This is a genomic window from Rhodococcus sp. RDE2 (genome assembly GCF_020885655.1).
Lineage (GTDB): Bacteria > Actinomycetota > Actinomycetes > Mycobacteriales > Mycobacteriaceae > Rhodococcus > Rhodococcus pyridinivorans.
This window is the reverse complement of the sequence record NZ_AP025186.1, coordinates 3838983-3954325: the sequence shown is the minus strand read 5'-3', so window position 1 is coordinate 3954325 and position 115343 is coordinate 3838983. Positions and strand designations below refer to the sequence as shown.

Genomic DNA, 115343 nt, shown 5'->3' with positions numbered 1-115343 from the left:
TGAAGTGGCGCAATCTCACCGGGGGCATCACCGCCCTGCACCGCGCGGTACGCACGTAGCCGCGCGCATCGGTGCAGCGCGGTACGCACGTAGCCGCGCGCATCGGTGCAGCGCGGTACGCAAGTAGCCGCGCGGCACATGTAGCGGCTCAGGCGAAGAGCGGCTGCCGATCCCAGCGCATCGAGAGATGACCGCTCGTCCGCCACACCCGGGCCACGAAGTCGGCGTCCTCGTCGGTGACGAGATTGCCCATCACCCGCACCGCGACCGACATCATCGTCCGCGACCGCATCGCGATCGGACCCGTCGCCGGCAGGAACTTCGGGATCGTGAGCAGGTTCGCGAGGCGACGCGCGGTGGAGAACGCCCGGCCGTAGTGGGAGCGCAGCGTCGCCGGCCACAGTTCGGTGAGGTCGTCGGAGTCGAGCAACCCGGTGACCAGCCGCCCGCCCTCGAGTCCGTAGTCGATGCCCTCGCCGTTGAGCGGATTGACGCACGCTGCGGCGTCGCCGATCAACGCCCAGTTCCTGCCCGCGACCCCCGACACGGCTCCGCCCATGGGCAGCAGCGCCGACGCCACCCGCGTCACCTCACCGAGCTCCCATTCGCTGCGGCGCTGCCGCGCGTACAGGTCGATGAGCGGTCGCAGCGATCCGTTCGCGGGTCGCGAGGCGGTCGCGAGGGTGCCCACCCCCAGGTTCACCTCGCCGGTGCCGAGCGGGAACACCCAGCCGTAACCCGGCTGGACGGCGCCCGCGTCGTCGCGCAGTTCGAGGTGCGAGGTGATCCACGGATCGTCGCTGCGCGGGGAGGTGGCGTAGGCCCGCGCGGCCACGCCGTAGGTGGTGTCGCGGTGCCAGCGACGTCCGAGCACCTTGCCGAGGGGAGAGCGCACCCCGTCGGCGACGATCAACATGCGGCACCGGACGGTCCGCGGTCCGTCGGCGGTGCGGAAGATCACGGCCGAGACCCGGTCGCCGTCGCGTTCGACGTCGACGGCCTTCGTCCCGTCCACGGCGCGGGCACCCGAGTCGAGCGCGACCTGCCGGATCCGGGCGTCGAGTTCGGTGCGCGGCACGGCACTGCCCACGACGGGGAACGACGAGTCGGGCCAGGGGAGTTCGAAGCGGCCACCGAAGCCCTCGAGACGCAGACCGCGGTTGACGGTGCGGGTGCGCAGCCAGTCGCCGAGACCGAGTTCGTCGAGTTCGGCGACGGCGCGCGGGGTCAGTCCGTCACCACAGGTCTTGTCGCGAGGGAAGGTCGCGGCATCGACGAGCAGCACCTCGCGACCGGCGCGGGCAGCCCACGCAGCGGCGGCGGAACCGGCTGGACCGGCACCGACGACGAGAACATCGGTACTGTCGGGAACGCAGGACTGGGATTGCCGCGGATCTCGCGCGGAGTGTTCGGCCACCACCGCTCCATCTTCTCAGGCCGCGATCGGCCGCCTCGACGAGGTGGATCGGGGAACGAACGGCTAGGTTCACTACGGTGAAGTCGAGGCGACAGAACAGGATGGGTACGTCATCGTGAGCACTGAGGGGGCGGCTCGGACCGCCGGTTCGGCCGATGCGGCGCCGAGCACCGTCGTGGCCGGTGTGGAACTCGGCGATCCGGTCCTCGCCGCGACAGTCGGGGACGGCCTCGCGAGCGTCGAGAAGCTCCTGGTCGAGGAATTGTCCGACGGTGAGGACTTCCTGACGGAGGCCGCACTGCACCTGGCGAAGGCGGGTGGCAAGCGGTTCCGGCCGCTGTTCACGATCCTCACCGCGCAGCTCGGGCCGAAGCCCACCGATCCCGCCGTGGTGACGGCGGCGACCGTCGTCGAGCTCGTGCACCTCGCGACGCTCTACCACGACGACGTGATGGACGAGGCGACGATGCGTCGCGGAGCTCCGAGCGCCAACGTGCGCTGGGGCAACAGCGTCGCGATCCTCGCCGGCGACTACCTGTTCGCGCACGCCTCGCGACTGGTGTCGACCCTCGGTCCGTCGGCCGTGCAGATCATCGCGGAGACGTTCGCCGAGCTGGTCACCGGTCAGATGCGCGAGACCATCGGTGTGCGCAGCAACGACGACCCGGTCGAGCACTACCTGCGGGTGATCTGGGAGAAGACCGGTTCGCTGATCGCCGCCAGCGGTCGCTTCGGCGGTACGTTCTCGGGCGCCGATCCGGAACACGTCGAGCGTCTCGAACGACTCGGCGACGCCGTCGGCACCGCCTTCCAGATCGTCGACGACATCATCGACATCGCGTCCGACACCACGGAGTCGGGCAAGACCCCCGGAACCGATCTCCGCGAGGGCGTGTACACCCTGCCGGTGCTCTACGCGCTGCAGGAGACCGGGCCGGAGGCCGATCGCCTGCGCGAACTGCTCGTCGGTCCCATCGAGGACGAAGCGCACGTCGCGGAGGCACTCGGGCTGCTCGTCCGCTCGCCGGGGATGGATGCGGCGAAGGCGACCCTCGCGACCTATGCCGCCCGCGCCCACGCCGAACTCGACGCCCTGCCTCAGGGCCCGGCGAACGAGGCGTTGCGTCGCCTCGTGGACTTCACCGTCGCCCGCGTGGGCTGACGGACCGTCGTGTGGTCCCGCCCCGTTTCGGGGCGGGAACCGCGCCGTGCGCTCGTTCGTTGGACGAACGAGTGGGGAATCGTGGTGCGGAAGGGGTGCGACGTGCACGGATACTCGAACCGTCTCAAGACGGCCGGTCTGCTGATCGGAATGTCCGCGCTGATCGTGTTCGTCGGAGCGTTGTTCCAGAACTCGACGATCCTGCTGATATCGATCGTGCTCGCCGTCGGCATGAACGGCTACGCGTACTTCAACAGCGACAAGCTCGCCCTACGGGCGATGCACGCCCAGCCTGTCACCGAGGTGCAGGCTCCGGCGATGTACCGGATCGTGCGCGAACTCGCGACCGCAGCGCACCAGCCCATGCCGCGGCTCTACATCAGCCCCACCAACGCCCCCAACGCGTTCGCCACGGGACGTAACCCGCGCAACGCCGCCGTGTGCTGCACGACGGGCATCCTGGAGATCCTGAACGAACGGGAACTGCGCGCGGTGCTCGGCCACGAACTCGCCCACGTCTACAACCGCGACATCCTCATCTCGTCGGTCGCCGGCGCGATGGCCGCCGTCATCTCGGGTCTGGCGAACTTCGCGTTCTTCGCGTCGGCATTCGGCAACCGGGAGGGTGGCGCGAATCCGCTGGCGCTGCTGCTGGTTTCCCTGCTCGGCCCCATCGCGGCATCGGTCGTCAAGCTCGCCGTGTCGAGGTCGCGCGAGTACCAGGCCGACCAGTCCGGTGCCGAGCTCACCGGCGACCCGCTGGCCCTGGCGTCGGCGCTGCGCAAGCTCGCTCTCGGCACGCAGGCCGCGCCGCTGCCGCCCGAACCGAAGCTCGCGGCCCAGTCGCACCTGATGATCGCCAACCCGTTCCGGGCGGGCGACAGGATGAGCCGGCTGTTCTCGACGCATCCGCCGATGGCCGACCGCATCGAACGACTCGAGCGCATGGCCGGGATCCGCTGACCGGACGGCACACGACACCCACAGACGACACCGCCCGCGACGGAAGTCGCGGGCGGTGTCGTAGGGGAGGGGTTCGTCAGCAGAGGTCGACGAACCAGCGGTGCTCGACGAACCAGCGGTAGTTGACGAACTAGCGGTAGTTGACGAACTGCAGGGCGATGTCGAGGTCGGCGTTCTTGAGCAGCGAGATGACGGCCTGCAGGTCGTCGCGCTTCTTGCTGGTCACGCGTAGCTCGTCGCCCTGGATCTGCGCCTTGACGCCCTTGGGGCCCTCGTCACGGATGAGCTTGGAGATCTTCTTGGCGTTCTCCTGGCTGATGCCCTGCACCAGGGTTCCGGTGATCTTGTAGACCTTGCCGGACTGCGTCGGCTCGCCGGCGTCGAAGGACTTCAGCGAGAGGTCTCGGCGGATCAGCTTCTCCTTGAAGACCTCCAGCGCGGCGAGTGCGCGGTCCTCGGTCTCGGCCGAGATCGTGATGGCCTCGTCACCCGACCACTCGATGTGCGCCCCGGTGTTCCGGAAATCGAAGCGGTTGGCGATCTCCTTCGCCGCCTGGTTCAGCGCGTTGTCCACTTCCTGGCGGTCGACCTTGCTCACCACATCGAACGACGAATCAGCCACGTCTCACTCCACTTCCGGGTCGGTCTGTAAGGGTTCTGTCCACCCGACGCTATCGGGTCGCGCGGGGCTGTGACCACTCGGTTTGCGTTTCGGGGGGGTATGCGTTGTATTCTTCCAAACGCATCGAGGACGCGGTCCCGATCGCACCCGGCAGGTTGCCCGAGCGGCCAATGGGAGCGGACTGTAAATCCGTCGGCTTACGCCTACGTAGGTTCGAATCCTACACCTGCCACCGGAACGGCCCCGGTTCTTCGGAACCGGGGCCGTTCTGCATTCCGGGGTCTCTGTAGTGCGGATTCTCTGTAGTGCAGGTCCTTGTAGCGCAGGCCCTGGAGTGTGGTCCGGGAGTGTGGGTCCTGCTCTCCCGGGACTCTCCCGAGGTTCTGGCCGGCTCGGCACGCGGTGCCGTTCCGTCCCGCGCCCGGTACCCACCGCCGGCCCACCGCGCGCGTACGTGTGGGCACGGGTGGGTGCGGGTGCGCAGAGCTCGGAGAGCAGCGGCGTTTATGGGCCTCTACCAGCGGATTTTGCACCAGGACCGAGTGTGTGTAATCTTTTGGAGGCCGCAGCGAGCAGAGATGCTCCGGAGGCCACGCCCCCTTAGCTCAGTCGGCAGAGCGTTTCCATGGTAAGGAAAAGGTCGACGGTTCGATTCCGTCAGGGGGCTCGCTGGATTGAGGTGCCGCCTTCGTAGCGACACTCGGCACCGAGGCGGTGTAGCTCAGTTGGTAGAGCAAACGACTCATAATCGTTGCGTCGCCGGTTCAAGTCCGGTCACCGCTACCAAAAGTTCATTGATCCACCCTGATCGATACTGATCGGATTGACGCGAAAGAAGGCATCCCGTGGCCTCCTCTACTGACGTTCGGCCGAAGATCACCTTGGCCTGCGAGGTGTGCAAGCACCGCAACTACATCACCAAGAAGAACCGTCGCAACGACCCCGACCGGCTCGAACTGAAGAAGTTCTGCCCGAACTGCGGTACGCACCAGTCGCACCGCGAGTCCAAGTAGCCGGTCGGAACGACGTCGACGCGTAAGGTCTCCGCAATACCGACCGTGCCAGTTGGCGTCGTCGGAATTGCGGAGGTTTTGCGTATGACGAACGTACTCGAGAACCAGGAATCGGTGGACGCGACCGAACAGGCCGGGATCCCGTTCGATGCCGCCGCGCACGCCAAGTCCATGGTCGGCCACCACTACCGGGTGGACGACTACTACGAGGTGGGTCGCGAGAAGATCCGCGAGTACGCCCGTGCCGTGCGCGATTCGCATCCGGCGCATCACGACGACGACGCAGCCCGCGGGCTGGGGTACGACGGAGTGATCGCGCCGCTGACCTTCGTCTCGATCGTCGGCATGATCGCGCAGCGCAAGCTGTTCGAAGAGGTCGTCACCGGATACGACCTGAGCCAGATCATGCAGACCGACCAGCGGATGGTCTACCACCGCCCGATCCAGGCCGGCGACAGGCTGTTCTGCGACGTCTACCTCGACGATTTCCGTCAGGCTGCCGGCAGCGACATCATCACCACCAAGAACGTGATCACCGATCAGTACGACAATCTCGTGCTCACGTCCTGGACGACGCTCGTCGCCCGTTCCGGTGGCGAGGTCGACGACAACATCGCGCACGCGGTCAAGGATGTGGTGATGCACAGTGACACTCCGTAGTTTCGCGGATGTCGCGGTAGGGGACGAGCTTCCGTCGAAGGTCGTCACACTCACGCGCGGAAATCTGGTCAACTATGCAGGTGTGTCGGGTGATCCCAACCCGATCCACTGGAGCGACAAGGTGGCCGAACTGGCCGGCTTGCGCGACGTCGTCGGGCACGGCATGCTCTCGATGGGCATCGCGGCCGGCTTCGTCACGGAGTGGCTGGGAGACCCCGGCGCGGTGACCGAATACAACGTTCGGTTCACCAGTCCGGTATATGTGGAGGCCGACAAGGCCGCCGAGATCGAGTTCACCGGCAAGATCAAGTCGGTGGACGCGGAGAGCAAGACAGCAGTGGTCGCTATCGTGGCGAAGTCCGACGGTCGCAAGATCTTCGGTCGGGCCACGGCAACGGTCCGTTTGGCCTGACGGCCGAGCGGATTGGGTTTGTCCCGGGGCAATGCAGTACACTTAGGCTTCTGGGATCGCATAGCAGCGCGCTGCTCTACGAAGGCCGTAACGGCCCGACGGGGTAGCGCGCGTGTCATGTGGTCGCAGATGGGTCGGTTCCGGACACTCGCTTCGTACGAGTGTGGATGTCCGACCAGAGGGGCGTAGCTCAATTGGCAGAGCAGCGGTCTCCAAAACCGCAGGTTGCAGGTTCAAGTCCTGTCGCCCCTGCCCCCGGACTGCCAGCGACCGAGAGGAACGATGTGAGCGAGGAGCGCGGTCAGCGCCACAGCGGCACCGCAGGGAACATCCCCGGCGACGCTGGAACGGCTACCGGCGCGACCCCCGACGGTTCCTCCGCGGCTGCTCGGCCGACCGGCAAGCGGGCCACCCGTCGTGGTGCAGCCGGTTCCTCGGCTTCCACGACGAGCGCGGTGTCCATGAAGAAGACGTCGCGTTCGGCCACGGCCGTGAGCGATCGTCCCGCCGCGAAGTCCGAGAACATCTTCAAGCGACTCGTGCGCTTCTTCCGTGAGGTCGTCGCCGAGCTCCGCAAGGTGATCTGGCCCAACCGCAAGCAGTTGACCACCTACACACTCGTGGTCCTTGCGTTCGTGACCGTCATGACGGCGTTCATCTTCGGATTGGATCTGGCGTTCGTACAGGGCGTCAGCTGGTTGTTCGGTTAGCGCCTGTCCGCGCGAGACGAAAAATGTGATCGACGAGAGGAAAGTGCCCGGTGAGCACCCCCGAGAACGACTCGTACGAGGCTTCGGCCGAGGAGCACGTTTCGGACGAGGCCTTGGTTGACGACGTGACGGCCGAGTCGGCGGATGCGGACACCGAGGTCTCCGAGTCCGACGCTGCTGTCGAGTCCGGCACCGATGTTGAGTCCGATGCCGATGTCTCCGACGCAGCGGAGGACGCCGCTGACGCGCCCGCCGAAGAGGACGAGGTCGATCCGGCCGAGGCCCTCGAGAAGCAGCTGCGGCGTGAGCCCGGCGACTGGTACGTCGTGCACTCCTACGCCGGTTACGAGAACAAGGTCAAGACCAACCTCGAGACCCGTGTCCAGAACCTCGACCTCGCCGATTACATCTTCCAGGTCGAGGTGCCGACCGAAGAGGTCACCGAGATCAAGAACGGTCAGCGCAAGCAGGTCAACCGCAAGGTCCTGCCCGGCTACATCCTCGTCCGGATGGAACTCAACGACGAGTCGTGGGGTGCCGTCCGGAACACGCCCGGCGTGACCGGCTTCGTCGGAGCCACGTCGCGTCCGTCGCCGCTGACGATCAAGGAGGTCGTGAAGTTCCTCCTCCCGCAGCAGGCGAAGAAGAAGCCGGCGGCCGGTGCCCCGGCCGCAGGCGAGCAGGCTCCCGCCGCCGCTGCGAAGCCCGCCATCGAGGTGGACTTCGAGGTCGGCGAGTCCGTCACCGTGATGGACGGCCCGTTCGCGACGCTGCCCGCCTCCATCAGCGAGGTCAACGCCGAGCAGCAGAAGCTCAAGGTCCTGGTGTCGATCTTCGGCCGTGAGACTCCCGTGGAGTTGTCGTTCAACCAGGTGTCGAAGATCTGACGGTCCCCGGGACCCGACGGCGCCGGCATCCGGCGCGCACAAGCTTGCAGTAGCAGTACGCAAGAACCACACCGAGCAAGAAACTAGGAATAGAGATGCCCCCCAAGAAGAAGAAGATCGCCGGGCTCATCAAGCTCCAGATCCAGGCCGGCCAGGCCAACCCGGCTCCGCCGGTCGGCCCCGCGTTGGGTCAGCACGGCGTCAACATCATGGAGTTCTGCAAGGCGTACAACGCGGCGACCGAGTCGCAGCGTGGCAACGTCGTGCCGGTCGAGATCACGGTCTACGAGGACCGCTCGTTCGACTTCAAGCTGAAGACCCCGCCGGCCGCGAAGCTCCTGCTCAAGGCTGCAGGCGTGCAGAAGGGCTCCGGCGAGCCGCACAAGACCAAGGTCGCCAAGGTGACCATGGATCAGGTGCGCGAGATCGCCAAGACCAAGCAGGAAGACCTGAACGCCAACGACATCGAGGCTGCCGCGAAGATCATCGCCGGCACCGCTCGGTCGATGGGCATCACGGTCGAGGGCTGAGCCCTCACTGTTCCGGGGACCCGTCCCCGCCTGCAGTAGCACTCGTGGGAGGGCCGGCCAGGCCCGCTACCACGCCCGAACCATTCACCTGCCGGTGAGAAGTTAGGAAAGAACATGGCAAAGCGCAGCAAGGCATACCTCGCCGCGGCCGAGAAGATCGACTCGGACAACCTGTACAGCCCCCTCGCAGCTGCGAAGCTCGCGAAGGAGACCACCTCGAAGAACTACGACGCCACCGTCGAGGTCGCCATGCGACTCGGTGTGGATCCCCGTAAGGCGGACCAGATGGTGCGCGGCACGGTCAACCTGCCGCACGGCACGGGTAAGACCGCTCGCGTCATCGTCTTCGCGGTGGGCGAGAAGGCTGCCGAGGCCGAGGCCGCAGGCGCCGACGTCGTGGGCGCCGAGGATCTGATCGAGCGCATCCAGGGCGGCTGGCTGGACTTCGATGCCGCGATCGCGACCCCCGACCAGATGGCGAAGGTCGGTCGTATCGCCCGCGTCCTCGGTCCCCGTGGTCTGATGCCGAACCCGAAGACGGGTACGGTCACCCCGGACGTCGCGAAGGCCGTCACCGACATCAAGGGTGGCAAGATCAGCTTCCGCGTCGACAAGAACGCCAACCTGCACTTCGTGATCGGCAAGGCCTCGTTCGACGAGACCAAGCTGGTCGAGAACTACGCTGCTGCTCTGGACGAGGTGCTCCGCGCCAAGCCGTCCAGCGCGAAGGGCCGCTACATCAAGAAGGTCACGATCGCTACGACCACCGGCCCGGGCATCCCGGTGGATCCGCAGCGCACCCGCAACCTCCTCGAGATCGCGGAGTAGTTCGCACTGCACGCAGTGGATGTGCATTCGAAGCGGCCGGCACAGCATCGCTGTGCCGGCCGTTTTGCATTTCGCGGATATCGTCCGCTACAGTGGTCGGGTAGTTCGGCGTGCGCCGATCTTCACCCCGATCATGTTCTACCCAAGACCGTTGGTCACCGAATCCGCGTGCGGATCGGTTGAAGGTCCGGAGTTGTCCGGCGGCCCACGCAGGAGGACGAGGTTAGGGGAGATGTGAGCCGTGATGTGCCTTCCGGGTGCATTCGAGTTCCTCCTCCTTTCACGCCCCGTGTGCCCTGCGCCGGGGCGTTCGTCGTTTTCCGGTCCCGGCGGTCGTCCGGTGGGGCGTCCCACTCGGGACACCGGGAAAACGACTGTTACTGAGAGGAGGCGAAGTATGGCAAAGCCCGAGAAGGTTTCCGCAGTTGCGGAGATCACCGAGCAGTTCAAGACCTCCACCGCTGCCGTGATCACGGAATACCGTGGTCTGTCGGTGGGAAGTCTGACCGAGCTGCGTCGCGCTCTCGGAGAGGGTGCCACCTACTCCGTCGCCAAGAACACCCTGGTCAAGCGTGCCGCCGCTGAGGCGGGCGTCGAGGGTCTCGACGACCTGTTCGTCGGTCCGACCGCCATCGCGTTCGTCAAGGGCGAAGCGGTGGACGCTGCGAAGGCTCTGAAGAACTTCGCGAAGGACAACAAGGCTCTCGTCATCAAGGGCGGCTACATGGACGGCGCTGCGCTGTCCGTGGAGCAGGTCAACCAGATCGCGGACCTCGAGTCCCGCGAGGTGCTGTTGGCCAAGCTCGCCGGCGCGATGAAGGGCAACTTGGCAAAGGCCGCAGGCCTGTTCAACGCCCCCGCTTCTCAGGTGGCCCGCCTCGCGGCCGCTCTGCAGGAGAAGAAGGCGGGCGAAGAAGCCGCCTGACGCTGATCCGCATCACTGCGAATCCGCATCACCGCGAAAGATACATCCACGCGTGCTCCGGCACGCACCATCCCATCCGGTCGCGGATCAGCGACATGGGACTTATCAGGAAGGACCGCCACCATGGCGAAGCTCACCACCGAAGAGCTGCTCGACGCGTTCAAGGAACTGACCCTGCTCGAGCTCTCGGAGTTCGTTAAGGCATTCGAGGAGACCTTCGAGGTCACCGCTGCTGCTCCGGTTGCCGTCGCTGCCGCCGGTGCTCCGGCCGCTGCTGCCGAGGCCGAGTCCGAGCAGGACGAGTTCGACGTCATCCTCGAGGGTGCCGGCGACAAGAAGATCCAGGTCATCAAGGTCGTTCGCGAGATCGTCTCCGGCCTGGGCCTGAAGGAAGCCAAGGACCTCGTCGAGGGTGCTCCGAAGCCGATCCTCGAGAAGGTCGCCAAGGACGCTGCCGACGCTGCCAAGGCCAAGCTCGAAGAGGCCGGCGCCAAGGTCACCGTCAAGTAAGACGGTTTCCGAACTTCCCCGTCGAGCGTTCGTCGCTCTCCGGGACGGTTCCGCACAGGGCCGTTTCCGCGAATTCACTTTCGCGGGAACGGCCCTTTCGCATTCTCGGACAAGAATGCCGAGCGATATGTCCGATATCGGCAGAATTCGATATTTACATCGTGTTCATGCAGGTCACGGCATAAGTCCAGATATGTATGCCCCCTTGTACGAGGTCCTTACTCATGAGTAGGATCGCTTGTCACAGGTACCACTATCCATGCGATAGAGTGACCCAACCCACACGGGGGCGACGGTATCGGACAGCGGAGGTAATCGTGGGAGTCGAGGTTTCCGTCGAGGGGCTGACCAAGTCCTTCGGCTCGCAACGTATCTGGCAGGACGTGACGTTGACGTTGCCGGCCGGTGAGGTCAGTGCGCTGCTCGGTCCGTCGGGTACCGGTAAGTCGGTGTTCCTCAAGTCGTTGATCGGTCTGTTGCGCCCGGAGGAGGGCTCGATCGTCATCGACGGCACCGATATCCTGCAGTGCTCGAGCAAGGAGCTCTACGAGATCCGCAAGCTGTTCGGGGTGTTGTTCCAGGACGGGGCGTTGTTCGGGTCGATGAACCTCTACGACAATGTCGCCTTCCCGCTGCGCGAGCACACCAAGAAGTCCGAGTCGGAGATCCGGCAGATCGTGATGAGCAAGCTCGAGCTCGTCGGTCTGCTCGGCGCCGAGGACAAGCTCCCGGGTGAGATCTCCGGGGGGATGCGCAAGCGCGCCGGCCTGGCGCGGGCGTTGGTGCTCGATCCGGAGATCATCCTGGTCGACGAGCCGGATTCGGGTCTCGATCCGGTGCGCACCACCTACATTTCGCAGACGTTGATCGACATCAACGCGGAGATCGATGCGACGATCCTGATCGTGTCGCACAACATCAATCTGGCGCGCACGGTGCCGGACAACATCGGCATGTTGTTCCGCCGGCAGTTGGTGATGTTCGGTCCGCGCGAGGTGTTGCTGACCTCGGACGAGCCGGTGGTCAAGCAGTTCCTCAACGGCACGATGATCGGTCCGATCGGGATGTCGGAGGAGAAGGACGAGGCGACGATGGCGCACGAGCAGGCGCTCGTCGAGGCGGGTCATCATGCCGGTGGTGTGGACGATGTCGAGGGGATCGTGCCGCAGATGCAGGCCACGCCGGGGATGCCCGAGCGGCAGGCGGTGGCGCGTCGGCAGGAGCGGGTGCGGTCGATCCTGCACACCCTGCCCCCGGCCGCCCAGAGCGCCATCCTCGAGTCGCTCGATCACAACGGCGCGCCCCACACCGCCCGGGGCTATGCCGACGACGACACCCAGATCATTCCCGCCTACACCGGAGAGGGATACGAGCAGCAGGCCCAGCAGTAGCAACAGCCGCAGCAGTAGCAACAGCCGCAGCAGTGGTACAGCGTCAGTAGTGGCACAGCCGCAGGCTGGAGAAGTAGGAGAGTAGATGGGGGCGGGGAGCTCGCTCGTGCGGCCGGTTCACGGCGCACTCACCCAGGCCGGCAACATCGTCGAACTGTTCGTCGACGTCGTGCGGAACACCTTCCGCCGACCGTTCCAATTCCGGGAATTCATCGAACAGGCGTGGTTCATCGCCAGTGTCACGATTCTTCCGACGGCGCTCGTCGCGATCCCGTTCGGCGCCGTCGTGTCGCTGCAGACCGGCTCGCTGATCAAGCAGCTCGGCGCCGAATCGTTCACCGGCGCCGCGAGCGTCCTGGCGGTCATCCAGCAGGGCAGTCCGATCGTGACGGCTCTGCTGATCGCCGGTGCCGCCGGCTCCGCGGTCACCGCCGACCTCGGTTCGCGGACGATCCGCGAGGAGATCGACGCGATGGAGGTGCTGGGCATCAATCCCATCCAGCGACTCGTCGTCCCGCGAGTACTGGCGATGGTGCTCGTCGCGCTCCTGCTCAACGGTCTCGTCTCCGTGATCGGCATCGCCGGCGGCTACTTCTTCAACGTGGTGCTGCAGGGCGGTACCCCCGGCGCCTACCTCGCCTCCTTCTCCGCCCTCGCGCAGCTACCCGACCTCTACGTCGCCGAACTCAAGGCTGCGATCTTCGGGTTGATCGCCGGCGTCGTCGCGTCCTACAAGGGACTGCACCCGGGTGCGGGCCCGAAGGGCGTGGGGGAGGCCGTGAACCAGACCGTCGTCATCACGTTCCTGCTGCTCTTCTTCGCGAACCTGATCCTGACGATGGTGTACCTGCAGATCGTTCCTGCGAAGGGATCCTGACCAGATGACAGTCTCCAGAGGCCGCGGAGATCTCGTTCTTCTCCGGGGTCGCCGAGCGGTGCGCGCACCGCTGAACGTGCTCGACCGCGCGGGGGACCAGATGTCCTTCTACGCGCGCGCCGTCGCGTGGACCCCGCGAACCCTCACCCACTACCGCAAGGAAGTCCTGCGGTTGCTCGCCGAGGTCACCTTCGGCAGCGGTGCACTCGCTGTGATCGGTGGCACCATCGGCGTCATCGCCATGATGTCCGGCTTCACCGGCGTCGTCGTGGGTCTGCAGGGTTACGCCGCGCTCGAGCAGCTCGGCTCGTCGGTGCTCACCGGCTTCCTCTCCGCCTACGTCAACACCCGTGAGTTGGCCCCGATCGTCGCGGCGCTCGCGTTGTCGGCGACCGTGGGCTGCGGCTTCACGGCACAGCTCGGCGCCATGAGGATCAGCGAGGAGATCGACGCCCTCGAGGTGATGGCCGTGCCGTCGCTGCCGTTCCTGGTGACCTCCCGGATGATCGCCGGCTTCGTCGCCGTGATCCCGCTGTACATCATCGGTCTCCTCGCGGCCTATCTCGCGACCCGCACGATCAGCACGCTGTTCAACGGCCAGTCGAGCGGCTCGTACGACCACTACTTCTATCTGTTCCTCCCACCGGAGGACGTGTTGTATTCGTTCGCGAAAGTGCTGGTCTTCGCGTTCGTGGTCATCCTCATCCACTGCTACTACGGTTTCCACGCCAGCGGCGGTCCCGCCGGCGTCGGTGTGGCCGTGGGCCGCGCGGTGCGTACCGCGATCGTGACGATCGCGATCCTCGACTTCTTCCTCAGCCTCGCGATCTGGGGCACGACGACCACGGTGAGGGTGGCCGGATGAGCGACACGACCACTTCGCCCGTGCGTCGGCGCACCCTGGGACTGATCTTCTTCGTGGTGCTGGCGCTGTTCCTGTACGTCACGATCGCGATGTACAACAAGACGTTCACGAAGGTCGTGAAGGTCGACCTCCGCACCGACAGCATCGGCAACGCGCTGCCGCTCAACGCCGACGTCAAGGCGCGCGGTGTGCTCGTCGGCGAGGTCCGCGGAACGAGCGCGGAAGGCGGCGACGTCACCGCGCATCTCGCTCTCGACCCCGACAAGGCCGAACTGATCCCGGTCAACGCCACGGCACAGCTGCTGCCGAAGACACTCTTCGGTGAGCGCTACGTCTCGCTGATCATCCCCGACGATCCGGGGCGTCCCGTCACGAACGGCGATGTGCTGGTGCAGGACACGAGCGAGCGCACCGTCGAACTCGGCGACGTGCTCGACGGGCTGCTCCCGCTCCTCGAGGCCGTCCCGCCGCAGGACCTCGCCAACACGCTCGGCGCACTGGCACAGGGACTGAGCGGACGCGGGGAGAAGCTGGGGCAGACGGTCGACGACCTCGAACAGATCTTCCGTGAGGTGAACGTCGAACTGCCCACGCTGCAGGAGGATCTGCGCGGTCTCGCCGACTTCTCGCAGACCTACTCCGAAGCCGCACCGGAACTCGTCGAGGCGCTGAACAACCTGCGCACGACGGGTGGCACGGTCGTCGAACAGCAGAACCAGATCCGCACGCTGCTCGCGAGCGCGACGGGAGCGTCGTCGCAGACGGCCGATTTCATCGAGCAGAACTCGAACTCGATCATCACGCTGTCCGCCGATTCGAAGGAGGCGCTGCAGCTGCTCGCCCGTTACTCGCCGTCCTTCCCGTGCACCTTCGAGGGATTCGCCGACGCGAAGCCGGCCGCCGTCGACCTGCTCGCGGCCGACGATCCGTTCCCGGGTGTGCGCGCGAACATCCAGTTCACGAACCCGAAGGGCCGCTACCTGCCGAACCAGGACGAACCGCGTCTGCTCGACGATCGCGGACCGGCCTGCTACAACGACGTGACCGCGCCCGGCCGCAACTTCCCGCAGTATCCGGGCGGTTCGGTCAACGACGGTTCGTACCAGGTGCCGTCGCGTAATCCCGGCCCCGAGACCATCGATTTCTTCCCTGCCCCGGCAGGATCCGGCGTCCCCGACGACGTCGGCGAGATCATCGGCACCTCGGGCAACGGCGCGACTCCCGTCTCGTACGCCGGCTCGCGTCTGGAACAGGACACGCTCGACGTGATCTACGGACAGGCCACCGGTGTCGACCCCGAGGAGGTCCCGTCCTGGACCACCCGGCTCGGCGCTCCGGCGATCCGCGGTACGGAGGTGAGCTTCCAGTGAGAGGTCTGGCAGCACCCCTGATCAAACTCATCGTGTTCGCCGTGGTCACCGTCATCGCCACCGGTGTCCTCGCCGCGACCATCGCCAGTGTCGGCGGTGGGGGAGGAACGAAGTTCCACGCGATCTTCTCCGACGTCACCTCGCTCAACAAGGGCGACGACATCCGCATCGCGGGTGTCCGCGTGGGACAGGTCGAGGAGATCTCGGTCTTCGACGAACGGCAGGCGCGGGTCACCTTCTCGCTCGAGGAGCGCGACTGGTTGCCTGCCGGTGCCACGGCGACCATCCGTTTCCGCAATCTCGTCGGCCAGCGGTACATCGCGCTCGGTCAGGGCGAGGGTGCGCAGGGCGAGAAGATCACGAGCGGCGACACGATCCCGATCGAGCGAACGAAGCCGGCGGTGAACCTCACGACGCTCTTCGACGGCTTCCGGCCGTTGTTCCAGACGCTGAGCGCCGACGACGTCAACAAGCTCTCGTTCCAGATCATCCAGGTCTTCCAGGGTGAGGCCGGAACGATCGACGATCTGGTGCGCAGCACCGCGTCGCTGACCAACACCATCGCCGACAAGGATCGCGTGATCGGTGCGGTGATCGACAACCTCAACACCGTCCTGGCCACGATCGACCAGCGCGACGAGCAGCTCGATTCGCTGCTCGTCAACACGCAGGCACTCGTCAGCGGATTGTCGGCCGACCGGGCGACCGTCGGTTCGGCGGTGGCGTCGATGGCGGGGCTGACCGACGCGGTCTCCGACGTCCTCGAGCCCACCCGTCCGTCGATCGCACAGTCGATCACGGCGCTCGAACAGGTCACCTCGAATCTCAACGCGAACCGCGACGAGGTCGACCGCGTCCTCGAGACGTTGCCGGTCAAGCTCGACAAGCTCGGGCGCGTGGCCAGCTACGGTTCGTGGTTCCAGTTCTACCTGTGCGGTATCGACATCGTCGCAGGTCCCGGTTCGGTCCCGTATCTGAATCTGCCGACGGGGCTGCCCACCGTGAACCAACCCATCTACACGAATGCGGCGAAGCGTTGCTCGCAGGAGGGGATGCAGGAGTTGCAGGGACGATGAGCAAACGTCGCAGTCCGGCCGCCGCCGGTGCCCTGGGCATCGTCGTGGTGCTGCTGGGGACACTGTCCGCCTTCTTCCTCGACGAACTGCCCATCATCGGGGCGGGCGCAACCTACGAGGCCGAATTCAGCGAGGCCGCAGGTCTCAAGCCCACCAACGAGGTGCGTATCGCCGGCGTGAAGGTCGGCAAGGTCACCGGAGTCGACCTCGAGGGCGACCGCGTGATCGTCTCGTTCAAGGTCCAGGACGCCTGGGTCGGGAACGACACGGCGGCCTCCATCCAGATCAAGACGATCCTCGGGCAGAAGTATCTGGCGCTCGAGCCGCGGGGTACGGAGGTGCTCGACCCGGACGACCGGATCCCGCTCGACCGGACGGTCGCGCCGTACGACGTGATCGAGGCGTTCTCGTCGGCGGCAACCACCCTCGGCGAGATCGATTCCGAACAGCTCGCGACCGGCTTCCAGACCCTGTCGGAGGCCTTCTCGGAGACACCCGACGACATCCGGGCCTCACTCGACGGCATCAGCCGCCTGTCCGAGACCGTCGCGAGTCGTGACCAGGAGCTGAAGAAACTCCTCGATGCGACCGGCAACGTCTCGAAGGTGCTCGCCGACCGCAACGCCGAGTTCAACCGGTTGCTCTCCGACGGCGCGCTGCTCGTCGCGGAACTGAACAACCGGCAGGAGGCGATCTCCCAGTTGCTCGACGGCACCAAGCGGTTGTCGGCCGAGCTCTCCGGGCTCGTCGAGGAGAACCGCGAGACCATCGGTCCCGCCCTGCAGCAGTTGCGCGGCGTCGTCGACATCCTCCAGGAGAACAACGACAACCTCGATCGGGCCATGGAGCTGTACGAGCCGTTCGTGCGCGTCTACACCAACGTTGTCGGCAACGGCCGGTGGTTCGACCAGGTCGTCGTGAACCTGACCCCGCCGGGCCTGCCGGAGATCCCCGGTTACCGCGAACCCGGTCGCCGCCTGGAAGGGGGTAACTGATGGCACACGCCGAGAACGGCGAGTCCCGCAGCAATCGCGGGCGCATCGCGCTGATCGCGGCCGTCGTGGCGGTCGCGGTGGCCCTGGCCGGAGCCGGCTGGTGGCTGTTCACCCGACTGGGCACCACCGAGATCACCGCCTACTTCGACAAGGCCGTCGGCATCTACGAGGGCTCCGACGTGCGGGTGCTCGGCGTCGAGGTGGGGAAGGTGACCTCCGTCGAACCGCAGGGCGATCTGGTGAAGGTCGGTCTGCGGGTGAACCGCGGCGTCGACATCCCGGCCGACGCTCGCGCCGTGCAGATCACCCCCTCGGTGGTCGCCGACCGTTACGTGCAGCTCACCCCCGCCTACACCGGCGGCGACACGATGAGCAGCGGTGCGGTGATCGACCGCGAGCGCACCGCCACCCCGGTGGAGGTCGACGAGCTCTACGCGAGCATCGACGAACTCTCCCGCGCGCTCGGTCCCGACGGCGCGAACCGTGAGGGCGCGCTGACCGATTTCGTGGAGGTCGGTGCGGAGAACCTCGCCGGCAACGGCGAGGCCCTCGGGCAGAGCATCGAGAACCTGTCGGCCGCCGCGCGCACGCTCGACCAGTCGCGCGACGACCTCTACGGCACGATCGAGAACCTGCAGGTGTTCGTCAGCGCCCTCGCGGCCAACGACGAGCAGGTGCGCCAGTTCAACGCCCAGCTCTCGGACCTGTCGGGATTCCTGGCGGGGGAGCGGCAGAACCTCGGCGAGGCCCTGAACACGCTGTCGGTCACGCTCGGCGACGTCGCGACGTTCGTGCGCGACAACCAGGCGGCCGTGAAGGACAACGTCGACGCACTCGTGCCGATCACGGAGACCCTGTCGAATCGTCGGCAGGAACTCGTGGATTCGCTGACGCTGCTCCCGCTCGCGGTGAGCAACCTCGTCAACTCCTACGACGCCGAAGCCGGTGTGCTCGCGTCGCGCCTCGTGCTGCCCGACCTGCAGGATCCTGCGGGAGCGGTGTGCAAGCTCATCGATCTGGGCAATCTCGTGCCCGGCGACGAGCGTTTCGAGCAGCTCGGCCGGCAGATGCAGCCGCTGATCGACCGGTGCCGCGACGTCGCCACACAGATCACCGAGGACCAGCGGTCCCCGGATCTGATCCTGCCGTTCGGTGTCCTGAGCGGCGAGAACATTCAGCGGCAGGTCACTCCGGGCACGGTGCCCGGCGTGGTCTCGCCCCGGCTCGACCTCCAGGGAGGAGATCGGTGAGCGGCGCGAAGAGGATGGGCCGCACAGGTGTCTTCGGAGCGGCCGCGTGCGTGGTCGCTGTGACGGTCACGGGGTGCGGCGGTCTGTCCGACGTCCCGTTGCCCGGCGGCGCCGACGTGGGGAGCGATCCGATCCGTCTGTCCGTCCAGTTCGACGACGTGCTCGACCTGGTTCCGCAGTCGAGCGTGAAGGTCGACGGTGTACCGGTCGGGCGCGTCGAATCGATCTCGGTCGCATCCGATTTCGGGTGGACCGCCGACGTCGGCATCGTGCTCGACTCGAGTGTCGACCTGCCGGCGAACGCGCTCGCGAGCGTCGAACAGTCGAGTCTGCTCGGTGAGAAGTTCGTGCAACTCACGCCTCCGGAGGACGAGCCCCCGACGGGCCGGCTCGCGGACGGCGACGTGATCCCGCTCGACCGCACCCGGCACGCCACCGAACTCGAACCGGTGCTCGGCGCGCTGTCGCTGCTGCTCAACGGTGGCGGTGTCGGTCAGCTCGCGCCGATCGTCAACGAATTGTCGACGGCCTTCGACGGCCGCGAGGGAACCACGCGCAGCCTGATCGAGCAGGCCGAGACCCTGATCACCGGTCTCGAACAGCAACGCGACGACATCACCCGGGCGCTCGACGGACTCGACGAGCTCACGGTGCGGGTCGCGGAGCAGAACGACAAGATCGCCGCCGTGCTCGACGAACTGCCGGTCGCGACCGAGGTGCTCGAACAGCAGCGGCCGCAGCTGACCCAGCTGCTCGGCCAGCTCGACCGGCTCGGCACCGCGGGTGTCGACGTCCTCGATCAGTCCAAGGAGGATCTGATCGCCGACCTTTTGGCGCTGCGCCCGACCCTCCAGGCACTCGCGGCATCGGGCGACGACCTCGTCGAGGCGCTCGCCTTCGTGCCCACGGTGCCGTTCCCGGACGGTGTCGAGAAGGTCGCGCTGGGCAACTCGGTGAACCTCTTCCTCGTCGTCGACCTGCAGATCGGCAACGCGCTGGCCGCGCTCGGTGTGGGCCAGGGCGACCCGGTCTACCGCGAGCCGAAGTTCGGCAATCCGAAGCCGCTCGTCGACCCGTCCAACCCGTACTACGACGGGAACGGGCCCGCCCCGGGCTGGCCCACCGTGTCGCTGCTGCCGGTGCTTCCCACTCCGCGTCTGCCCGGTGTGACGCTGCCCGAAGGGGTGTCGCTGCCCGACGGCATCGAGATCCCGGGGGTCACCGAGGCCGGCGCGGACACCGACACCGGTGCCGACGGTGACGAGGCCCCACAGCCGGGGCCGCTGCAAGGTTTGCTGAATCAGCTCGGACTCGGGGGTGGGCAGTGAGATCGCGCCTGGTGAAAGTGCAGCTCGCGCTGTTCGTGATCATCGCGCTGCTCGGCATCGTGTTCGTCGGTGCCCGGTACGTGCGGCTCGACAACCTCATGGGCTTCGGCCAGTACACCGTCGACGCGCGGTTCCCCACCGGCGGCGGCATCTTCCCGAACGCCGAGGTCACCTACCGCGGGGTGCCCGTGGGCCGTGTCGGGGCGCTCAGCCTCACGGACGACGGCATCAACGTCGAGCTGCGTCTCGACAACGGCGGACCGCAGATCCCGGCGTCGGCGCGACCGGTCGTGGCGAACCGGTCGGCGATCGGTGAGCAGTACGTCGATCTGCAGCCGCCGAACGACGAGGGCCCCTATCTCGAACAGGGCTCCGTCATCGAGGGAACCGAGGAGGATCTGCCCACGCCGGTCGAGGACCTGCTGCTGAGCACGAACGACCTCGTGTACTCGGTTCCGCTCGAGCCGCTGCGCACCGTCGTCACCGAGCTCGGCGCGGCCTTCGACGGCCGCGGCGACGACCTGCAGGTGCTCGTCGACGCGCTCGCCGGTCTCAGCGAGAAGGGCGCCGAGTACCTGCCGCAGACCGTCACGCTGATCCGCGACAGCCTCACGGTGCTCGACACGCAGTCCGACCAGTCGTCGGCGATCCAGCAGTTCAGCTCGGATCTGGACCTGGTGACCGCACAGCTCCGCGACAGCGATCCCGATCTGCGGCGCCTGATCGACACCGGCACCGACGCGAGCGACCAGCTCTCGCAGCTGATCGAGGGCTCCGGCCCGGGCCTGACCACCGACCTCGCGAACCTCGCGGCGGTGGCGGAAGTGGCCGCGCCGCAGTCGATCGCCCTGCAGCCGCTGCTGGCCTTCCTTCCCGCCGTCGCGGGCAGTGCGAGTACGGTCGCTCCGGGCGACGGTGCGGTGCGTCAGGGCATCGTGCTCGAGACCAACAATCCGCCTTCGTGCACCATCGGGTACGAGGGGACGCAGGAGATCCTCGCGCAGATGCGCGCGCAGGATCCGAACTTCGACGAGACCCAGCAGGACTTCCCGTTCAACACGAACGCCTCGTGCGAGGTGCCGCAGGGCAGTGTCACCGGCGTGCGCAGCGCGAACCGCATCGTCTTCGCCGATCCGAACACGATCCAGCCCTGGGATTTCAAGCCGAAGAAGGACCCCGACAAGCTCAACCTGAATCCGATCGCGACGCAGCTCGCGCCGTTGCTCGGAGTCACCCCGAAGTGAGCAGTTAGTAGGTTTGTGGAGTGAGTGCACCAATTTCCTCCGACGCTCCGCCCACCCCGCCCCCATCCGCCGACGGCAACTCGCCCGCGGACGGCCGGGGACCGGGCGGGGCACGCAGGGCGGCCCTTGCCGTCGTCTCGGTGCTCGCCGTCGTCGCCCTCGCGGCGGCGGTGTGGTTCGGCTACGGCTGGGGGCGTGCGCTCCTGGTGGACCGTTCGGCCGCCGAGGCGCGCGACGCCGCACTCTCGGGAGCCATGCAGGCGGCCGTCAACCTGAACAGTGTCGACGCGAACGACGTCGACCTGTCGATCGAGAACATGCGGTCGTCGATCACCGGCGACGCCCTGCGCAACGATCTCGCGGCGACCGAGGAGGACATCCGGGCTCGGGTCGCGGAGACCGGCACCAGCATGTCGGCCGAAGTGCTGTTCGGAACGCTCACCGAACTCAACACCGACGACGATCTGGGTAAGGCGCTCGTCGTGCTCGCCGTGCGCACCCAGACCCCCGAGTACTTCGTGACCAACAAGGTCCCGGTGCTCGTGTCGCTGCGCAAGGACGGCGACGTGTGGAAGGCCGAGACCATCGAGCCGCTCGCCTCCGTCGAGATGGAGTCGGGCCCGGTCCCCGGTGCTCCGGCTCCCGATCCCGGCGCGCAGCCCGCGCCCGGCGATTCCGGGGCGCCCGCGCCGGGAGATACCGGGGCGCCCGCGCCCGAGGGCGAGGCGGGCCCATGATGTTCGGCAAGTCGACGAAGGAGAACGTGTAGTGCCCCCGCAGCGACGGAAGACCGGCCCCAGCGGGCCCCCGCGCCGTCGGCCGAAGGTCGCCGGCACGTCCCGACCGCCCCGGATGACCCCTGCAGAGGACGAACGCCCGACCCCGGCGCAGGACGAACGCCCGTCCCGGACGGAGCGGACGATCACGCCGCCCGAACAGGGGAGTACCGGACCGGCGGAGACCCGTACAGGGGAAAACCCTGCCGAGCAGTCGCGACCTTCCGAGGTGACGCTCGACAAGCAGGAGAACGAGCACGAGAAGCCCGCGCCGACGGCCGCCGACACGGCCGGGTCCCCGGCAGCGAGCCCGGCGGAGACTGCGACCGAGCCCGGGGATCCACCGGAGCCTCCCGCCGGTGAGGCCGGCGGGTCGCGTGCCTCCGGTGGGTGGCGCCCGGTGATTCTCGTCGGTGCGGTGGCGGTGGTGCTCGCGGTGATCGCCGCGGTCGCGGCCTTCCGTCCCGGTGCCGACGTCTCGAACGTCGCGTGGGTCGACACCGCGGAGACCCGTGAGGTCACCGAGGCCGCGAAGGTCGCGATCGAGACCATGCACGGCTACGACTACCGCACCATCGACGAGGACTTCGGGCGGATCCGGGAGTTGCTGACCCCGGAGCGGCTCGAGGAGTTCGACTCGACCGCGGACGTCACCAAGAAGGCCGCGATCGACACCCGCACGGTCACCGAGGTGATGGTCGAGCACATCGGCGCGACGATGCTCGACGACACCCGCGCCGAGGTCGCCGCCTACATCAACGTCAGCGCCACCGGCGACGGGATCGCCCAGGGCAGCGCGGCCGCACCGCTGCTGGTGAGGATGGAGAAGTCGGACGGACGATGGCTGGTCTCGGAGATCCGCGACCGGTGACGACGGCTGCGGATCGCCCCCTCACCGGGGGTGTCCGCGGCCGCGACGCGCGGATCGTTCCGGACGCGCAGTCTTGACGCAGGCGACGCGAGCGGTCACTCTATCGGTACGCCTGTTCGACTGAAGGCTTCCTCGTGAGCCGCTCGAGGTCGTTTGCCAGGTTTCTTTGAGGCACCCCTGTGGACATTTCGCCTACTAAGGTGTAGGTTAGTTCTTTGCGCTGGCTGCCTCCTGTTCACCTTCTGATCGTCGAGTCGGAATCCGCCCTTTCGGGCGAGACCGTTTCGGTGTGTCGGTGGGGTTCTCGTTCGGGTTGCGACCAGCGAAAACGCCCCACATGAAGAAGCAGGTACAGCGGCGGTCGCACCGGTTGGAGCGGCCCGCGTGAGGTGCTGGAAGGACGCATCTTGGCAGTCTCTAGCCAGACCAAGGCAGTAGCCGGAATCCCCGGAGCCCCGACGAGGGTGTCGTTCGCGAAGATTCGCGAACCCCTCGAAGTTCCCGGGCTCCTCGATCTACAGACCGATTCCTTCGAATGGTTGATCGGCTCGGAGCGCTGGCGCGCGAAGGCTGCCGAGCGCGGCGACGGTCACGTCGTCGGTGGCCTGGAGGAGATCCTCGACGAGCTCTCGCCGATCGAGGACTTCTCGGGTTCGATGTCCCTGTCCTTCTCCGATCCTCGTTTCGACGAGGTCAAGGCCTCCGTCGAGGAGTGCAAGGACAAGGACATGACGTACGCGGCTCCGCTGTTCGTCACTGCCGAGTTCATCAACAACAACACCGGCGAGATCAAGAGCCAGACGGTCTTCATGGGTGACTTCCCGATGATGACCGACAAGGGCACCTTCATCATCAACGGCACCGAGCGTGTCGTGGTGTCCCAGCTCGTCCGTTCGCCGGGCGTGTACTTCGACAAGACCGTCGACAAGAGCACCGAGAAGGACCTGCACAGCGTCAAGGTCATCCCGGGCCGCGGTGCCTGGCTCGAGTTCGACGTCGACAAGCGCGACACCGTCGGTGTGCGTATCGACCGCAAGCGCCGTCAGCCGGTCACCGTGCTGCTCAAGGCGCTGGGCTGGTCCACCGAGCAGATCGTCGAGCGTTTCGGATTCTCCGAGATCATGATGTCGACGCTCGAGAAGGACAACACGGCGGGCACCGACGAGGCGCTCCTCGACATCTACCGCAAGCTCCGTCCGGGCGAGCCGCCGACCAAGGAGAGCGCGCAGACCCTGCTGGAGAACCTCTTCTTCAAGGACAAGCGCTACGACCTGGCGCGCGTGGGCCGTTACAAGATCAACAAGAAGCTCGGCCTGAACACGGGTCAGCCGATCGAGGCGTCCACCCTCACCGAGGAAGACATCGTCGCCACGATCGAGTACCTCGTGCGTCTGCACGCGGGCGAGAGCAAGATGACCGTCCCCGGCGGCGTCGAGGTTCCCGTCGAGGTCGACGACATCGACCACTTCGGCAACCGTCGTCTGCGCACGGTCGGTGAGCTCATCCAGAACCAGATCCGCGTGGGCCTGTCCCGCATGGAGCGCGTGGTCCGTGAGCGCATGACCACCCAGGACGTCGAGGCGATCACGCCGCAGACCCTGATCAACATCCGTCCGGTCGTGGCTGCGATCAAGGAGTTCTTCGGAACCTCCCAGCTGTCGCAGTTCATGGACCAGAACAACCCGCTGTCGGGCCTGACGCACAAGCGTCGTCTGTCGGCGCTGGGCCCCGGCGGTCTGTCGCGTGAGCGCGCCGGCCTCGAGGTCCGCGACGTCCACCCGTCGCACTACGGCCGCATGTGCCCGATCGAGACCCCGGAAGGCCCGAACATCGGCCTGATCGGCTCGCTGTCGGTGTACGCGCGGGTCAACCCGTTCGGCTTCATCGAGACGCCCTACCGCAAGGTCGTCGACGGTGTCGTCACCGACGAGGTCGAGTACCTCACGGCCGACGAGGAGGACCGCTACCTCATCGCGCAGGCCAACTCGCCGATCGGCTCCGACAACCGCTTCTCGGACGAGCGTGTCCTCGTCCGTAAGAAGGGCGCGGAGATCGAGTACGTCGCCGCCGACCAGGTCGAGTACATGGACGTCTCGCCGCGCCAGATGGTGTCGGTCGCGACCGCGATGATCCCGTTCCTCGAGCACGACGACGCCAACCGTGCCCTCATGGGCGCGAACATGCAGCGTCAGGCCGTGCCGCTGGTGCGCAGCGAGTCGCCGATCGTCGGTACCGGCATGGAGCTGCGTGCCGCCGTCGACGCCGGCGACGTCATCGTCACCGAGAAGAGCGGCGTGATCGAAGAGGTCTCCGCCGACTTCATCACCGTCATGGCCGACGACGGAACCCGCAAGACCTACCGTCTGCGCAAGTTCGACCGTTCGAACCAGGGCACCTGCTCGAACCAGCGTCCGATCGTGGACGAGGGACAGCGCGTCGAGTCCGGCCAGGTCCTCGCCGACGGCCCCTGCACCGAGAACGGTGAGATGGCGCTCGGCAAGAACCTGCTCGTGGCGATCATGCCGTGGGAGGGCCACAACTACGAGGACGCGATCATCCTGTCGCAGCGCCTCGTGGAGGAGGACGTGCTCACCTCGATCCACATCGAGGAGCACGAGATCGACGCCCGCGACACCAAGCTCGGTGCCGAGGAGATCACCCGCGACATCCCGAACGTCTCCGACGAGGTCCTCGCCGACCTCGACGAGCGTGGCATCGTCCGCATCGGTGCCGAGGTCCGCGACGGCGACATCCTCGTCGGCAAGGTCACGCCGAAGGGCGAGACCGAGCTGACCCCCGAGGAGCGCCTGCTCCGCGCGATCTTCGGTGAGAAGGCGCGCGAGGTCCGCGACACCTCCCTGAAGGTGCCCCACGGTGAGAACGGCAAGGTCATCGGTGTTCGCGTGTTCTCGCGCGAGGACGACGACGATCTGCCTCCGGGTGTCAACGAGCTCGTCCGCGTGTACGTGGCGCAGAAGCGCAAGATCCAGGACGGCGACAAGCTCGCCGGCCGCCACGGCAACAAGGGCGTCATCGGCAAGATCCTCCCGCAGGAGGACATGCCGTTCCTGCCCGACGGCACCCCGGTCGACATCATCCTGAACACCCACGGTGTTCCGCGTCGTATGAACATCGGCCAGGTCCTCGAGACGCACCTGGGCTGGATCGGCAAGGCCGGCTGGCAGATCCAGGTGGCCGACGACGGCAGCCGTCCCGAGTGGGCACAGAACCTCTCCGAGGAGATGCTCGCCGCCGAGCCCGACACCAACATCGCCACGCCGGTGTTCGACGGTGCCCGCGAGGAGGAGCTGACGGGTCTGCTGTCCTCGACGCTGCCGAACCGCGACGGCGAGGTCATGGTCGGCCCCGACGGCAAGGCGACGCTGTTCGACGGTCGCTCCGGCGAGCCGTTCCCGTACCCGGTGTCGGTCGGCTACATGTACATCATCAAGCTGCACCACCTGGTCGACGACAAGATCCACGCGCGTTCGACCGGTCCGTACTCGATGATCACGCAGCAGCCGCTCGGTGGTAAGGCGCAATTCGGTGGTCAGCGCTTCGGTGAGATGGAGTGCTGGGCGATGCAGGCCTACGGCGCCGCCTACACCCTCCAGGAGCTGCTCACGATCAAGTCCGACGACGTCGTCGGTCGCGTCAAGGTCTACGAGGCGATCGTCAAGGGCGAGAACATCCCCGAGCCGGGTATCCCCGAGTCGTTCAAGGTGCTCCTCAAGGAACTCCAGTCGCTGTGCCTGAACGTGGAGGTCCTCTCCAGCGACGGCGCGGCCATCGCGATGGCCGACGGCGACGACGAGGACCTCGAGCGGGCGGCCGCCAACCTGGGCATCAACCTTTCCCGCAACGAGTCGGCCACGGTCGACGACCTCGCGAACTAGGAGCCGAGCCGATGCGGTACGCACCCCGACACCACCGGGCGCGTACCGCATCGGGCCCCGGCAGCGATAGCGACAACTAGCAGCAATACAACCCGCACAGGGGAAAGGAAGTTACGTGCTCGACGTCAACTTCTTCGATGAACTCCGGATCGGCCTGGCCACCGCCGAGGACATCCGTAACTGGTCGTACGGCGAGGTCAAGAAGCCCGAGACCATCAACTACCGCACGCTCAAGCCCGAGAAGGACGGCTTGTTCTGCGAGAAGATCTTCGGTCCCACCCGGGACTGGGAGTGCTACTGCGGCAAGTACAAGCGTGTCCGCTTCAAGGGCATCATCTGCGAGCGCTGCGGCGTCGAGGTGACCCGCGCCAAGGTCCGCCGTGAGCGCATGGGCCACATCGAGCTCGCCGCTCCGGTGACGCACATCTGGTACTTCAAGGGTGTGCCGAGCCGCCTCGGCTACCTGCTCGACCTCGCGCCGAAGGATCTCGAGAAGATCATCTACTTCGCCGCGTACGTCATCACGTCCGTCGACGACGAGCTGCGCCACAACGAGCTCTCCACTCTCGAAGCCGAGATGGAGGTCGAGAAGAAGTCGGTCGCCGACCAGCGCGACGCCGACCTCGAGGCCCGCGCGCAGAAGCTCGAAGCCGACCTCGCCGAACTCGAGGCCGAGGGCGCCAAGTCCGACGTCCGCCGCAAGGTCAAGGACGGCGGCGAGCGCGAGATGCGTCAGCTCCGCGACCGTGCGCAGCGCGAGCTCGACCGCCTCGACGAGATCTGGACGACCTTCACGAAGCTGAAGCCGAAGGATCTGATCGTCGACGAGATGATCTACCGCGAGCTCCAGGACCGCTACGGCGAGTACTTCACCGGTGCCATGGGTGCCGAGGCGATCCAGAAGCTCATCGAGAACTTCGACATCGACGCCGAGGCCGAGTCGCTGCGCGAGACCATCCGCAGCGGCAAGGGCCAGAAGAAGCTCCGTGCTCTCAAGCGCCTGAAGGTCGTCGCGGCGTTCCAGCAGTCCGGCAACTCGCCCATGGGCATGGTGCTCGACGCCGTGCCGGTGATCCCGCCGGAACTGCGTCCGATGGTGCAGCTCGACGGTGGCCGCTTCGCGACCTCCGACCTCAACGACCTGTACCGCCGCGTCATCAACCGCAACAACCGCCTCAAGCGACTGATCGACCTCGGTGCCCCCGAGATCATCGTCAACAACGAGAAGCGGATGCTGCAGGAGTCGGTCGACGCCCTCTTCGACAACGGCCGTCGTGGCCGGCCGGTCACCGGTCCCGGTAACCGTCCGCTCAAGTCGCTGTCCGATCTGCTCAAGGGCAAGCAGGGCCGCTTCCGTCAGAACCTGCTCGGTAAGCGCGTCGACTACTCGGGCCGTTCGGTCATCGTCGTCGGTCCGCAGCTCAAGCTGCACCAGTGCGGTCTGCCGAAGCTCATGGCGCTCGAGCTGTTCAAGCCGTTCGTGATGAAGCGTCTCGTCGACCTCAACCACGCGCAGAACATCAAGTCCGCCAAGCGCATGGTCGAGCGTCAGCGCCCGCAGGTGTGGGACGTCCTCGAAGAGGTCATCAACGAGCACCCGGTTCTGCTGAACCGTGCTCCCACGCTGCACCGCCTCGGTATCCAGGCGTTCGAGCCGCAGCTCGTCGAGGGCAAGGCCATCCAGCTGCACCCCCTCGTGTGTGAGGCCTTCAACGCCGACTTCGACGGCGACCAGATGGCCGTGCACCTCCCGCTGTCCGCGGAGGCGCAGGCCGAGGCCCGCATCCTGATGCTGTCGTCGAACAACATCCTGTCGCCGGCATCGGGCCGCCCGCTCGCCATGCCGCGTCTGGACATGGTCACGGGTCTGTTCCACCTGACCCGTCTGGTCGAGGACGCCCCCGGCGCCTACAAGGCCGCGACCGCCGACGAGCCCGAGCAGGGCGTCTACTCGTCGCCGGCCGAGGCTCAGATGGCCGTCGACCGCGGTGTGCTGTCGGTCCAGGCTCCGATCAAGGTGCGCCTGACCCAGCTGCGTCCGCCGCGCGACGTCGAGAACGAGCTGTTCCCGGAGGGCTGGAAGTACGGTCAGGCGTGGATCACGCAGACCACCCTCGGTCGCGTGCTGTTCAACGAGCTGCTGCCGACGAACTACGCGTTCGTCAACGACATCATGCCGAAGAAGCGCCAGGCCGCGATCATCAACGACCTGGCCGAGCGGTACCCGATGATCGTCGTCGCGCAGACCGTCGACAAGCTCAAGGACGCCGGCTTCTACTGGGCCACGCGTTCGGGTGTCACCATCTCGATGGCGGACGTGCTCGTTCCGCCGGAGAAGAAGGACATCCTCGAGCGGTACGAGACGCAGGCCGACGCCATCCAGCGGCAGTACGACCGAGGCAAGCTCTCGGAGGACGAGCGTCGCGATTCGCTCGTCAAGCTGTGGCAGGAAGCGACCGAAGAGGTCGGTCAGGTCATGGAGGCGCACTACCCGGACGACAACCCGATCCCCACGATCGTCAAGTCCGGTGCTGCGGGCAACATGACCCAGATCCGCTCGCTGGCGGGCATGAAGGGTCTGGTGACGAACCCGAAGGGCGAGTTCATCCCGCGCCCGATCAAGTCCTCCTTCCGTGAGGGCCTGACCGTCGCCGAGTACTTCATCAACACGCACGGCGCGCGTAAGGGTCTGGCCGACACCGCTCTCCGTACCGCCGACTCGGGTTACCTGACCCGTCGTCTGGTCGACGTCTCGCAGGACGTCATCGTCCGCGAGGTCGACTGCGGCACGCCGCGCGGCATCGAGATGACCATCGCCGAGCTCGCACGCGACGCGACGGGTCAGCCGACCGGTGAGCTCGTGCGCGACGCTCACATCGAGACCAGCACCTACGCCCGTACGCTGGCGACGGACGCGGTCGACGCGAACGGCAACGTCGTCGTCGAGCGTGGTTCCGACCTCGGCGACCCGGCGATCGAGGCGCTGCTCGAGGCCGGCATCCAGAAGGTCAAGGTCCGCTCGGTCCTGACCTGCGACACCGGCACCGGCGTCTGCGCGACCTGCTACGGCCGTTCGATGGCGACGGGCAAGCTCGTCGACATCGGCGAGGCCGTCGGTATCGTCGCCGCCCAGTCGATCGGTGAGCCCGGTACGCAGCTGACGATGCGTACCTTCCACCAGGGTGGCGTCGGTGAGGACATCACCGGTGGTCTACCCCGCGTCCAGGAGCTGTTCGAGGCCCGCGTCCCCAAGGGCAAGGCCCCGATCGCCGATGTCTCCGGCCGCATCCGCCTTGAGGACGACGATCGCTTCTACAAGATCACGATCATCCCCGACGACGGTGGTGAGGAGGTCGTGTACGACAAGCTGTCCAAGCGTCAGCGTCTGCACGTCATCCGCAAGGCCGACGGCACCGAGGGCGTGCTCGCGGACGGCGACCACGTGGAGGTCGGTCAGCAGCTCCTCGAGGGCTCTGCCGATCCGCACGAGGTGCTGCGCGTGATGGGCCCGCGTCAGGTTCAGGTCCACCTGGTCCACGAGGTCCAGGAGGTCTACCGGAGCCAGGGCGTGTCGATCCACGACAAGCACATCGAGGTCATCGTGCGCCAGATGCTGCGTCGCGTGACGATCATCGACTCGGGCTCGACGGAGTTCCTGCCCGGTTCGCTCGTCGAGCGCAGCGAGTTCGAGGCTGCGAACCGTCGTGTGGTCCAGGAGGGTGGCGAGCCGGCTGCCGGCCGTCCGGTCCTCATGGGTATCACGAAGGCGTCGCTGGCCACCGATTCGTGGCTGTCGGCGGCGTCCTTCCAGGAGACCACTCGCGTGCTCACCGACGCGGCGATCAACTGCCGCTCGGACAAGCTGATCGGTCTCAAGGAGAACGTGATCATCGGCAAGCTGATCCCCGCCGGTACCGGTATCAACAAGTACCGGAACATCGAGGTCCAGCCGACCGAGGAGGCCCGCGCGGCCGCGTACGCCATCCCGGCGTACGACGACCAGTACTACTCGCCGGACGGCTTCGGCCAGAACACCGGCGCTGCAGTGCCGCTGGACGACTACGGTTACTCCAACGACTACCGGTAGTTCGCTGCCGTAGTAGACGACGAAGGTCCCGCCCTCTTCTCTTCGGGGGCGGGGCCTTCGTCATTTGTTCTCGACGGTGATCGCCGTCGTTGCTTCGCCGCGAGCGTCTCGCAGCGGTTCCGCGCGGGGTGTGGGTCAGCGCGGGATGTGGAAGTCCACGAGTTCGGCCGTGCCCCGCGACAGCTCGGACCACGATCCGCTCACCGTGAGGACTGCGATCGCGGAGGTGGGGAACTTCTCGGCCACCTGATGGGCGGCGTCGGTGCTGTGGTCCGTGATGAGTCCGAGGACGGTCGCGGAGAGGGTCGGCTCGTGCCCGATGACCAGCAGGGTCTGCACGTCGTCGGCGGTTCCCCGGATCTCGGCGACCAGGGATTCCGGATCGGCGTGGTACAGGCTGTCGCGGTACTCGACGGGAGCCTCCACGGCCGCCTCGGCGAGTGTCTTGCGTGTCCGGGTCGCGGTGGAGCACAGAACGGCGTCCACCTCGGGCAGGTTCGCCCGGATCCAGCGACCGGCGAGACCGGCCTCGCGGCGTCCGCGGGGGGAGAGGGGACGCTCGTGATCGTCCACGTCGTCCGGGTACGCGGACTTGCCGTGGCGCAGCAAGATCAGGGTACGGGTCATGGGGTCCACCGTAGAGCGTCCGGATTCCGGCCGATCCACGCGACCGCGCGAGTGTGATCCTCGACCGTGAACCAGACCGTCAGTCCGTCCTCCCGCAGGGTCGTCCGCAAGGTGAGGGTCTCGCCGGCGGCGACGGGGCGCAGGTGCTCGATCACCGCTCGGTACGGCGCGTCCGGGACGTCCGGCCGGAGGGGCAGAAGCTCTTCGACACCGTGCCAGTAGACGGCGTTGTTCACGTGCCCGAAGGGGTCGAGGTCGGTGGCGCGCAGGGGGAAGACGCGTTCGTCGTCGACCTCGTCGGGTGCGCGACCGGGCAGCCACGCCGTCCACTTCAGGCGTGTGTCGTGCGCGTAGCGGGCCATGTGCTCGAACAGGCCGTCGCTGATGCGGGTGGGAGCGCCGGTGGTGGGGCCGATGTCGATCCAGAACGCCGCGGTTTCGATCAGCGGACCGTCCGGGGCGTCGTCGGGGTCGTCGAGGCGGACCCGCACGTTCGCCCACCGTATCGACAGGGCGTCGCACCAGCGCCGCAACCGGAGCGTGCGGCCGTACTCGGCGGGGCGGTGCACGTCGACGATCGTGCGCCGGACGATCCAGAGCGGGTCGGTCTCGGACGCGCCGACGGCGGCGAGGTTGTCGGTGCCGATGTCCTGGAGATAGCGGGCGATGCCGTCGAGTCGCAGTCGCTTCCCGGTGTCGACGTCGCCGGTGCGGACGGTGCGCTCGGTGGAGAAGGGATCCGCCTCCTCGGGCAGTTCCGTCAGCGGTCGCGTCCGAGGCAGATCGGTGCTCGACGTCGACGTGGCCATGTGTCCCCCCCGGGTCGGATGTCCGATCGTGCGATTCTCGCAGCTTCGGTGGGTGGTCGCAGGTTCTCTTGCGAACCCGCGGTGACTGCCGCTACAGTCGAGTTAACTGTTACGGATCGTTACATGAAATTCGCGGACGCTCCGCCCGGCTGCCGAGGACCCTTCCCATGGCCTATGTGATCACCCAGACCTGCTGCAACGATGCGAGCTGCGTCGCGGTCTGCCCTGTGAACTGCATCCACCCCTCGCCGGACGAGCCCGAATTCGCCACCGCCGAGATGTTGCACATCGATCCGAAGACCTGCATCGACTGCGGCGCCTGCGCCGATGCGTGCCCGGTCGAGGCGATCCTGCCCGACGACAAGCTCGACCCCTCCCAGAAGCGGTTCGCCGAGATCAATGCGGCCTGGTACGCGGACCACCCGGCGCCGGAGGGGTGGCAGCCCCTCGTGCCCACCCCGGCGCCTCCGCGTGATCGCGGAACGCTGCGGGTCGCGATCGTCGGAGCCGGCCCCGCGGCCTGCTACGCCGCCCAGGAACTCCTCGAACGCTCCGACGTCGAGGTCGAGATGTTCGATCGGCTCCCGACTCCCTTCGGCCTCGTGCGCGCCGGTGTCGCCCCCGACCATCCGGGGACCAAGGCGGTCACGGAATCGTTCGAATGGTCGTTCCGGCGCGAGGAGTTCGCCCTGCACCTCGCCACCGAGGTCGGTCGCGACATCACCCACGCCGAACTGCTCGAGCACCACCACGCCGTGATCTACGCGACCGGTGCGTCGTCCGACCGCCGACTCGGGATCACGGGCGAGGACCTGCCCCGCAGCCACGCCGCCACCGAGTTCGTCGCCTGGTACAACGGCCACCCCGACTACGCCGACCGCACCTTCGACCTGTCCGGCGAACGCGCCGTCATCGTCGGCAACGGCAACGTCGCCCTCGACGTCGCGCGGATCCTCACCATGGACGTCGACGAACTGGCGCGCACCGACATCGCCGACCACGCCCTGAAGGCGCTGCGGGAGAGCAACATCCGCGAGGTCGTCCTGCTCGGCCGGCGCGGCCCCGCCCAGGCCGCCTACAGCAATCCGGAGTTCCTCGCCCTCGGCGACCTCACCGGGGTGGACGTCGTCGTCGACGACGCCGACCTCGAACTCGATCCGGTGAGCTCTCGGGCCGTGGAGGACGACGCGGCGACCGCGCTGCGGGTCCGTCTCGCCCGTGAGTACGCCGGACGGCCCGTCCGTCCCGGTCACCGTCGCATCGTCTTCCGGTATCTCGCTGCCCCGAGCGAACTGCTCGGCGACGACCACGTGACCGGCGTGCGGGTCGAACGCACCCAACTCGTCGACGACGGTGGCCGCCTCACCGCCCGACCCACCGGCCGGTTCGAGGACCTGCCCGCCACGCTCGTGCTCCGGTCGATCGGTTATCGCGGCGTTCCCGTGCCGGGTGTGCCCTTCGACGACGTCCGTGGCGTCGTTCCCAACACCGGCGGTCGCGTCGACACCGGCGTCTACGTGACCGGCTGGGCCAAGCGCGGGCCGAGCGGTGTCATCGGCACCAACAAGGGGTGCGCGAAGGAGACCGTCGCGGCGCTGCTGGCCGATTTCGACTCCGGTGCGCTCGCCGATCCCCGCGGCGACCGTCGCGCGCTGAACCGGTTGCTCGGACAGCGCAGGCCCGATCGGGTGGACCTGGACGGCTGGAAGACCATCGACGCCGCCGAGCGGCAGGCCGGACGGGCCCAGGGCCGGCCCCGCGTCAAGATCACCGATCGCGGGACCCTCGTCGAACTCGGTCGTCGCCGACGCCGTCTTCCGCTGCTCGCTTCGCTGCGTCGCTGACGCAGTCGCGGGTGACGCAGGTCGCGGCCCACCCGGGCGTTCGTCGATAGGCTCGGGAGAACCGAATCCCGACCCGAACGGACATGTGCATGAGCAGCGACAACCTCGACCGCACGGCGCTCACGCGCCGCACCCTCATCGGCGGCGCCGGTGTGGTGGCGGCCGGCGCGGCCCTCACGGCCTGCGGATCGTCCGGCGACACCGGCGAGGCACGATCGGCGGTGCCCGCACCGACCACGACCGCGCCTCCCGGACCCGACGCGGAGGTCGTAGCCACCGTCGCGGACGTGCCGGTCGGCGGGGGCGTCATGCTCGAATCGAAGAGGCTCGTCGTCACCCAGCCCGCGGAGGGCGACTTCCGCGCGTTCATCGCGATCTGTACCCATCAGGGCTGCAATCTCAGCGGGGTCGAGGGCGACCGCATCATCTGCCCGTGCCACGGCAGCCGGTACGACCTCGACGGCGCCCCGGTCGAAGGACCGGCGAAGCGGCCGCTGAAGACCCGTCCGGTGGCGGCGCGCGGGTCCGATCTCGTCGTGGGCTGATCGGTCCGGGGATAGAGTCCGCTCCGTGGAGACCAGCGGAGGCTGGCGCCCGAAGGCGCTGCGTGACGGTACGGACCCGGACCCTCGTTTCACGCTGGCCAACGAGCGCACCTTCCTCGCCTGGGTGCGGACCGCGCTCGGCGTCATCGCCGCGGCGGTCGCGCTGGAGACCTTCGCGGGCGGCATCGTGTCGGAGGGGCTCCGCACGGTGCTGGCGTGTGCGCTGCTCGGATTCGCCGCCGTGCTCACCGTGTTCGCGCTGATCCGCTGGCACCGCGTCGAGCACGCGATGCGCACCGGACGTGCACTCCCGGTGCCGTGGGTGGCCTACCTGCTCGCCGTCGCCCTCGGGGTCTCCGGGGTCGTGCTCGCCGTCGCGATCGCCTGGTGAGACGAGCGGCATCGTGAGCCCGGACGATCTGCGGCACGGCGACGCCGGTCTGCAGCCCGAACGGACCAGTCTGGCGTGGCTGCGCACCGCGTCGGTGCTCGGGGCGGTGGTGCTCGGATTCATGCGGTTCGTGCCCGGCCCGGGTGCGGTGGTCGCGACGATCGGCCTGGTCTGCCTCGTGCCCGTGCTCGCGGTGCTGCTCGCCTCCCGGATCGGTCACCGCGCGCGTGTGCGCGGATTGGTGGCGGGGCGCGCGCCCTATTTCTGGTGGCGGAACGTCGCGGTCACCGCCACGGTCGTGGTGCTCGCGATCTCGTCGGCCGTACTGATCGTCACGGCCCACTGATTGTCACGGACCACTGATCGTCACCGCTCGCTGATCCTCACTGCCCGCTGATCGACGACACACCGATCAGCGCTATCGCGGCGACCCAAACAGTCGCCGCTGCCGCGAGCGCGATCGGGCGCCATCCGACCCCGCGAAGCACCTCCCGGCGCACCCCCGCGCCCAGGGCGAACATCGCGACCGTCAGCAGTGCCCTCTGCACCGTGCCCGCAGCCTCCACCACGATCGGATCGAGCAGTCCGGTCGAGCGCAGCGCGACACACGCGAGGAAGCCCAGCAGGAAGACCGGCACGATCGGGGGAGTGCGCTCGTCGCGGCGGCCCTCACCGCGCCGCCGGGCGACGACCCCGACGATCGCCACGACCGGAGCCAGCAGTGCCACCCGCGCGAGCTTGACCGTCACGGCCGCGGCGAGCACCCCACCGGCGGTGGCCTCGAGAGCGGTGCCGGTCGCGACGACCTGGGCGACCTCGTGGATCGCCGCACCCGCCCACAGACCGGCGGTCCCGGGGGTCAGCCCGAGCATCCCGGCGGCGAGCGGAACGAGCGGGATCATCGCGGTGCCGAAGACGACCACCAATGCGACGGTGGTGACGAGTTCGCGTTTGCGCGAATCGATCACACCGTCGACCGCCGCCGCGGCCGCGGCTCCACAGATCGAGAAGCCGCACGCGATGAGCAGGCGCTGGGTCCAGCCCACCCCGAGCCACCGGCCGAAGGCGAGCGAGCCGCCGATGCCCGCGACGACGACGGTCGCCGCGACGATCGCTGTGCCCCACCCGAGGTCGACGAGATCGGAGACCGCGAGCTGCACGCCGAGCAGCGCGACGCCCACTCGGAGCAACCGCTTCGATGCCGTACCCAGACCCGGCTCCAGAACCTCGACCACCGGTGCGGGCAGACCGACGTTCGCCACGACCACACCCAGGACGATCGCGACGAGCAACGGGCTCGCCCCGGGGATCAGGTGCGCCGCTCCCAGTGCGACGACCGCGCCCGCCGCGGCCACCAGGAGACCCGGGACGACGGTGGGCCGGGACACGGGCGCGTGGACGGTGAGCATGCCTCGACTCTTCCGTTGCAGCGGTGTCCGCACCAGCCGTCGATCGGACATGAGCTCATATCGAATGGATATGTGCAGAGGGTCCGGCATATCGTTCGTGCATGACCAGCTGGCCGGATCTCGTCGCTCTGGAACTGCTCGTCGGGGTCGACGACCGGGGCGGGCTCGGCGCCGCGGCCCGCGCGGCCGGTCTCGCCCAGCCCAACGCGACCCGCATGCTGCGCCGGCTCGAACGGCAACTCGGCGCGGTCCTCGTGCGGCGTGGCCGGACGGGTTCGGTGCTCACCCCGGAGGGCACAGTGGTCGCGCACTGGGCTCGGGAGGTCCTGGCCGACGCGGAACGCCTCCTCGACGCCGCCGCCGCACTGCGCGTCGAGCAGCAACCCGAACTGGTGGTCGCGGCGTCGATGACGGTCGCCGAACACCTCATCCCGCGGTGGCTCGGCGCCTTCCGCACACTCCGCGACGACGTCCAGATCCAGTTGCAGGTCCACAACTCGATGCGGGTGTGCGACGTCGTCGCCGAGGGCGGATGCGACGTCGGGTTCGTCGAAGGACCGACGGTGCCGGAGGGACTGCACAGTGTCGCGGTGGCACGCGATCGCCTCGTCGTGGTCGTCCCGCCGCAGCATCCCTGGGCGCGGCGGCGTCGGCCGCTCACCGTGGCCGAACTCGCGGCGACACCACTGGTCGTCCGCGAGGAGGGCTCCGGCACCCGCCGCACCCTCGACCTCGCGTTGCAGGAGTACGACCGGGCCGCACCGCTGCTCGAACTCGGGAGCGGAGCAGCGGTCCGCACGAGCGTGCTCGGGGGTACGGGCCCGGCGGTGCTGAGCACCCTCGCGGTGGAGGAGTATCTGGACTCCGGTCGCCTGGTCGCGGTCGCGGTGGACGGACTCGACCTGCAGCGCGTGCTCCGTGCGGTCTGGAGGCCACCGCGGGTGTTGTCCGGCCCGGCGGGGGAGTTGGTCCGACTGATCACCCGTACCCGCTGACCGGGCCTGCATCCGGTACCGGGTCACGCGCGCGAGTGTTGCAACGCGCCGGCCCCCGCGATCACGACGAGTGCGATGCCTACGAGGGCGAGGGGTTCGACGACCTGCCCCAGCACCAGAGCACCGGCGAGCGCTGCGGCGGCGGGCTCGAGCGCGATGAGGATCGCGAACACCTTCTTCGGCAGGTCGCGCAGGGCACGGATCTCGAGGGTGTACGGGATCGCCGACGACAGCAGCGCCACGGCGAGTCCTGCGAGCGCGAGGTCGGGCCGGAGGAGCTCGGTGCCGGCCGTCGCCGCGCCGAACGGCAGGACGACGACGGCCGCGATCGTCGTCGCTCCGGCCAGTCCGGCGGATCCGGGCAGGGTCGTCGCCACACGTGAGCCGGCGATGATGTACCAGGCCCATCCCGATGCGGCGACCAGCGCGAAGGCGACCCCGAGCGGATCGAGACCGGTGGACAGTCCGGCACCGTCACCCACGCCGAGCAGGACCACTCCGGCCAACGCGAGCACCACCCACAGGCCGTCGCGGAGGCGTCGGGACAGGATCGCGGCCAGTCCGAGCGGGCCGAGGAACTCGATGGTGACGGTTGCGGCGAGGGGCAGCCGCGTCAGCGCCCCGTAGAAGGCCGTGTTCATCAGCGCGAGACTCGCGCCCAGTGTCACCACCGCCCGCCACTGTTCCGGTGTCCACGTCCGCGGCCGGGGCCGGGTGAACGCGCAGAGGATCACGGCCGCGAACAGCAGGCGCAGGGTCACCGTGCCGAGGGCGCCCGCCCGGCCGAACAGGGTCGCGGCGAAGGCCGCCCCGAACTGCATCGACAACACCGCGGTGAGGACCGCAACGACAGGCCCGACGGTGTGCGTGCGGGAGTCGTCGGCCATCCCGTCAGTCTGTCCGACAGGCCCGGACGACGTCTGCCGCAAAAAACAATCACGCGTGCTTGATTTTAGAGCTGTGACGTGTGACGCTTGCCGCATGTCCGATCTGCACACCGTGCTCGACGATCTCCGCGCGGAGGGCGACGATCTCGACGCTCTCGTTGCGAACCTGCCCGACGAGAGCTGGGCGCTGCCCACTCCGGCGGAGGGTTGGATCATCGCCCACCAGATCGGCCACCTGTTGTGGACCGACCGGGCGGCGCTCACCGCCGTCCGTGACCCGGACGCCTTCGTGAAGATGGTCGAAGCGGCGTTCGGCGACCCGCTGGGATTCGTCGACGTCGGTGCCGCGAAACAGGCGGGCCGGCCGCCCGCGGAGTTGCTCGCCGACTGGCGCGACACCCGCCGCGAACTCGCCGACGCGCTCGCCGAGGTCCCGCGCGGTACGAAGATCCTGTGGTTCGGACCGCCGATGTCGCCGGCCTCGATGGCGACCGCGCGGCTGATGGAGACCTGGGCGCACGGGGGAGACGTCGCCGACGCCCTCGGCGTCACCCGCACACCCACCGCGCGCCTGAAGAACATCGCGCACCTGGGGGTGCGGACGCGCGACTTCGCGTACGTCATCCGCGACCGGAAGCCACCGGCCGAACCGTTCCGCGTGGTGCTCACCGCCCCCGACGGTGACAGCTGGGAATGGGGTCCGGAGGACGCCGCGCAGTCGGTCACCGGCCCGGCTCTCGACTTCTGCCTGCTCGTCACCCAGCGCATCCACCGCGACGACACCGCCCTCGTCACCGACGGCCCGGACGCGGAGGAATGGCTCGGCCTCGCCCAGGCCTTCGCCGGTGCCCCCGGCGCCGGACGTGAAGCCGGCTCGTCCGCCTCCTGAAGACACCCGTACCCCAGCGAGACACCCCGGCCGAGACACCATCGGAGACATCGTGAGCATGTGGACCACCCCCGAGCGTCTCGCCCTCCGCGAGACCGTCACCGGTTTCGTGAAGCGCGAGATCCTGCCCCACCTCGACGACTGGGAGCGCGCCGGCGAACTGCCCCGCGAACTGCACGTCGAGGCCGCGAAGGTCGGCCTGCTCGGCGCGGGATTCCCCGAGGAGGTCGGCGGTTCCGGTGGCGACGGTGCCGACACGCTCACCGTGTGCGAAGCGTTCCACGAGGCAGGTGCCTCGGGCGGCGCGTTCGCATCACTGTTCACGTGCGGCATCGCCCTGCCGCACCTCATCGCGGCCGGCGATCCCGATCAGATCGACAAGTGGGTACGGCCCACTCTCGCAGGCGAACTCGTCGGATCCCTCGCGATCACCGAACCGGGCGGCGGATCGGACGTCGGCCATCTGACCACCACCGCGGTACGCGACGGCGACCACTACGTCGTCAACGGCGCGAAGACCTACATCACCTCGGGATGCCGCGCCGACTTCGTGGTCACCGCCGTCCGCACCGGAGGTCCCGGCGCCGGAGGAGTCTCGCTGCTCGTGATCGAGAAGGGCACACCGGGTTTCACTGTCTCCCGCAAGCTCGACAAGATGGGCTGGCGCGCGTCGGACACCGCCGAGTTGTCCTTCGCCGACGTCCGCGTGCCGGTCACCAATCTCGTCGGCGCGGAGAACACCGGATTCTGGCAGATCGCACAGGGTTTCGTCTCCGAGCGGATCGCCCTCGCCGCCCAGGCCTATTCGGGTGCGCAGCGGTGCCTGGACCTGACCGTCGCGTGGTGCCGCGATCGCGAGACCTTCGGCCGGCCACTGATCACCCGCCAGGCCGTGCAGCGCACGCTGTCCGAGATGGCGCGTCGCATCGACGTCGCGCGCGTCTACACCCGGCACGTCACCGAACGCGCCGTGGCGGGGGAGACCGACCTGATCGCCGAGGTGTGTTTCGCGAAGAACACCGCGGTCGAGGCCGGCGAGTGGGTCGCCAACCAGGCGGTCCAATTGTTCGGCGGACTCGGGTACATGGCCGAATCCGAGGTCGAACGGCAGTACCGCGACATGCGCATCCTCGGTATCGGCGGTGGCACCACCGAGATCCTCACCGAACTCGCCGCCAAGCGGCTGGGTTACGGCGCCTGACACACCTGATCCTTCACGCGACCGTCCACGGCCGCGCGTCCTCTCACCCGAACCCGGAAGGCATCCTCGTGAGCATCATCGAGACCGAAGAACAGAAGGAACTGCGCGCTGCGGTCGCGGCTCTGGCCGAGCGCTACAACTACGTCGACTACGTGCTTCCCAAGTCACGCGCGCACGAGCCGCTCACCGAATTGTGGGCGGAGGCGGCCAAGCTCGGCTTCCTCGGCGTGAACCTCCCGGAGCAATACGGCGGGGGCGGCGCCGGCATCTACGAACTCGCGCTGGTGCAGGAGGAGCTCTCCGCCAAGGGCGCAGGGTTGCTGCTCGTCGTGGTCTCGCCGGCCATCTGCGGCACGATCATCTCCAAGTACGGCACCGACGCGCAGAAGCAGGAATGGTTGCCCGGGCTCGCCGACGGCTCCCGCATCATGGCCTTCGGCATCACCGAGGCCGACGCCGGATCCAACTCGCACAACATCACCACCATCGCCCGCCGCGACGGTGACGACTGGATCCTCTCCGGCAGCAAGGTGTACATCTCCGGTGTCGACCAGGCCGACGCCGTGCTCGTCGTCTCCCGCACCGAGGACGCGAAGACCGGCAAGCTCCGTCCGGCCCTGTTCATCGTGCCGACCGACGCTCCGGGCTTCACGAAGACGCCCATGGAGATGGACATCCTCGAGCCGGACTACCAGTTCTCCCTGTTCTTCGACGACGTCCGGCTTCCCGCCGACGCACTGGTCGGTGAACCGGAGGCCGCGCTGATGCAGCTGTTCGCCGGACTGAACCCCGAACGGATCATGGGCGCGGCGATGGCAGTGGGGATGGGCCGGTACGCCCTCGACGCCGCGGTGCGCTACGCCAACGAGCGCACCGTCTGGAAGCAGCCCATCGGCGCGCATCAGGGCATTGCGCACCCGCTGGCGCAGCGCAAGATCGAGCTCGAACTCGCCAAGCTCATGATGCAGAAGGCCGCCGTCCTCTACGACAGCGGCGACGACTTCGGGGCCGCCGAGGCCGCGAACATGGCCAAGTACGCCGCGGGTGAGGCCGCGATCGCCTCGCTGGACCAGGCGATCCAGACCCACGGCGGAGCCGGCCTCACCCGGGAGTACGGCCTCGCGGCGATGCTCGGCGCCGCGCGCATCGCACGCGTGGCGCCGGTCAGCCGGGAGATGATCCTCAACTTCGTGGCCCAGCACTCGCTGGGCCTGCCGAAGTCGTACTAGGCCGACGCTTCGGTGTTCGACGCTTCGGTGTTCGATGCTTCCGGGTTCGAGGTGTCGGGATTCGACACCTCGGACCCGGAGGTACCGAGGTTCGGCGGGAAGGAATCCGGCGGGAAGATACCGGCCGCCTCCTCCGCCGGGAGCAGCGTCCCCAGCAGATAGGCGAGGGACCACCGCAACGAGTTCACGTCCTGCAGCGGCACGGTCTGCTGGTAGCCCACGAGCGTGTACAGGGCCAGCCTTGCGAACCGCTCGGCCTGTCCCCTCGAACCGAGATACTGGGCCACCGCTTCGGCCACCACCGCGTAACGCAGGTCGTCGACCTTGCTCTGCACCTCGTGGACCCCGGAGTCGCTGTGCGACCAACCACGGATGGCGGATTCGGCGGAGTGGGGGAGACTGCACGCGAATTCGACGAGCAACCGGAGCCGTCGGGTCATCGAACCCTCGAGGCGCGCCGCGGCGGCGAGCTGCAGCGTCTGGCTCTCGAGCCAGTGCTGGAGGAATTCGGTCTTGAACTGCGCCCAGCTCTCGAAATAGTTGTAGAACGAGCCGGTCGTCACCTCGAGGTGACTGCACAACCGTGCCTGCTTGAGCCCGGCATGGTCGTTGGTGGCCAGGATGGCCAGCGCGGCGTCGAAGTAGTCCTCGCGCCTGACGATGGTCGCCACGTGGTGCTCCCCTTTCGCCCCGACCTGTTATACGAGTGTACGGATGATGAGCTTTGCGTACGGTCTCGGGGTCGCACGAATACCCGTTCGGTGGAAGATCAGTCGTGACGGAACGGTCGTGACCGGGTGGTCGTGACAGAACAGCAGGAGCAGGAGGCCCGATGGCGCGAGAACCGAAGCAGGACCGCAGCCGCGCCACGCGGCGGCGACTGCTCGAGGCGACGATCGACTGCCTCGCCGAATCCGGTTGGGCCGCAACCACGGTGAGTGTGGTCGCCGAGCGGGCAGGAGTGTCGCGCGGGGCCACCCAGCATCACTTCCCGACCCGGGAGGATCTCATCACCGCATCGCTCGAGTTCATGTTCGACAGTCGCATCGAACGGGTCCGCACCGAGCCGTTCGACGTGCCCGAGGGCGTCGGCCGCACGGAGGCAGTGGTCGAGCGGATCGTCGACCAGTGCACCGGCAACATGTTCAAGGCCGCCCTGCAGGTGTGGACGGCCGCGGCGGCCGATCCTGCTCTGCGTGAGATGCTCCTGCCGCTCGAGGAGAAGTTCGGGCGTGTCTCGCACGCGGTCGCCGTCGAGCAGCTCGGCGCCGACGACACCGATCCGGTCGTGCACCGGACGGTGCAGGCGACCCTGGATCTCGCGCGCGGCCTCGGCCTGGCCGACGTGCTGACCGACGACTCGGCCCGCCGGCGGGAGATCGTCCGCCACTGGGCCGCGCAGCTCGACGAGGTGCTCCGGGAGTCCTCGAGTCGTCGCACACAGGCGGGCCCGGCTCGGTAGTCTTCCCGCCATGCCTCTCCCGCGCATCGGAAGGACGGCGGCTGCCGTGGCCACGGTCGGCCTCATGAGTCTCGGTGCGGCGGCGTGCGGGAACTCCGACGACGCCGGACAGGCAGCGACCTCGCCCACCGCGTCCGTCACCGACCCCGGCCCGCTGTTCGACGAGTGCGGCGCGATGTCCGACGACGAGGTGGCGGCGGCCTTCGGTCTCGGAAGTTTCACGACGGTGACGCGCAACTCGGTGGGCTGCGAGTGGGAGATCTACGTCGGCGGCCCCAGCGTGAGCTTCTCCTGGTACCGGGGAAGTCCCATCGGCCGCGAACGCGCCGGCTCCGATCTCATCGGCCGGCCCGCCGCCGACGTCGAGATCGGGGGACGGTCCGGTTTCATGGGGTCCTACCAGAACGAACTGGGGCAGACGACGCTGTGCGAGATCGGTGTGGAGTTCGGCGGCGACTTCGTCCACTGGTCGGTCTCGTACTCGAACCTCACGCCCGTCGCCGACGCCTGCGTGGTCGCTCGCGGCCTGGCCACCACAAGTGTGGAGAGGGTGCAGAAGTGAACGCCCGCCGCTGGGGTGCCGCGCTCGCGACCGTCCTCACGACGGGCGCTCTGCTCACCGGGTGCACCCGCACCATCGAGGGGCGTGCCGTTCCCGAGGGGATCGGTGGCGGCACGGGCGCCGAGTTCACCCGGCTGCTCACCGAGTGCGACGCGGTCGCCGACGAGAAGATCGCCGAAGCCGTGGGCGCGGACTACGTCTACCGCGGTTTCTTCGGTGCGATCTGCCGCTGGGACGGTGAGGGACCCGCGGGTGTCGTGAAGGTCACCTTCAACTGGTTCGAGACCGGTTCCCTCGACCACGAACGCGCCGCAGCCGAGGGGCTCGGTTACGAGATCGAGAACACGACCATCGAGGGCCGGCGGGCGCTGCAGATGCGCCGACCGGGCGATCCGCGCTCGTGCGGGGTCAGTTCCGGGGCCTCGACGACCGGCATCTTCGGCTGGTGGGTGCAGTACACCTCCGGGGGAGCGGACCCCTGTGAAGCTGCTGCTACGTTGGCCCGGCTCACACTGAACCTCAGCAGTTGACGGTGTGTGCGGATCCTCGGGAGGGTGCGCGCTCCTCACTTTGACCTCATGCGCGCCCGCCGGGTATCGTTGTGGGTCGTGTCCGGCATGCCCGGGCCGGTCTGTGTGCCTATGCGAGGTAGTGCCGTGCGCGCGGTCTGTGGATTTCTGCAGGAGCGAGCCCCCGGCTGCCTGTGTGGGGGTACGCGACACACCCGACCTCGTGTGCACACGAGGGGCGAGTGCGGGGCAGCAGCTTTCTTGCCCCAACCGATGGATCCCTAATTTCAGAACAGCCGAGGTTGCTCGAAGTGAGCAGCTTCAGACAACGAAGAAAGCCGGTTAATGCCAACCATCAATCAGCTGGTCCGCAAGGGCCGCCGCGACAAGGCCGCCAAGGTCAAGAGCGCGGCGCTCAAGGGCAGCCCCCAGCGTCGCGGCGTGTGCACTCGCGTGTACACCACCACCCCGAAGAAGCCGAACTCGGCTCTCCGGAAGGTCGCCCGTGTGCGTCTGACCTCCCAGGTCGAGGTCACCGCCTACATCCCGGGTGAGGGCCACAACCTCCAGGAGCACTCGATGGTGCTCGTGCGTGGCGGTCGTGTGAAGGACCTCCCGGGTGTGCGCTACAAGATCATCCGCGGCTCGCTCGACACCCAGGGTGTCAAGAACCGCAAGCAGGCTCGCAGCCGCTACGGAGCGAAGAAGGAGAAGGGCTGATGCCACGTAAAGGTCCCGCTCCCAAGCGCCCGCTGATCGCCGATCCGGTCTACGGTTCGCCGCTGGTCACCCAGCTGGTCAACAAGATCCTGCTGGACGGCAAGAAGTCCACCGCCGAGCGCATCGTCTACCAGGCGCTCGAGCAGGCTCGCGAGAAGACCGGCACCGATCCGGTCGTCACCCTCAAGCGCGCGCTCGACAACGTCAAGCCCGCCCTCGAGGTCCGCAGCCGTCGCGTCGGTGGTGCCACCTACCAGGTGCCGGTCGAGGTTCGCCCCGGTCGTTCCACCACCCTCGCCCTGCGCTGGCTGGTGACGTTCGCGCGTCAGCGTCGCGAGAAGACCATGGTCGAGCGGCTCGCCAACGAGCTCCTCGACGCGAGCAACGGCCTCGGCGCATCCGTGAAGCGCCGCGAGGACACGCACAAGATGGCTGAAGCCAACAAGGCGTTCGCGCACTACCGCTGGTGAGTCGTCGCCGACCGGGAGATGCCGTCATCACGGACCTCCCGGTCGGCTGCTCGCACAACTGTGTCGGTCCCGTAAAGGCCGGCTGACAACACAAGAACATGTGGTCCGCACCCAAGGACCGACACGAGCTACGAGCGGGGTTACCTGTGGCACAGGAAGTGCTGACCGACCTGAACAAGGTCCGCAACATCGGCATCATGGCGCACATCGATGCCGGCAAGACCACCACCACCGAGCGCATCCTCTTCTACACCGGTGTCAACTACAAGATCGGTGAGACGCACGACGGTGCCTCGACCACCGACTGGATGGAGCAGGAGAAGGAGCGTGGTATCACCATCACCTCCGCTGCTGTGACCTGTTTCTGGAACAAGAACCAGATCAACATCATCGACACCCCCGGCCACGTCGACTTCACGGTCGAGGTCGAGCGGTCGCTGCGCGTCCTCGACGGCGCAGTCGCCGTGTTCGACGGCAAGGAGGGCGTCGAGCCCCAGTCCGAGCAGGTCTGGCGCCAGGCTGCCAAGTACGACGTTCCGCGCATCTGCTTCGTCAACAAGATGGACAAGATGGGCGCGGACTTCTACTTCACCGTGCAGACGATCATCGATCGCCTGGGCGCGAAGCCGCTGGTCCTCCAGCTCCCCATCGGTGCCGAGGATGCCTTCGACGGCGTCGTCGACCTCGTCGAGATGAAGGCGCTCACCTGGCGTGGCACCACCGACATCGGCACCGAGGCCACGGTCGAGGAGATCCCGGCCGACCTCGCCGACAAGGCTGCCGAGTACCGCGAGAAGCTGCTCGAGACGGTCGCCGAGTCCGACGAAGAGCTCATGGAGAAGTACTTCGGCGGCGAGGAACTCACCGTCGCCGAGATCAAGGCGGCCATCCGCAAGATGACCGTCAACTCCGAGCTCTACCCGGTGCTGTGCGGCTCCGCCTTCAAGAACAAGGGCATCCAGCCCATGCTCGACGCGGTCATCGACTACCTGCCGAACCCGCTCGACATCGGCGACGTCATCGGCCATCAGGTCGGTAACGAAGAAGAGGAACTGCGTCGTAAGCCTTCGAAGGAGGAGCCCTTCTCGGCTCTCGCCTTCAAGATCGCTGCGCACCCCTTCTTCGGCAAGCTGACCTTCGTCCGCGTGTACTCCGGCCGGATCGACTCGGGCACCCAGGTGCTCAACTCGACCAAGGGCAAGAAGGAGCGCGTCGGCAAGCTGTTCCAGATGCACGCCAACAAGGAGAACCCGGTCGACGAGGCGGTCGCGGGCCACATCTACGCGATGATCGGCCTGAAGGACACCACGACCGGCGACACCCTGTGCGCGCAGGACGCCCCGATCGTCCTCGAGTCGATGACCTTCCCGGACCCGGTCATCCAGGTCTCCATCGAGCCGAAGTCGAAGGCCGACCAGGAGAAGCTGTCGACGGCCATCCAGAAGCTCGCCGAAGAGGACCCGACCTTCTCGGTCGAGCTCGACGACGAGACCGGCCAGACCGTCATCGGCGGTATGGGCGAGCTCCACCTCGACATCCTCGTCGACCGCATGAAGCGCGAGTTCAAGGTCGAGGCCAACGTCGGCAAGCCGCAGGTCGCGTACCGCGAGACGATCACCAAGCCGGTCGAGAAGCTCGAGTTCACGCACAAGAAGCAGACCGGTGGCTCGGGTCAGTTCGCAAAGGTCATCATCGGCCTCTCGCCGTTCGTCGGCGAGGACGGCGCGACCTACGAGTTCGAGAACAAGGTCACCGGCGGTCGCATCCCGCGCGAGTACATCCCGTCGGTCGACGCGGGTGCTCAGGACGCCATGCAGTACGGCGTGCTCGCCGGCTACCCGCTGGTGAACCTGAAGGTCACCCTCATCGACGGTGCGTACCACGACGTCGACTCGTCCGAAATGGCGTTCAAGATCGCCGGCTCGCAGGCACTGAAGGAAGCGGCCCGCAAGGCCGCCCCGGTGATCCTCGAGCCCCTCATGGCGGTCGAGGTCACCACGCCCGAGGACTACATGGGTGAAGTGATCGGCGACCTGAACTCCCGCCGTGGCCAGATCCAGGCCATGGAGGAACGCAGTGGTGCCCGTGTCGTGAAGGCGCTGGTTCCGCTCTCGGAGATGTTCGGTTACATCGGCGATCTGCGGTCGAAGACCCAGGGTCGTGCGAACTTCTCCATGGTGTTCGATTCCTACGCAGAGGTTCCCTCGAACGTCGCGAAGGAAATCATCGCCAAGGCGACCGGCGAGTAGCCTCCGGGTTATCCCTCGGTCACCTGCACGACCAAGTAATACAAACCGCACTGCTGCATACAGCAAGCAACAACAGTCCAGGAGGACATCCAGTGGCGAAGGCGAAGTTCGAGCGGACCAAGCCGCACGTGAACATCGGCACCATCGGTCACGTCGACCACGGCAAGACCACCACCACGGCTGCGATCACCAAGGTGCTTGCCGACAAGTTCCCCGACCTGAACGAGAGCTTCGCTTTCGATCAGATCGACAAGGCACCTGAGGAGAAGGCTCGTGGTATCACGATCAACATCTCCCACGTCGAGTACCAGACCGACAAGCGCCACTACGCGCACGTCGACGCCCCGGGTCACGCGGACTACATCAAGAACATGATCACCGGTGCCGCCCAGATGGACGGCGCGATCCTGGTCGTGGCCGCCACCGACGGCCCGATGCCCCAGACGCGTGAGCACGTGCTGCTCGCCCGTCAGGTCGGCGTTCCCTACATCCTCGTCGCCCTGAACAAGGCCGACATGGTCGACGACGAGGAAATCCTCGAGCTCGTCGAGATGGAGGTGCGCGAGCTCCTCGCTTCGCAGGAGTTCGACGAGAACGCTCCGGTCGTCCCGATCTCCGCTCTCAAGGCTCTCGAGGGTGACGAGAAGTGGGTCCAGTCGATCGTCGACCTCATGCAGGCCGTCGACGACTCCATCCCGGACCCGGTCCGTGAGACCGACAAGCCGTTCCTCATGCCCGTCGAGGACGTCTTCACCATCACGGGTCGTGGCACCGTCGTCACCGGCCGTATCGAGCGTGGCGTGATCAACGTCAACGAAGAGGTCGAGATCGTCGGCATCCGCCCCGAGTCGACCAAGACCACGGTCACCGGCATCGAGATGTTCCGCAAGCTGCTCGACCAGGGCCAGGCCGGCGACAACGTCGGTCTCCTCGTCCGCGGCATCAAGCGCGAGGACGTCGAGCGCGGCCAGGTCGTCGTCAAGCCGGGCACCACGACTCCCCACACGGAGTTCGAGGGCCAGGCCTACATCCTCAACAAGGAGGAGGGCGGCCGCCACACGCCGTTCTTCAACAACTACCGTCCGCAGTTCTACTTCCGTACCACGGACGTGACGGGCGTTGTTACCCTCCCCGAGGGCACCGAGATGGTCATGCCCGGTGACAACACCGAGATGTCCGTCAAGCTGATCCAGCCGGTCGCCATGGACGAGGGCCTCCGCTTCGCGATCCGCGAGGGTGGCCGCACCGTCGGCGCCGGTCGCGTCACGAAGATCATCAAGTAGGCACCGTCTACGGGATCATCAAGTGAGCTAGTCCTCACTGACGCTCGAACGGCGTCCACCCTCGGGTGGGCGCCGTTCGGCGTTTCGGGATCACGGCGATCAGCCGACGATCTCCTTCAGCTGGTTCGCCACGGGGGTCACCGGTTCCTCCCCGTCGGCGGTCGGGATGTCGCTGTTCACGGCAGCGACGACCACAGCCTGCCGTTCGGGCAGATATCCCACGTAGGTGTTGAAACCGGGGAGCTCGCCCGTGTGGCCGAGCCAGCCGTTCTCGATACCGAGCCCGAGACCGTAGGCGCGGGTGTCGGTCGCACCGGGGATGTCGAACAGGAACGAATCGAGACGGAGCTGCTGCATCTCGGGGGAGAGGATGCCCTCGCCCGTCCCGAGGGCCGTGCCCCACAACTCGAGATCGTCGACCGTGGAGATCACCGCGCCGGCCGACCATCCCCACGACGGGTTCCAGTCGGTCGCATCGGCCGTCTGCCCGTCCGGCTGTCCCTGTTCGGTGATCCCGTACAGGTGCGGTGACGCGATCGCCGCGTCGGTGGGCATGACGGTCTCGGCCATGCCCAGGGGCTCGAAGACGTTCGCCCGGAAGTACTCGTGCAGGCTCTGCCCGGAGACCTGCTCGACGACCAGCCCGAGCGCGATGAAGTTGGTGTTCGAGTACTCGAACCGCTCGCCGGGAGCGAAGTTCGGTGCGTCGCCGCGCACGAAGTCGAGGAGCTGGTCCGGGGTCCACGGGGCCTCCGGATCGGCGAAGAGCCGCTGCTGGAATTCCTCGTCGAAGGTGTAGCTGGGGATACCGCTCACCATCGAGGCCAGTTGCCCCAGAGTGGCGGTGTCCCCGTTCGGCAGACCCGGCACATAGCGGCCGATCGGATCCTCGAGCGACAGTTCGTCGTCCTCCGCCAGTTGCAGCAGAGCGGTGACCGTCATCGTCTTCGTGATGCTGCCGATACGGGTGTGATCGTCGGGGTCGGGCTCCTCCGATCGATCCGCACCGATCGTGCCGGACGCACCGGTCCATTCGTAGTCCGGGGTGACCACGCGCGCAACGACTCCGGGGAAACCGACCTCCTCGCGCATGCGGTCGAGCACGTCCTGGAACTCGTCGGCGGGCGCCTCGCCGGTGGCGGTCGAATCCGTAGCCGTGGCCTCGGATGTTGCGGCCGGCGGTGATTCTTCGGCGGTGTCGTTGCCGCAGGCGGCCACGACGGTGAGCATCACGGCGGACAACACGATCGGTAATCGGCGCACGGCATTCTCCCCCGGTCGAGACGACGGTGTGAGGACGACAGTGATCAGTATGTGCCGTTCGGCAGGACATCGGGTCTGTTTTCGGGTCGAAAAACGACCGCTCCGTATGTGAAGTACTCTTGTCAACCGCGCCGTGTGGTCGGCGCTCTCTCGATCAGGCGCTCTCGATCGCGGCGAGGAGCATCCGCGCCGTCATCGCAACCATCTGCGTCCGATCGGATCTCCGGGGACGTAGGAGGGCGATCCGCGAGCACAGGCTCGCCGTCGCTCCCATCACGATGAAGACGAGATCGTCGAGTGCTGCGTCGTCGAGATCGGGTCGCAGCCGCGCCGGGATGATGCGTCCCAGCGGCCGCAGCGGACCTTCGACCTCGGCCCACGCGAGCCCGAACTCGATCTCCTCCGAGGTGTACGACACCCGGAGTACCGCAGCGTGTTTCTCGAACGCGGCGGTGAGACTCTCCACGACCGTCACCATGGCCTCCGCCGGCTGCTGGTCCATCGCCCGTCCGATGGCGGTGGACAGTGAGGTGGTGATCGCGTGGACGGCGGTCATACGGAGTTCGTCGAGCACGGCGTCGACGTCGGGAAAGTACCGGTAGACCGTCCCGATGCTCACGTGGGCGTGCTCGGCGAGTGCCGTGGTACTGATCCGCGCGGTGGGGCTGCGCTCGAGCAACTCGTGGGCAGAGGTGAGGAGCAACTTGCGGGTGTCGTGACTCCGCTGCTGGACAGGTCGCTTCCGAGGTGCTTTGCCTGCGGTTCTGTCACCGCGCGGGGAGCTCATGAAAAGTGAATAGTAAGTGAGGATTCCTCGTGTTTCCATGGATGTATGGAGCGACGTATCCCACGTGATCTCGTCAACACCGACCTTGCGGTGCGCCGATACGCCGATCTCGGTGAGCGCTGGCTCGACGGCATGTGGCAGGCGGACCCCCTCGCCGACGCCGTGGTGAACGACGACTTCGGTCCGAACTCCGCGACCGACGCCGTGCGGGTCGCACTCGCCGACGGCGTCGACGCGGTCCCCGGGGCACCCGACTCCCTGCGCGACCTGTTCGCCTTCCTCGACGACGAACCCGCCTGGGTCGACCACGACCGCATCGACAACGCCGCCGATGCGCTCGTCCGGCACACCCCGATCCTCGGCATGGTGCTCGGTGCCGCGTCGCTCCTGCGCGGTGCCGGAAACTTCATCGCCGGAAAGCCTCTCGCGCTGACGGGGCGCTACGTGAGTCGGCCGGCCGTGCGGTCGGTGGAGGTCGGGGAGTGGCTGCGGCACGTCCTCACCCGCGGTGGGATGCGACGCGACGGAGGCGGATTCGCATTCACGGTGCGGGTGCGCCTGATCCACGCCCACGTGCGCAAGGGCATCCTCGCGAGCGGAGTGTGGGACGAGGACGCCTGGGGCGTGCCGATCCCGCAGTCGTACATGGCGCTGACGATGGCCGAGTTCGGCCACATCGCGGTCGAGGCGATGCAGATCCTCGGGGTGCGCTTCACCGATCGCGAACTCGACGACATCTACCACCTGTGGCGATATGTCGGGCACGTGATCGGGATGGGCGAGGAACTGGGCCTGCGTACCGAACGCGACCACATCGCGGTCGAGGACCTCTACCGGCTCACCTCGCCGGGCCCCAGCGACGAGGACCGGGAATTCGTCACCGCACTGACCGAGCAGTATCTCGTCCCGGAACTGGCGAACCTGTTGCCGGGCACCGCACCGATCCGGACGGCGGTCGCCCGCACGGTGATGCACTCGCTGCAGCGGGTGTTCATCGGCGACGCCGACGCCGACGCCCTGCACATCCCCGACAGTCCGCTCAAGCACGTCCTCGGACGCGTCGGGCCGCTGCTCGCGCTCGTCACCCGCGTCCAGGAACTCCGCTACCCGGACCGCGAACGCACCACGCAGCGGGCGTACAAGGTGCGCGACGTGGCGATGGACCGGATGCGCGTGGACTACCGCGTCGAGCACGACCTCGTGGACGCGGCCCGAAGCTGAGCCGGCCCGGGCGGGGTGGGCTCAGTGGACGTCGACGGCCGGGTCGAGATGTACCAGGACCTGCGTCGCGACGTGCGCCCCACCGAGAGCACGCGCGACCCGCTGGGCGGCATCCTCGGCGGCCTCCGTCAGTTCGGTGACGTCGATGGTCGGGTCGGCGTGCACCACCACCGAGAGCGTCGGCAGGTGGCGTTCGACCACGGCGCGTCCGCGCACGGCCCGCACGCCGGGTAGGGCGGCGAGTTCGGCTGCCACACCGTCGGCGACGGGACCGAGTTCGACACCGAGAGTGGCGTCGGTGACCTGGTCGTAGAGCTGCACGGTCGAGGTGCGCCGACGCGACAGGTTGACGGCGAGCAACGCGATGCCGAGCACGAGTCCGCCCGCGAAGACCGACCACAGGGCCGGCGTCCACCACGACTGGTCCGGAATGTCGGTCACGCGGGGGCGGTCGAGACGCGAGAGCTGTTCGCGGGCGGCGGGAACCTGCCACACCCAGGCGAGAGCGAATGCGCCGGCACCGGCGAGCGCGAGGCCCGTCAGGAAGGTGACGAGCCGATTCGCCAGCACGGTACGAAGTTTCACCGCGCCACCTCCACCACGAGTTCGACGGGGTCGGCGAGCGCCGCGAGGTTCGGGGCGACCGCGCCGCGCACGGAGGCGGTGATCTCGTCGATCGGTGTCTCGTCCTCGATCGAGATACGCACCACGGCACGGCGACGATCGACGACCGTGCGGGCCGTGCGCACGCCGGTGAGCGCGGATGCGTGGGCGCTGCACATGCGTGCGACGTCGGTGCGCCGCATCCACACCGTCGGCACCGGTCCCGCGACCTGCAGTGGGACATGCGTCCGGCGACGGGGTTTGAGCGAGACGACGATCAGGACGATTCCGAGGACGAGGCACACCGCGGCGATCGGCGCGAGCCAGGTGTGCCAGTGCAGGCGGCCGAACCACTCGAAGGAGTTGCGCAGCCACGGGGCGCCGCCGTATGTCCCGTTGACGATGAGCAATTCCCGGGCAGCGACGAACGACAGGGCGAGTGCCGCGATCGCGACGATCGCGGCGGCGGGTGCGGCCGCGGGCGGCGCCAGCGGCGGCAGGGGAGCGACGGTGGGGATGTCGGGATGCGGGGTGGTCCGCGCCGCGACGATGTCGGATTCCAGGTACTCGACGGGTGGCTGAGCCTCGTCGGTCTCGCCGTCCTCGACGAGCGCGGTCGCGACGATGAGCACGTTGAGTTCGCTGATCCGCATGCCCGTCAGGTCGTGCAGCTGGCGTTCGACCGCGTCGTGGACCCTGCGGGTGAGCATCGCCGCGTCGTACGGCCATTCGGCGGCGATGTAGAGATTCACCGCGACGGCGGTCGCTCCGGTGGTGACGTCGGCCCTGGGCAGGTCGCGGCCGGTGAGACGCAGGATGCCGCCTCCGCTGTGCCGCACCACACCGGGGACGCCGAGCGCGGCCGCCGCGGCGATGCGTTCGATCGCGCGGTCCTTGACGACGAGGCTGCCGCGTTCGCCCGGCGGCACGACTCCGGTCCCGGAACCGGTCTCCGCGGGTGCGGCATCGTCGGATGTCCCGACGTCGGGTGCGGTGGGGTCAGCCACGGCCCCGACTCCTCAGCAGGGCGCCGAGGTCGAGGTGGCCGTCGCGGTGGGCGCCGATCGCGGCACCGAGCGCGCCGAGCAGCACGGCGAACAGCAGACCGCTGAACCCGCCGATGATGCCGGCGAGGGCCAGGAGCAGCCCCGCGAGGAGTCCGACGACGGTGTTGCTGACGGGTGTGTGGTTCACGATGGGGCTCCTTCTCGTTCACCGGCGTGGACGTCTTCGATCGTCACCTGGACGGGCACGTCCACCAGCGGGGACACCCGGACGCGGACGGCGTCGGCGACGGCCGGGAGATCGGCGGGGATCCGCACGACGATGTGCACCGCGCACAGCCGATCGGTCAGCCGCACACCTTCGACGCGTCGCCCGGGCAGGTAGGTGGCGACCTCCCCGAATGCGCCGCGGTGCAGACCCACGACGCCGGGAACGGACAGCGCGGCGTCCGCGACCAGGTCGGCCGCGCTCGCGTGCGCTGCGGATCCGGGGTTCACTGCACGCGGGGTTTGGCGTCGTCGGTGAGGGCCGCGGCCTCTTCGTGGAGCATGACGTCGAAGACCGTGATGTTGACCTCGGTGACCTCGAGTCCTGTCATGCGTTCGACCGCGGCGATGACGTTGTGCCGGATGGCGACGGCGAGTTCGTGCAGCGCGACGCCGTATTCGGCGACGATGCCGATGTCGATCGCGGCCTGACGTTCGCCGACCTCGACGGCGACACCCTGTCCGTGGTTGATGCGCGCACCGGGGATGCGGTCGCGCAGTGCGCCCACGACGCGGGCGGTGCCGGCGCCCACCTCGATGACGCCGCTGATCTCGCGGGTCGCGAGCCCCGCGATCTTGGCCACCACCGCGTCCGCGATGATCGTGCGGCCCTGCGGGTCGGCGGGTCCGGAGGAGGTTCCGGCGCCGAACTGTATGCGGCTGATACCTGCGCCGCTGTCGCTGGTCATGAGGGGCTCCCAGGTAGGTGTACCGGTCGTGTTCCGTGCTCGATCCTGTGCTGGATCCCATTGTCCTCACGGTGCCTCGAACTCTATCGGCCGACGTAGGTCTGTCGCCCGTCGTCGGCGTTTGGTAAGAACGTGGGACGCAGGGTGGGATGCATCACTACCGTGCGGCACGCGCATGCGTGTCACAGACGAAGCGAAGGATGGGGCGAGGGTGTCGAACGAGCGGGAGACCGAGAGTACGCCGGAGCGTGTCGTCGTCGTGGGCGCCGGCCTGGCGGCGGTGCGTACCGCCGAGGAGCTGCGCCGGGCCGGATACGAGGGCGAACTCGTGCTCGTCGGAGACGAGACGCACCTGCCCTACGACCGCCCGCCCCTGTCCAAGGAGGTCCTGCGCGGCGACCGTGACGACACGACCCTCCGTCCGAGCGAGTTCTTCGACGAGAACCGCATCGAGCTGAAGCTCGGTGCCGCGGCCCGCTCGGTCGACACCGCGGCGCGCACCCTCACCCTCGCGGACGGCACCGAACTCGGCTACGACGAACTCGTCGTCGCTACGGGTCTGCGGCCCCGCCGCATCCCCGGTCTGCCCGATCTGGCAGGAGTCCACGTCCTGCGGTCGCTCGAGGACAGCCGCGCGCTGCGTGAGGCGATCGTCCCGGGTACCCGCGCGCTCGTGGTCGGCGCCGGATTCATCGGGTGCGAGGTCGCGGCGAGCCTGCGGTCGCGCGAGGTGGAGGTCGTGCTGGTCGAACCGCAGCCCACCCCGCTCGCGTCGGTGCTCGGTGCCGAGGTCGGTGCTCTCGTCACCCGCCTGCATACCGCCGAGGGTGTCGACGTGCGTGCCGGGGTCGGTCTGTCGGAGATCCGCGGCGACGAGCGTGTCACCTCGGCCCTCCTCGGCGACGGCAGCGAGATCGACGTCGATCTCGTGGTGCTCGGTATCGGTTCGATCCCGGCCACCGAGTGGCTCGAGGGCTCGGGCGTCGAGATCGAGAACGGAGTCGTCTGCGACGGCACGGGCCGCACCTCCACCCCGCACGTGTGGGCGGTCGGCGACGTCGCGTCCTGGCAGGTGCCGGCCGGTGGACGCAGGCGCATCGAGCACTGGACGAACGCCGGCGAACAGGCATCCGTCCTCGCGAAGACCATCATGGGCGTCGAGGCCGGCGCGGCCGCGCAGGTGCCCTACTTCTGGAGCGACCAGTACGACATCAAGATCCAGGGCCTCGGTGCGGTCACGGCCGACGACACGGTGCACGTCGTGCGCGACGACGGCCGCAAGTTCCTCGCGTACTACGAGCGCGACGGCAGGCTCGTCGGTGCCGTGGGTGGCGGCCTGCCCGCGCTGGTCATGAAGTCGCGCGCGAAGATCGCTGCGGGTGCCCCGATCGACGAGCTGCTCGCAGCGACGGTCTAGGGGAGTGGGGTTGCGCGCCGCACCGACCGCACTCGGGCCGGCGACGCGCGACCCGCTAGATTCGTAGGGTGATCGTTGCGCTCATCGACTCGGGTCTCGGGCTGTTGCCGACGTCCGCGTGGCTGCGACGGTTGCGTCCCGATCTCGACCTCATGTTGTCGACGGATCCCGACGGCGCCCCGTGGGGACCGAAGTCACCGGACTGGGTGATCGACCGGGTCGTCACCACCGCTCGCCGCGCCGTCGACCGCGGCGCCGAGGTGGTCGTGCTCCCGTGCAACACCGCATCGGTGACCGCCCTCGAACACGTCCGGGCCGATCTCGGTCCGTCGGTGCCCGTGGTGGGCACGGTCCCGGCGGTCAAGCCCGCGGCCGCGGCGTGCGATTCGGTGGCGATCTGGGCCACCGCCGCGACCACCGCGAGCAGGTACCAGGCGAATCTGATCGAGCAGTTCGCGAACGGGTCCGAGGTCGTCGGGGTGGCGTGTCACGGACTCGCCGACGCCATCGATGCGGGCGATCGTGTGGCTGTCGCCGCAGCGGTCGCCTCCGCGGCCGAGCGCACCCCTCGGGACGTCCAGGGTGTGGTTCTCGGCTGCACCCACTATCCGCTGGTCGCCGACACCATCACCGAACACCTGCCGGCCGGAGTGCGCCTGTTCGACAGCGCCGAGGCCGTCGCGCGGCAGACGCTGCGCCGGATCGATGCGCTCGGGCGACCCGCCTCGGGTTCGGGCCGTGTCGAGGTCTTCCGCAGCGGTGTGCCCGGAGAGTTGCCGCCGGCAGCGACGGTCTTCGCCGCCGGTCGCGCCCTGCTCGCGGCGCCCGGTGACATGCGCGACGAGGACGTCGAGGACGCCACCTCCCTCTGAGTGTCCGAGCAGCCGGGTGGGTGGCCGGAGGAATACTTCGTCGAGCGAAGTATGTTGGTGAAGGGGTGTTCACCAATTCGCGCGGGGGCGCATCGTTCGTTTCCGCGTGGGACACGCCGTTCGTTTCTCGCGTGGAACGCGCCGATCACCTTCTGGAGGTTCGATGACTGCTCCCGTACAGCCCCGCGGCCGTATCCGCTCGTTCGGTTTCGCCGTGGTCGGCCTGGGAGCGTTCACCCTCACCGCGTCGTCGTCGGCACCGTCACCGCTGTATCCCGTCTACCAGCAGATGTGGGGATTCTCCGCGGCGATGCTCACGGTGGTGTTCGCGGTCTACGTGCTCGCACTGCTCGCGGCGCTCGTGACGGTGGGGTCGCTGTCCGACCACGTCGGGCGCAGACCCGTGATCGTGACGGCCCTGCTGCTGCTCGCGGCGAGCATGGTGGTGTTCATCGCCTCCCCGGGCGTGGGGTGGCTGATTCTCGCGCGGATCCTGCAGGGTCTCGCGGTGGGCGCGGCGACGAGCGCGCTGGCCGCCGCCGTGATCGAGATGCAGCCGAAGAGACACATCGGCCCGCTGATCAACACCGCGGCGCCGTCGCTCGGCCTCGCGCTCGGCGCGGCGGGAGCGGGCGTGCTCGTGCAGTTCGCGCCGTTCCCGACGGTCCTGAGCTATGCGGTCGTCGGCGTTCTCGCCGTCGTGCTGGCGATTGCGCTGATCTTCGTGCCGGAGACGTCGCCGTCGGTGGGTTTCCCGTCGCGACGCGACGCCCTGCGGAGCCTGGTGCCGAGCGCGTCGGTGCCCCGTGAGGTCCGGGGCCGCTATCTGCTCATCCTGCCCAGCCTGATGTCGGCGTGGGCGCTCGGCGGGCTGTACATGTCGCTGGGACCGTCGATCGTCGACTCGGTGTTCGGTATCGACAACCGTCTCGCCGCGGGCCTGGCGATCGGCACCCTCTTCACGGCGGGCACCGTCGCGGCGACCACCACGGCCCGCCGCGACCCGCATCGCATCGTGGTCCTCGGGGCCGTGCTGCTCGCGACGGGACTGGCCGCGGTGATCACGGCGCTCCTCACGGGATGGGTCGCGGTGTACTACGCGGGTACCGCCGTCGCCGGTTTCGGCTGGGGCTCGACCTTCGTCGCGGCCATGGGCGTCGTCGGCTCGCTCGGCCGACCCCATGAGCGCGGCCGGATCTTCGCGACGACCTTCGTCGTCTGCTACTTCGCGTTCTCGGTGCCCGCGATGGCCGCCGGGGTGGCGGCCGGATCGTTCGGCCTGATGTCCACCGCCGTCGGCTACGGCGTGGTCGTGGCCGTGCTGGCGCTCGTGGCCGGGGTCGGCGTGCTCGTGCGCAAGCCGAAGCCCGACTCCGCCGGGATGCGGGAAGTGCCCGTCCCCGCACGTTCGTAGGGGCCGGGCACTTCCGCAGAGGGAGCGGGCAGCGGGGCGTGACCCCGCCGGTTCAGAACTCGATCTTGAGGTGGTCGGTCACCGGCCGGGCCTGGCAACCGAGGATGTAGCCAGCCTCGATGTCCTCGGGGTCGAGCACGTCGCAGTTCTCCATCTCGACCTTGCCCTCGAGCACGGTGCACGCGCACGACCCGCATTCGCCCTCCTGGCACGAATACGGCACATCGATGCCCTTCGCGAGCATGATGTCGACGAGGGTCTGCTTGCGCGGCCACGACAGCTTGTGGACCTCGCCGTCGAGCTCGACCTCGACGGTCGCGGCGTCGGCGGCGTCCTCGTCGCTGACCTCGACCGGCGCCTGGTCGGCGAACGGGTCGCCCGACAGCGAGTTGAAGACCTCGGCGTGCACGCGGGCGCGGGGCATGCCCACGGTGTTCAGCGCCTGGTGGACCGTGTCCATGAACGGTCCGGGACCGCACATGAACGCCTCGTACGACTCGTAGGGCGTTGCGATCGCCGCGAGCTGGTCGGCGGTGGGCAGACCCTGGACGGACTCGAGCCAGTGCACGACGGTCAGGCGCGTCGGGTACTTCTCCGCGAGGGCCCGCAGCTCCTCGGCGAAGATGACGGACTTCTCGTCGCGGTTGGCGTAGACCAGCACCACCTTGCCGCCGCCCTGGGTGAGCGCGGACTTGAGGATCGAGATCACCGGGGTGATGCCGCTGCCGGCGCCGAACAGCAGGAAGTCGTGGTCGAGCGACTTGGGGGTGAAGACACCCGCGGGCGGCAGCACCTCGATGGTCTGTCCGGCCGCGATGTTGTCGCACAGCCAGTTGGAACCGTAACCGTCGGCGGTGCGCTTGATGGTGACCTTGGGGGCGTCGTCGGTGAACGGGGAGCTCGCGAGCGAGTAGCAGCGGGCCACCGAGCCCGTCCGGTCGCTCGGGATGCGCAGGGTGAGGAACTGGCCGGGCCGGTAGGCGAATTTGTCGCGCAGCTCGTCCGGGACGGCGAACACGATCGACCGCGTGTCGGCGGTCTCCTCGACGACGGCGGACACGGTGAGGATCACCGAGCGTGAGCCGTGGGGCACCTCGACAGTCGTCATGGGTGGGTCTCGTCCTCTCCTGCAAAGATGGCCGCGCACGACCGAATCTAGAACGTGTTCTAATTAAGGTTACCAGCGCGCATGGGATGAGGAAAACGGTACCGGCACTGCTCGGGCGGGTGCGGCGCCCACCCGGTCAGCGGGAGGTGCCCTACCCGAACGGGCGGTGACCCCACGGCGACCGGACGGTTTCGGCCGCTGTGTCTTTCACGCCTCGCAGCTCTGGTCGAGGGTGAATCGCGGATGAGGTCCACATCACACTCCCGATCCGGTACACCCCCTCTGCGAGGAGATACACCATGGCAATCGAGCTCAATCAGATCTGGGACTTCCCGATCAAGGAATTCCATCCCTTCCCCCGCGCGCTGATGGGTGTCGGCGCCCACGACATCCTCGGCGTCGAGGCGAAGAACCTCGGCTTCAAGCGCGCCCTGCTGATGACCACCGGCCTGCGCGGATCGGGGATCATCGAGGAGCTCATCGGCAAGATCGAGTACCAGGGCGTCGAGGTCGTCCTCTACGACAAGGTCGAGTCCAACCCCAAGGACTACAACGTCATGGAGGCCGCGGCGCTCTACCAGAAGGAGAAGTGCGACTCGATCATCTCCGTCGGTGGCGGATCGAGCCATGACGCCGCGAAGGGCGCCCGCGTCGTGATCGCCCACGACGGCCGCAACATCAACGAGTTCGAGGGCTTCGCGAAGTCCACCAACAAGGAGAACCCGCCGCACATCGCCGTCTCCACGACCGCCGGCACCGGCTCCGAGACGTCCTGGGCCTACGTGATCACCGACACCTCCGACATGGACCACCCGCACAAGTGGGTCGGCTTCGACGAGGCCACGATCGTCACCCTCGCGATCGACGACCCGCTGCTCTACTACAGCTGCCCCCAGCACTTCACCGCCTACTGCGGCTTCGACGTCCTCGCCCACGGCTCCGAGCCGTACGTCTCCCGGCTGGACTTCGCCCCGTCGCTCGGCAACGCCCTGTACTCGATCGAGCTCGTCGCGAAGCACCTGCGTGAAGCGGTCTTCGAGCCGCGCAACCTCAAGGCCCGCGAAGGCATGATGAACGCCCAGTACATCGCCGCGCAGGCCTTCAACTCCGGCGGCCTCGGCATCGTGCACTCCATCTCGCATGCCGTCTCGGCCTTCTTCGACAGCCACCACGGCCTCAACAACGCCATCGCCCTGCCGCGCGTGTGGGAGTACAACCTGCCGTCCCGCTACGAGCACTACGCCCGCATCGCCACCGCGATGGGCGTGGACACCCGCAACATGACCACCGTCCAGGCCGCCGACGCGGCGGTCGAAGCGGCGATCCGTCTCGCGAAGGACGTCGGCATCCCCGACAACTTCGGTCAGGTGCGCACCGACTCGTACGAGAAGAACCAGATGAACACCAAGAAGTACGCGGGTCGCGGAGACACGATCCGCGGCGACGAGAAGACCGTCCGGGCGATCTCCGAGCACATCCAGGACGACTGGTGCACCCCGGGCAACCCCCGCGAGGTCACGGTCGACTCGATGATCCCGGTCGTCGACCACTGCATCAACCGGTCCTACTGAGAACCCGCGCTCCCGGGGCGTCCCCTGCGCCCCGGGAGCGCCCTGCTCCGCTGCGACCACGCCAGACAAGGAGACCCCGGATGACCCCGTTCGCCTCGGGCGCCGAGTTGAAGGATGCGCTGCGCCGGCACGACTACATCGCCGACGACGAGTTCGCGACCGTCGTGCACCTCGCCACCGCACTCGAGCGGCCACTGCTGCTCGAAGGCCCCGCCGGGGTCGGCAAGACCGAACTGGCCAAGGCGCTCGCCGCGGTCGGCGACCGGAAACTGGTGCGGCTGCAGTGCTACGAAGGGCTCGACGACAGCCGCGCCCTGTACGAGTGGGACTACGCCAAACAGCTGCTGCACGTGCAGATGCTGCGCGACCGCATCGGCGAACTGCTCGCCGGTCACGCCGACCTCGCGGACGCGTCGAAGTTCCTCGCGCAGCAGGACTTCGGCCTGTACTCGGAGACCTTCCTGTCGGTCCGTCCGCTGCTCGAGGCCGTGCTCTCGGAGGAGCCGGTGGTCCTGCTCGTCGACGAAGTGGACCGCACCGAGGAGTCCATGGAGGCACTGCTGCTCGAGGTGCTCGCCGAACGGCAGGTGACGATCCCCGAGGTCGGCACGTTCACGGCCCGGTCCACACCGTGGGTGATCCTGACCTCCAACGACACTCGCGAGTTGTCGCCCGCGCTCAAGCGTCGCTGCCTGCACTACCACGTCGGATACCCGACACCCGAACGTGAACGCGAGATCGTCACCGCCCGGGTGCCGGATGTGCGCCCGGGAACGGCCCACCAGATCGTCGATCTGTCCCGGACCCTGCGCGATCTGCCGCTGCGCAAGAGCCCCTCGATCTCGGAGGTCATCGACGCCGCGCGCGCAGCGACGGTGATGGGACACGACGCCGACGACCCGGATTCGCTGGGCGGCATGCGCGACGTGCTGTTGGCGACCCTGCTCAAGTACACCGGCGACGTCGACCTCGCGAAGACGCGGCTCGGCGGTGCGGCACCGGCAACCGCGACGTCCGAACCGAATATGTCCGAAGCGATTGCGGCCGAACCTGTTCCGTCGCACGAACGTGTGACGGTCGCATCACGCCCGGCGAACACCACGACCTCCGTCTTCCGGGGACGCGGTGGTGGCGGTCGCGATGCCGCGGGCAGCGGACTGCGGGGGTGACCCCGCGATGTACGCATCCCGAGTGGGACGGGTGTCCACACCCCGGGCGACACGGGTGACCGCGCTCGACGAGCGTCGCCCCCGTTACGTACTCGACGTGGTGGCGGCGGTGTTCGGCATGCTCCTGCGACGCCACGGTGTCGCGGCGTCACCGGCCGAGAGCATCGAGGTGCGCCGGGTGCTCGACCTGGTCCCCGTCCGCGAGCGGGATTCGCTGCGCTCGTGCCTGCGGGCGGTGTGCGCCAAGTACCCGCACGAGAGGGCCGGCTTCGAGCGCGCCTTCGACGAGTTGTTCGGTGCGGTCGACGCCGCCGTCGCCGCGAGCGGCGGCGGTCCCGCCCGCGCGCAGTTCGCGGAGTCCCTGCCGGCGGTGCTCGAGATCGGCGACGACCCGAGTGTCGCGCGCTACGCCGAGTACAACGAACGCGCGGCCGAGGTCGGCGACCACTTCGACACCCCGGAGGCCCGCAAGGGGTTCAACCCGCACAAGGACGACGACGATGTGTCGATGACATCGTCCGACGCCGATCTGTCGGTGGACACGGGTGCGGACTCGGGCCGTCGCGGCGTCACCTACACCGTCGACGTCGAGAATGCGGCGACCACGACGGTGGGTGATCTGTCCGGTGAACCCGGGGCCGCGGTCGTCGGATCGTTGTCGTGGGACGACCCGGCGTCGATCCTCGCGTGGCTCGACGCCTACGACCCGCACCGCACGTACGGGGAAGAGGTCCTCGACGAACCTCTCTCCGCCTCGCAGCTCGCGCGACTCGTGGACGCGGTCGAGGCATTCGTGGCATCGCTCGCCGCCGCGGTGCCGGGGACCGAAGGCGTCGAGGCACCCGAATCGCACGACACCGCCGGTATCGACCGTGCCGAGATCGAGCTCGCATGCCACGAGGTGCTGCGCCGCATGCGCGGACCGGTCCGGCCCCATCCGCGTGAGCGGACCCGCGGACGGCTCGACATGCGCAGGACCGCCCGAGCGGGGATGCGGACCGACGGCGTGCCCTTCCGGCTCGTCGTCCGCGCGCCCCGCCCCGACCGGGTGCGGCTGCTCGTCCTCGCCGACGTCTCGTTGTCGGTCCGTCCGATCACCGCATTCACGCTCCGGCTCGCTCAGGCGATGCACGGGCGGGCGCACCGGTGCCGGGTGGTCGCCTTCGTCGATCGTCCGGTGGACGTGACGACGCAGTTGCTCGCTGCCGGCGGTGACGGTGCTCTGGCCGCCGTACTCGCCCATCCCGCAGTCGATCTCGAAGCGAGCAGCGACTACGGCCGGATGTTCGACGAACTGCTCACCGAGCACTCCGGATCGATCGACGGCCGGACGTCGGTGCTGGTGGTGGGGGACGGGCGCTGCAACGGTCTTCCCCCGCGCACCGATCGGCTCGAGGAACTCCGTCGCCGCGTGCACCGCCTCGCGTGGATCACGCCCGAGCCCGAGCGGTACTGGACGCAGGCGACCTGCGCGATGCCCGCCTACGCCGAGGCGTGCGACGAGGTGGTCGTCGCCCGCGACGGCGCGCAACTGCTCGCGCGCGCCGCCGAACTCGGCCACGCCCTGCGGTGAGCGGCGCTCACCGTGTCGCGGACCCGGCCAGCAGCTCCTCGAGTCGTTCGAAGCCCTCGGTCAGGCCGGTCTCCATACCCGATTCCGCCATGCCGTCGCGGGCCTCCTGGCTCGGGTACACGGAATGGCCGACCAGCTTGCAGCGGCCGTTCCCGAGGTCGACGAAGGTGAGCGTCTCGAGGCTCACTACATCCGGGAATCCGAGATATTCGAAGGTCTGGACGATGAGCTCTTTCTCGCGCACGGTGTGGAAGACACCCGCGAAGCGGTAGCTGCCGCCGTCGTCGGAGTGTTCGTAGCGGTACGAACCACCGGTGCGGAGGTCGTACTCCTCGATCTTCATCTCCATGCCGCGCGGGCCGAGCCACTGCGCGACGAGATCGGGGTCCTTGTGGGCGCGGAAGACGTCCTCGAGGGGGAAATCGAACTCCCGTTCGTAGTCGATGAAGGGGACGCCCTCGGGGATCGAGAGGGTGACTGCGTTGCTGGTCATGATGGTCCTCCGGAGACCGGGGTGCGCTGTGCACACTGTGAGGATCGGGGTGGGCTACACACCCCGTGGACGATCGGGGGCCGCTTCCCGGGCCAGCACGGCGTCGAGATCGCGGAACTGCTGCTCCTTCACCAACCGGTAGCGGTCGATCCAGGAGGTCAGCATCTCCAGCCGTGCAGGGTTCAGATGGACGGGCCGGCGCTGGGCGTCGCGCGTGCGCGTGACGAGACCGGCGTGTTCGAGCACCCGAATGTGTTTCGAGATCGCCTGCGTGGTGATCTCGAAGGGTTCCGCGAGTTCGGTGACCGTGGCCGGGCCCCGGCTGAGCCGGGCGACGATGCAGCGGCGGACCGGATCGGCCAGTGCGGTGAACGCCAGGTCGAGTGCGGTGTCGTCCGTCTCGTCGTCGTACACGATCGCCTCCGCTTTGTGAACCTTCCGGTTTATCAACCATCCGGTTGAATAAAGGATGCTCCCCGGGGGCCGGCCGCGTCAAGGGGTCCGGCGCACGGACGCGAGCCGATCGCGGTCGAATTCCCTACGGCCACTCACGCGCCCGGTTACGGTCGGGGAATGGTCCTGCCCTCGAGAGTCCGGTCCGGTGTCCGCGCGGCCTTCGCCGCGACCGTCTCGATCACCCTCCTCGGCGCGTGTACGTCCGCGTCCGGCGATACGGAATCCGACGGTGCCGCCGATGTGCAGGAGACCGCGGCGGCCGCGACCTGCACCGCCGAACCGAACGGCACCCCGATCACCGACACGCAGCCGACGGAGACCGGGGATCGCGACATCTCCACGAACCCCGAGATCGCGACCGGTTACCGCGCCGGCATGACAGCGGTGACCACCTCCTCCTTCGCCGTGTCGACGGCCAATCCCGTCTCCACCGAAGCAGCGTGTGAGGTCCTGCGCGACGGCGGGACCGCAGCCGACGCACTCGTCGCCGCCCAGATGGTTCTCGGCCTCGTCGAGCCCCAGTCCTCGGGTATCGGTGGTGGAGCGTTCCTGGTCTACTACGACGCCGCGTCCGGTGAAGTGAAGGCATACGACGGCCGCGAGACGGCACCGATGTCCGCGACCGAGAACTACCTGCGCTGGATCAGCGACACCGATCGCACCGAACCCCGCCCCGACGCGCGTGCGAGCGGCCGGTCGATCGGCGTGCCCGGCGTCGTGCGGATGCTCGAAACCGTCCACGCGGAACACGGGAACGCCGCCTGGGGCGAGTTGTTCCGCCCCGCCATCGATCTCGCCGACCAGGGCATCGTGATCAGCGACCGCCTGGCGCAGTCGATCGCCGATTCCGCCGAACAGCTCGCCGTCGACGACGAGGCGCGCGCCTACTTCCTGCAGGCCGACGGCTCACCCAAGGCCGCGGGTGAGACCCTCACGAATCCCGCCATGGCCAAGACGCTCTCGGCGATCGCCACCGACGGCGCGAATGCCTTCTACACCGGTGACATCGCGGCCGGCATCGTCGAGTCCACCGGCACCGATTCCGGCGGGCGTACACCCGGAACGATGAGCCTCGAGGATCTCGCCGTCTACCAGGCGAAGGAACGGCAACCGCTGTGCACCCCCTACCGCGAGTACGAGATCTGCGGCATGCCCAATCCGTCCTCCGGTGGCATGGCGGTCGCGGCGACACTCGGCATCCTCGAGAACTTCGACCTCGCGTCGCTGCCGCCGGGTGATGTCGACGCCGACGGCGGCGTCCCCGACGCGGACGCGGTGCACCTGATCTCCGAGGCCGAACGACTCGCCTACGCCGATCGCGACAAGTACGTCGCCGACGCCGATTTCGTCCCCCTGCCGGGCGGCTCACTGGAGACCCTGGTGAACCCGGACTACCTGTCCGAACGCGCAGGGCTGATCGATCCCGGCAAGAGCATGGGCGAGGCGCAGCCCGGCGACTTCGGTCCGGTCCCGCTCGGTATGCCGCCGCAGAGCCCCGAGCACGGCACCAGCCACATCTCGGTCGCGGACAGCTACGGCAACGTCGCGTCCATGACGACCACGATCGAGTCGGCCTTCGGCTCGTTCCACATGACCGACGGCTTCCTGCTCAACAACCAGCTCACGGATTTCTCGGCCGAACCGGTCGACGAGGAGGGACTGCCCGTCGCCAACCGCGTCGAACCCGGCAAGCGGCCGCGCAGCTCGATGGCCCCGACGCTCGTCTTCGAACGCACACCCGACGGTGGTCGCGGCGACATCCGGATGGTGGTCGGGTCGCCGGGCGGTTCGGTGATCATCCAGTTCGTCGTCAAGACGCTCGTGAACACCCTCGACTGGGGCCTCGACCCGCAGCAGGCCGTCTCGGCCGTGTCGTTCGGCGCCGCGAACACCCCCGTCACCGGGGTCGGCGGCGAACATCCGGCGATCGACGGTGCCGACGACGGAGCGAACGATCCGCTCGTGCAGCAGCTCCGCGACATGGGCCACGAGGTGTCCGTCGCCCCGCAGTCCAGTGGACTGAGCGCGCTGCTGCGTCAGGGGCAGGGATGGGTCGGTGGCGCCGACCCCCGCCGCGAGGGCGCCGTGATGGGCGATACCGGCGGGCAGTGACGTATCGGCGCAGAACTGTCGACGTATCGGCGCAGGACTGTCGATGTATCGGTGCACGCCGTAGGGGGCGATCCGCCGCGCGCCGACCCGCTTCGGTGACCCACCCTGTCGGATAGGTGCCGACCTCGCCATCGGTCCGGTGCGTCCCGTGCCCGCTCCGCCCGACAACCCGTGCACCGTAAGCTGGATCACACAGGTGCGCGGATCGTGCGGATCGTCAGGAGTGAACAGTGGCCGTCGTCATGCCGGGACACCAGAACACGACCCATCCCCGTGCTTCCGCGACCCCTCGGGACAACCACCCCGCTTCGGGGCCGGCCCTGGTCAAGTTCCATGCTCCCGAGATCGTCTTCGGGGAGGGCTCGCTCGTCGAAGCGGCCCACGCCGCGGTCCGGCTCGGCGGTGTCCGCCCCATGCTCGTCACCGACCCGGGGCTGATCGAGGCCGGCTGGGTCGACGAACTCCTGCAGCACCTGCGTGACCAGGGGGTCGACGCCACCGTGTGGGCCGGTCTCACCCCCAACCCCAAGGACCACGAGGTCGCGGCCGGCCACGAGCTGTACCGGTCGCGGGGCTGCGACGTCCTCGTCGCGCTGGGCGGTGGCTCGGTGATCGACGCTGCGAAGGGTGTCGCGATCCTCGCCGCCAACGGCGGCAACATCCTCGACTACGAGGGCGTCGACCGAGCGCCGTTGCCCATCCCGCCGATGGTCATGGTGCCGTCGACGTCCGGGACGGGAGCCGACGTCTCCCAGTTCTGCGTGGTCACCGACACCGCGCGCGGCAGTAAGATCACCATCATCGGCCGGTCGCTCGTCCCCGACCTCACGGTGATCGATCCGCGACTGCTCACCACCATGCCCGCCGACCTCAACGCCGCCACCGGACTCGACGCCCTCACCCACGGCATCGAGGCGTTCGTCTCCCGCGCCCACAACCCCCTCACCGACCATCACGCACTGCGGGCGGTCGGCATGGTCACCGGCACGCTCGTACGCACGATCGACGACCCGACCTACATGCCCGCTCGCGCCACCATGGCCCAGGCGAGCCTCGAGGCCGGACTCGCGTTCACCAACGCGATTCTCGGCGCCGCCCACGCGATGAGCCATCAGGTCGGCGGGCTGCTGGATCTGCCGCACGGGGTCATCAACGGCGTGCTGTTGCCGCACGTCATCCGGTTCAACGGCGCCGATAACCCCGAGCCGTTCGTCCAGGTCGCCGCGACCCTCGGTCTGGAGGAGGCGCGCGGTGCCGCGCCCGAGGCCGTCGAGGCCGTCGCGGCGCGCATCGACGCTCTCGCCCGTCAGGTGGGTGTGCCGCGCGGACTGCGCCAACTCGGTGTGCGGGAGGAAGACCTGCCGCGACTCGCGGAGGGATCCCTGCGCGACGCGTGCATGTCGACGAATCCGCGCACCGCGACCCGCGAGCAGATGATCGAGTTGTTCCGGACGGCGATGTGAGTGCTCCCGACCTGTCGGCACTGACCGGACTCCGCTCCGGGAAGTCGACCTTCTATCCGCAATATCGCGGCGCCGCCGAGCGACTCGAACGCGTCGTCCACGCACTCGAGCTGATCTCCCGGGCGCTGGTGCGCACGGTCGAAGGGCCGGAGACGCTCATCTGCGCCGTTGCCGAGGCCGCCCGCGCACACCTGAGTGCGACGTGGGTGGCCTTCGCTCTCGCCGACGGTGTCCTGCCCGATGCCGGACCGCGCAGGCTCGTGCTCGGCCCCGACGCGACCCCCTTCCTCGTCGACAACGTCGAGGGACCGCCCCTGCCCGACGAGGTCGTGGCCCTGCTCGACGCCGTGCGCACCGGAGCCGTCGAGCGACGCGAGCTGGTCGAGAACCACCACGCGTTCGTGCCCATCGTCCTCGACGGGGGAGTCGCCGGTGCCATCGCCGCGTGGACACCGGAGCACCGCGCCCTCGACACCACCGACCGCGCCGTTCTGTCGATCCTCGCAAGCCAGACCGCGGTGGCGCTGCAGAACTCCGCTCTCTACCAGCGCGGGCAGCTCCTGCTCGAACGCGCCGAACAGGCCTACCGCGAAGCGAACCGCGCCGCCGCCGACCTGCAGGCACGCAACGAGGAACTCGAAGCGACCCTGAAGAAACTCGCCGTCACGCAGCGGCAGCTGGGCGTCGCCCACCGCAACCAGGCGCTCGACGAGGAACGCCACCGCATCGCACGCGAACTCCACGACAGTGTCACACAGGCCGTGCTCTCGGCGGGCATGCAGATCGAGGTGTGCCGCAGCGACATCCCCGACACCGAACGCAGCGAACGACTCGATCTCGCCAAGGAACTCACCCGCGGCGCCGTCGAGCAGTTGCGGTCGGCGATCTACGCGCTGAACCGGCCGTCCGATTCCGAACGGATGTCGTTGCCGGAGATGCTCGAACAGCTCAGCGTGGCTCACATGCCGGGCGAACTCGAGGTCAGGACGAGGATGGGCGGCACGCCGGTCGAGCTGAGCGGCGAGGCCGAGCACGCCCTGCTCAGGATCGCCGGCGAAGCGCTGTTCAACGCGGCGGTGCACGCCAACGCGAGTCGCGTGGTGCTGCGGCTCAGTTACGGACGCGACGCGGTCCTGCTGTCGGTGGCCGACGACGGCGACGGCGACCCCGCGCGTCTACGGGTGATGCTGCGGCTGGCCGCCAACGACCTCGACGGGAGCCACCGCGGTCTCGCGAACATGCAGGCCCGCGCCCGCGAACTCGGCGGCACGCTCGAGGTGCGTCGTTCGCGACTCGGCGGTGTGCGGATAGCGGCCCGGATTCCGTTGCAGGACAATGCTGTAGCTCAACAGGTGGGAGAACCGTCATGACCGTCACGCCGCCGCAGGCGACCCCGCGGGCGCGGCCCGGCACGGTGCGCATCGCACTCGTCGACGACCACGCGATCCTCCGCCAGGGACTCCGCTCGATCCTCGACCGCGAGCCGGATCTCGAAGTGGTGGGGGAGGCTTCGACGGACGCGGAGGCGCTCGCACTCGTCGACCGCATGCGCCCCGACATCGTGCTGCTCGACCTCAAGCTCTCGGCCGGATCGGACTTCGAGGGACTGGGATTGTGCGGACGGCTGTCCTCGGCGCATCCGGGTATCGGCCTGCTCGTCCTCACCACCTTCCTCGACGAACAGCTCGTCGTGCGGGCCGTGCACGCCGGCGCGCGCGGTTACGTCGTCAAGGACGTCGACACCACCGAGCTGGTGCGCGCCATCCGGGCGGTTTCCCGCGGCGAGAGCGCCTTCGACTCGCGCAGTGCCGCGGCGGTCGTGCGTTCGCTCAACGGGCAGGGTGCACCCGCCGAACAGTTGACCGGCCGCGAACTCGAGGTGCTGAAGCTTCTCGCCGCCGGCATGTCGAACGTGAAGATCGGTGAGCAGCTGTTCATCTCGGCCACCACCGTGAAGTTCCACGTCAGCAACATCATGCGCAAACTCGGGGTGAGCCGCCGAGCCGAGGCGGTCTACGCCGCGAGCAAGCAGGGGTTGATCTGACCCCCGCTCTCCCGACACTCAGCTGCGCTCGGTGAGCCTGCTGCTGTAGGCCGCACCCCAGTCGTCGAGCCACGCGACGGCCGGCTCGAGGGTCCGGCCGAGCTCGGTCAGCTCGTACTCCACCCGTGGCGGTACCTCGGCGAAGACCGTGCGCGACACGATTCCGTCGGCCTCCAGTTCGCGGAGCTGCCGGGTGAGCACTCGCGCGCTGACGGGACCGACACGCCGGCCCAGCTCGCCGAACCGACATGGCCCGTCGATCAGGTTCTTGACGATCGTGAGCTTCCACGCGCCCCCGAGGACCGCCACGGCGATCTCCACCGGGCACACCTGCATCGCCGTCTCCACGGCCTTCCGTGTCATCGGAACTCCTCGGTCATCAAGAATCGCTGGTCATCAGGAATCCCTGCTCATCGCCGATCGTTACATCTCGGTCCGTATGTGATCGCAAAGTGCGTACTTCCCATAGCGTTCCCGTCCCCAGACTATGGAGACATGGCCGAGAAGGACAGTGCAGAAAAGGACAGTGCAGAAAAGGACAGTGTCGAAAAGGACAGTGTCGAGAAGGGCAGCGTTCTGTGGGTGCACGCCCACCCGGACGACGCCTCCCTGGGGCACGCCCTCGTCCGCTCGGGGGCGGCACGACTACGCGAGTCGGGCACGCGCGTCGCGATCTCGGATCTCTACGCGATGAACTGGAATCCGGTGCTCGCCTACGCCGACTTCGGTACGGCGCCGGGGAGCACGTTGTCGGAGCGGCAGAAGAACGCCACGGCCACCGGGCTCCTCGCCGACGACATCCGTCGCGAACAGGCCGCGCTGCGCGCCGCCGACCACTTCGTGGTGTCTTTCCCACTGTGGTGGTACGGCATGCCGGCGATCCTGAAGGGATGGTTCGACCGCGTGTTCACCAACGGCTTCGCGTTCGGTGTCCGCGACGAGCGTGGCCGCGTCCGCAAGTACGGCGACGGGGGACTGGCCGGCAGAACGATGCTCGCCGTCGTCACGGCGGGCGATCGGGCCGCAGCGCTCGGACCGCGCGGAATCAGCGGGTCGATCGATCACGTGCTGTGGCCGCTCCTGCACGGTACGGGCTTCTACACCGGGATGCGGGTACTGCGACCGCATCTCGTCGCGAGTGCCGACCGGCTCGACGAGGAGACCTTCCTGCGCGAGGAGCGCCGTCTCCACGATCGTCTCGCCGGTTTGTCGTCGGAACCCGGAATCCCGTACAGGCCGTTGCGCGGAGGCGAGTACGACCGCGAGCACGTGCTCGTCGACCACGTCCGCCCGGGCGAGTACGGCCCCGACGTCCACACCGCCTCAGCGCCCGCTCGGAGCAGACGAGTGCAACGGTACGAGTACCGACAGTGCGCCGGTGTACAGGATCAGGCGCAGTAGCGGTCCGCCTCCGAGAAGTTGTCGGGTGATCTCCCGGACCCGTCGGCCCTCGTCCTCACCCGGCGGTGCGGCGAGCACGATCGCGGGACCGGACCCGGGCCGGGTCGCGGTGACGAGCAGGCACTCCTCCGACGCGGTGAGTACCGGAATGTCGTTCTCGCCGTCGGTCTTTCCGATCGTCACGGCGTCGTAGTCGGAGTCGTCCGCGTCGTCGTGGTAGACGAGCAGTCGCACGTCCGGCCGCTCGGGGAGCGGCCGGCAGTCCGTCACCACTCCGGACGAGGACATCTGCCGGTCCGCGGCGCGGCGGGGAAGGACGACGCGGCGGGTCGTCCGGCCGAAGTGGCTCTCGGCGATGTGGTTCATCGCGCCACCTCCTTCCGTCCACACCGGGTATTCGTCGCCGGACGGGAATCGGATGGGCGGGCAGGCGGATGGCCGGGTGGATCAGTCGACGACGAGCCACCCGCCGTGATGTTCGAACACCTCGAAGGGACGCCCCGTGCTGCGCCCCAGTTCCTCGAGCGTGGGCAGGTCGAAGGTGCGCACGTGCCCGTGGCAGGCCGTCGCCTCGTCCTCGAACGGCACCGCGACCACCACCCGCTCCCGGGCGATTCGGAGGGCCTCGGCGAGGATCGTGGCACCGAGGGCGTCGTCGACGTGCTCGAGCAGGTGGATCGCGGTGACGGTGTCGGCGCTGCCGTCGGGGACCGGGACGTTCGCCGCGTCGCACACGAGTGTGTCGACGTGCAGTCCGAGCCGCGGTGCGACCGCTTCGAGCAGGCGCATCGTGCCGGGCAGGATGTCGGTGGCGGTGACGGCGGTGCCGGCGGCCGCGAGTCGCAACGGCAGGAAACCGAAACACGACCCCAGGTCGAGCACGCTCCCACGGACGAGTTCGGCGGCCCGATCGTGGATGGGCGCGAAATCGGCTGTACCGTCGAGCAGTTCGCCGAGCGAGTTGCGGTAGTAGGTGACCCACGAGTCGAGGGCACCCGGCACCGTGGAACGGACGAGTCCCACCATCGTCAGTTCGAACTCGTCCTGGCCGAACTCGGCGTCCTGGATCGAGGAGGTCACCTCGGCGACGAGGCGCTCGCTGATCTGCTCGGCCGTGAGGGAATGCGTGACGTGGAGCCGGTCGTCCTCGCGCCGGACGTTCAGCGGTCCGGCGGGTACGCGTTCGACCGTCACGTGGTCGTGTGTCCACCGGCCCGGGCTGCAGGGAGCGAGCGAATCGAGCAGGGTCATTGTTTCGCAACCTTTTTCCGAGGTGTGGCAGGGGGAGGCGTGGAAGGGGAGTGCGGGTCACTGTAGTCGAGACCGGCGGTCAGTGTCCCCATCCCGATGGCCAGGTATTCGTGCAGGTCCGATCCGGGTTCGTCGAGCCACGCCTCGTAGGCGGAGATCGCGACACCGAGCAGCAGATAGCCGACCGTGCGGGGGATGTGGTCGTCGGGATCGGCCCCGATACGACGGGCGACGAACTCGGCGACGACACGTCTCCACCCTTGGTACATCACCGACGAATAGCCCTGCAGTGCGGGCGTGTGCAGGATGAGCTCCATCCGCGCGCGGTGTCGTTCGGTCTCGCTGTCGGGGAAGGTGTTGAAGTCGTGCAGGGCGGTGGTGAGCGCTGCCGAGAGCGGGACGTCCTCGGGGATCGTTTCGAGGCTCGCGCGCATGCCGGCGAGGTGTTCGTCGAAGTTTCCCCAGGCCACCTCGTTCTTCGACGGGAAGTAGCGGAAGAAGGTGCGTCGGGCAATGCCGGCCGCCTCGGCGATGTCGTCGATGCTCGTCTCGTCGAAGCCCGCCTCCATGAACAGCTCGATGCCGATTGCGGCGAGTTCCTCCTTCGATGTGGACGGGCGGCGACCTATCCGAGCGGACGGTTTCCCGCGGCTACGCGTCATTCTTCCTCCCGGAGGCGTGACATTCTGCACTCGATGCCATTACAGTGGTGAACCGGCTCACAGCGCAAGTCCGCTGTGACGACCGACTCCGATCCAGGAGAAGAAACCGAGGAGGAAACATGTCCGATCGTGACAACGCCGTGATCGAATCCGATCTGATCGAGGAGTCCCTCGTCGAAGAGGTCTCCATCGACGGCATGTGCGGCGTGTACTGACATGACCGCACCCGGAGCCACCGACGTGTCCCCCGTAGCAATGGACACCGAGATGTTCGATCCGGGTGCCGGCTGGCGGCTCCACCCGCAGGTAGCGCTTCGCCCCGAGCCGTTCGGGGCGTTGCTCTACCACTTCGGCACCCGCAAGTTGTCGTTCCTGAAGAACACTGTCATCGTCGACGTCGTCCGATCCCTCGGCGACCACGGTTCGGTGCGAGAAGCGTTGCGAGCGCACGGGATCGACGAGAACGCCGAGCGGCCCTACGTGCGTGCCCTGGGCACCCTGGCCGATTCGCACATGATCGTTCCTGCCTGACGTCTGTAAGGACCAGCCCATGACCTCGCTGCTCGAACCGCCCACCACCTCCGCCCCACCGAAGGTCGGTCGCCTCGTCGACCAGTTCGAGAAGGGCCTCGACGCCCCGATCTGCCTGACCTGGGAGCTCACCTACGCCTGCAACCTCTCGTGTGTGCACTGCCTGTCCTCGTCGGGCAAGCGCGACCCGCGCGAACTGTCGACCGAACAGTGCAAGGCGATCATCGACGAGCTGCAGCGCATGCAGGTCTTCTACGTCAACATCGGTGGCGGCGAACCCACCGTGCGATCGGACTTCTGGGAACTCGTCGATTACGCCACCGAACATCAGGTGGGCGTGAAGTTCTCGACCAACGGTGTGCGCATCGACAAGAAGGTCGCCGCCCGGCTGGCCGCTTCCGACTACGTCGACGTGCAGATCTCCCTCGACGGTGCCACCGCCGAGGTCAACGACGCCGTGCGTGGGCCGGGTTCGTTCGCGATGGCCGTGCGCGCGCTCGAGAACCTGTCCGAGGCGGGTTTTCGCGACGCGAAGATCTCCGTCGTCGTCACCCGCCAGAACGTCGACCAGCTCGACGAGTTCAAGGCTCTCGCAGACCGCTACGGCGCGACCCTGCGCATCACGCGACTGCGCCCGTCCGGCCGCGCCGTGGACGTGTGGGACGACCTGCATCCCACCCACGAGCAGCAGCGGCAGCTCTACGACTGGCTCGTCGCCCACGGCGAGGGCGTGCTCACCGGCGACTCGTTCTTCCACCTGTCCGCCTTCGGCGGCGAGGGTGGTGGCTCGCTGCCCGGACTGAATCTGTGTGGTGCGGGACGCGTGGTGTGTCTGATCGACCCGGTCGGCGACGTCTACGCGTGCCCCTTCGCGATCCACGAGAACTTCCACGCCGGAAACATCCTGACCGACGGTGGTTTCGCGTCGGTGTGGAAGAACTCCGAGCTGTTCCGCGAACTGCGCGAACCGCAGTCCGCCGGTGCGTGCGCGTCGTGCAACTTCTTCGACTCGTGCCGCGGCGGTTGCATGGCCGCGAAGTTCTTCACCGGCCTGCCGATGGACGGCCCCGATCCCGAATGCGTGCAGGGCTACGGACAGTCCGCGCTCGAGGCCGAGCGCACCGTGCCGCAGTCGAGCGTCGACCACTCGCGTACCGGCAAGCGCGCCGAACGGCGCACCCCGGCCGCACCGGTACCGCTGACCCTGCTCACCAAGCCCCCCGCCAAGTTCTGCGACGAGAATCCGCTCGCAGGGCTCTAGATCTTCGAGGAGACGACCGACGATGGCCAAGCCTTCCTGGTTGAAGAATCCGTGGGCCCAGGACCCGTGGTTCGAGACCGTCGCAATCGCACAGCAGCGCGCCCGCAAACGCCTGCCCAAGTCCGTCTACGGCGCGCTGGTCGCCGGGTCCGAGGCCGGCATCACGGTCGACGACAACACCACCGCCTTCCGCGAACTCGGATTCGCCCCGCACGTCGCGGGACTGTCCGACAAGCGGGAGATGGCCACGACCATCATGGGACAGGATGTGTCCCTGCCCGTGATGATCTCGCCGACCGGCGTGCAGGCCGTACACCCCGACGGTGAGGTCGCCGTGGCCCGCGCCGCCGCCGCCCGCGGCACCGCGATGGGTCTGTCGTCGTTCGCGAGCAAATCCATCGAAGAAGTCGCGGCGGTCAACGACAAGACCTTCTTCCAGATGTACTGGGTGGGCAGCCGCGACACACTGATCCAGCGCATGGAACGTGCCCGCGCCGCCGGTGCGAAGGGTCTGATCATGACCCTGGACTGGTCGTTCTCCAACGGTCGCGACTGGGGTAGTCCCGCTATCCCGGAGCGGATGAACCTCGAGGCGATGGTCAAGTTCGCCCCCGAGGGCATCACCCGCCCCAAGTGGCTTCTCGAATGGGCGAAGACCGGCGGTGTGCCGGACCTGACCACCCCCAATCTCACCCCGCCGGAGGGTCAGGCCCCGACCTTCTTCGGTGCGTACGGCGAGTGGATGACCACGCCCCTGCCCACCTGGGAGGACGTCGCGTGGCTGCGCGAGCAGTGGGGTGACGCACCGTTCATGCTCAAGGGCGTCATGCGCGTCGACGACGCCAAGCGCGCCGTCGACGCCGGGGTCACCGCCATCTCGGTGTCCAACCACGGCGGCAACAACCTCGACGGCACCCCGGCGCCGATCCGGGCACTGCCGGCGATCGCCGAGGCGGTGGGCAAGGACGTCGAGGTGCTGCTCGACGGCGGTATCCGCCGCGGCAGCGACGTCGTCAAGGCGATCGCGCTCGGCGCCAGGGCCGTGCTCATCGGTCGCGCGTACCTGTGGGGTCTGGCCGCGAACGGCCAGGCCGGTGTGGAGAACGTCCTCGACATCCTGTCCGGCGGAATCGGTTCCGCCCTCATGGGACTGGGCAAGAACTCGATCCACGAGCTCACCCCCGACGACGTCTTCGTGCCGGACGGTTTCCGCCGCGATCTCGGCATCTGACCGAACCGACGACATGGGCCCCGCGCTCACCGAACCGATCACCCTCGCCGGACGCACCGCTCCGTCGAGGGTGATCTTCGGTCCGCACGTCACGAATCTCGGTGACGGCCGGTCGTTCTCGGACCGTCACGTCGCGTACTACGCGCGACGTGCGCGGGGTGGGTGCGGGATCGTCGTCACGGAAACGGCCTCGGTACACCCCTCCGACCATCCCTACGAACGCGCGCCGCTGGCCGAGCGCTGCGGGGACGGTTACCGGCGGATCGTCGAGGCCTGCCGTCCGCACGGGACACTCGTGCTCGCAGGCCTCGGCCATCGCGGCCTCCAGGGTTCGAGCGCGTGGACCCGCGCACCGCTGTGGGCGCCCTCGCGCGTGCCGGACCCGGTGACACGCGAACTGCCCGCCGAGGCGACCGAGCGTGAGATCGCCGAGCTCGTCGAGTCCTTCGCCCGCGTCGCCGTCGTCGCCGTGGACTCCGATCTCGATGGAGTGGAACTCGACGCGGGACCGACCTCGCTGCTGCGGCAGTTCCTCTCCGGGCTGACCAATCACCGCGACGACACCTACGGCACCGACCGTGTGCGGCTGCTCCGCGAAGTGATCGCCGCCGTTCGCACGCGGATCGGTGCGGATCGCATCCTCGCCCTGAGACTCTCGTGCGACGAGAACGCGCCGTGGGCGGGCATCACTCCCGACATCGCCGCCGGATACGTCCGCGCGATCGCACCGTCGATCGATCTGCTCACGGTGGTGCGCGGTGGATTGTTCTCACCCGAGTCGTATCGGCCCGCCGCGCATGTCCCTGCCGGGTTCAACGACGACCTGTGCCGCCGCATCCGTGACGAGATCGCCGGATCGATCCCGATCGCTCTGCAGGGCAGCATCGTCGACGTCGGACACGCGCAGCGGGCGCTCTCCGACGGCGCGTGCGACCTGGTCGAGATGACCCGCGCGCAGATCGCCGACCCCGACCTCGTCGCCGCCGCCCGTGGTGGTCGTCGGCCGCGTCCCTGCGTGCGCTGCAACCACGCGTGCCTCGTCGACGACTTCCACAATCCGGTTGTGGGGTGCATCGCGAACCCGGAGGCCGGCGACGAGACACGGGACCCACCCGGACCGGTGACCTCCGCACGCGACGTACTCGTGGTGGGTGCCGGACCCGCCGGCCTGGAGGCAGCCCGCGTGGCAGCGACGCGCGGTCACCGTGTCGTCCTGGTCGAGGCGGACGAGCGGATCGGTGGGACGATCGCCGCCGTCTCGCGCGGTGGCAGGCCCGACTTCGCTGCGCTCGTCGGCTGGCTCGAACAGCAGTGCCTCGAGTCCGGCGTCGACATCCGTACCGGCACGGAAGCCGGTGCTGCCGACATCGAGAGCGCACTCGCCGCCGGCACCGCGGTCGTGCAGGCCACCGGCGGGCTGCCACGTCCGCCCTCCTTTCCGGTGACCGCGCCCGAGCGGTACGCGACCGCCGCGGAGGTGCTGTCGGGGAAACGGCCTCTTACGTCCCCGGTGGTCGTGTGGGATCCGATGGGTGGTCCGGTGGCGAGGGCCGTCGTCGACCGTCTCGTGGAGCGCGGTGTGGAGGTCCACTACGCGACGGGTGATCAGGTGGCCGGATCACGACTCGCGCCGACGGGGGACCTCGTCGCCTTCGACGTCCGCATGCAGCGGGCGGGCGTGGCGAGACATCTCGGGTGCCGGATCGGTTCGGTCGATGCCGACGGAGTCGTCCTCCTCGACCGGGTGTCCGGGGAATCCACGTCGGTCGCGGACGCGGTTCTGGTCGATTGCGCACCCCTGCTCCCGGCAGAAGTGTCCGAGCGGCCGGGATCGTGGTCGATCGGCGACCGCGCGGCCCCGAGAACCGTGCGCGAGGCCGTCCGAGAGGGATACGGGGTGGCCGCGGCACTGTAACATGGGGCACACTGAAACGTGTTCTAATCTGGGTCGACGGGAAGGGCCGACATGGGAGATTTCGACGGCAAGGTCGTCTTCATCACCGGGATCGCACGCGGGCAGGGCCGCAACCACGCCATCCGGTTCGCGCGCGAGGGCGCGTCCGTCATCGGCGTCGACATCGCGGCCCCGGTCTCGGAGTACGTGACCTACGAGCAGGCCACCGAGGACGACTTCCACGAGACTGTCCGCCTCGTGGAGGAGGCCGGCGGGAAGATCCTCGCCCGCGTCGCCGACGTGCGCGACAGCACGGCGCTGAAGGCCGTCGTCGACGAGGGCGTCGCCCAGTTCGGACGGCTCGACGTGGTGGTCGCCAATGCAGGCATCTGCAGCTGGAACCGCTTCTGGGAGATGCCCGACGACCAGTTCGAAGAGCTGATCGACATCAACCTCACCGGTGTCTTCAAGACCCTCAAGGCAGCCGCCCCCGCGATGATCGAGGCCGGCAACGGCGGCTCGATCATCGTCGTCAGCTCGGTGGCGGGCCTCAAGGCGATGCCGGGGCAGATCAACTACGCGGCAGCGAAATTCGGCCTCGTCGGCATCACGCAAGCGGCGGCGAAGGAACTCGGCCCGTACCGGATCCGGGTCAACTCCATCCACCCCTACAGTGTGAACACCCCGATGGGCACCGACGTCAGTGTCCTGAAGCTGTTCGAGCAGAACCCGTCCTGGGAGCCGTCCTTCGCGCCGATCCTCACCCACAAGCCGATCGCGGATCTCGACGACATCTCCGAAACCGTGTTGTTCCTCGCGAGCGATCGGGCCTCCACCATCACCGGCAGCCAGATGGCTCTCGACCAGGGCAACTCGAAGGTCTGACCGTGACGCGCACGGGGACCGGAACCGTTCCGCACGCGTCGTTGCGGATCGGTCCGGTCACCCTGCGCAATCGCATCGTCTTCCCGGCGCACCTGACCAACTTCTCGGTCGACGGCACCGTCACCGACCGGCACATCGCGTACTACGAAGCCAGGGCACGCGGCGGCGCGTCGATGATCGTCACCGAGGAGCACACCGTGCACCCCTCGGACCGGCCCTACGAGAAACTGATCCGCGGCTGGGACCCGGACGTCGTCACCGGTTACCGCCGCCTCACCGACGCCGTCCACCGGCACGGCACGCGGATCCTCGCGCAGCTCAACCACAACGGCGCGCAGGGCACCTCGATGTACACGGGGCAACCGTTGTGGGCGCCGAGCCCCGAACCCGACCCGCTCTTCCGTGAGGTCCCGCGCGCGGTGACGGAATCCGACCTCGCCGAACTCGTCGCGGGCTACGCCGACGTCGCCCGCCGCTGCGCCGAGGGCGGCTTCGACGGTGTCGAGATCCAGTGCTCCCAGGCATCGGTCCTGCGTGCCTTCCTCGCACCCGCGACGAACCGTCGCACCGACCGTTACGGCGGGGATCTCACGGGGCGGGCCCACCTGCTGCTCGAGGTCGTGTCCGCGGTGCGGGGGGCCGTCGGGCGCGACCGTGTCGTGGGCGTGCGACTGACGGGTCACGACGGCACCGAGGGCGGTGTCGGTATCGACGACGCCGTGCAGGTCGCGCGGATGCTCGAGGCGAGCGGCGACGCCGACTACCTCAACACGTCCGTGGGCGTCGCGACCGAGACGTTGCATCTGGTCGAAGCGCCGATGTCCACCCCGCACGGTTATTCACTGTTCGTCCCCGACGCGATCCGGGCAGCGGTGTCGCTGCCGGTCGTCGGGGTCGGGCGCTTCACCCGACCCGAACAGGTCGGTGCCGCGCTCGCCGACGGAGTGTGCGATCTGGTCGGCGCCGTGCGTGCGCAGATCGCCGACCCGGAGTTCGCGAACAAGGCCCTCTCCGGACGCGACGACGAGATTCGGCCGTGCATCGGCTGCAATCAGGAATGCATCGGACGGGTCGGGCTCAACCGTCCCATCGCGTGCGCGGTCAATCCCCATGCCGGGTACGAATCCGACGCTCCCGCCGCGACCGCCGTACCGCATCGGGTCGTCGTCGTCGGCGGCGGACCCGCGGGTCTGCAGGCTGCGGTGACGGCTGCCGGACAGGGGCATTCGGTCACGCTACTCGAACGGAACCGGTGTACCGGCGGTCAGATCCGTGAGGCGGCCGCAGCCCCGCACCGTGCCGAACTGCTCGGTGCGGTGACCCACCTCGACGCCGAGTGCCGCCGCAGGGGAGTGGACATCCGCACCGGTGTGACCGCCGATGCCGCGACACTGCACGCGCTCGCGCCCGACGTCGTGGTCGTCGCGACGGGCGCGCGCCCGCACCGGCCCGCCTGGGCGGGATCGTCCGCACGGGTGAGCGATGTGCGCGATGTGCTCACCGGTCGCACCGCACCCTCCGGCCGGGTCCTCGTCGTCGACGATCTCGGTTTCCACCAGGCGACGTCGGTCGCCGAACTGCTGGCGGACCGGGGATGTGCGGTGACGGTGGGCACGCCGGGGATGCTCGTCGGCCAGGACCTCGGCCTGACGCTCGAGCTCGACGGTTGGTTGCGCCGCGCCCACGACAAGCGGATCGAGCGACTCGCCGGCGTCGCCGTCGGCGGTGTCGTGGACCTGCAGGACGGCGCCGAGGTCGCCCTGGTCCACCACGCGACCGGTGAGCAGACGACGCTCACGGTGGACGCGGTCGTCGTCGCCACCCATCAGGAGCCCGTCGACGAGTTGTGGCGGGAACTCACAGGAGCCGGCACGAGGGTGATCCGCGTGGGCGATGCGGTGACCCCACGCCGCCTGCACGCCGCGATCGCCGAGGGGGAGCGGGCCGCCAGGGACCTGGCTCCTACGTCTCCAGCCCGCGACGCATGACGATCCGCGGCCAGCGGTCGAGGCCGTGCTTCCGTTCCTCCGCGCGGATCCGGGTGAGCGCGGGGGAGAGGGCATCGTCCGCGACCGTGCGGAAGCCGAGACGCGCGTAGTACGGGCCGTTCCACGGCACGTCGCGGTAGGTGGTCAGCGTCAGCGATCCGAACCCGGCGTCCCGAGCCCACCCCGCGACATGGTCGATCAGCTTGCGGCCGATCCCGCGACGCGCGTGAGCGGGATGCACCGACACCTGCTCGATGTGGACACCGTCGTCGACGACGTCGGCCACGAGATACGCGACCGCTCGTCCCTGCTCGTCGAACCACGCCCAGCAGCGGCCCGCGTCCCGGTGGGCGCGCAACTCCTCGACGGACGGAGGATCGTCGTCGGCGACGAACGCCATCCCGATCTCGGTGAAGGGCTTGCCCGCCGCGCGTTCGATCTCCTGCAGCACCGGCAGGTCGTCGTCGGTCGCCGGACGGATCGGGGGCAGTTCCTTGCAGTAGTACATCGCCGTCGGTGATTCTGCGTAGAGCCCGAAGCGCTCGGTCATCGGCACGTACCCGGCCTTCGCGTACAGCGCGATCGCCTCGGGTTGCTCGCTGCCCGTCTCGAGGATCATGCGGCGGCGACCGGCATCGGTCGCCGTCCGCTCCAGCGCACCCAGCACCCGTGCTGCCACACCACGTCGCCGCATGCTCGCCCGCACGTACATCCGCTTGATCTCGGCATCGTCGTCGCGCACCCCTCGATGCGAATGCTCCGGTGCACGCCAGCCGCCGATCCCGGCCGGAACCCCGTCGGCCACCGCCAGGAGGAACACCCCGCGTGGCGGCTCGAATTCGTGCGGCGCCAGTTCGGTGTCGTCGGGCCCGCCGTACCTCCGCACGTATTCGAGCTGGACCTCGCCGATGAGGTCCTGCACGTCCGGATCGTCCAGCGGACGAGGTTCGATCAGCACCGGGAAAGAGTACCGATCGGATCTCGGCGTCCGGGCGGACCTACCGGGACCTCCGGGTTTCGTGCACGCCCGCGAAACCCTTAGCATCGGAGCGGTGATGCGGGAGCTCGCCGACGCCTGTTGGACGGACATCGAACCCGACCGGGTGACGGTGGCCGTCCCGATCGGTGCGCTCGAACAACACGGCCCGCACCTTCCCCTCGACACCGACACCCGGATCGCGACTGCTGTCGCCGCGGCGCTGCCCGAGGTGGTCGTCGCCCCGCCGCTGCCCTACGGAGCGAGTGGCGAACACGAAGGTTTCGCCGGCACCGTCTCGATCGGAGCCGAGGTGACGAAGGCGGTGATCGTGGAATACGGCAGGTCGGTGTGCCGATGGGCGAAGCGGGTCGTCTTCGTCAACGGGCACGGCGGCAACGCCTATCCGCTGATCGAGGCGGTGAGCCTCCTGCGATACGAAGGCCGCGACGCTGCCTGGCTTCCGTGCGCGGTGCCGGGATCCGACGCCCACGCCGGTGTCACGGAGACGAGTCTGCTGCTGCACCTGGCACCCGGGACGGTCGACATGACACGGGCCGCGGTCGGAGCGACGGAACCGATCGGAGCACTGATGCCACGACTGCGCGAAGCCGGTATCGTCTCGGTGTCCGCGAACGGAGTGCTGGGAGACCCCACCGAGGCCACCGCAGAACTCGGCGCGCGCCTGTTCGCGAGTCTGGTCGAGCGGGCGAGTGCACAGGTCGCCCGGTGGCAGCCGGGAACGGAAGGAAGGCTTCGGTGAGTCGGGCTATCACTCCACAGGCGACGTCCCCGGAGGCGGCGCAGCCCCGGGCGACCCGGCTCCCCGACGGTTTCGGTGTGCGCATCGACGCACGGGTGCGCAGCTTCGCCGGAGGACGTGTCCTCGTCGGAGGATCGCCCACGCGCATGCTCACACTCGCGCCCGCCGCCGTAGCGATGATCGACGAGGACTTCGTCGAGGTCGTCGACGCGCAGAGCGCCGCGGTCGCGCGCCGTCTGCTGGACTCGGGCATCGGGAACCCCCGGCCGACGAAGCTGCCGCCGAGTTCCGCCGTCACCGTCGTCGTCCCCGTCAAGGACAATCCTTCCGGCCTCGCCCGTCTGCTCGCCGCCGTCGAAGGGCACGAGGTCGTGGTCGTCGACGACGGTTCCGAGAAGCCGGTCGAGGCGCCGGAACGCGGTCGCGTCCGGGTGATCCGGCACGAGACCTCCCGTGGGCCCGCAGCGGCCCGGAACACCGGATTGCAGCAGGTGACAACGGAATTCGTCGCCTTCCTCGATTCCGATGTGGTACCACAACTCGGCTGGCTCGAACGATCGCTGGGGCACTTCACCGATCCCGCGGTCGCACTCGTCGCGCCGCGCATCGTGGCCCTCGAACCCGACAGCAGCGCGCTCGCGAAGTACGAGCACGCACGCTCGTCGCTCGACCTCGGCAGCCGGGAATCCGCCGTGGTCGCGGGTGGTCCTGTCTCGTACGTGCCGAGCGCGGCGCTGCTCGTCCGTCGCGACGCGCTCGCCGCCTGCGGTGGTTTCGACGAGGCGCTGCACGTGGCCGAGGACGTCGATCTGTGCCGGCGACTGCAGACCTCGGGGTGGCGGTTGCGGTACGAGCCCATCTCGCGGGTCGCGCACGACCATCGCACCCGCTTCCGGACGTGGTTGACGCGCAAGGCATTCTACGGAACCGGTGCGGCCCCGCTCGCCGAGCGGCATCCGGGTTCCGTCCCACCGATGGTGATGTCGATCTGGACGCTCCTCGCGTGCGTCGCGATCGCGAGCTTCACCCGCGTGGGGGTGATGGCAGCGGTGCTGACCCAGGTGGTCACCTTCGTGCGGTTGCGGCGGATGTTCTCCGAACTCGACCGGCCCGACCGCATCGCCGCGCTGCTCACGGCCCAGGGATTCGCCGGTGGTCTGTGGCAGGTGGCGTCGGCGGTGTGCCGGCACTACTGGCCGGTCACGGTCGTCGCAGCGGTGTTCTCCCGCAAGGTTCGTCGGGCCGTGCTGGCTTGCGCTGTGGCCGAAGGTATCTGGGACTGGAAGACGCACCGCGAGAGCGGCGGGCTCGATCCCGTCCGGTACCTGCTCTACAAGCGCCTCGACGACCTCGCCTACGGCGCGGGGTTGTGGAAGGGCGCGCTCGACGCCCGCGCGGCGGCCGCGCTCGTACCCGACATCCGGAAGTGACATGATCCCGGCGCACGCCGATGTGGTGATCGTCGGCGGTGGAAGCTGCGGCTGCGTTCTCGCCGCCGGGCTCAGCGACGATCCGGACCGCACCGTGCTGCTGCTCGAGGAGGGCGCGGCGTTCGGATCGGCGTCCGCTGTTCCACGCGAGATCCGCGACGCTGCCGTCCTCCCGGTGGGTCCGGAGAGCCCGTGGGCGGCGGACTTCCCCGCACGGTTGACCCCGGACGTCGAGGCGACCGTGACGCGGGGCCGGGTGCTCGGCGGTTCCGGCGCGGTCAACGGCGCCTACTTCGTGCGTGCGCGGCCGGACGACTTCGCGTCGTGGCCCGCCTCGTGGTCGTACGAGGAGGTGCTGCCGTACTTCCGGGCCGTCGAGACCGACGCGGATATCCCCGGCGACCTGCACGGAAGTTCCGGCCCGATACCGGTCACCCGGGTGCCGCGCGAACGGATGCATCCGCTCTCGCGTGCCTTCGTCGACGCCGCCGAAGGTGCGGGATTCACACCGGTCGCCGACCTCAACGCTCCAGGACCCGACGGGGTGGGTGCGGTTCCGTCGAACGTGCGTGACGGCACGAGGGTGGGTCCGTTCCTCGCGTACCTCGCGCCCGTCCTGGACCGGCCGAATCCGACGGTCGCCGGCGGGGTGTCCGCGACCCGCATCGTGATGGCGGGCGGTCGCGCGGTGGGCGTCGAGATCGCCGGACCCGACGGACCACGCACGATCTCGGCCGGACACGTGATCGTCGCCGCGGGCGCGGTGAGGTCCCCCCAGCTGCTGATGCTCTCCGGCATCGGACCGGCCGACGAACTGCGCCGGCTCGGCATCGATCCGCTGCACGACCTTCCCGGGGTGGGCTGCGACTTCTCCGACCACCCGGAGTTCACCGTCCCCTACCGGTTCCGCCCGGGTCTCCCGTCGCACACGTTGCTGCTCGAGACGGTCCTGCACACCGAGAACCTCGAACTGCGCCCGTACACCGCGGCATTCGGTGCGGCGATCCCCGGCAGTGGTGTCGCCGATCCGGTGCTCGGCGTCGTCCTGACGCGCCCACGCAGTCGCGGACGCATCGTGCTCGACGAACGCGACCCGCGACGTCCACCTCTGCTCGACTATCGATACCTGACCGACGCGGCCGACCGGCGAGCTCTGGAAGAGGGTGTCCGGCTCGCCGCCGACCTCCTCGCCGCGACCACCGGCGTCGTCGAGGCCGGCAGCGTGGACGCGCGTGGTGGCAGGCTCGGAACGTCGCTGCACCTGTCCGGAACGTGCCGGATGGGCGACGACGAGCACGCCGTGGTCGACGAGTGGTGCCGCGTGCGCGGGATCGATGGGTTGAGCGTCGTCGACACCTCGGTGTTTCCGCAGGTCCCGAGCCGTGGACCGCACGCCACCGCGGTGATGCTCGCCCACCGGGTCGCCGCGACCGCGAGGGATGCCCTGCCGCACACGGTGTGATCCCGACTACAGTGTCGGGGGAGGAGGCGCCGGTACATGACGGATCGTGGAATCGCGACGACCAACCCGTGGGTGGCACTCGACCCGGGAGCGGACGTGGCCGCGCACGCACGTGCGGTGCTGCGCGCGCACGGCACATTCGTCTCCGCGCGCGGCAAGGATCGGCTCGACGGGGTGCGCTCGGTGGTCCGCGACTCGTGGAGCCGGAGCCTGCAACGCGGCATCGATCCCGACGTCGTCGAACAACCCGCACTGCTCTCCGGGCACGAACTCGAGGAGTACCGCGCCGGCCACCCCATGTCGCTGATCCGCCCGGTGGTGCGCAAGCTCCTCGTCGAGGACGCCGCCGACAGCGGACTGTTGGTCGCCGTCACCGACGGTCAGGGACGGCTGCTGTGGGTCGAGGGCGACCACGCCGCGCGCGACCGCGCCCTGTCGATGAGCTTCGTCGAAGGTGCCGACTGGAGCGAGGACCGCGTCGGCACGAACGCTCCGGGAACGGCTCTCGCCGTGGATCATTCGGTGCAGATCTTCGGCGCCGAGCATTTCAACCGCACGGTGCACGAATGGAGTTGTTCGGCCGCTCCCGTGCACGACCCCACCAGCGGCCGGGTCCTCGGTGCCATCGACATCACCGGTGGTCACCGCGTCGCCGCGCCCGAGGTCCTGCAACTCGTTCGCGCGACGGTCGCGGCGGCGGAGGCCGAACTGCGGTTGCATGCCCTGAGCGGCCGCCCGCTGTTCCCCTCGGCGACGCCGCGCATCGAGACGATCGGCGCCGGGCGGCCCGCCCTGCACCGCGGAGGCGAACGCGTCGGCCTGTCCCGTCGGCACGCCGAGATCCTGCTGATCCTCGCCGATCACCCCGAGGGCCTGAGCTCCGACCGGCTCGCGGTGCTGCTCGACGAGAACGAACTCGACTCGGTGACGATCCGCGCCGAGATGTCGCGCCTGCGCAAGGTGCTCGGGGCCGAACACCTCGGCTCGCGGCCCTACCGGCTGCTCACCACGCTCGACACCGATGTCGCGGACGTGCGTCGCGCACTCGACCGCGGCGACGTGGCCTCGGCGGTCCGCCTCTGTACCGGGGAGATCCTGCCCGGATCGATGGCGCCGGGCATCGAGGAGATCCGCGACGAACTCCGCTCGGGCGTGCGGGCGGCGCTGTTGCGCTGCGGCGAGGAGCATCTGCTCGCGCAATGGACCTCGTCCGTCCACGGCCGCGAGGACATCACCGCCTGGGCGGCCTACCGGGCATCGATCGATCCTCGGTCGCCCCGCTTCGCGCAGGTCGATGCCACATTGACCCGATTGGACAGGCAGCTCGCAACGTAGTTGCAACCCTCGCGTTCGTAGTGTTCCGGATCACATACCGACCGCTCGACGCTGCAGGAGATGCACATGACCGTGTACGCCCGTCCCGGTTCGCCCGACGCCCTCATGTCCTTCCGGTCCCGGTACGACAACTGGATCGGCGGCCAGTGGGTGCCTCCGGTGAAGGGGGAGTACTTCGAGAACGTCACCCCCGTCACCGGCCAGGTGTTCACCGAGGTCGCTCGCGGCACCGAGGAGGACATCGAACTCGCGCTCGACGCAGCCCACGCCGCCGCACCGGCCTGGGGGAAGACCTCGCCCGCCGAACGCGCGGTGATCCTCAACAAGATCGCCGACCGCATCGAGGAGAACCTCGAGTCGATCGCCCTCGCCGAGTCGTGGGACAACGGCAAGCCCATCCGCGAGACCCTCAACGCCGACATCCCGCTCGCGATCGACCACTTCCGCTACTTCGCGGGAGCCATTCGCGCGCAGGAGGGTTCGATCTCCGAGATCAACTCCGAGACGGTCGCCTACCACTTCCACGAGCCGCTCGGCGTCGTCGGCCAGATCATCCCGTGGAACTTCCCGATCCTCATGGCCGTGTGGAAGCTCGCGCCGGCCCTGGCCGCCGGCAACGCGGTGGTCCTCAAGCCCGCCGAGCAGACCCCGGCGTCCATCCTGCACCTGATCTCGATCATCGGCGACCTGCTGCCGCCCGGCGTGGTCAACATCGTCAACGGTTTCGGTGTGGAGGCGGGTAAGCCCCTCGCGTCGAGCCCGCGCATCCGCAAGATCGCGTTCACCGGTGAGACCACCACCGGCCGGCTGATCATGCAGTACGCCTCGCAGAACCTGATCCCGGTCACCCTCGAACTCGGTGGCAAGAGCCCGAACATCTTCTTCTCCGACGTGCTGTCGGCGAACGACGACTACCAGGACAAGGCGCTCGAAGGCTTCACGATGTTCGCCCTCAACCAGGGTGAGGTGTGCACGTGCCCGTCGCGTGCGCTGATCCAGCAGGACATCTTCGACGACTTCCTCTCGCTCGCCGCGGTCCGCACCAAGGCCGTCCGCCAGGGCGATCCGCTCGACACCGACACGATGATCGGCGCTCAGGCCTCGAACGACCAGCTCGAGAAGATCCTGTCGTACATCGAGATCGGCAAGAGCGAGGGTGCCAAGGTCATCACCGGTGGTGAGCGCGCCGATCTCGGCGGCGACCTCTCGGGCGGCTACTACGTGCAGCCGACGATCTTCCAGGGCGACAACAAGATGCGCATCTTCCAGGAGGAGATCTTCGGCCCGGTCGTGTCCGTGACGTCCTTCTCCGATTTCGACGACGCGATCTCGATCGCCAACGACACCCTCTACGGTCTCGGTGCCGGTGTGTGGTCCCGTGACGGTGGTGTCGCCTACCGTGCCGGTCGCGCCATTCAGGCCGGCCGGGTGTGGACGAACACCTACCACCAGTACCCCGCGCACGCGGCCTTCGGTGGTTACAAGCAGTCCGGCATCGGCCGCGAGAACCACCACATGATGCTCGACCACTACCAGCAGACGAAGAATCTCCTGGTGTCCTACGCCCCCAAGGCACAGGGCTTCTTCTGATCCGAACTTCGGCGCCTGTCACGTCCGCACGACGTGGCAGGCGCCGTTGCCATACGCTCGGAACATCGTGCACCCCAACGGAAAGGCAGGACTGTGACCGTCCCGCGAATCGTGGCGACCGTCGATGCCGTCGCCCTGCTGCGCCGCCTCGCGCAGCGCAACGGACCGCTCATGATGCACCAGTCCGGCGGATGCTGTGACGGCTCCGCGCCGATGTGTTATCCCGAGGGCGATTTCGTCGTCGGCGACCGCGACGTGCTCCTCGGAGTCCTCGACCTGCGTCTCGGGGCAGGGGAGACCCGCTCCGATCCGCCGGTCGGCGCCGACGCCGTGCCGGTGTGGATCTCCGGTTCGCAGTTCGAGGCGTGGAAGCACACCTGTCTCGTCCTCGACGTGGTGCCCGGACGCGGCTCCGGGTTCAGTCTCGAAAGTCCGGAGGGAGTGCGTTTCCTCAGCAGGGGGCGCGCATTCACTCCCGACGAACTGGCCCTCCTGGAAGCCGACCGGCCGCTCACCGGGCGGGACCGGGAGGCCGGCGTGGAGCCCGCCGTGTCCGATGTGCCCACCGTGGTCGCCGAGGCCGCCGATGCGTGCCCGGTGCCCGGCCTGTCCCCGTGATCCCCTCTGCATGATCCCATCGGGAGGAGGGTGACTCACCTGCCGGTTGCCGGTGTGCGTCAGAATCGGAACGGAATCCGTCCGGATTCCGGACGACGACGTGGGCGCCCGGCGGGTGCGACGAGGAGTGGGCATGGCCTTCGCAGGCAACGTGGACGAACTGGCACTGCTGCAGACGGTGCGTCTGAAGAAGCAGGTCACGGCCGAGGTGATCGCCGCGCACCTCGGGGTGTCGGTGTCGGCCGGTCAGGCCGCGGTGGCCGCGCTCCTCGAGCAGGGCAAGGCGTCGGAGAACGACGGCGGCATCAGCCTCACCGACAAGGGCACCTCCGAGCTGAACGATCAGCTCGATGCCGAACGGGTCTCCATCGACGAGGATTCGATCTCGGAACTCTACGACCAGTTCCTCCCGCTCGACGAGGAGCTGAACACGCTCCTCGAGAACGCGGACGCCGACGGATTCGTCGACGGCCTCATCGGCCTCGACCGCCGGGCACAGAGTCTGTTCGACGACGTGTCGGCGTTCGTGCCGCGCCTGTCGCGCTACCAGGACCTGTTCGCCGAGGCCCTGGAGAAGATCAAGGGCGGCTCGCTGGCGTGGGCCACGGCCGCCAACATCGACTCCTACGCCTCCGTGTGGGGCGAGATGCGCCAGGAGATCGCGGGCGCCGCCGGCCGCTGACAATTTCGTTCGTTCGGCACACTATGTGATGCCGGTCACCCGCACCCCCCTTTCGGGGGTGGCGAGTGGGTGACCGGCATCACTACGTTTCGTTCATCCGCCGAGGCGATCACGCCCGCGGTTCGAACGGACAACGGAGGACTCACGTGACCAGTGTGTCGACCCCGGGGGCTGCCGAACCCCCCGTCGCCGGACCGGTGGGACGTTCGCGTCCCGATCCATCCACACCCCGCCACGCGGGACCCTCGAAGGAAGGGCCCGGTATCCGGCGCGTCGCCGTCGCCAGCTGTATGGGCACGACGATCGAGTTCTACGACTTCTTCATCTACGGCACCGCCGCAGCGCTCGTCTTCCCGACGGTCTTCTTCCCCGCACTCGGATCGACCGCGGGTACCGTCGCCTCCTTCGCGACCTTCGCCGTCGCCTTCATCGCCCGCCCCGTGGGCGCAATGCTGTTCGGGCACTTCGGCGACCGCATCGGACGCAAGAAGACGCTGATCTCCACGCTGCTGCTGATGGGTATCTCCACCCTGCTCATCGGCCTTCTACCCGGCGCCGAGACCATCGGTGTCGCCGCCCCGATCATCCTCGTGCTGTTGCGATTCGCCCAGGGCTTCGCAGTGGGCGGTGAGTGGGCCGGCGCGACCCTGCTCACCGCCGAATACGCGCCACCGGGCCAACGCGGTCTGTACGCGATGTTCCCGCAGCTCGGTCCCGCCATCGCCTTCGCCCTGTCGAGCGGCACCTTCCTGTTCACCGGTCTCGCCCTCGGCGACACCAACGACGCCTTCCTGAACTACGGTTGGCGGATCCCGTTCCTGCTCAGCATCGTTCTCGTCGGCATCGGCCTCTACATGCGCCTCGCCATCGAAGAGACTCCTGTCTTTCGTGCGGAGCAGGAAGCCCGCCGTAGTGCCCCGGCCGCCGAGGTCGAGGCCCCGCGCCGGCTGCCCTTCCTCGACGCGTTGCGCTACCAGGCCAAGGAGATCTTCCTCGCCGGCGGTGCGCTGGCCATCATGTTCGCCTTCTTCTACATGGGCACGGCCTACCTGACCAGCTACGCGACGTCCAAGCTGGGATTCGGCCGGCCGTTCGTCCTGATGGTGGGCATCGCCTCGTCGCTCGTCTTCGGTCTCGCGATCGTGCTGTCCGCGCTGTATTCCGACCGCTTCGGGCGCAAGAAGGTCATCATGGTCTCGTGCGCGTTCTCCGTGGTCTGGGCACTGGTGTTGTTCCCGCTCCTCGACACCGGCTCACCGATCGCGTTCGTGCTCGGGATGATGATCACCCTCGCGATCTTCGGTATCGCCTACGGACCGTGCGGAGCACTGCTGCCCGAGATGTTCGCGACCCGCTACCGCTACACCGGTGCCGGTCTGGGCTACAACTTCGCCGGTGTCCTCGGCGGCGCCATCCCGCCGATGATCGCCGCACCGCTCGCTGCCTCCTACGGCGGTATCGCGATCGGGATCATGCTGGCCGCGATCGGCCTCGTGAGCCTGGTCTGCACCGCGGCACTCATGGAGACCCGCGACCGGGCTCTCTGATCCGCCGCAGGCGGATCCGTTTCGCACCGATCCGCCGCAGGCGGATCCGTCTCGCACCGATCCACCCCCGGTGGCGGTCGTCCGGCAGCAGCCCGACGACCGCCACCACAGCCGTATCCCCGTCTCGTGAAGGAGAATGCGATGTCCGGCCTCGACGTCGACCGTCTGCCCAGCTATGCCCAGGGTGCCTGGGACGTCCCGCTGCTCGGCGACACCATCGGCGACAACCTCGACCGCACCGCCGCCCGCTTCGGCGACCGTGAGGCGCTCGTCGATTCCGCCGCCGGAAAACGCTGGAGTTACAGCGAATTCGTCGCGGACGTCGACGCGTTCGCGCTCGGTATGCTGCGGGCGGGCATCACCAAGGGCGACCGCGTCGGCATTTGGGCACCCAACTGCTGGCAGTGGGTGCTCGTACAGTACGCGACCGCGAAGATCGGAGCGATCCTCGTCAACATCAACCCGGCCTACCGCTCGCACGAGCTGCAGTACGTCCTCGAACAGGCCGGTGTGCGGATGCTGGTGTCCGCCCCGACGTTCAAGACCTCCGACTACGCGCAGATGATCGAGACCGTACGGCCCAACTGCCCCGACCTCGAGGACGTCGTCCTGCTCGACTCGCCGCGGTGGGACGAACTCGTCGACTCCGGCCGCGCCGCGCTCACCGAGGACCGGGCACCGCTCGACGCGGCCCAGGCCTCGTTGTCGCCCGACGATCCGATCAACATCCAGTACACCTCGGGCACCACCGGTTTCCCCAAGGGCGCCACCCTCAGTCACCACAACGTGCTCAACAACGGCTTCTTCGTCGGCGAGCTGTGCCACTACACCGAACGCGACCGGGTCTGCATCCCCGTCCCGCTGTACCACTGCTTCGGGATGACGATGGGCAATCTCGCGTGCACGAGTCACGGCGCGACCATCGTGCTGCCGGCGCCGGGCTTCGATCCCGCCGCGACGCTGAGCGCCGTCGCCGAGGAGAAGTGCACGTCGCTGTACGGCGTGCCGACGATGTTCATCGCCGAACTGGCCGACCCGGGATTCGACAACTACGACCTGTCGAGCCTGCGCACCGGCATCATGGCGGGATCACCGTGCCCGGTGGAGGTGATGAAGCAGGTCATCGACCGGATGGGCATGAGCGAGGTCTCCATCTGCTACGGCATGACCGAGACCTCCCCGGTCTCGACGCAGACCCGCAGCGACGACAGCATCGAGCGGCGCGTGAGCACCGTCGGTCGTGTCGGCCCGCATCTCGAGGTCAAGATCGTCGACCCCGTCACCGGACTGACGGTGCCGCGCGGCGAACCCGGCGAACTGTGCACCCGCGGTTACTCGGTGATGCTCGGCTACTGGGATCAGCCCGACAAGACCGCCGAGGCGATCGACGCGGCCCGATGGATGCACACCGGCGACATCGGCGTCATGGACGAGGACGGGTACGTCTCGGTGACGGGCCGGATCAAGGACATGGTCATCCGGGGTGGGGAGAACATCTACCCCCGCGAGATCGAGGAATTCCTCTACACCCACCCGGACATCCTCGACGCCCAGGTCGTCGGCGTGCCCGACACGAAGTACGGCGAGGAACTGATGGCGTGGATCCGGATGCGCGAAGGCGCGGAGCCGCTCGACGCCGAGTCGCTCCGGGCGTTCTGCACCGGGAAACTCGCCCACTACAAGATCCCGCGTTACGTGCACGTGGTCGACGAGTTCCCGATGACGGTGACCGGAAAGGTCCGCAAGGTGGAGATGCGCGAGCAGGCGATCGCGCTGCTCGCGGCGGCCGGAGCAGACGGGGGCCGGTGAGATCCCGGCCTGCCGGAGAAGGAAATTCACCCGGAAGGGACGTCGATTCGGCCTCCGCGTGCGCTGTTCATGATCGACACTGAGGAGGTACATGGTCGTCGAGGTTGCGCCGCCCGCAGGTGCGGCGCCGAACAGAGAGGCTCACCATGGGACAAATCATCGGCACCATCATCTTCGGCGCAGTCATCGGCATCCTCGCCCGGTTGGTGATCCCGGGTAAGCAGGCGATGGGCATGATCATCACGATCATCATCGGCATCATCGGCGCGCTGATCGGCTACTGGATCTGGGGGATGATCTCGTCCGAAGGCAACGAGGACACCTCCGGCATCGACTGGATCCGCTGGATCATCTCCATTGCCGTCGCGGTGGTTCTCACTCTCATCTACACCTCTGCGACGCGCGAGAGGAGATAGCCGAGAGCCCGTCGCGCGGGGCTCCGCCCGGACGACCGGGAGGTGGTGCACGGCGATCGGCCGTGCACCACCTCCTGTCGGGCCCGAGCGGGGCCTTCGGGCGTGTTCGGATACGGTCCCGGACCGGAGGTGAACTGTGGTGGAACCGCAATGGACGCCGACAGACGTCGATATCGAGCAGGCGAACGTCACCGGGTTCACCCGGTTCGTCGAGGAGAGACACGGACTCGACCTGCCCGACTACCGGGCGTTGTGGCAGTGGTCCGTCGACGAACCCGGTGATTTCTGGCAGGCCGTGTGGGACGCCTTCGACGTCGTCTCCCACACCGATCCCGGCCCGGCTCTGGCCGACGCCGCCATGCCCGGCGCCGTGTGGTTCCCGGGCGCGAGACTGAACTTCGCCGAGTACGTCTTCCGGGAGCGTCCCCCGGACGAGGCCGCCGTCGTCCATCTCGACGAGGAGGGACACCGGCGCGAGATCGGCTGGGCCGAACTCGAACGCCGCACGGCCGCGCTCGCCGCGACCCTCCGAGCGCACGGGGTGGGGGAAGGCGACCGTGTCGTCGGTTACCTACCGAACATCCCCGAAGCGATCGTCGCCCTGCTCGCCACGGCGAGCATCGGGGCCGTCTGGGCGGGTTGCGGACAGGACTACGCCGTGCCCGCGGCGATCGACCGTCTGGGCCGAATCGAACCGCGGGCACTCGTCACGGCGACCGGGTACCGCTACGCAGGACGGCGGCACGACCGCGTCGACGAGGTGAACCGCCTCCGCGCCGCGATGCCCGGCCTCGCCCTGACCGTCGTCGTGTCGGACGGCGGAACGTCCTTCGACACGGCCGGCGAGCCGCCATCGGACACGGCCGGACGGAACGGGACCGTCCTGGACTGGCAGGACGCCGTCTCCGGCGACGCCGACCTCGACCCCCTGCCCGTCGCTTTCGACCACCCGCTGTGGGTGGTCTTCTCCTCGGGCACCACCGGCCCGCCGAAGGGCCTCGTGCACGGCCACGGCGGTGTGCTGCTCGAGCACCTCAAGGCGTTGTCGCTGCACCTCGACCTCCGTCCCGGCGACCGCTTCCTCTGGTACACCAGCCCCAGCTGGATGATGTGGAACTTCCTGCTCTCGGGGCTGCTCGTGGGGTGCACCGTCGTCACCTACGACGGCGCCCCGTCCCATCCCGAGGTCGATCGCCTGTGGCGGATCGCGGCCGACGAGAACGTCACGGTACTCGGGACGAGCCCCGGATACGTGCTGGCCTGCATCAAGGCCGGTGTCGTTCCGCAGGACGACCACGATCTGTCGGCCCTCCGAGGCGTCGGAGTCACCGGGTCGACGCTGCCCGCCTCCTCGTCGTCGTGGCTGGCGCACAACGCGGGGGAGCACGTGCAGGTGATGTCCATCTCCGGCGGGACCGATGTCGTCACGGCCTTCGTCGGGGCCGTCCCCACCGTGCCGGTGTGGCCGGGGGAGATCTCGGTGCCCTGCCTCGGTGTGGCGGTCGACGCCTTCGACGAGGCGGGCCGACCGGTGCGCGGAGAGGTCGGCGAACTCGTCGTGACCGCTCCCATGCCGTCCATACCGGTGCGGTTCTGGAACGACCCGGACGGTAGTCGTTACCGCGACTCCTATTTCTCCGTCTATCCGGGCGTGTGGCGGCACGGCGACTGGATCACGATCACCGAGCGCGGCACATTCGAGATACACGGCCGGTCCGACTCCACGCTCAACCGTCACGGCGTGCGGATGGGCAGTGCCGACATCTACCAGGCCGTGGAGACCCTCCCCGAGATCGTCGAGTCGCTCGTGCTCGGCATCGAACGACCCGACGGCACGTACCGCATGCCGCTGTTCGTCGTCCTCGCCGAGGGCGCCACGCTCACCGACGACCTGAAGGAACGGATCCGTGCGGCCGTGCGCGAGCACGCCTCGCCCCGGCACGTGCCCGACGAGATCGTCGCCGCGCCCGGGGTGCCGCACACCCGCACCGGTAAGAAGCTCGAGGTTCCCCTCAAACGGATCCTGCAGGGAGCCGATCCCGCCAGGGCGGTGGACCGCACCGCGATCGACGACCCGGACCTGCTCGATTGGTACCGCAGCCAGGCGTGATCCCGGGCACTCGCTGAGTGTCGCCTTACTGGACAGCCCACGCCCGGAATGGTCGGATTGCGCCCATGGACATCGCCATCAAGATCTTCCTCATCCTGCACTTCATCGGCCTCGCGGGCATCATCGGTTCGTGGCTCGCGGTCATCAAGGAACCGCGCGTCGTCGCCGGCATGCTGCACGGCGCCATCCTGCAGGTCGTGACGGGTCTGGCCCTGGTCGGTCTCCGGGAGGCGCAGGACGTCGTCGAGGTGAACCACATGAAGATCGGCATCAAGCTGCTGGTCGCCCTCGCCGTGCTCGTCGTGGCGTTCATCGGCCTGAAGAAGGAGAAGCAGAATCCCGGCTCGACCGCGACTCTCGCCCATGTCGCCGGTGGTCTGGGCATTCTCAACGTCATCATCGCCGTGACTTGGTGATCTTTGGACGGTTCACTGCGGTTTTCCTGAGCGCTCCGTGGCGCTGTAGATTGGAACGCGTGTGCTACTTACCGGTAGACGAGTCGCGCCGTCGAGATATCGCCTCGACGGCCCGGTTTTTGTGGCGCGTATAGAACCGTCGGCGTACGACCGATCCATGTAACGCGCTGTTACCCCATCGGGGATACATACGAGTACGGGATCTTTCGGAAGTGTCGATCGGATGAGATCCGGTCGTAGGGGGCTGTTGAAATGGTCGCAGCAATCCCGTATGGAAGAACGAGGAACAGGGAGGCGTGGGATTGAACTCGCTGGGTGTCGGTGGCTCTATGGACGACAACTCGGTGCGAGGCGGTGTTCCGGAAGGGGCCTTCCCGCTGTCCCCTGCCCAATTGGGCATGTGGTTCGCGCAGCACGTCGACCCGACGGTGCCTGCCAACATCGCTCAGTATGTCGAACTCGAAGGCGACCTCGACCTCGACCTGCTGCACGCCGCGAGCGTCCGCGCCGCCCGCGAGATGGGATCGGGTTTCCTCCGATTCATCGAGGTCGACGCCCAGCCCTACCAGCTCGTCGATCCCACCCTCGACGATTCCGTCGGCTACGAGGACCTGCGGGGTGAGCCCGATCCCCGTCGGGCCGCCCTCGACTGGATGCGCCACGACCGCAGCCGTCCCGTCGACGTCCTCCGCGACCGGCTGATCTCCGCGACGGTCCTGCGCATCGGTGACCGTCGTTACTTCTGGTACAACCGCGTCCACCATCTCGCGCTCGACGGTTTCGCCGCCGCGACCTTCATGACCCGCATCGCCGAGCTCTACACGGCGTCGGTCGACGGCGTCGAACCGTCCCCGAGTCTCGCGTCCGATCTGCGCAAGGTCCACGACGTCGAGATGGAGTACCGCGGATCGAAGCGGTTCGCCGACGACCGCGAGTACTGGGCGCAGCAGATCGAGGGCATCGAGGAGCCCACGAGCCTCGCCGGCCGCACCGCGGCGCCCGCGCCGGTCAGCCGCATCGACAGCGCGGCGTTGTCGGACGAGACCGAACGTCGCGTCGAGCAGTTGTCCGAGCGGGAGAACACGAGTCTGGCGACCGCCGTCATCGCGGCGTTCGCGGCCTACGTCGCCCAGATGACCGGGCAGACCGACGTCGTCCTGAGCCTGCCCGTCGCGGCTCGCACGACCGCCCTGTTGCGCCGCTCCGGCAGCATGGTCTCGAACGTCGTCCCGCTCCGGCTGAGCGTGACCGACGAGACCACCGTGCACGACCTCATCGCGGCGTCGGGTGCTGCCGTCTCGGGCGCGCTGCGCCACCAGCGCTACCGGCACGAGGACATCGTCCGCGACCGCGCCGCGACCTCCGCGGGTGGAGCACAGTCCACCTTCTTCGGACCGTGGGTCAACATCATGCTGTTCGACAACGAGGTCCGACTCGGCGACATGGTGGGACGGATCAACATCCTGTCGACCGGTCTGATCGAGGATCTCGGCGTCAACGTCTACACCAGCGGCGACAACACCCACATCGACTTCGAGTCGAACCCGAATCTCTACGGACCCGACCGGGCCGCCTCCGACCACGCGCGGTTCGTCGAGTTCTTCGACCGTTTCGTCGGTTCGGACTCCGGCCGGCCCGTCTGGGACATCCCGCTCGCGGGCGGCACCGAACTCGACCGGGTCGTCCGCGACTGGAACCGCACCGACCACCCCGTGCAGCGCCGCGACCTGCTCGCGGAGTTCCACGACCGGGTCGCGACCTCTCCCGACGCGACCGCGCTGGTCTTCGAGGGCGAATCGCTGACCTACGCCGAGTTCGCCGCGCGGGTGAACAGTCTCGCCCGGGCACTGGTCGACCTCGGTGTCGGCCCCGAGTCCCTCGTCGGACTGTCCATCCGCCGTTCGCTCGAGCTCGTCGTCGGCATGTACGCGATCGTCGAGGCGGGGGGCGCCTGGGTGCCGATCGACCCCGACCACCCGGCCGATCGCACCGCCTACATCCTCGAGACCGCCCACCCGGCGGCGGTGCTCACCACGGCGCGCGACGATGTGACGCTGCCCGAGGGCATCCCCACGATCGACGTCGACACATTCGACCACTCGCGGTTCGACACGACGCCGCTCACCGACGCCGAACGACGCGGGCCGATCCTGCCGGACACGACCGCCTACGTCATCTTCACCTCCGGTTCGACGGGCCGGCCGAAGGGCGTGGCCGTGAGCCACGTGGCGATCGACAACCAGATCCAGTGGATGAACGACCAGTACGGTCTGACGTCCTCCGACGTGTACCTGCAGAAGACCGCGACGACCTTCGACGTGTCGCTGTGGGGTTTCTTCATGCCCCTGCGCGTCGGCGCGACCCTCGTGATCGCGACGCCCGACGGGCACCGCGACCCGGTATACGTTGCGAACAGGATCGCCGAGCACGGCGTCACGATCACCGACTTCGTGCCGTCGATGCTCACCGTCTTCGTCGCGAACGCGCCTGCCGGAACGTGTGATTCGCTGCGGCACGTCTTCGTCATCGGTGAGGCCCTGCCGTCGGAGACCGCCGCGGACTTCGCGCGGATGTGCTCGGCCGGGCTCCACAATCTGTACGGACCCACCGAGGCCGCGGTCTCCATCACCTACCACCGGGCCGCTCCCGGCGACGTGCACAGCGTCCCGATCGGCGTTCCGCAGTGGAACAGTCGCGCATACGTCCTCGACCGGCGGTTGCGTCCCGTGCCGGTGGGCCGCCCCGGCGAGCTCTACCTCGCCGGTGTCCAGCTCGCGCGCGGGTACCTCGACCGTCCCGACCTGACCTCCGACCGTTTCCTCGCCGACCCCTTCGGGGCGCCCGGTGAGCGGATGTACCGCACCGGCGACCTGGTGCGGTGGGAGACCGCCGCCGACGGCACGGGTCTGCTCGAATACATCGGCCGCACCGACTTCCAGGTCAAGTTCCGTGGCCAGCGCATCGAGCTCGGTGAGATCGAAGCAGTACTGCTCGCGCACCCCGCCGTCTCGCAGGCCGTCGTGCTCGTGGTGGCGACCCCCACCGGCGACCAGCTCGTCGGGTACGTCGTCGCGGCTCCCGGCCGCACGATCGACACCTCCGACCTGGCCGACCACGCCGGCCGGTCGTTGCCGTCGTACATGGTTCCGGCGTCGCTCATGGTGCTCGACGCACTGCCGCTCAACACGAGCGGCAAGCTCGACCGGAAGGCGTTGCCGGAACCGGTCTTCAGCAGCACCCGCATCTTCCGTGAGCCGCGCACCCCCGCCGAGCGTGCCGTCGCCGAAGCGTTCGGCGAGGTCCTCGGTGTCGAACGTGTCGGTCTCGACGACGACTTCTTCGAACTCGGCGGCAACTCCCTCGTCGCCACCCAGGTGGTCTCCCGCATCGGAGCCGCGCTCGACACCCAGGTGCCGGTGCGGGTGTTGTTCGAGGCATCCACTGTCGTGGGTCTTGCGACGCGGCTTGCGAAGCAGGTCGGATCGGGTGGTCGCGCTCCGTTGGTGGCGCGGGAGCGTCCGGAGCGAGTGCCGTTGTCGACTGCGCAGCAGCGGATCTGGTTCCTCAACCGATTCGATGTCGATACTGCGGCTTACAATTTGCCGTTCATGGTGCGTCTGACGGGTGTGGTGGATCCGCGGGCGGTGTCCGATGCGTTTGCTGATGTGGTGGCGCGGCACGAGGCGTTGCGGACGGTCTATCCGGAGATCGATGGTGAGCCGCAGCAGGTGATCCTGCCTGTGGAGCAGGCTGTTGTGCCGTTCGAGTCGATCGATGTCGATGAGCAGCATCTGCAGTCGGTCGCGGTCGATCTTGCGCGTCGCGGTTTCGATGTCACGGTTGATGTTCCGTTCCGGGTTGCGTTGTATCGTCTTGCTTCTGACAGCTATGTGTTGGCGATGGTGCTGCATCATATTGCGGCGGATGGTTTTTCGTTCGGTCCGCTCGCTCGTGATGTGGTGACGGCGTATGCCGCGCGGGTGGCGGGTGACGCTCCGCGGTGGGAGCCGCTGCAGGTGCAGTATGCGGATTTCGCGTTGTGGCAGCGGGAGGTGCTCGGTTCGGAGGATGATCCGGAGTCGCTGATCTCGTCGCAGGTCGGTTTCTGGAAGAACGCTCTGGCGGGTGTGCCGGAGCAGTTGGATCTGCCGGCGGATCGGCCGCGTCCGGCGGTGGCGTCGTATCGGGGTGCTGCGCATCGGTTCTCGATCGGTGCGGATCTGCGGTCGGCGATCGTCGATCTGGCGCGGCGGACGTCGACGACCGAGTTCATGGTGGTGCATGCGGCACTGTCGGTGGTGTTGGCGCGGTTGGCGAACACCGACGATGTGGCGATCGGTACTCCGGTGGCCGGTCGTGGTGAGGCCGCACTCGATGATCTGGTGGGGATGTTCGTCAACACGTTGGTGTTGCGGACGCGGGTCGATGTGGGGGAGTCGTTCGCCGAGTTGCTGGCACGGGTGCGTGCGGGTGATCTCGAGGCGTTCGGGCATGCGGATGTGCCGTTCGAGCGGTTGGTGGAGGTGCTCGATCCGGAGCGGTCGCAGGCGCGGCATCCGTTGTTCCAGGTGATGCTCTCGTTCCAGAATCTCGCGCAGCAGGTGTTCGAGTTGCCGGGGTTGAGGCTTTCCGGTGTCGATGCGGGCGCGGTGACGGCGAAGTTCGATCTACAGGTCACGGTTTCCGGCGACAGCACGGACGGTTATCTGGTCGAGTTGACTTATGCGACGGATCTGTTCGATGCCGCGACGATGGAGGTCTTCGCCGATCGGTTCACCCGTGTCCTCGGTGCAGCTGTGGCCGATCCGGTCCTGCCGGTGGGGGATGTGGATCTGCTCGACGAGGTCGAGCGCACCGAGGTGCTCGAGGTGTGGAATGCCACCGAGCACGAACTCGGTGGGGTTCGGACTCTGGTGGATGTGTTTGCCGGGCAGGTGGAGCGCACGTCGGATGCGGTCGCGGTGGTGTTCGAGGACGAGTCGCTGACCTACGCCGAGTTCTCCGATCGTGTGAATCGTCTTGCGCGGCATCTGATTGGGTTGGGTGTCGGCCCTGACGTGCGGGTGGGTCTGGCGATGCGCCGCTCGACGGAGTTGTTGGTGGGGATGTACGCGGTCGTCACGGCCGGTGGTGCGTATGTGCCGATCGATCCGGATCAGCCGGCCGAGCGTAATGGTTACATTCTCGATACGGCGGCGCCGGTGGTGGTGCTCACCTGTGAACGCGACGGTTTCGTGGTGCCGGGGGAGAGGTCTGTCCCGAGCCTGGCGATCGATACGCTGGATGTGTCGGGTGTCTCGGCCGAGCCGGTCACCGATGCCGATCGGGTTGCGGCGTTGTGTCCGGGCAATACGGCGTATGTGATCTTCACGTCGGGGTCGACGGGGCGGCCGAAGGGTGTGGCGGTGCCGCACGAGGCGGCGGTCAATCAGATCCGGTGGATCACGGCCGAGTACGGGTTGGGTCCGGCGGATGTGGTGTTGCAGAAGACGCCGGTCACCTTCGATGTGTCGGTGTGGGAGCTGTTCGGCACTCTCGCGGTGGGTGCGCGCATGGTACTGGCGACTCATGACGGTCACCGTGATCCGGTGTATCTGGGTCGGGTGATCCGGGAGCAGTCGGTGACGGCGACGTCGTTCGTGCCGTCGATGCTGGCGGTGTTCGCGACCTCGGTGACGCGGGAGGACTGTGTTTCGCTGCGCACGGTCTTGGTGGCGGGTGAGGCCTTCCCGTTCTCGACGGCCGAGCAGTTCTGGCGGATCTGTGATGCGCAGTTGCACAATCTTTATGGTCCGACGGAGACAACGGTGCACGCCACCGCACGTGCGGTCGTCGGTGTCGAGGGTGGCTCGGTGCCGATGGGTGGGCCGGTGTGGAATACGCGGGTTTATGTGCTCGATGGGCGGTTGCGGCCGGTTCCGGTGGGTGTTGCGGGTGAGTTGTATCTGGCGGGTGTGCAGTTGGCTCGTGGGTATGTGGCGCGGCCGGATCTGACGGCGGATCGGTTCGTGGCGTCGCCGTTCGGCGGTGGGGAGCGGTTGTATCGCACGGGGGATCTGGTGCGGTGGACCGCTGCCGGTGAGCTCGAGTACATCGGGCGTACCGATTTCCAGGTGAAGTTGCGGGGTCTGCGGATCGAGCTCGGCGAGATCGAGACTGCGCTGCTCGAACACGCGGCCGTTTCGCAGGCGGTGGCGGCGGTGCGTCGGGAGCAGTTGGTGGCGTATGTGGTGCCGGACGGTGGTGTGGTCTTCGATCAGGAGGCGGCGCGGTCGGCGCTGGCTGCGGTGCTGCCCGGTTATATGGTGCCGTCGACGTTCGTGGTGCTCGATCGGATGCCGGTGAATGCGTCGGGGAAGACCGATCGTAAGGCGTTGCCGGAGCCGGTGTTCGAGGTGCGGCAGTTCCGGGCGCCGTCGACTCCGGTGGAGGAGATCGTCGCGGGGGTGTTCGCCGAGGTGCTCGGGGTCGAGCGGGTCGGTGCCGATGATGATTTCTTTGCTCTCGGTGGTAATTCGTTGATTGCCACGCAGGTGGCGGCGCGGTTGGGTGCGGCGTTGGATACGTCGGTGCCGGTGCGTGTGTTGTTCGAGGCATCCACTGTCGTGGGTCTTGCGACGCGGCTTGCGAAGCAGGTCGGATCGGGTGGTCGCGCTCCGTTGGTGGCGCGGGAGCGTCCGGAGCGAGTGCCGTTGTCGACTGCGCAGCAGCGGATCTGGTTCCTCAACCGATTCGATGTCGATACTGCGGCTTACAATTTGCCGTTCATGGTGCGTCTGACGGGTGTGGTGGATCCGCGGGCGGTGTCCGATGCGTTTGCTGATGTGGTGGCGCGGCACGAGGCGTTGCGGACGGTCTATCCGGAGATCGATGGTGAGCCGCAGCAGGTGATCCTGCCTGTGGAGCAGGCTGTTGTGCCGTTCGAGTCGATCGATGTCGATGAGCAGCATCTGCAGTCGGTCGCGGTCGATCTTGCGCGTCGCGGTTTCGATGTCACGGTTGATGTTCCGTTCCGGGTTGCGTTGTATCGTCTTGCTTCTGACAGCTATGTGTTGGCGATGGTGCTGCATCATATTGCGGCGGATGGTTTTTCGTTCGGTCCGCTCGCTCGTGATGTGGTGACGGCGTATGCCGCGCGGGTGGCGGGTGACGCTCCGCGGTGGGAGCCGCTGCAGGTGCAGTATGCGGATTTCGCGTTGTGGCAGCGGGAGGTGCTCGGTTCGGAGGATGATCCGGAGTCGCTGATCTCGTCGCAGGTCGGTTTCTGGAAGAACGCTCTGGCGGGTGTGCCGGAGCAGTTGGATCTGCCGGCGGATCGGCCGCGTCCGGCGGTGGCAAGTTTGCACGGCGCCAAATATCGGTTCGAGATCGACGCCGACACCCATCATTGTCTGGTCGAGCTTGCTCATCGGCATCACGCCTCGTTGTTCATGGTGGTCCATGCCGCTTACGCCGTGTTCTTATCCCGTTTGAGCGGGTCTGGTGATATCACCATCGGGACGGCTGTCGCAGGCCGGGGGCAGAAAGAACTCGACGACCTCATCGGTATGTTCGTCAACACCCTGGTGCTGCGGACGCGGGTCGAGGGCGGCGAGTCGTTCGCCGAGTTGCTGGCACGGGTGCGTGCGGGTGATCTCGAGGCGTTCGGGCATGCGGATGTGCCGTTCGAGCGGTTGGTGGAGGTGCTAAACCCGGAGCGGTCGCAGGCGCGGCACCCGTTGTTCCAGACCGCTCTGTCCGTTGTCCCAGAGGCAGCGCGAGAAGTATCGCTTGGGAAGGCGCACGCGGTCGGCGTGGAACTCGACGTGCCGATTTCAAAGTTCGATCTCCAATTGACCTTGACCGAGCGAGTCGATGGTGCAGGCGTACCGGAGGGCCTCGATGCTGTTTTCGAGTACGCCACAGACCTGTTCGATCCCCGCACGATCACCGGCTTCTCCGAGCGTTTTGCTCGAATTCTTGCCGGTATCGTTCGCGATGAATCGACAATCGTCGGCGATCTCGAAATCCTCTCGCCGAGCGAGGCCGATGGTCTGCTCGTTGTGAAGGGAAGGGAGCCTGCCGAGCCCCGCACGCTGGTGGACTTGCTGACCGTCGGTGCTATCGACCATCCCGATCACGTTGCCATTCGGGATGAGGGCATGGTCCTCACCTACCGGGAACTCGATGCCCGGTCAAGCCAAATTGCTCGTTGCTTGATCGAGCGTGGTGCAGGTCCGGGTGCGATCGTTGCGCTCGCATTCCAGCGATCTTGGCAGATGGTACTTGGAGTATGGTCTGTCGCAAAGACCGGTGCGGCGTATACGCCGGTCGACCCGGAATATCCAGTTGAACGTATCCAACATATGTTGGAAGACTCTTCGGCGGTATTCGGTCTCACGAGCGAGAAGTACGGTGTGGGTTTGCCGTCGGTGACCGATTGGATTCGGCTCGATGATCCGGATTTCGCTACTGTTTGTGCCTCGTACGCCGACGATCCGGTCACGGATGCCGAGCGCGTGGCGCCGGTACGACTCGACGATGTCGCTTATGTCATCTATACCTCCGGTTCTACAGGGCGCCCTAAAGGCGTTGCTGTCACCCATCGTGGTCTTGCCGGATTGGTGCATGAGAGCGTCGAACTGTACGAGATCACTGCGGCCTCCCGTGTTCTGCATATCTGCTCGCCGAGCTTCGATCCTTCGGTTTTGGACTGGACAATGGCCGGTTCGACCGGTGCAGAACTCGTAGTGGTCCCTCCGGCCATCTATGGAGGCGCGGAACTGCGCGATCTCATTGAACGCACGGCGGTCACACATGCAGTGATCACTCCTGCTGTACTTGCTTCAGTCGAGCCCACAGGGCTCAGTTCTCTGCGTATCCTCAACGTCGGCGGAGACGTGTCAACGGCAGACTTGGTAGCCCGTTGGGCCCCTGAGCGCCGCTTCTTCAATGCTTACGGCCCGACTGAGACAACGATCGTTTCTACGCGTGGGTTGGTCGAACCAACCAGTCCGATCACCATCGGCGGACCGGTGGCAGGTGTTCATGCCCTGGTTCTCGACAGCCGTCTTCATCCTGTTCCCGTCGGGGTTGTAGGAGAGCTTTACCTTGCCGGGCATGCGCTCGCGCGTGGATACCATCGGCGCCCCGCACTCACAGCGGATCGATTCGTCGCAAACCCCTATGGGGTAGAGGGATCTCGCATGTACCGAACCGGGGATCTCGTACGGTGGGACATGCAAGGTCGACTTCTGTTCGCAGGTCGTACAGATTTCCAGGTGAAGGTCCGCGGCTTCCGCATCGAACTCGGAGAGATCGATAGTGCTCTTCTGACTCATCCTCTGGTTGATTTCGCGACTACAGTCGGTTATGAGATGACCTCAGGCCAGACGGCCCTCGTGTCGTATGTACACGGGGCCTCGCTCCCGCACCCAGATCAACTGACTGATTATGTCGCGCAGTCGTTGCCGCGCCATATGGTGCCGTCTGCGGTGGTGGTGCTCGAGCAGGTGCCGTTGACGCCGAATGGGAAGTTGGATCGTAAGGCGTTGCCGGAGCCGGTGTTCGAGGTGCGGCAGTTCCGGGCGCCGTCGACTCCGGTGGAGGAGATCGTCGCGGGGGTGTTCGCCGAGGTGCTCGGTGTCGAGCGGGTCGGTGCCGATGATGATTTCTTTGCTCTCGGTGGTAATTCGTTGATTGCCACGCAGGTGGCGGCGCGGTTGGGTGCGGCGTTGGATACGTCGGTGCCGGTGCGTGTGTTGTTCGAGGCGTCGACGGTGGAGGCGTTGGCGGCTCGTGTCGAGGCGCATACTTTTGATGGTGGTCGTGCTCCGTTGGTGGCGCGGGAGCGTCCGGAGCGGGTGCCGTTGTCGTTGGCGCAGCAACGGATGTGGTTTTTGAACCGGTTCGATACCGGGTCGGCGGTGAACAATATTCCGGTGGCGATCCGGTTGTCCGGGGAGCTGGATGTGGCGGCGTTGCAGGCGGCGGTGGCCGATGTGCTCGGCCGGCACGAGTCGTTGCGGACGGTGTATCCCGAGGTCGACGGTGTCGGTTTCCAGCAGGTGTTGTCGGTGGCGGAGGTGGTGCCGGATCTGTCGCCGGTGGCGGTGGCGGAGTCCGATCTGCTCGCCCGGGCGACCGAGGTCGTCGGTGCCGGTTTCGATGTGACCGTTGAGGTGCCGTTGCGGGTGCGGTTGTTCGCGGTGTCGGAGTCCGAGCATGTGTTGGTGTTGGTGGTGCATCATATTGCGGCGGATGGTTTTTCGATGGGTCCGCTCACGCGTGATGTGGTGACGGCGTATGCCGCGCGGGTGGCGGGTGACGCTCCGCGGTGGGAGCCGCTGCAGGTGCAGTATGCGGATTTCGCGTTGTGGCAGCGGGAGGTGCTCGGTTCGGAGGATGATCCGGAGTCGCTGATCTCGTCGCAGGTCGGTTTCTGGAAGAACGCTCTGGCGGGTGTGCCGGAGCAGTTGGATCTGCCGGCGGATCGGCCGCGTCCGGCGGTGGCGTCGTATCGGGGTGCTGCGCATCGGTTCTCGATCGGTGCGGATCTGCGGTCGGCGATCGTCGATCTGGCGCGGCGGACGTCGACGACCGAGTTCATGGTGGTGCATGCGGCACTGTCGGTGGTGTTGGCGCGGTTGGCGAACACCGACGATGTGGCGATCGGTACTCCGGTGGCCGGTCGTGGTGAGGCCGCACTCGATGATCTGGTGGGGATGTTCGTCAACACGTTGGTGTTGCGGACGCGGGTCGATGTGGGGGAGTCGTTCGCCGAGTTGCTGGCACGGGTGCGTGCGGGTGATCTCGAGGCGTTCGGGCATGCGGATGTGCCGTTCGAGCGGTTGGTGGAGGTGCTCGATCCGGAGCGGTCGCAGGCGCGGCATCCGTTGTTCCAGGTGATGCTCTCGTTCCAGAATCTCGCGCAGCAGGTGTTCGAGTTGCCGGGGTTGAGGCTTTCCGGTGTCGATGCGGGCGCGGTGACGGCGAAGTTCGATCTACAGGTCACGGTTTCCGGCGACAGCACGGACGGTTATCTGGTCGAGTTGACTTATGCGACGGATCTGTTCGATGCCGCGACGATGGAGGTCTTCGCCGATCGGTTCACCCGTGTCCTCGGTGCAGCTGTGGCCGATCCGGTCCTGCCGGTGGGGGATGTGGATCTGCTCGACGAGGTCGAGCGCACCGAGGTGCTCGAGGTGTGGAATGCCACCGAGCACGAACTCGGTGGGGTTCGGACTCTGGTGGATGTGTTTGCCGGGCAGGTGGAGCGCACGTCGGATGCGGTCGCGGTGGTGTTCGAGGACGAGTCGCTGACCTACGCCGAGTTCTCCGATCGTGTGAATCGTCTTGCGCGGCATCTGATTGGGTTGGGTGTCGGCCCTGACGTGCGGGTGGGTCTGGCGATGCGCCGCTCGACGGAGTTGTTGGTGGGGATGTACGCGGTCGTCACGGCCGGTGGTGCGTATGTGCCGATCGATCCGGATCAGCCGGCCGAGCGTAATGGTTACATTCTCGATACGGCGGCGCCGGTGGTGGTGCTCACCTGTGAACGCGACGGTTTCGTGGTGCCGGGGGAGAGGTCTGTCCCGAGCCTGGCGATCGATACGCTGGATGTGTCGGGTGTCTCGGCCGAGCCGGTCACCGATGCCGATCGGGTTGCGGCGTTGTGTCCGGGCAATACGGCGTATGTGATCTTCACGTCGGGGTCGACGGGGCGGCCGAAGGGTGTGGCGGTGCCGCACGAGGCGGCGGTCAATCAGATCCGGTGGATCACGGCCGAGTACGGGTTGGGTCCGGCGGATGTGGTGTTGCAGAAGACGCCGGTCACCTTCGATGTGTCGGTGTGGGAGCTGTTCGGCACTCTCGCGGTGGGTGCGCGCATGGTACTGGCGACTCATGACGGTCACCGTGATCCGGTGTATCTGGGTCGGGTGATCCGGGAGCAGTCGGTGACGGCGACGTCGTTCGTGCCGTCGATGCTGGCGGTGTTCGCGACCTCGGTGACGCGGGAGGACTGTGTTTCGCTGCGCACGGTCTTGGTGGCGGGTGAGGCCTTCCCGTTCTCGACGGCCGAGCAGTTCTGGCGGATCTGTGATGCGCAGTTGCACAATCTTTATGGTCCGACGGAGACAACGGTGCACGCCACCGCACGTGCGGTCGTCGGTGTCGAGGGTGGCTCGGTGCCGATGGGTGGGCCGGTGTGGAATACGCGGGTTTATGTGCTCGATGGGCGGTTGCGGCCGGTTCCGGTGGGTGTTGCGGGTGAGTTGTATCTGGCGGGTGTGCAGTTGGCTCGTGGGTATGTGGCGCGGCCGGATCTGACGGCGGATCGGTTCGTGGCGTCGCCGTTCGGCGGTGGGGAGCGGTTGTATCGCACGGGGGATCTGGTGCGGTGGACCGCTGCCGGTGAGCTCGAGTACATCGGGCGTACCGATTTCCAGGTGAAGTTGCGGGGTCTGCGGATCGAGCTCGGCGAGATCGAGACTGCGCTGCTCGAACACGCGGCCGTTTCGCAGGCGGTGGCGGCGGTGCGTCGGGAGCAGTTGGTGGCGTATGTGGTGCCGGACGGTGGTGTGGTCTTCGATCAGGAGGCGGCGCGGTCGGCGCTGGCTGCGGTGCTGCCCGGTTATATGGTGCCGTCGACGTTCGTGGTGCTCGATCGGATGCCGGTGAATGCGTCGGGGAAGACCGATCGTAAGGCGTTGCCGGAGCCGGTGTTCGAGGTGCGGCAGTTCCGGGCGCCGTCGACTCCGGTGGAGGAGATCGTCGCGGGGGTGTTCGCCGAGGTGCTCGGGGTCGAGCGGGTCGGTGCCGATGATGATTTCTTTGCTCTCGGTGGTAATTCGTTGATTGCCACGCAGGTGGCGGCGCGGTTGGGTGCGGCGTTGGATACGTCGGTGCCGGTGCGTGTGTTGTTCGAGGCATCCACTGTCGTGGGTCTTGCGACGCGGCTTGCGAAGCAGGTCGGATCGGGTGGTCGCGCTCCGTTGGTGGCGCGGGAGCGTCCGGAGCGAGTGCCGTTGTCGACTGCGCAGCAGCGGATCTGGTTCCTCAACCGATTCGATGTCGATACTGCGGCTTACAATTTGCCGTTCATGGTGCGTCTGACGGGTGTGGTGGATCCGCGGGCGGTGTCCGATGCGTTTGCTGATGTGGTGGCGCGGCACGAGGCGTTGCGGACGGTCTATCCGGAGATCGATGGTGAGCCGCAGCAGGTGATCCTGCCTGTGGAGCAGGCTGTTGTGCCGTTCGAGTCGATCGATGTCGATGAGCAGCATCTGCAGTCGGTCGCGGTCGATCTTGCGCGTCGCGGTTTCGATGTCACGGTTGATGTTCCGTTCCGGGTTGCGTTGTATCGTCTTGCTTCTGACAGCTATGTGTTGGCGATGGTGCTGCATCATATTGCGGCGGATGGTTTTTCGTTCGGTCCGCTCGCTCGTGATGTGGTGACGGCGTATGCCGCGCGGGTGGCGGGTGACGCTCCGCGGTGGGAGCCGCTGCAGGTGCAGTATGCGGATTTCGCGTTGTGGCAGCGGGAGGTGCTCGGTTCGGAGGATGATCCGGAGTCGCTGATCTCGTCGCAGGTCGGTTTCTGGAAGAACGCTCTGGCGGGTGTGCCGGAGCAGTTGGATCTGCCGGCGGATCGGCCGCGTCCGGCGGTGGCGTCGTATCGGGGTGCTGCGCATCGGTTCTCGATCGGTGCGGATCTGCGGTCGGCGATCGTCGATCTGGCGCGGCGGACGTCGACGACCGAGTTCATGGTGGTGCATGCGGCACTGTCGGTGGTGTTGGCGCGGTTGGCGAACACCGACGATGTGGCGATCGGTACTCCGGTGGCCGGTCGTGGTGAGGCCGCACTCGATGATCTGGTGGGGATGTTCGTCAACACGTTGGTGTTGCGGACGCGGGTCGATGTGGGGGAGTCGTTCGCCGAGTTGCTGGCACGGGTGCGTGCGGGTGATCTCGAGGCGTTCGGGCATGCGGATGTGCCGTTCGAGCGGTTGGTGGAGGTGCTCGATCCGGAGCGGTCGCAGGCGCGGCATCCGTTGTTCCAGGTGATGCTCTCGTTCCAGAATCTCGCGCAGCAGGTGTTCGAGTTGCCGGGGTTGAGGCTTTCCGGTGTCGATGCGGGCGCGGTGACGGCGAAGTTCGATCTACAGGTCACGGTTTCCGGCGACAGCACGGACGGTTATCTGGTCGAGTTGACTTATGCGACGGATCTGTTCGATGCCGCGACGATGGAGGTCTTCGCCGATCGGTTCACCCGTGTCCTCGGTGCAGCTGTGGCCGATCCGGTCCTGCCGGTGGGGGATGTGGATCTGCTCGACGAGGTCGAGCGCACCGAGGTGCTCGAGGTGTGGAATGCCACCGAGCACGAACTCGGTGGGGTTCGGACTCTGGTGGATGTGTTTGCCGGGCAGGTGGAGCGCACGTCGGATGCGGTCGCGGTGGTGTTCGAGGACGAGTCGCTGACCTACGCCGAGTTCTCCGATCGTGTGAATCGTCTTGCGCGGCATCTGATTGGGTTGGGTGTCGGCCCTGACGTGCGGGTGGGTCTGGCGATGCGCCGCTCGACGGAGTTGTTGGTGGGGATGTACGCGGTCGTCACGGCCGGTGGTGCGTATGTGCCGATCGATCCGGATCAGCCGGCCGAGCGTAATGGTTACATTCTCGATACGGCGGCGCCGGTGGTGGTGCTCACCTGTGAACGCGACGGTTTCGTGGTGCCGGGGGAGAGGTCTGTCCCGAGCCTGGCGATCGATACGCTGGATGTGTCGGGTGTCTCGGCCGAGCCGGTCACCGATGCCGATCGGGTTGCGGCGTTGTGTCCGGGCAATACGGCGTATGTGATCTTCACGTCGGGGTCGACGGGGCGGCCGAAGGGTGTGGCGGTGCCGCATTCGGCGATCGTGAACCGGTTGGTGTGGATGCAGCACGAGTATCCGTTGGGCGTCGATGATGTGGTGTTGCAGAAGACGCCGGTCACCTTCGATGTGTCGGTGTGGGAGTTCTTCTGGCCGTTGCAGGTCGGTGCGCGGTTGGTGGTGGCGGCGCCCGACGGTCATCGGGATCCGGGTTATCTCGTCTCTGTGATTGCGCGTAATTCCGTCACGGTCGTGCATTTCGTGCCGTCGATGTTGGCGGTGTTCGTGGCGGAGTCTGCGGTTGTTGAATGTTCGTCGCTGCGTTATGTGTTCGCTTCGGGTGAGGCGTTGCCGCCGGCGTTGGCGGCCCGGGCGAGGGCCTTGTTGCCCGGTGCGGGGCTGCACAACCTGTATGGTCCGACCGAGGCTGCGGTGGATGTGACTTTCCATGAGGTCACCGATGCGGATGTGGTGTCGGTGCCGATCGGTGGGCCGGTGTGGAATACGCGGGTTTATGTGCTCGATGGGCGGTTGCGGCCGGTTCCGGTGGGTGTTGCGGGTGAGTTGTATCTGGCGGGTGTGCAGTTGGCTCGTGGGTATGTGGCGCGGCCGGATCTGACGGCGGATCGGTTCGTGGCGTCGCCGTTCGGCGGTGGGGAGCGGTTGTATCGCACGGGGGATCTGGTGCGGTGGACCGCTGCCGGTGAGCTCGAGTACATCGGGCGTACCGATTTCCAGGTGAAGTTGCGGGGTCTGCGGATCGAGCTCGGCGAGATCGAGACTGCGCTGCTCGAACACGCGGCCGTTTCGCAGGCGGTGGCGGCGGTGCGTCGGGAGCAGTTGGTGGCGTATGTGGTGCCGGACGGTGGTGTGGTCTTCGATCAGGAGGCGGCGCGGTCGGCGCTGGCTGCGGTGCTGCCCGGTTATATGGTGCCGTCGACGTTCGTGGTGCTCGATCGGATGCCGGTGAATGCGTCGGGGAAGACCGATCGTAAGGCGTTGCCGGAGCCGGTGTTCGAGGTGCGGCAGTTCCGGGCGCCGTCGACTCCGGTGGAGGAGATCGTCGCGGGGGTGTTCGCCGAGGTGCTCGGGGTCGAGCGGGTCGGTGCCGATGATGATTTCTTTGCTCTCGGTGGTAATTCGTTGATTGCCACGCAGGTGGCGGCGCGGTTGGGTGCGGCGTTGGATACGTCGGTGCCGGTGCGTGTGTTGTTCGAGGCGTCGACGGTGGAGGCGTTGGCGGCGCGTGTCGAGGCGCATACCTTCGATGGTGGTCGGGTGCCGTTGGTGGCGCGGGAGCGTCCGGAGCGGGTGCCGTTGTCGTTGGCGCAGCAACGGATGTGGTTCCTCAACCAGTTCGACACAGAATCGCCCGTCTATAACATTCCATTCGCTCTCCGTCTTCGTGGGAAACTCGATATTCCCGCATTGCAAATCGCAGTCCTGGATGTGATCGAGCGCCACGAGTCGCTGCGCACGTTCTATCCTTATGCGGATCCCCACCCTGTGCAGCAAGTTGTTGATGCTGCGCGGGTTACGCCGGATCTGCGTCCTGATGTTCTTCGCGATGAAGCGCAGCTTTGGGAGTGCATGACCCAGTTCGTCTGCAGAGGCTTCGACGTTGCGCACGATGTTCCACTACGTGCCCGGTTGTTCGAGGTGGCCGATGATGAGCACGTCCTGATCATCGTCGTACACCATATTTCTGCCGATGGATGGTCCGCTGTTCCAATCGCTCGTGATGTCATGAGGGCGTATGGGGCCAGAAAAGATTGGGCGGGTCCTTCATGGGAGCCCTTACCTGTGCAGTACGCGGATTATTCTCTCTGGCAGAGGGAAGTGCTCGGTTCGGAGGATGACCCAAACTCGCTGGTTTCGACGCAGATCTCTTATTGGAAGGAAGCCCTCGCCGGGCTTCCTGACAGGTTGGACCTGCCCTTCGACAAGCCCGTTCCGGAGAGCGCTTCGAATCAACCGGGAAGAGTTTCTCTGACGGTGCCCGACTACGTTCATGAACGTCTCGTGGCTACGGCCAACGAAAGCAGTGCAACCCTGTTCATGGTGATTCATGCTGCGTTAGCTGTATTGTTGGCAAGATTGTCCGGAACGCGGGATATTGCGATCGGAACTCCCGTTGCCGGACGTGGCGAACAAGCGCTGGACAACCTGGTAGGAATGTTTGTCAATACGCTCGTTCTGCGCACACATGTGGATCCGGCTGTTTCATTCACTGATTTCATTCGGGAGGCGGGCGACGTAGCGATAGATGCGTTCGGACACTCGGATGTTCCGTTCGAGAGGATTGTTGAGGTTATCAATCCTCCGCGGAATGACTCGCGGCATCCGTTGTTCCAAGTTTCGCTATCATTTCAAAACCATGCACGCCCTGAACTTCGGTTGTCTGATCTATCGGTCTCGCAAGTCGAGATCGAATCGCATGCTGTGAAGTTCGATTTGGAACTCGTTGTCTCGGAGGTATTCGGTGACGCAGGTGTGCCTGCCGGCCTGACGGCGCAGTTCACCTATTCCGCCGACCTGTTCACTTCTTCGGCTGCCGAAGCGCTTGCTGGCCGGTTCTTGCGCATTCTCGAAGCAGTATCGATTGATCCGTCCGTTTCGGTCGGTGATATCGAAATGATTTCTATTGATGAACGCGCTGCGCTCACGTCGGTACATGGCGCAATGGGCTCCGGTTCGGGTAGGATCGTCGATCTTTTGATTGCAGCGTCTGATGAGCCGAATCGAATCGCGGTGCGCTTCGCAGGTGTGTCATTGACATACGGCGAGTTGGATTCGATCTCGTCTCGCTTGGCGAGACAATTGATTTCCAGGGGGATCGGTCCGGAGGACCGGGTGGCCGTCGCAGTGCCGCGGTCTATCGAATCGGTGATTGCTTGGTGGGCTGTGTCGAAGTCCGGTGCCGCTTTCGTGCCGATCGATCCGACGTATCCCGTAGAGCGAATCCGACATATGATCTTCGACTCGGGGGCCTCACTCGGTCTCAGTGCTGCGTCTGTGAAGGAAGAGTTGCCTGCGGGAATCGAATGGTTCAGCATCGAGGATGAACTGCGTTCGTCGGATGGATTGTCTTCCGCTCCGATTGCCGACGATGAGCGTGTTCGGACACTGCGGCCGGAGAATTCGGCATATGTGATCTATACCTCCGGTACTACGGGATTGCCCAAGGGTGTTGTTGTCCCGAATGCGGGTGTCGTCAATCTTTCCGCCGAGCAGGTAGAGCGCTACCAATTGTCACCGGAGTCACGGGTATTGCACTTCGCCTCTCCGAGTTTCGATGCATCTATCCTCGAGTGGTTGATGGCGGTCGGCGTCGGAGCGACGATGGTGATCGCACCTGTAGGTACGTACGGGGGGGCGGAACTGGCAGGGCTGCTTCGTTCGGAGGCTGTGACCCATGCGTTCATCACGCCGGCTGCTTTGGGATCGATCGATCCTGCTGGTCTAGAACATTTGCGTGTAGTCGTCACTGGTGGTGAGGCATGCTCCGGCGAATTGGTAGCTCGTTGGGTAGTCCAACTACCTGATGGGTCGCAGCGCCGTTTCTTCAATGCCTACGGGCCCACTGAGTCGACTGTCGCGTCGAATGTCAGCGACGCATTGGTGCCCGGTGGATCCGTGGTGATGGGACGTCCCATTCGAGGCATGCAAGCTTATGTCCTCGACAACCGGCTGAATCCAGTGCCTGTAGGGGTGCCTGGAGAGTTGTATCTGGCGGGCGTGCAAATCGCTCGCGGTTACCACCGGCGAACAGGCTTGACTTCGGGACGATTCGTTGCGAATCCGTTCTCCTCGAATGAGCGCATGTACCGGACTGGTGACATCGTCCGGTGGGTAGGCGAAACAGAAGGTTTCAATGGCGTCGTCGAGTATCTCGGTCGTGCGGATGACCAGGTTAAGCTGCGCGGGTTCCGGATCGAACTGGGTGAAGTCGAAGCAGCTC

At 67.5% G+C, this 115343-nt stretch carries 94 protein-coding genes and 4 tRNA genes (2 of these 98 cut by a window edge); 76 read left to right on the top strand and 22 right to left on the bottom strand.

From position 1 onward, the window contains the following. Window positions 1-59, top strand: partial view of a demethylmenaquinone methyltransferase gene (locus LPH33_RS18345; protein ID WP_088897082.1) — the 3' end only. 643 nt of this gene lie to the left of the window's left edge; only the last 59 of its 702 coding nucleotides appear in the window; its start codon lies beyond the left edge, outside the window; the stop codon is at window positions 57-59. Window positions 60-148: 89 nt separating this feature from the next. Here LPH33_RS18345 and LPH33_RS18340 read toward each other — a convergent pair whose 3' ends face one another. Further along, on the bottom strand, window positions 149-1420 hold the full coding sequence (locus LPH33_RS18340) for a geranylgeranyl reductase family protein (RefSeq protein WP_229565338.1): 1272 nt from the start codon (window positions 1418-1420) through the stop codon (window positions 149-151). 112 nt (window positions 1421-1532) lie between these two features. Here LPH33_RS18340 and LPH33_RS18335 point away from each other — a divergent pair, with 112 nt between their 5' ends. Beyond that, the gene (locus LPH33_RS18335) at window positions 1533-2579 is read left to right on the top strand and encodes a polyprenyl synthetase family protein (RefSeq protein ID WP_229565336.1); all 1047 of its coding nucleotides are present in this window, start codon (window positions 1533-1535) and stop codon (window positions 2577-2579) included. Window positions 2580-2681: 102 nt separating this feature from the next. Continuing rightward, window positions 2682-3542, top strand: a complete 861-nt coding sequence (gene htpX, locus LPH33_RS18330; protein ID WP_088897125.1) for a zinc metalloprotease HtpX — start codon at window positions 2682-2684, stop codon at window positions 3540-3542. 130 nt (window positions 3543-3672) lie between these two features. On the opposite strand, the gene LPH33_RS18325 is transcribed toward htpX, so the two are convergent. Then, window positions 3673-4164 carry a YajQ family cyclic di-GMP-binding protein gene (locus tag LPH33_RS18325; RefSeq protein WP_016694310.1) on the bottom strand — a complete coding sequence of 164 codons (492 nt, stop codon included), beginning with the start codon at window positions 4162-4164 and terminating at the stop codon, window positions 3673-3675. Window positions 4165-4313: 149 nt separating this feature from the next. Between LPH33_RS18325 and LPH33_RS18320 the strand changes: the two genes are divergently transcribed. From LPH33_RS18320 to LPH33_RS18195, 26 genes are all read left to right on the top strand, one after another. Next, window positions 4314-4396: transfer RNA gene (locus LPH33_RS18320), tRNA-Tyr, on the top strand. Window positions 4397-4758: 362 nt separating this feature from the next. Continuing rightward, a tRNA-Thr gene (locus LPH33_RS18315) sits at window positions 4759-4831 on the top strand. A 43-nt stretch (window positions 4832-4874) separates the two neighbouring features. Next, window positions 4875-4950: transfer RNA gene (locus LPH33_RS18310), tRNA-Met, on the top strand. A 59-nt stretch (window positions 4951-5009) separates the two neighbouring features. Beyond that, window positions 5010-5177 carry a 50S ribosomal protein L33 gene (rpmG, locus tag LPH33_RS18305; RefSeq protein WP_003941903.1) on the top strand — a complete coding sequence of 56 codons (168 nt, stop codon included), beginning with the start codon at window positions 5010-5012 and terminating at the stop codon, window positions 5175-5177. An 84-nt stretch (window positions 5178-5261) separates the two neighbouring features. Then, window positions 5262-5837: a (3R)-hydroxyacyl-ACP dehydratase subunit HadA gene (gene hadA, locus LPH33_RS18300; RefSeq protein WP_016694308.1), complete on the top strand. Its 576-nt coding sequence runs from the start codon at window positions 5262-5264 to the stop codon at window positions 5835-5837. Continuing rightward, the gene (hadB, locus tag LPH33_RS18295; protein ID WP_019291230.1) at window positions 5824-6249 is read left to right on the top strand and encodes a (3R)-hydroxyacyl-ACP dehydratase subunit HadB; all 426 of its coding nucleotides are present in this window, start codon (window positions 5824-5826) and stop codon (window positions 6247-6249) included. Before hadA ends, hadB begins: the two co-directional genes overlap by 14 nt. Before the next feature lie 179 nt (window positions 6250-6428). Further along, a tRNA-Trp gene (locus LPH33_RS18290) sits at window positions 6429-6501 on the top strand. A gap of 32 nt (window positions 6502-6533) precedes the next feature. Next, window positions 6534-6959: a preprotein translocase subunit SecE gene (secE, locus tag LPH33_RS18285; protein ID WP_026061589.1), complete on the top strand. Its 426-nt coding sequence runs from the start codon at window positions 6534-6536 to the stop codon at window positions 6957-6959. A gap of 50 nt (window positions 6960-7009) precedes the next feature. Next, window positions 7010-7846, top strand: a complete 837-nt coding sequence (nusG, locus tag LPH33_RS18280; RefSeq protein WP_016694306.1) for a transcription termination/antitermination protein NusG — start codon at window positions 7010-7012, stop codon at window positions 7844-7846. A 95-nt stretch (window positions 7847-7941) separates the two neighbouring features. Further along, complete coding sequence (rplK, locus tag LPH33_RS18275) at window positions 7942-8376, top strand: 50S ribosomal protein L11 (RefSeq protein WP_006552290.1); 435 nt, start codon at window positions 7942-7944, stop codon at window positions 8374-8376. Window positions 8377-8490: 114 nt separating this feature from the next. Next, window positions 8491-9204: a 50S ribosomal protein L1 gene (gene rplA / locus LPH33_RS18270; RefSeq protein WP_016694305.1), complete on the top strand. Its 714-nt coding sequence runs from the start codon at window positions 8491-8493 to the stop codon at window positions 9202-9204. A 397-nt stretch (window positions 9205-9601) separates the two neighbouring features. Beyond that, entirely contained in the window at window positions 9602-10129 is a 528-nt protein-coding gene (rplJ, locus tag LPH33_RS18265; protein WP_006552288.1) for a 50S ribosomal protein L10, read from the top strand. A 123-nt stretch (window positions 10130-10252) separates the two neighbouring features. Further along, entirely contained in the window at window positions 10253-10639 is a 387-nt protein-coding gene (gene rplL, locus LPH33_RS18260; protein WP_003937621.1) for a 50S ribosomal protein L7/L12, read from the top strand. Between the two features lie 314 nt (window positions 10640-10953). Then, window positions 10954-12030 carry an ABC transporter ATP-binding protein gene (locus tag LPH33_RS18255; RefSeq protein WP_324256240.1) on the top strand — a complete coding sequence of 359 codons (1077 nt, stop codon included), beginning with the start codon at window positions 10954-10956 and terminating at the stop codon, window positions 12028-12030. An 85-nt stretch (window positions 12031-12115) separates the two neighbouring features. Then, the gene (locus tag LPH33_RS18250; protein WP_006552286.1) at window positions 12116-12907 is read left to right on the top strand and encodes an MlaE family ABC transporter permease; all 792 of its coding nucleotides are present in this window, start codon (window positions 12116-12118) and stop codon (window positions 12905-12907) included. 4 nt (window positions 12908-12911) lie between these two features. Beyond that, window positions 12912-13772, top strand: coding sequence for an MlaE family ABC transporter permease (locus LPH33_RS18245; RefSeq protein WP_024101684.1), 861 nt, complete (start codon window positions 12912-12914; stop codon window positions 13770-13772). Beyond that, window positions 13769-15142, top strand: a complete 1374-nt coding sequence (locus LPH33_RS18240) for an MCE family protein (protein WP_016694782.1) — start codon at window positions 13769-13771, stop codon at window positions 15140-15142. The genes LPH33_RS18245 and LPH33_RS18240 overlap by 4 nt, the downstream gene beginning before the upstream one ends. Beyond that, entirely contained in the window at window positions 15139-16218 is a 1080-nt protein-coding gene (locus tag LPH33_RS18235) for an MCE family protein (protein WP_016694781.1), read from the top strand. Before LPH33_RS18240 ends, LPH33_RS18235 begins: the two co-directional genes overlap by 4 nt. Further along, window positions 16215-17213 (top strand): MCE family protein, encoded by a 999-nt coding sequence (locus LPH33_RS18230; RefSeq protein ID WP_016694780.1) that lies wholly within the window; start codon window positions 16215-16217, stop codon window positions 17211-17213. Before LPH33_RS18235 ends, LPH33_RS18230 begins: the two co-directional genes overlap by 4 nt. Beyond that, a complete protein-coding gene (locus tag LPH33_RS18225) occupies window positions 17213-18463 on the top strand; it encodes an MCE family protein (protein ID WP_016694779.1) in 1251 nt (416 codons plus the stop codon). The genes LPH33_RS18230 and LPH33_RS18225 overlap by 1 nt, the downstream gene beginning before the upstream one ends. A gap of 14 nt (window positions 18464-18477) precedes the next feature. Continuing rightward, complete coding sequence (locus LPH33_RS18220) at window positions 18478-19791, top strand: MCE family protein (protein ID WP_019291235.1); 1314 nt, start codon at window positions 18478-18480, stop codon at window positions 19789-19791. Next, entirely contained in the window at window positions 19788-21035 is a 1248-nt protein-coding gene (locus LPH33_RS18215) for an MCE family protein (RefSeq protein WP_059383308.1), read from the top strand. The genes LPH33_RS18220 and LPH33_RS18215 overlap by 4 nt, the downstream gene beginning before the upstream one ends. Window positions 21036-21175: 140 nt before the next feature. Continuing rightward, window positions 21176-21772, top strand: coding sequence for a hypothetical protein (locus LPH33_RS18210; RefSeq protein WP_120280020.1), 597 nt, complete (start codon window positions 21176-21178; stop codon window positions 21770-21772). Between the two features lie 31 nt (window positions 21773-21803). Beyond that, window positions 21804-22682 carry a hypothetical protein gene (locus LPH33_RS18205; protein WP_143543542.1) on the top strand — a complete coding sequence of 293 codons (879 nt, stop codon included), beginning with the start codon at window positions 21804-21806 and terminating at the stop codon, window positions 22680-22682. A gap of 389 nt (window positions 22683-23071) precedes the next feature. Then, window positions 23072-26578 (top strand): DNA-directed RNA polymerase subunit beta, encoded by a 3507-nt coding sequence (locus LPH33_RS18200; RefSeq protein ID WP_229565332.1) that lies wholly within the window; start codon window positions 23072-23074, stop codon window positions 26576-26578. 115 nt (window positions 26579-26693) lie between these two features. Next, window positions 26694-30665, top strand: coding sequence for a DNA-directed RNA polymerase subunit beta' (locus tag LPH33_RS18195; RefSeq protein WP_229565330.1), 3972 nt, complete (start codon window positions 26694-26696; stop codon window positions 30663-30665). A gap of 135 nt (window positions 30666-30800) precedes the next feature. On the opposite strand, the gene LPH33_RS18190 is transcribed toward LPH33_RS18195, so the two are convergent. After that, window positions 30801-31292, bottom strand: a complete 492-nt coding sequence (locus tag LPH33_RS18190; RefSeq protein ID WP_016694772.1) for a SixA phosphatase family protein — start codon at window positions 31290-31292, stop codon at window positions 30801-30803. Then, the gene (locus LPH33_RS18185) at window positions 31289-32101 is read right to left on the bottom strand and encodes an acyl-[acyl-carrier-protein] thioesterase (protein WP_229565328.1); all 813 of its coding nucleotides are present in this window, start codon (window positions 32099-32101) and stop codon (window positions 31289-31291) included. Before LPH33_RS18185 ends, LPH33_RS18190 begins: the two co-directional genes overlap by 4 nt. Before the next feature lie 167 nt (window positions 32102-32268). Here LPH33_RS18185 and LPH33_RS18180 point away from each other — a divergent pair, with 167 nt between their 5' ends. From LPH33_RS18180 to LPH33_RS18165, 4 genes are all read left to right on the top strand, one after another. Beyond that, window positions 32269-33945, top strand: coding sequence for an FAD-dependent oxidoreductase (locus tag LPH33_RS18180; RefSeq protein WP_229565327.1), 1677 nt, complete (start codon window positions 32269-32271; stop codon window positions 33943-33945). Window positions 33946-34034: 89 nt separating this feature from the next. Next, a complete protein-coding gene (locus tag LPH33_RS18175; protein WP_019291242.1) occupies window positions 34035-34490 on the top strand; it encodes a Rieske (2Fe-2S) protein in 456 nt (151 codons plus the stop codon). A 25-nt stretch (window positions 34491-34515) separates the two neighbouring features. Beyond that, window positions 34516-34881 carry a YidH family protein gene (locus LPH33_RS18170; RefSeq protein WP_016690879.1) on the top strand — a complete coding sequence of 122 codons (366 nt, stop codon included), beginning with the start codon at window positions 34516-34518 and terminating at the stop codon, window positions 34879-34881. Window positions 34882-34894: 13 nt separating this feature from the next. Next, window positions 34895-35227 (top strand): DUF202 domain-containing protein, encoded by a 333-nt coding sequence (locus tag LPH33_RS18165; protein WP_016690880.1) that lies wholly within the window; start codon window positions 34895-34897, stop codon window positions 35225-35227. 37 nt (window positions 35228-35264) lie between these two features. Here the strand turns inward: LPH33_RS18165 and LPH33_RS18160 are convergent, their stop codons facing one another. After that, window positions 35265-36290: a YeiH family protein gene (locus LPH33_RS18160; RefSeq protein ID WP_160875249.1), complete on the bottom strand. Its 1026-nt coding sequence runs from the start codon at window positions 36288-36290 to the stop codon at window positions 35265-35267. Window positions 36291-36391: 101 nt separating this feature from the next. Here LPH33_RS18160 and LPH33_RS18155 point away from each other — a divergent pair, with 101 nt between their 5' ends. After that, window positions 36392-37285, top strand: coding sequence for a LysR family transcriptional regulator (locus LPH33_RS18155; protein WP_016690882.1), 894 nt, complete (start codon window positions 36392-36394; stop codon window positions 37283-37285). 23 nt (window positions 37286-37308) lie between these two features. On the opposite strand, the gene LPH33_RS18150 is transcribed toward LPH33_RS18155, so the two are convergent. Beyond that, on the bottom strand, window positions 37309-38172 hold the full coding sequence (locus LPH33_RS18150) for an EamA family transporter (RefSeq protein ID WP_202399734.1): 864 nt from the start codon (window positions 38170-38172) through the stop codon (window positions 37309-37311). Window positions 38173-38266: 94 nt separating this feature from the next. Between LPH33_RS18150 and LPH33_RS18145 the strand changes: the two genes are divergently transcribed. From LPH33_RS18145 to LPH33_RS18135, 3 genes are all read left to right on the top strand, one after another. Continuing rightward, window positions 38267-39061 (top strand): TIGR03084 family metal-binding protein, encoded by a 795-nt coding sequence (locus LPH33_RS18145; RefSeq protein ID WP_160875245.1) that lies wholly within the window; start codon window positions 38267-38269, stop codon window positions 39059-39061. 52 nt (window positions 39062-39113) lie between these two features. After that, window positions 39114-40262 (top strand): acyl-CoA dehydrogenase family protein, encoded by a 1149-nt coding sequence (locus tag LPH33_RS18140; RefSeq protein ID WP_026060885.1) that lies wholly within the window; start codon window positions 39114-39116, stop codon window positions 40260-40262. Window positions 40263-40330: 68 nt separating this feature from the next. After that, entirely contained in the window at window positions 40331-41491 is a 1161-nt protein-coding gene (locus LPH33_RS18135; RefSeq protein WP_016690886.1) for an acyl-CoA dehydrogenase family protein, read from the top strand. Here the strand turns inward: LPH33_RS18135 and LPH33_RS18130 are convergent. Further along, window positions 41488-42162, bottom strand: a complete 675-nt coding sequence (locus tag LPH33_RS18130) for a TetR/AcrR family transcriptional regulator (RefSeq protein WP_088897091.1) — start codon at window positions 42160-42162, stop codon at window positions 41488-41490. The genes LPH33_RS18135 and LPH33_RS18130 overlap by 4 nt on opposite strands. A gap of 161 nt (window positions 42163-42323) precedes the next feature. Between LPH33_RS18130 and LPH33_RS18125 the strand changes: the two genes are divergently transcribed. The 7 genes from LPH33_RS18125 to tuf all read left to right on the top strand — a co-directional run bounded on the left by LPH33_RS18125 (window position 42324) and on the right by tuf (window position 48746). Next, window positions 42324-42953 (top strand): TetR/AcrR family transcriptional regulator, encoded by a 630-nt coding sequence (locus tag LPH33_RS18125; protein ID WP_016690888.1) that lies wholly within the window; start codon window positions 42324-42326, stop codon window positions 42951-42953. A gap of 10 nt (window positions 42954-42963) precedes the next feature. Continuing rightward, window positions 42964-43515, top strand: a complete 552-nt coding sequence (locus LPH33_RS18120) for a DUF3558 domain-containing protein (protein WP_172414863.1) — start codon at window positions 42964-42966, stop codon at window positions 43513-43515. Next, window positions 43512-44045, top strand: a complete 534-nt coding sequence (locus tag LPH33_RS18115) for a DUF3558 domain-containing protein (protein ID WP_016690890.1) — start codon at window positions 43512-43514, stop codon at window positions 44043-44045. Before LPH33_RS18120 ends, LPH33_RS18115 begins: the two co-directional genes overlap by 4 nt. Before the next feature lie 324 nt (window positions 44046-44369). Continuing rightward, window positions 44370-44744: a 30S ribosomal protein S12 gene (rpsL, locus tag LPH33_RS18110; RefSeq protein WP_006552258.1), complete on the top strand. Its 375-nt coding sequence runs from the start codon at window positions 44370-44372 to the stop codon at window positions 44742-44744. Further along, on the top strand, window positions 44744-45214 hold the full coding sequence (gene rpsG, locus LPH33_RS18105) for a 30S ribosomal protein S7 (protein ID WP_016690891.1): 471 nt from the start codon (window positions 44744-44746) through the stop codon (window positions 45212-45214). The genes rpsL and rpsG overlap by 1 nt, the downstream gene beginning before the upstream one ends. 146 nt (window positions 45215-45360) lie before the next feature. Continuing rightward, window positions 45361-47463, top strand: a complete 2103-nt coding sequence (gene fusA, locus LPH33_RS18100) for an elongation factor G (protein WP_024101663.1) — start codon at window positions 45361-45363, stop codon at window positions 47461-47463. A gap of 92 nt (window positions 47464-47555) precedes the next feature. Further along, the gene (gene tuf, locus LPH33_RS18095; protein ID WP_016690893.1) at window positions 47556-48746 is read left to right on the top strand and encodes an elongation factor Tu; all 1191 of its coding nucleotides are present in this window, start codon (window positions 47556-47558) and stop codon (window positions 48744-48746) included. A 99-nt stretch (window positions 48747-48845) separates the two neighbouring features. Here the strand turns inward: tuf and LPH33_RS18090 are convergent, their stop codons facing one another. Together LPH33_RS18090 and LPH33_RS18085 are read right to left on the bottom strand one after the other, a co-directional pair. Beyond that, the gene (locus tag LPH33_RS18090; RefSeq protein WP_026060887.1) at window positions 48846-50009 is read right to left on the bottom strand and encodes a serine hydrolase domain-containing protein; all 1164 of its coding nucleotides are present in this window, start codon (window positions 50007-50009) and stop codon (window positions 48846-48848) included. Window positions 50010-50163: 154 nt separating this feature from the next. Further along, window positions 50164-50796, bottom strand: a complete 633-nt coding sequence (locus LPH33_RS18085) for a TetR/AcrR family transcriptional regulator (protein WP_088897093.1) — start codon at window positions 50794-50796, stop codon at window positions 50164-50166. Between the two features lie 45 nt (window positions 50797-50841). On the opposite strand from LPH33_RS18085, the gene LPH33_RS18080 reads away from it, so the two are divergent. Beyond that, window positions 50842-52017: an oxygenase MpaB family protein gene (locus LPH33_RS18080; protein WP_229565325.1), complete on the top strand. Its 1176-nt coding sequence runs from the start codon at window positions 50842-50844 to the stop codon at window positions 52015-52017. Between the two features lie 21 nt (window positions 52018-52038). Here the strand turns inward: LPH33_RS18080 and LPH33_RS18075 are convergent, their stop codons facing one another. The 5 genes from LPH33_RS18075 to LPH33_RS18055 are packed head-to-tail and all read right to left on the bottom strand — an operon-like array spanning window position 52039 to window position 54580. Further along, window positions 52039-52602, bottom strand: coding sequence for a hypothetical protein (locus tag LPH33_RS18075; protein WP_059383288.1), 564 nt, complete (start codon window positions 52600-52602; stop codon window positions 52039-52041). Continuing rightward, complete coding sequence (locus LPH33_RS18070) at window positions 52599-53627, bottom strand: DUF6286 domain-containing Asp23/Gls24 family envelope stress response protein (protein ID WP_160875235.1); 1029 nt, start codon at window positions 53625-53627, stop codon at window positions 52599-52601. Before LPH33_RS18070 ends, LPH33_RS18075 begins: the two co-directional genes overlap by 4 nt. Then, a complete protein-coding gene (locus LPH33_RS18065) occupies window positions 53620-53814 on the bottom strand; it encodes a hypothetical protein (RefSeq protein WP_006552248.1) in 195 nt (64 codons plus the stop codon). The genes LPH33_RS18070 and LPH33_RS18065 overlap by 8 nt, the downstream gene beginning before the upstream one ends. Beyond that, window positions 53811-54122, bottom strand: coding sequence for a hypothetical protein (locus LPH33_RS18060; protein WP_160875233.1), 312 nt, complete (start codon window positions 54120-54122; stop codon window positions 53811-53813). Before LPH33_RS18060 ends, LPH33_RS18065 begins: the two co-directional genes overlap by 4 nt. Next, complete coding sequence (locus LPH33_RS18055) at window positions 54119-54580, bottom strand: Asp23/Gls24 family envelope stress response protein (RefSeq protein WP_026060889.1); 462 nt, start codon at window positions 54578-54580, stop codon at window positions 54119-54121. Before LPH33_RS18055 ends, LPH33_RS18060 begins: the two co-directional genes overlap by 4 nt. Window positions 54581-54791: 211 nt before the next feature. Between LPH33_RS18055 and LPH33_RS18050 the strand changes: the two genes are divergently transcribed. The 3 genes from LPH33_RS18050 to LPH33_RS18040 all read left to right on the top strand — a co-directional run bounded on the left by LPH33_RS18050 (window position 54792) and on the right by LPH33_RS18040 (window position 58283). Next, window positions 54792-55997: an NAD(P)/FAD-dependent oxidoreductase gene (locus LPH33_RS18050; RefSeq protein ID WP_145692573.1), complete on the top strand. Its 1206-nt coding sequence runs from the start codon at window positions 54792-54794 to the stop codon at window positions 55995-55997. 68 nt (window positions 55998-56065) lie between these two features. Beyond that, entirely contained in the window at window positions 56066-56869 is an 804-nt protein-coding gene (locus LPH33_RS18045; RefSeq protein WP_033096093.1) for a glutamate racemase, read from the top strand. Window positions 56870-57032: 163 nt separating this feature from the next. Continuing rightward, window positions 57033-58283: an MFS transporter gene (locus tag LPH33_RS18040; RefSeq protein WP_229565323.1), complete on the top strand. Its 1251-nt coding sequence runs from the start codon at window positions 57033-57035 to the stop codon at window positions 58281-58283. 52 nt (window positions 58284-58335) lie between these two features. On the opposite strand, the gene LPH33_RS18035 is transcribed toward LPH33_RS18040, so the two are convergent. After that, on the bottom strand, window positions 58336-59391 hold the full coding sequence (locus tag LPH33_RS18035; protein ID WP_229565322.1) for a ferredoxin--NADP reductase: 1056 nt from the start codon (window positions 59389-59391) through the stop codon (window positions 58336-58338). A 299-nt stretch (window positions 59392-59690) separates the two neighbouring features. Between LPH33_RS18035 and mdo the strand changes: the two genes are divergently transcribed. From mdo to madC, 3 genes are all read left to right on the top strand, one after another. Beyond that, a complete protein-coding gene (gene mdo, locus LPH33_RS18030) occupies window positions 59691-60962 on the top strand; it encodes an NDMA-dependent methanol dehydrogenase (RefSeq protein WP_159417779.1) in 1272 nt (423 codons plus the stop codon). Between the two features lie 80 nt (window positions 60963-61042). Beyond that, complete coding sequence (locus tag LPH33_RS18025; protein ID WP_229565320.1) at window positions 61043-62131, top strand: MadB family AAA-type ATPase; 1089 nt, start codon at window positions 61043-61045, stop codon at window positions 62129-62131. Between the two features lie 118 nt (window positions 62132-62249). Then, window positions 62250-63704 carry a MadC family VWA domain-containing protein gene (gene madC / locus LPH33_RS18020; protein WP_229568387.1) on the top strand — a complete coding sequence of 485 codons (1455 nt, stop codon included), beginning with the start codon at window positions 62250-62252 and terminating at the stop codon, window positions 63702-63704. Between the two features lie 7 nt (window positions 63705-63711). On the opposite strand, the gene LPH33_RS18015 is transcribed toward madC, so the two are convergent. Together LPH33_RS18015 and LPH33_RS18010 are read right to left on the bottom strand one after the other, a co-directional pair. After that, window positions 63712-64197 carry an SRPBCC family protein gene (locus tag LPH33_RS18015; RefSeq protein WP_229565319.1) on the bottom strand — a complete coding sequence of 162 codons (486 nt, stop codon included), beginning with the start codon at window positions 64195-64197 and terminating at the stop codon, window positions 63712-63714. Window positions 64198-64251: 54 nt separating this feature from the next. After that, window positions 64252-64611 carry an ArsR/SmtB family transcription factor gene (locus LPH33_RS18010; RefSeq protein ID WP_016690909.1) on the bottom strand — a complete coding sequence of 120 codons (360 nt, stop codon included), beginning with the start codon at window positions 64609-64611 and terminating at the stop codon, window positions 64252-64254. 159 nt (window positions 64612-64770) lie between these two features. On the opposite strand from LPH33_RS18010, the gene ggt reads away from it, so the two are divergent. The 4 genes from ggt to LPH33_RS17990 all read left to right on the top strand — a co-directional run bounded on the left by ggt (window position 64771) and on the right by LPH33_RS17990 (window position 70272). After that, entirely contained in the window at window positions 64771-66765 is a 1995-nt protein-coding gene (gene ggt, locus LPH33_RS18005) for a gamma-glutamyltransferase (protein ID WP_229565317.1), read from the top strand. 230 nt (window positions 66766-66995) lie between these two features. Further along, window positions 66996-68228, top strand: a complete 1233-nt coding sequence (locus tag LPH33_RS18000) for an iron-containing alcohol dehydrogenase (protein WP_229565316.1) — start codon at window positions 66996-66998, stop codon at window positions 68226-68228. Continuing rightward, window positions 68225-69598, top strand: coding sequence for a MadS family sensor histidine kinase (locus LPH33_RS17995; protein WP_016690912.1), 1374 nt, complete (start codon window positions 68225-68227; stop codon window positions 69596-69598). Before LPH33_RS18000 ends, LPH33_RS17995 begins: the two co-directional genes overlap by 4 nt. Then, window positions 69595-70272 (top strand): MadR family response regulator transcription factor, encoded by a 678-nt coding sequence (locus LPH33_RS17990; protein WP_016690913.1) that lies wholly within the window; start codon window positions 69595-69597, stop codon window positions 70270-70272. The genes LPH33_RS17995 and LPH33_RS17990 overlap by 4 nt, the downstream gene beginning before the upstream one ends. A gap of 18 nt (window positions 70273-70290) precedes the next feature. On the opposite strand, the gene LPH33_RS17985 is transcribed toward LPH33_RS17990, so the two are convergent. Then, window positions 70291-70635: a winged helix-turn-helix transcriptional regulator gene (locus LPH33_RS17985; RefSeq protein WP_088897102.1), complete on the bottom strand. Its 345-nt coding sequence runs from the start codon at window positions 70633-70635 to the stop codon at window positions 70291-70293. Between the two features lie 132 nt (window positions 70636-70767). On the opposite strand from LPH33_RS17985, the gene LPH33_RS17980 reads away from it, so the two are divergent. Beyond that, window positions 70768-71673 carry an NAD(P)H-dependent oxidoreductase gene (locus LPH33_RS17980; RefSeq protein ID WP_229565315.1) on the top strand — a complete coding sequence of 302 codons (906 nt, stop codon included), beginning with the start codon at window positions 70768-70770 and terminating at the stop codon, window positions 71671-71673. Here LPH33_RS17980 and LPH33_RS17975 read toward each other — a convergent pair. The 3 genes from LPH33_RS17975 to mftR all read right to left on the bottom strand — a co-directional run bounded on the left by LPH33_RS17975 (window position 71596) and on the right by mftR (window position 73586). Next, entirely contained in the window at window positions 71596-72039 is a 444-nt protein-coding gene (locus LPH33_RS17975; protein WP_229565314.1) for a hypothetical protein, read from the bottom strand. The two genes, LPH33_RS17980 and LPH33_RS17975, sit on opposite strands and share 78 nt — an antisense overlap. Before the next feature lie 81 nt (window positions 72040-72120). Continuing rightward, complete coding sequence (gene mftM / locus LPH33_RS17970) at window positions 72121-72924, bottom strand: mycofactocin oligosaccharide methyltransferase MftM (RefSeq protein WP_229565313.1); 804 nt, start codon at window positions 72922-72924, stop codon at window positions 72121-72123. Beyond that, the gene (mftR, locus tag LPH33_RS17965) at window positions 72921-73586 is read right to left on the bottom strand and encodes a mycofactocin system transcriptional regulator (RefSeq protein ID WP_229565312.1); all 666 of its coding nucleotides are present in this window, start codon (window positions 73584-73586) and stop codon (window positions 72921-72923) included. The genes mftM and mftR overlap by 4 nt, the downstream gene beginning before the upstream one ends. 119 nt (window positions 73587-73705) lie before the next feature. Between mftR and mftA the strand changes: the two genes are divergently transcribed. Genes mftA through LPH33_RS17930 form a run of 7 tightly spaced genes read left to right on the top strand, consistent with a single transcriptional unit; the run spans window position 73706 to window position 81376 of the window. Then, entirely contained in the window at window positions 73706-73801 is a 96-nt protein-coding gene (mftA, locus tag LPH33_RS17960; RefSeq protein ID WP_006553546.1) for a mycofactocin precursor MftA, read from the top strand. A gap of 1 nt (window position 73802) precedes the next feature. Next, window positions 73803-74117, top strand: a complete 315-nt coding sequence (mftB, locus tag LPH33_RS17955) for a mycofactocin biosynthesis chaperone MftB (protein WP_060650754.1) — start codon at window positions 73803-73805, stop codon at window positions 74115-74117. A gap of 19 nt (window positions 74118-74136) precedes the next feature. After that, entirely contained in the window at window positions 74137-75378 is a 1242-nt protein-coding gene (gene mftC, locus LPH33_RS17950; protein ID WP_229565311.1) for a mycofactocin radical SAM maturase, read from the top strand. Window positions 75379-75400: 22 nt separating this feature from the next. Next, window positions 75401-76609, top strand: coding sequence for a pre-mycofactocin synthase MftD (mftD, locus tag LPH33_RS17945; protein ID WP_120279984.1), 1209 nt, complete (start codon window positions 75401-75403; stop codon window positions 76607-76609). A 13-nt stretch (window positions 76610-76622) separates the two neighbouring features. Further along, a complete protein-coding gene (locus LPH33_RS17940; RefSeq protein WP_229565310.1) occupies window positions 76623-78524 on the top strand; it encodes a mycofactocin system FadH/OYE family oxidoreductase 1 in 1902 nt (633 codons plus the stop codon). 51 nt (window positions 78525-78575) lie between these two features. Further along, window positions 78576-79388, top strand: a complete 813-nt coding sequence (locus LPH33_RS17935) for a mycofactocin-coupled SDR family oxidoreductase (protein ID WP_229565309.1) — start codon at window positions 78576-78578, stop codon at window positions 79386-79388. 2 nt (window positions 79389-79390) lie between these two features. After that, window positions 79391-81376: a mycofactocin system FadH/OYE family oxidoreductase 2 gene (locus LPH33_RS17930; protein ID WP_229565308.1), complete on the top strand. Its 1986-nt coding sequence runs from the start codon at window positions 79391-79393 to the stop codon at window positions 81374-81376. Here the strand turns inward: LPH33_RS17930 and LPH33_RS17925 are convergent. Beyond that, window positions 81351-82334 carry a GNAT family N-acetyltransferase gene (locus LPH33_RS17925; protein WP_229565307.1) on the bottom strand — a complete coding sequence of 328 codons (984 nt, stop codon included), beginning with the start codon at window positions 82332-82334 and terminating at the stop codon, window positions 81351-81353. The two genes, LPH33_RS17930 and LPH33_RS17925, sit on opposite strands and share 26 nt — an antisense overlap. Window positions 82335-82431: 97 nt before the next feature. Between LPH33_RS17925 and mftE the strand changes: the two genes are divergently transcribed. The 13 genes from mftE to LPH33_RS17860 form a co-directional block, all read left to right on the top strand. After that, a complete protein-coding gene (mftE, locus tag LPH33_RS17920; RefSeq protein WP_229568385.1) occupies window positions 82432-83115 on the top strand; it encodes a mycofactocin biosynthesis peptidyl-dipeptidase MftE in 684 nt (227 codons plus the stop codon). Next, window positions 83112-84545 carry a mycofactocin biosynthesis glycosyltransferase MftF gene (gene mftF, locus LPH33_RS17915; protein ID WP_229565306.1) on the top strand — a complete coding sequence of 478 codons (1434 nt, stop codon included), beginning with the start codon at window positions 83112-83114 and terminating at the stop codon, window positions 84543-84545. The genes mftE and mftF overlap by 4 nt, the downstream gene beginning before the upstream one ends. 1 nt (window position 84546) lies before the next feature. Further along, window positions 84547-86007, top strand: a complete 1461-nt coding sequence (gene mftG, locus LPH33_RS17910) for a mycofactocin system GMC family oxidoreductase MftG (RefSeq protein ID WP_229565305.1) — start codon at window positions 84547-84549, stop codon at window positions 86005-86007. Window positions 86008-86043: 36 nt separating this feature from the next. Next, window positions 86044-87342: a GAF domain-containing protein gene (locus LPH33_RS17905; protein WP_120279976.1), complete on the top strand. Its 1299-nt coding sequence runs from the start codon at window positions 86044-86046 to the stop codon at window positions 87340-87342. Between the two features lie 66 nt (window positions 87343-87408). Further along, window positions 87409-88932, top strand: a complete 1524-nt coding sequence (gene adh / locus LPH33_RS17900; RefSeq protein ID WP_059383407.1) for an aldehyde dehydrogenase — start codon at window positions 87409-87411, stop codon at window positions 88930-88932. Window positions 88933-89025: 93 nt separating this feature from the next. Next, window positions 89026-89550, top strand: a complete 525-nt coding sequence (locus tag LPH33_RS17895; protein ID WP_120279975.1) for a DUF779 domain-containing protein — start codon at window positions 89026-89028, stop codon at window positions 89548-89550. Between the two features lie 133 nt (window positions 89551-89683). Beyond that, window positions 89684-90232: a hypothetical protein gene (locus tag LPH33_RS17890; protein ID WP_120279974.1), complete on the top strand. Its 549-nt coding sequence runs from the start codon at window positions 89684-89686 to the stop codon at window positions 90230-90232. Window positions 90233-90378: 146 nt separating this feature from the next. Further along, a complete protein-coding gene (locus tag LPH33_RS17885; protein WP_372473777.1) occupies window positions 90379-91779 on the top strand; it encodes an MFS transporter in 1401 nt (466 codons plus the stop codon). Between the two features lie 141 nt (window positions 91780-91920). After that, entirely contained in the window at window positions 91921-93588 is a 1668-nt protein-coding gene (locus LPH33_RS17880) for an AMP-binding protein (RefSeq protein ID WP_229565304.1), read from the top strand. Between the two features lie 146 nt (window positions 93589-93734). Beyond that, window positions 93735-94004, top strand: a complete 270-nt coding sequence (locus LPH33_RS17875) for a GlsB/YeaQ/YmgE family stress response membrane protein (protein WP_059383259.1) — start codon at window positions 93735-93737, stop codon at window positions 94002-94004. A gap of 139 nt (window positions 94005-94143) precedes the next feature. Further along, window positions 94144-96114, top strand: a complete 1971-nt coding sequence (locus LPH33_RS17870) for an acetoacetate--CoA ligase (RefSeq protein ID WP_229565303.1) — start codon at window positions 94144-94146, stop codon at window positions 96112-96114. Between the two features lie 65 nt (window positions 96115-96179). Further along, complete coding sequence (locus LPH33_RS17865) at window positions 96180-96530, top strand: hypothetical protein (RefSeq protein ID WP_229565302.1); 351 nt, start codon at window positions 96180-96182, stop codon at window positions 96528-96530. A 329-nt stretch (window positions 96531-96859) separates the two neighbouring features. Further along, window positions 96860-115343, top strand: partial view of a non-ribosomal peptide synthase/polyketide synthase gene (locus tag LPH33_RS17860; protein WP_420714499.1) — the 5' portion only. 8540 nt of this gene lie beyond the right edge of the window; 18484 of the gene's 27024 nt are visible here — the first part of the coding sequence; its start codon is at window positions 96860-96862; its stop codon lies beyond the right edge, outside the window.

What these genes read in the sequence shown, in the direction of transcription:
- hadA (WP_016694308.1), top strand. Translation starts at nt 5,262, where the DNA reads ATGACGAACGTACTCGAGAACCAGGAATCGGTGGACGCGACCGAACAG.
- rplK (WP_006552290.1), top strand. Translation starts at nt 7,942, where the DNA reads ATGCCCCCCAAGAAGAAGAAGATCGCCGGGCTCATCAAGCTCCAGATC.
- rplA (WP_016694305.1), top strand. Translation starts at nt 8,491, where the DNA reads ATGGCAAAGCGCAGCAAGGCATACCTCGCCGCGGCCGAGAAGATCGAC.
- rplJ (WP_006552288.1), top strand. Translation starts at nt 9,602, where the DNA reads ATGGCAAAGCCCGAGAAGGTTTCCGCAGTTGCGGAGATCACCGAGCAG.
- rplL (WP_003937621.1), top strand. Translation starts at nt 10,253, where the DNA reads ATGGCGAAGCTCACCACCGAAGAGCTGCTCGACGCGTTCAAGGAACTG.
- LPH33_RS18250 (WP_006552286.1), top strand. Translation starts at nt 12,116, where the DNA reads ATGGGGGCGGGGAGCTCGCTCGTGCGGCCGGTTCACGGCGCACTCACC.
- LPH33_RS18245 (WP_024101684.1), top strand. Translation starts at nt 12,912, where the DNA reads ATGACAGTCTCCAGAGGCCGCGGAGATCTCGTTCTTCTCCGGGGTCGC.
- LPH33_RS18240 (WP_016694782.1), top strand. Translation starts at nt 13,769, where the DNA reads ATGAGCGACACGACCACTTCGCCCGTGCGTCGGCGCACCCTGGGACTG.
- LPH33_RS18230 (WP_016694780.1), top strand. Translation starts at nt 16,215, where the DNA reads ATGAGCAAACGTCGCAGTCCGGCCGCCGCCGGTGCCCTGGGCATCGTC.
- LPH33_RS18225 (WP_016694779.1), top strand. Translation starts at nt 17,213, where the DNA reads ATGGCACACGCCGAGAACGGCGAGTCCCGCAGCAATCGCGGGCGCATC.
- LPH33_RS18220 (WP_019291235.1), top strand. Translation starts at nt 18,478, where the DNA reads ATGGGCCGCACAGGTGTCTTCGGAGCGGCCGCGTGCGTGGTCGCTGTG.
- LPH33_RS18190 (WP_016694772.1), bottom strand. Translation starts at nt 31,292, where the DNA reads ATGACCCGTACCCTGATCTTGCTGCGCCACGGCAAGTCCGCGTACCCG.
- LPH33_RS18185 (WP_229565328.1), bottom strand. Translation starts at nt 32,101, where the DNA reads ATGGCCACGTCGACGTCGAGCACCGATCTGCCTCGGACGCGACCGCTG.
- LPH33_RS18180 (WP_229565327.1), top strand. Translation starts at nt 32,269, where the DNA reads ATGGCCTATGTGATCACCCAGACCTGCTGCAACGATGCGAGCTGCGTC.
- LPH33_RS18175 (WP_019291242.1), top strand. Translation starts at nt 34,035, where the DNA reads ATGAGCAGCGACAACCTCGACCGCACGGCGCTCACGCGCCGCACCCTC.
- LPH33_RS18160 (WP_160875249.1), bottom strand. Translation starts at nt 36,290, where the DNA reads ATGCTCACCGTCCACGCGCCCGTGTCCCGGCCCACCGTCGTCCCGGGT.
- LPH33_RS18155 (WP_016690882.1), top strand. Translation starts at nt 36,392, where the DNA reads ATGACCAGCTGGCCGGATCTCGTCGCTCTGGAACTGCTCGTCGGGGTC.
- LPH33_RS18150 (WP_202399734.1), bottom strand. Translation starts at nt 38,172, where the DNA reads ATGGCCGACGACTCCCGCACGCACACCGTCGGGCCTGTCGTTGCGGTC.
- LPH33_RS18145 (WP_160875245.1), top strand. Translation starts at nt 38,267, where the DNA reads ATGTCCGATCTGCACACCGTGCTCGACGATCTCCGCGCGGAGGGCGAC.
- LPH33_RS18125 (WP_016690888.1), top strand. Translation starts at nt 42,324, where the DNA reads ATGGCGCGAGAACCGAAGCAGGACCGCAGCCGCGCCACGCGGCGGCGA.
- LPH33_RS18120 (WP_172414863.1), top strand. Translation starts at nt 42,964, where the DNA reads ATGCCTCTCCCGCGCATCGGAAGGACGGCGGCTGCCGTGGCCACGGTC.
- rpsL (WP_006552258.1), top strand. Translation starts at nt 44,370, where the DNA reads ATGCCAACCATCAATCAGCTGGTCCGCAAGGGCCGCCGCGACAAGGCC.
- rpsG (WP_016690891.1), top strand. Translation starts at nt 44,744, where the DNA reads ATGCCACGTAAAGGTCCCGCTCCCAAGCGCCCGCTGATCGCCGATCCG.
- LPH33_RS18085 (WP_088897093.1), bottom strand. Translation starts at nt 50,796, where the DNA reads ATGAGCTCCCCGCGCGGTGACAGAACCGCAGGCAAAGCACCTCGGAAG.
- LPH33_RS18080 (WP_229565325.1), top strand. Translation starts at nt 50,842, where the DNA reads ATGGAGCGACGTATCCCACGTGATCTCGTCAACACCGACCTTGCGGTG.
- LPH33_RS18055 (WP_026060889.1), bottom strand. Translation starts at nt 54,580, where the DNA reads ATGACCAGCGACAGCGGCGCAGGTATCAGCCGCATACAGTTCGGCGCC.
- LPH33_RS18040 (WP_229565323.1), top strand. Translation starts at nt 57,033, where the DNA reads ATGACTGCTCCCGTACAGCCCCGCGGCCGTATCCGCTCGTTCGGTTTC.
- LPH33_RS18035 (WP_229565322.1), bottom strand. Translation starts at nt 59,391, where the DNA reads ATGACGACTGTCGAGGTGCCCCACGGCTCACGCTCGGTGATCCTCACC.
- mdo (WP_159417779.1), top strand. Translation starts at nt 59,691, where the DNA reads ATGGCAATCGAGCTCAATCAGATCTGGGACTTCCCGATCAAGGAATTC.
- LPH33_RS18025 (WP_229565320.1), top strand. Translation starts at nt 61,043, where the DNA reads ATGACCCCGTTCGCCTCGGGCGCCGAGTTGAAGGATGCGCTGCGCCGG.
- madC (WP_229568387.1), top strand. Translation starts at nt 62,250, where the DNA reads ATGCTCCTGCGACGCCACGGTGTCGCGGCGTCACCGGCCGAGAGCATC.
- LPH33_RS18015 (WP_229565319.1), bottom strand. Translation starts at nt 64,197, where the DNA reads ATGACCAGCAACGCAGTCACCCTCTCGATCCCCGAGGGCGTCCCCTTC.
- ggt (WP_229565317.1), top strand. Translation starts at nt 64,771, where the DNA reads ATGGTCCTGCCCTCGAGAGTCCGGTCCGGTGTCCGCGCGGCCTTCGCC.
- LPH33_RS17990 (WP_016690913.1), top strand. Translation starts at nt 69,595, where the DNA reads ATGACCGTCACGCCGCCGCAGGCGACCCCGCGGGCGCGGCCCGGCACG.
- LPH33_RS17985 (WP_088897102.1), bottom strand. Translation starts at nt 70,635, where the DNA reads ATGACACGGAAGGCCGTGGAGACGGCGATGCAGGTGTGCCCGGTGGAG.
- LPH33_RS17980 (WP_229565315.1), top strand. Translation starts at nt 70,768, where the DNA reads ATGGCCGAGAAGGACAGTGCAGAAAAGGACAGTGCAGAAAAGGACAGT.
- LPH33_RS17975 (WP_229565314.1), bottom strand. Translation starts at nt 72,039, where the DNA reads ATGAACCACATCGCCGAGAGCCACTTCGGCCGGACGACCCGCCGCGTC.
- mftM (WP_229565313.1), bottom strand. Translation starts at nt 72,924, where the DNA reads ATGACCCTGCTCGATTCGCTCGCTCCCTGCAGCCCGGGCCGGTGGACA.
- mftR (WP_229565312.1), bottom strand. Translation starts at nt 73,586, where the DNA reads ATGACGCGTAGCCGCGGGAAACCGTCCGCTCGGATAGGTCGCCGCCCG.
- mftA (WP_006553546.1), top strand. Translation starts at nt 73,706, where the DNA reads ATGTCCGATCGTGACAACGCCGTGATCGAATCCGATCTGATCGAGGAG.
- mftB (WP_060650754.1), top strand. Translation starts at nt 73,803, where the DNA reads ATGACCGCACCCGGAGCCACCGACGTGTCCCCCGTAGCAATGGACACC.
- mftC (WP_229565311.1), top strand. Translation starts at nt 74,137, where the DNA reads ATGACCTCGCTGCTCGAACCGCCCACCACCTCCGCCCCACCGAAGGTC.
- mftD (WP_120279984.1), top strand. Translation starts at nt 75,401, where the DNA reads ATGGCCAAGCCTTCCTGGTTGAAGAATCCGTGGGCCCAGGACCCGTGG.
- LPH33_RS17940 (WP_229565310.1), top strand. Translation starts at nt 76,623, where the DNA reads ATGGGCCCCGCGCTCACCGAACCGATCACCCTCGCCGGACGCACCGCT.
- LPH33_RS17935 (WP_229565309.1), top strand. Translation starts at nt 78,576, where the DNA reads ATGGGAGATTTCGACGGCAAGGTCGTCTTCATCACCGGGATCGCACGC.
- mftE (WP_229568385.1), top strand. Translation starts at nt 82,432, where the DNA reads ATGCGGGAGCTCGCCGACGCCTGTTGGACGGACATCGAACCCGACCGG.
- mftG (WP_229565305.1), top strand. Translation starts at nt 84,547, where the DNA reads ATGATCCCGGCGCACGCCGATGTGGTGATCGTCGGCGGTGGAAGCTGC.
- LPH33_RS17905 (WP_120279976.1), top strand. Translation starts at nt 86,044, where the DNA reads ATGACGGATCGTGGAATCGCGACGACCAACCCGTGGGTGGCACTCGAC.
- adh (WP_059383407.1), top strand. Translation starts at nt 87,409, where the DNA reads ATGACCGTGTACGCCCGTCCCGGTTCGCCCGACGCCCTCATGTCCTTC.
- LPH33_RS17890 (WP_120279974.1), top strand. Translation starts at nt 89,684, where the DNA reads ATGGCCTTCGCAGGCAACGTGGACGAACTGGCACTGCTGCAGACGGTG.
- LPH33_RS17880 (WP_229565304.1), top strand. Translation starts at nt 91,921, where the DNA reads ATGTCCGGCCTCGACGTCGACCGTCTGCCCAGCTATGCCCAGGGTGCC.
- LPH33_RS17875 (WP_059383259.1), top strand. Translation starts at nt 93,735, where the DNA reads ATGGGACAAATCATCGGCACCATCATCTTCGGCGCAGTCATCGGCATC.
- LPH33_RS17865 (WP_229565302.1), top strand. Translation starts at nt 96,180, where the DNA reads ATGGACATCGCCATCAAGATCTTCCTCATCCTGCACTTCATCGGCCTC.